The sequence below is a fragment of the Streptomyces sp. NPDC002573 genome (genome assembly GCF_042889625.1).
In the GTDB taxonomy this organism is placed as follows: Bacteria; Actinomycetota; Actinomycetes; order Streptomycetales; family Streptomycetaceae; genus Streptomyces; species Streptomyces gibsoniae.
In genome coordinates this window covers 170,069-278,962 of the sequence record NZ_JBIARC010000005.1, presented here as the reverse complement: position 1 = coordinate 278,962, position 108,894 = coordinate 170,069, and the positions used below count along the sequence as shown (strand labels likewise).

The following is a 108,894-nucleotide window of genomic DNA, read 5'->3' as shown; positions in this document are numbered from 1 at the left end:
CTCGACCCTGTCCGGATCATCGGGCTGTGGCTGGCCTTCCTGCTGCTGCAACTCCTCATGGGCTTGTACGCGTTCCGCCTGGACGGAGAACGCCCCGGCGCCCTGTGGAGCCTGCCACTGCAGCAGTTCGTCTACCGGCAGCTGATGTATCTGGTGGTGATCCAGTCCGTGTTCACCGCCGTGACCGGCTCACGCCTGCGCTGGCAGCGCATGGAGCGCTACGGCAGCCTGCAAACCCCAGCGGGCACTGAGCCGCCTCGCTTCGAGCCCACCCCGCAGGAACCCGGTTCCGCACAGCCGACACCGTACGACCGCCTCACCTGCTCGGCGCCGGATGACGGGCACCCTCAGCCCGCAGCCACGAACGGAATTCACCGAGCCGTCAGGACACGTTAGTAGCGACTGTTTTGATCGACTACTTAGCGTGCGTTGACCATTCCTCCAGTGGAAGGACACCGCACATGAACCGCGCCGCCAAGGTCTCCGCCGCAGCTGTCGGGCTGGCCGTCCTCGCGGTCACCGGCACCGCTGTCGCCGTCACGAACCACAGTGACAACGACTGGCCCTACGCCCACCACAGCGCGGCGTCGTACACCCTGGCGGCTGTCGGCGACATCGCCTGCGAGCCCGACGACGCCGAGAACGCCACCACCCCGACCGCGCTCAAGTGCGGCAGCCCGACTCTGGGCGGCATGAGCGCCGAGTTCGCCACCGCGAAGCAGGCCACGGACATGCACCCCGATGCTGTGGCACTGCTGGGCGACGAGCAGTACCAGGTCGGCAAGCTGACCGACTTCGAGCAGTCCTTCGAGCAGGCATGGGGCGGCCTGAAGATGCTCGAGCGTCCGGCACCGGGCAACCACGAGTACTACCCGTATACCAAGAAGGGCGACAAGGAGGCCGGGCAGAACGGCGCCGGCTACTTCGGCTACTTCAACGGCCATGACCAGGCCGGCACCCCGGTCACCCAGGGCCAGGCCGGCGACGACAGCGCCGACAAGCAGGGGTGGTACTCCTACAACCTCGGCAACTGGCACATCATCTCGCTCAACGCCGAGTGTGACTCCGACGCGTTCAACCACGACTGCTCCACGACGGGCAACGGCCTCCTCGGCCAGGAGACCCAGTGGCTCTCCCAGGACCTGGCCGCCAACAGGCGTCCCTGCACGATCGCGTACTGGCACCAGCCGGCCTTCAGCGCCACGACGGCCTCGACCGCCACGGTGCCCGCGTCCGCGCCGGGCGCCGGCGGCATCGAGGGTGCGGCGACCGACGCGTGGTGGAAGCTCCTCTACCAGCACCGTGCCACGCTCGTCCTCAACGGCCACGAGCACGCGTACGCCCGACTGCGCCCGATGAACCCGGCCGGCCAGTCCGACCCGGCCCACGGCATCCCGGAGTTCATCGTCGGCTCCGGCGGTGAGGCCATCGACACCCTCGCCGGCACGCCGGGCAACTACGCCAACCCCAACGTGGTCACCGCCCAGGCCAGCGCCTTCGGCGTCATGAGGCTCACCCTCAAGCCCCACGGCTACAGCTGGGACTACAAGCCCGTCCTGCCCGGCCCCGGCTTCGACTCCACGGCGCTGCAGTACAGCGACTCCGGCAGCGGCACCTGCAAGTAGGACCCCGGATAGTCGGGTGTGGGCTCGCGGGCCGGGCCGGGCCGGCCCGCGAGCACGTCAGATGGCCCTTGGCTTCAGCCGGTGGGCGCGGCCGCGACCACGTCCCTCTGCGATTCGGCGAAGCGGCCTTCCGTCAGCAGGGATTCCTGGGAGGGGTCCGACGACTTGCGGCTGCTCGCGGACGGTGGTTCGGCTCCGCCGGTCGACGGGGGCACGGAGTTGCCCGCGGGCGAGCTGGGCGCCGGGACAGCCGTGCACGCCGAGACCGAAGGCGAGATGGCGGACGGGGGCGCGGGTGATGTCGAACGCGTCAGGGCACGGATGCCGGGCACCGTCGCGGTTGGCGCCTCCGAAGGCGACGAAGACGGCCTCTCCGGCAGGGAGTTCGGTGCCGGCCAGGGTGACCGGCCGGGTCGTGACCCGGCGGAAGCCCTGCAACGGGCTGTCGTAGCGGGCGGCCTCCTCGACGGCCGCCGGAATGCGCTCAGGCTCCGCGCAGAGCAGCCGCCACTGGTCCCGGTGGCGCAGGAGATGCAGCACGGTGGTGCCGATCAGGGCGGTCGTCGTCAGATGCCCGGCGAGAAGCAGGTTCTGCAGATGGGCGACCTGCTCATGCCGCTGATTCAGCGTCAGATCCCCTTGCCCCGGGGCGAGATGGCTCAGCATGTCGCTGGTGAGGTCCTGGCCCGGGCGGGCGCGCCGGTCTCGTACCAGCGCGTCCAGGAGGTGCTGCATCGCGACGATGTCCTCGGCGGCGGCGATCTGCTCGTCCTCCGGCAGCGGGCGGAACAGCAGTTGTTCGGCGCTATGGCCGCCGTGCACCACGGCCGGCACGTCCGCGGGGTCCAGGCCGACGAGGCGGCCGATGACCTCGCCGGGCAGCCGCTCGGCGTAGGCGGACATCAGCTCGGCTCCCCCGTCCCGCGCGAAGCCGTCCACCAGGGCGGCCGCGCGTTCGGCGGCGTACGGCAGCACGGCGGCGACCCGCGCCGGGGAGAGTCCGCGGACGATCGGGGCGCGCAGCTCCTGGTGCCGTCTCCCGTCCGAGCTGACGACCACCGGCCGGCCGCCGAAGCCGCGGCCGAGCACGGCGAGCGCGGCGGGCGAGGGCAGGACGTCGGGCCGGAGCGCGCCCGCCGACGAGAAGTCCTCGGGCCGTCGCAGCACCTCGCGTACGTCGGCGTCCCGGGCCACCAGCCAGGCGTCCAGCTCGGCGACGCGGGTGAGCCCCTCGGTTTGCCGGGCGCGCGCGTAGCGCGGATGGGGATCGCGCTGCCACTCGTCCAGTTCGTCGTGCTGTTCGCGATCCACGGGCAGCCTCCGGCCGGGGGTGCGGGTCGCGCTCATCGTGACGCACGGGCGCGCGGGCGCGACAGGGGACCTCGGCGGAGCCCGGCCGGGGGTGCGCGTCGAGCCGCCCGTGCGCGGCGCCCGCTGCATACGATCCCCCGGTGGTCCTCTTCCGCCTCGAACGCCTCGTTCCGCTCCCCGTCGACCAGGCCTGGCGGCGGCTCACGGACTGGCCGCGCCATGCGGAGGTGGTGCCGCTGACCCGGGTGACCGTGCTCACCCCGCCGCCGACGGCCGTGGGGACGGTGTTCGTGGCCCGTTCCGGCGTCGGCCCGCTCGCCTTCGACGACACGATGGAGGTGACGGTCTGGCGGCCTCCGGCACTCTGCCGCCTGGAGAAGCGGGGCAAGTTGGTGACCGGTTGGGCCGAGATCGAGATCCGGCCGTACGACGAAGGGCGCTCGCGGGTGCTGTGGCGGGAGGAGCTGGCCGTGCGCGGACTGCCGGGGCTCGTCGACCCGCCGCTCGGGTGGCTGGCCCGGCGGATGTTCGGGCGAGCGGTGAACGGGCTGCTGCGGCTGGATCCGGGCCCTGATGTCAGCGGCGGCCCCTACAGTCCACCGCCATGACCGATGCCGCACGCCTGGAGACCACCAGGGCGTCCTACGACACCGTCGCCGGTCACTACGAACGGCTGCTCAGGAACACGATGGACACGAGCCCCTTCGACCGGGCCGTGCTGGGTGTGTTCGCCGAGCGGGTGCTGGCCGCCGGCGGCGGGCCCGTCGGGGATCTCGGCTGCGGTTCCGGACGGGTGACCACGTACGTCGACAAGCTCGGGCTCGACGCCTTCGACATCGATCTGTCGCCCGAGATGGTGGCGGTGGCCCGGCGGACCCATCCCGCGCTGCGGTTCGAGGTGGGGTCGATGACCCGACTCCCCCTGGCGGACGGCACGCCGGCGGGCGCCCTCGCCTGGTACTCCACGGTGCACACCCCGCCCCATGAACTTCCGCAGTACTTCCGGGAGTTCCATCGCGTTCTCGTCCCGGGCGGCCATCTCCTCACGGCGTTCAAGGTCGGTGACGAGTGTGTGCACCTGGACCATGCCTACGGGCACGACCCGTCCCTCGACGTCTACCGCGTCCGGCCCGAGCAGGTCTCCGCGTCGCTGACGGACGCCGGCTTCGAGGAGGTCGCCCGGCTGGTGCGCGCGGCGGACGAGCGGGTGAAGACCCCGCAGGGGTACCTCCTGGCCCGCAAGCCCGACCGAGTCCCCGGGCGCCCGCTGACGATCGGACGGGTCGGTTCGCCCCACGAACCTCACGCCGCGGCCCGTCGCGGATGACGGACCTGGGAGCGCAGGGCGTCGTGCTGTCGGGCGACCCGTCCGAAGGTCCGCTGCTGGGGAGTGTCAAGCCGAGACGGCGGCCGCCGGGGCGTGGCACCTTCGTGCGGCGCGGCGCGACCCGCGTGGTGCAGCTCGCCGCTGCCCTCGTCCCGCACCTGACGGTCAGGCCACCGAGCCGATCCCCCGCACCGTGCCCCGGGTCGGGTCGTGGTGGATCGGGGTGTGGGCGCCGGTGAGGGAGACGCCGCTGCCGCCGCGGCGGGCCGCCACGATCTCCGAGGCGATGGACAGGGCCGTCTCCTCGGGGGTTCGGGCACCCAGGTCGAGGCCGATGGGTGACCGCAGCCGGGCCAGTTCCAGCTCGGTGACACCGACCGCGCGCAGGCGTTCGGCGCGGTCCAGGTGGGTGCGGCGGGAGCCCATCGCGCCGACGTACGCCACCGGCAGGCGCAGTGCCAGCTTCAGCAGGGGTACGTCGAACTTGGCGTCGTGGGTCAGGACGCACAGGACGGTGCGCGTGTCGACCTGGGTGCGGTCCAGATACCGGTGCGGCCACTCCACGACGATCTCGTCGGCGTCCGGGAAGCGGGCGCGGGTGGCGAAGACCGGGCGCGCGTCGCAGACCGTGACGTGGTAGCCGAGGTACTTGCCGATGCGGACCAGCGCGGAGGCGAAGTCGATCGCCCCGAACACGATCATTCGGGGCGGCGGTACGGCCGACTCGACCAGGACCGTGAGCGGTGCTCCGCAGCGTGAGCCCTGCTCTCCGACGTCCAGGGTTCCGGTGCGGCCCGCGTCCAGGAAGGCGCTCGCCTCGGCCGCCACCGTCCGGTCCAGCTCCGGGTGGGCGCCGAAGCCGCCCTCGTACCCGCCGTCGGGGCGTACCAGCAGCGCCCTGCCCCGCAGCTCGGCCGGGCCCGTCACGATGCGCGCGAGCGCCGCGGCGGCTCCGGAGGCCGCGGCGGCCAGCGCGGCCGCAACCACCGGCCGGGCGGGATCGGCCGCCCGGACCGGGGTGACGAGGACGTCGAGGACGCCACCGCAGGTGAGTCCCACGGCGAAGGCGTCCTCGTCGCTGTACCCGAAGCGCTCCGTGACGGTCTCGCCGTCCTGGAGGGCATGCCGGCACAGTTCGTAGACGGCGGCTTCCACACAGCCGCCGGAGACCGAGCCGATCGCCGTGCCCTCGGCGTCCACCGCGAGGGCGGCGCCGGGCTGGCGGGGGGCGCTGCCGCCGACCGCCACCACGGTGGCGACGGCGAAGTCGCGTCCCTGCGCGGCCCACCGGTGCAGCTCGTCGGCGATGTCCAGCATCTCTCGGTCTCCTTGGCGGTATGGGGGGGAGGGACGACGGAGGAGGGCCGCTAGCGGACGCCCAGCCAGTTCTCGATCGGATGGAGGGCGAAGTAGACCAGGAAGACCACGGTCAGCCCCCACATGGAGGCACCGATCTCGCGGGCCTTGCCCTGGGCTGTCTTGATGGCGGTGTACGCGACGACACCCGCGGCGACGCCGGTCGTGATGGTGTACGTGAACGGCATGAGGACCACGGTCAGGAAGACCGGGATCGCGGTGGCGCGATCGCTCCAGTCCACATGCCGGGCGTTCATCAACATCATCGCACCGATGACGACCAGTGCGGCCGAGGCCACCTCCTGCGGGACGATCGCCGTCAGCGGGGTGAGGAACAGGCAGGCCGCGAAGAACAGCCCGGTGACGACCGAGGCGAGGCCCGTGCGGGCGCCCTCGCCGACACCGGTGGCGGACTCGATGAAGACGGTCTGCCCGGAGCCGCCCGCCACACCGCCGATCGCACCGCCCGCGCCGTCGATGAACAGGGCCCTGGACAGCCCCGGCATCCGGCCCCTGTCGTCGGCGAGACCCGCCTCGGTGCCCACGCCGATGACGGTGGCCATCGCGTCGAAGAAGCCGGCGAGGACGAGCGTGAAGACGATCAGGCCGACGGTCATCGTGCCGACCTTGTCCCAGCCGTCGAACGCCACATGCCCGAAGAGCGAGAAGTCCGGCATCGAGACCGCGCCGCCGTGCAGCTCGGGAGGCCCCCCCGCCCAGGCGCCGTCCTTGACGACCCCGGTGGCGTCGAGGAGCGCGGCGACGACCGTGCCGCCGCCGATGCCGATGAGGATGGCGCCGGGGACCTCGCGGGCCTGGAGCATGAAGATCAGCAGCAGGGTGCCGGCGAAGAGGAGGACGGGCCAGCCGGTGAGCTGTCCCGCCGGACCCAGGCTGAGCGGGGTGGCCTTGCCCTGGTGGACGAATCCGGACTTGTACAGGCCGATGAGGGCGATGAACAGTCCGATGCCCATGGTGATGCCGTGCTTGAGCGCCAGCGGGATCGCGTTCATGATCGCTTCGCGGAGGCCGGTGACGACCAGCAGCATGATGACCGCGCCGTACAGCACACACATGCCCATGGCCTGTGGCCAGGTCATCTGCGGGGCGACCTGGGAGGACAGGACGCCGGAGACGGACAGGCCGGCGGCGAGGGCGAGCGGCGCCTTGCCGAGGAGCCCCATCAGCAGCGTGGTCAGGGCCGCCGCGAACGCGGTCGCGGTGATCAGGGCCTGCCGGCCGAGGGTGTCCCCCGCCACGTCCCGGCCGGACAGGATCAGGGGGTTGAGCAGCAGGATGTACGCCATCGCCATGAAGGTGGTGACGCCGCCGCGCACCTCGCGCGCGACGGTGGATCCGCGCCGGGATATGTGGAAGTACCGGTCGAGCCAGGACCTGCCGGCCGGGACGCGGGTTTCCGCGCCCGCGTCCTCGGCGGTGGTCCTCGGCTCCAGGGACTGCTGGGTCATGGTGCCGTCTCCCAAGGTTCACAGGGGCACCCGCGGGCCGCCTTCGGCGGTCTGCGGGATTTGGGAAGGGTGCACGACCCGGGGGACGGCCCGAGACGAACGGTGGTGCTGTGTGCGCGCCGGCGCCGGGGCACGGATGCTCCCCCGGCGGCGGCGCGAGCGGGCCTACGCGGTGCCGGTGAGGTGTTCGGGGCGCACAGGGGTCCGGTTCAGCTCCAGCCCCGTCGCGTCGCGGATCGCCGCGAGGACGGCCGGGGTGGACGACAGGGTGGGTGCCTCGCCGACGCCGCGCAGCCCGTACGGGGCGTGGTCGTCGGCGAGTTCGAGCACGTCGACGGGGATGGTCGGGGTGTCGAGGATGGTGGGGATCAGATAGTCCGTGAAGGAGGGGTTGCGCACCTTCGCGGTCCTGGGGTCGACGACGATCTCCTCCATGACCGCGATGCCGAGGCCCTGGGTCGTACCGCCCTGGATCTGGCCGACGACGGACAGCGGGTTGAGCGCCTTGCCGACGTCCTGGGCGCAGGCCAGCTCGATGACCTTGACCAGGCCCAGCTCGGTGTCCACCTCCACCACGGCGCGGTGCGCGGCGAAGGAGTACTGGACGTGTCCGTTGCCCTGGCCGGTGCGCAGGTCGAAGGGCTCGGTCGGCCGGTGCCGCCACTCGCGTTCGATCTCGACGACCTCGTCGCCCAGGACGTCCACCAGGTCGGCGAGCACCTCACCGTCCTCGGTGACGACCTTGCCGCCCTCCAGCAGCAGTTCGGCCGTGGCCCAGGCCGGGTGGTACGGGCCGAACCGGCGGCGCCCGAGCTCCAGGACCCGTTCGCGTACCTGCTCGCAGGCGTGGCGTACGGCTCCGCCGGTGACGTAGGTCTGCCGGGAGGCGGAGGTCGAACCCGCCGATCCGACCCGGGTGTCCGCGGGCTGGATCGTCACCCGGCTGACGCCCAGCTCGGTGCGGGCGATCTGGGCGTGGACCGTGACGCCGCCCTGGCCGACCTCGGCCATGGCCGTGTGCACGGTGGCGACGGGCTCACCCGCGACGACCTCCATACGGACCTTGGCGGTGGAGTAGTCGTCGAAGCCCTCGGAGAAGCCGACGTTCTTGATGCCGACGGCGTAGCCGACGCCTCGGACGACGCCCTCGCCGTGCGTGGTGTTGGACAGTCCGCCCGGCAGCTGCCGTATGTCCGCGCCCTCGGAGCTCTCCCACTGGCGCTCCGGCGGCATGGGCATCGCCTTGACGCGGCGCAGCAACTCGGCGACCGGGGCCGGGGAGTCGACGATCTGCCCGGTCGGCATGACCGCGCCCTGGGACATCGCGTTCCGCCGGCGGAACTCCACCGGGTCCATGCCGAGCTTCCTCGCCACCTTGTCCATCTGGGCCTCGTAGGCGAAGCACGCCTGGACCGCGCCGAAGCCGCGCATGGCGCCGCAGGGCGGGTTGTTGGTGTAGAGGGCGAGGGCCTCGATGTCGACGTCGTCCACCACGTACGGGCCCACGCCGAGCGAGGCGGCGTTGCCGACGACGGCCGGGGAGGAGGAGGCGTACGCGCCGCCGTCGAGGACGATCCGGCATCGGACGTGCGTGAGCTTGCCGTCCTTGGTGGCCCCGTGCTCGTAGTACAGCTTCGCCGGGTGGCGGTGGACGTGTCCGAAGAAGGACTCGAACCGGTTGTAGACGATCTTCACCGGTTTCCCCGTGCGCAGCGCGAGCAGACAGGCGTGGATCTGCATCGACAGGTCCTCGCGGCCGCCGAAGGCGCCGCCGACGCCCGCCAGGGTCATCCGGATCTTGTCCTCGGGCAGGCCGAGCACGGGCGCGATCTGGCGGAGGTCGGCGTGCAGCCACTGGGTGGCGACGTAGAGGTCGACGCCGCCGTCCTCCGCGGGCACGGCGAGACCGGACTCGGGTCCGAGGAACGCCTGGTCCTGCATGCCGAAGTGGTACTCGCCCTCGACGATCACATCGGCCCGCCGGCGCGCCCGCTCCACATCGCCGCGGACGATCGGCTGACGGTGGACGATGTTGGGGTGCGGGACGTGGCCGGAGTGGTGATCCGTACGGTTCTCGTGGATCAGGATCGCGTCCGGGGCCGTCGCGGAGGCCTCGTCGGTGACGAGGGGCAGTTCGCGGTAATCGACCCTGATCCTGGCGGCGGCGCGGCGCGCGGTCTCCGGGTGGTCGGCCGCGACGACGGCGACCGGCTCGCCGTGGTGGCGCACCTTGCCGTGGGCGAGGACCGGGGTGTCCTGGATCTCCAGACCGTAGTGCCGCACCTCGGTCGGCAGGTCGTCGTACGTCATCACCGCGTACACACCGGGCGTGGCGAGGGCCTCACTCGTGTCGATGGAGACGATCTCGGCGTGCGCGACCGTGGAGCGCAGGATCTGGCCCCAGAGCATGTCCTCGTGCCACATGTCGGACGAGTAGGCGAACTCACCGGTGACCTTGAGGAGTCCGTCCGGCCGGAGGGTCGACTCGCCGATGCCGCCCTTGGTGTGCTGAGTGATCTTGGTGGGAGCGCCGTTGGGCATCGTCAGACCCCCTCGGACTGCCGTGCGGCCGCCAGGCGGACCGCGTCCATGATCTTCTCGTAGCCGGTGCAGCGGCACAGGTTGCCGGAGAGCGCCTCACGGATGTCCGCGTCGGTGGGGCTGGGGTTGTGCTCCAGCATCTCGTCGGCGGCGACCAGCAGACCGGGGGTGCAGAAGCCGCACTGGACGGCGCCCGCGTCGATGAAGGCCTGCTGGATCGGGGACAGCCGGGCGTCCTCGCCGGCCGCGGAGTCCGTGCCCCTGGCCTCCCGGCGCCTGGCCTCGTCGAGGGAGGTGCCGCGGGCGCAGCCGGAGCGGGCGCGCTCCTCGGCGTAGTCCGCCAGTCCCTCGACCGTCACGACCTCCCGGCCCTCGACCTGCCCCGCCGCCACCAGGCAGGAGCAGACCGGCACGCCGTCCAGACGGACCGTGCAGGAGCCGCACTCGCCCTGCTCGCAGGCGTTCTTGGAGCCCGGCAGGCCGAGCCGCTCACGCAGCACGTACAGCAGGCTCTCGCCCTCCCACACGTCGTCCGCCTCCTGCGGGCGTCCGTTGACCGTGAAGTTGACGCGCATCACGCAGCTCCCTTCGTGGTGCGGGCGGTGCCGCGGTACGACTCCCAGGTCCACATCAGGGTGCGGCGGGCCAGGACGCCGACCGCGTGGCGGCGGTAGTCCGCGGTGCCCCGGACGTCGTCGATCGGGTTGCAGGCGGCCGAGCACAGCTGCGCGAACTGCCGGACGACGGACGGCGGGATGATCTCGCCGTTGTCCCAGAGGCCGTCCTCCTCGAGCGCGGCGTTCAGGAACTCCTCCGCGACCGTGGCGCGGACGGGGGTCGGGGCGGCCGAGCCGATGCCGGTGCGCACGGTGCGGGTCCCGGGGTGCAGGGCGAGGCCGAACGCGCACACCGCGATCACCATCGCGTTGCGGGTGCCGACCTTCGCGTACTGCTGCGGTCCGTCGGCCTTCCTCACATGGACGGCCCTGATCAGCTCGTCCGGGGCGAGCGCGTTGCGTTTCACGCCGGTGTAGAAGTCGTCGATCGGGATCATCCGGGAGCCGCGCACCGACGCGACCTCCACCTCGGCGCCGGCCGCGAGCAGGGCCGGGTGGGCGTCGCCGGCCGGGGAGGCGGTGCCGAGGTTGCCGCCGACCCCGCCGCGGTTGCGGATCTGGGGCGAGGCGACGGTGTGGGAGGCGAGGGCCAGGCCCGGCAGCTCGGTCCGCAGCCGCTCCATGATCCTGGCGTACGGGACCGAGGCGCCGAGCCGCACGGTGTCGTCGCCGGTCTCCCACTCGTACAGTTCGCCGATGCGGTTCAGGTCCATCAGATGCGCGGGCCGGCGGTGATCGAAGTTGATCTCGACCATCACATCGGTGCCCCCTGCTATGGGTACGGCGCTGGGGTGCTCCGCCTTGGCGGCGAGCGCCTCATCCCAGGTCGCGGGGCGAAGGAAGTCCATGAACGGCTCTCTTCATCGTCTCTTGGGGCGTGGGTTCCGAGCCAGATCGGGAGCGGCGGGCCCGGCTCGTTCATGTCCTGTTCATGCGGTCTGAGCTCAGTACACCGCCGGTTCCGTGACCACGGTCAGTCACCGAAAGCATGAAGGAGTTGGCTGGCCAAGGCGGTCATCTTGTAGATTCATATGAACGGAGGCCATCAGCAACCTCTCCGCTTTCCTCTGGAAACACGACGTCTGCCGGAGGAGATCGCGAGCCCAGCTTCCGAAAGCCCCAGGCAATGCCCTGGGGCTGCCCTCGGAGGCCGAGAACACCCTCCGGAAGCCGTGGGCACGCACTCCGGACGGGAGGGGAACCTCCTCGCGGAGCCCGGGGACCCGCCCGCCGGGCCCTCACCTGACCGAACGTGGATTTCTGGACAAGAACGGCGGCGACGAGACATGCGCCTGCGCGCACTGCTGAACACCGACGCGCTGGGGCTGCGGCTGCTCGGCGGCGAGGACGAGCTGGACCGCACCGTGCGCGGTGTGATGACCACGGACCTCAAGGACCCGAGCCGCTATCTGTCCGGCGGTGAACTGGTCCTCACGGGCCTGGCGTGGCGGCACGAACCCGCGGACTGCGAGCCCTTCGTCCGGATTCTCGCGAGCGCGGGCGTCTCCGCGCTCGCCGTGGGCGAGGCGGAGCTCGGCGACATCCCGGACGATCTGCTGGTGGCCTGTGCCCGGCACCGGCTGCCGCTGTTCGCCGTGCACGAGTCCGTGGCGTTCGCCACGATCACCGAGCATGTGGTGCGCCAGGTCTCCGGCGAGCGGGCCGGGGATCTGGCGGCCGTGGTGGACCGGCATCGCAGGATGATGACCTCGGGTCCGGCGGGCGGCGGCCCCGATGTCGTCCTGGACCTGCTCGGCTCCGACCTGGATCTGCGCGCCTGGGTGCTCTCCCCCACCGGACGGCCGATCGCCGGACCGGCGCCCGAGCTCCCCGCGGAGGTGTGCGCCGCGCTGGCCGCCGAGCACCTCACGGCGGTGCGCGCCGGCCGCCGGGAACCGCACCGGGCGACGGCCGGTGCGACGACGTACTCGCTGTTCCCGATCCACGGCAGCTCGGGCCGCCCCGGGGGCGCCGCCCGGGACGTGCGGGAGACGGTGCTGTCGGACTGGGTGCTCGCCGTCGAGGCGGACGCCGGGGACTGGCCCGCGGAGCGGCTCGATCTGCTCCAGGGCGTCACCCAGCTGATCGCGGTGGAGCGGGACCGGCGGGACGCGGCCCGCACCGTGCGGCGGCGGCTCGCCCAGGAGGTCCTGGAGCTGCTGCAGACGGGGGCCGCGCCCGCCGAGATCGCGGCCCGGCTGCGGGTCGCCGCGCCCGTGCTGCTGCCCGGACTGGGCGCGGCCCCGCTGTGGCAGGTGGTCGTGGCCCAGGTCGAGTGGGACGGCGGCGAGATCGAGGGCGGTCCGGTCGCCCAGTCGCTGCTGGAGGAGATCCTGGTAGACCCCCGCTCGACCGGCCCCGAGCAGTCCGACCGGATCGCGGTCGCGCACACCGGTGACGAGGCGATCGCGCTCGTCCCGCTCCCGGCTCTCTCCGGGGAGCCCGAGGGGTCCGAGCCGGGTGTCCTCGCCGACGCCCTGCTGGCGGCCGTACGGGACCCGCTGTCCGCGGGCCTCGACGACGACGGGCGGCTCACGCTGGGCGTCAGTGCCGCGGTGCACTCGGCCGAGGGGCTGCGGGGCGCCCTGGAGGAGGCGCGGCACGCCCGCCGGGTCGCCGCCGCCCGCACGGGCCGGGTCTGCGCGGCCGGACACCACGAACTTGCCTCGCACGTCCTGCTGCTGCCGTTCGTCCCGGACGACGTCCGCCGCGCCTTCACGGCCCGTCTGCTGGACCCCCTGCGCGACTACGACCGCCGCCACCGCGCCGAGCTGATCCCGACCCTGGAGGCGTTCCTCGAGTGCGACGGCTCCTGGACCCGCTGCGCCACCCGGCTGCACCTGCACGTCAACACACTGCGATACCGGGTGGGGCGCATCGAGCAGTTGACGAGTCGTGACCTCTCGCGCCTGGAGGACAAGCTCGACTTCTTCCTGGCGTTGCGCATGAGCTGAGGTCACAGCACTGAGGCACCGGTGGCACCGACCGCCCCCGGTGTCCCACGACTTTGTGAAATCCTTCACCCACCCCCTTGGCCCGGTACCGCGATTGGTGCTGGAATGCGGCCACCACTCAAAGCTCAATGGCGTGCTCGGGGAGGGCAACGTGGCGCATACCGCCATGTCCGGTACCGGAACGACCGCAGGCGACGATCCGCTCCAGACCGCGGTGTGGCGGCTGCGCTCCCGCGCCTGCTGGGCCGACGCGGCGGCTCTTCTGCCACCGGAGACGGCCGAGGCCTCGCTGCAGCGGGCCTCGCTGTTCGTGGAGCGGTGTCTGTACACGGAGAAGGGCTGGGAGGAGGCCGAGGACGCGTTGCGTACGGCCGAGGCCCAGGCCCACAGCGACGAGGAGCGGGGCGCCGCCGCCTGTGAACGCGGACAACTGGCCTACGCGGCCACGCTGCACGGGGTACGGGACCGGGCGGACGAGGCGCGCGCGGCCCTCGGCCGGGCCGCGGCCCTGATCCCGCCCGGTTCGCCGGGCCGGGCGCTGCTGGACTTCCGGCGGGGGCTCCTCGCCGAGAACCTCGCGCGCTCCCCGCAGGCCGCGCGTGCCGCCTACCGGCGCGCCCACGCGGGCGCCTCCGCGCACGGCGACGCGCTGCTGCTCTCCTTCACCTGGCGGCATCTCGCCGGACTCGCCCTGCGCGACGGCGAGATGACGGAGGCGCGGCACGGCTTCGCGGAGTCGCTGCGGATCCGTGAGGAGCTCGGCTATCTCGTCGGTACGGCCCCGGCGCTGGCGTCGCTCGCGGACGCGGAGGCCGAGCCGGACGCCTCCCGGCTGCGGGCGGAGGCGGGCCGGCTGTTCCGCCTGCTGGGCGGTGTACCGACCTGGCTGGCCCGGCAGTTGGCGCCGGTGACACCGGCGGCGGGACCGGCCGCGTCGTAGCGGATCGAAGGCGGGACCGCCCGCTTCGTCGCAGATCGGGGGCAGGTTGCTTCGTCCCTGGTCCGGCGGAGGCGGGCTGGTCCGGTTTCTCCGGTTTTCCGCTCAGAAGAAGCTGAGAGGCTGCTGTGCGAGGCTGGCGCGCCGACCGGCGGACACGGACTCCGACCGTGCCGCCCCCCCCTCGGCCGTCTTCCGGAGGAACCCCGATGAGTCTCGTCAACGGCTTGCCCGCGCATGTGCTGTTCGTCCACTTCGTCGTCGTCCTGATCCCGTTGACCGCGCTGGCTCTCGTCGTCTCCTCCGTGTGGCCGAGAGTCGCGCGGCGGGTGGGAGTGCTGCTGCCCATGCTGGCGTTCGCGTCCCTGGTGACCGTGCCCCTGACCACGCAGGCGGGCGAGTGGCTGGAGCGGCACGTCGACAGCGACCCGCTGGTGCGCCGGCACACCGAGCTCGGGGACGGGCTGCTGCCGTGGGCCGCGGGCCTGTTCGTCCTGGCGGCGGTCGTCTGGTGGACCACCCGCCGGACGGCCGGGCAGCCGGACGGCGCCCCGGGCGCGGTCCGCGGCGGTGCGCTCGTACGGATCGCGGCGGCCGTGCTGTCCGTGGTCGTGTCCGTCGGGGCCGTCGTCGACGTGTACCGCATAGGTGACTCCGGCGCGAAGGCCGCCTGGCACGACAGCTTCTCCCAGAAGGCCACCGGGCACGACGGCTGACGGCCCGTCCGCTCACAGCCCCCGGACGAACGTCCATACGGCGGTACGGAATTCGGGATCCCGGGCGAGGAGCACAGCGGCGACGACGAGCACCGCGAACGCCAGCGGTCCGCCGGGACCGTCCACGGCGGACACCCACCGCTTCGGGCGTCGCCCGTCCCGCCCGGCTCCGGCGCCCCTGCCGCCGAGTCTTTTCCGCTGCTGCCGCTCCGTGTCGGACATCATCGTCGCTCCCCCGTGGGACGGCCGTCGTCCCTCACCGGGCAGCACGCGAGGGAGCGCCGGAGCAGTTCCCTCCCGGGCGGCTGTCTCAGGGGCCGGTTGCTCAGGCCGCCCCGGTGAAGTGCTCCCGCACCAGGGACTGCACCACCGCCAGGTCCTGGGCGGCCAGCGCGTCCAGCAAAGCCGTGTGCTCGGCCGCGTCGGCGATCAGGTCGGCGCGGCCGCGCGTGCCGGGGCCGCCGACGAGCGGCCACTGGGCGCGACGATGCAGATCCTCCGCGAGCCGCACCAGCTGCTCGTTGCCCGCCAGGGCGAGCATCGCGCAGTGGAACGCGCGGTCGGACTCGGCGTAGGTGGCCCGGCAGCCGGAGGACGCGGCCCGGACGGTCGCCTCGGCCAGCGGGCGCAGTTCCGCCCAGCGTTCGGCGGGCACCGTACAGGCGAGCCGGAGCATCACGGGGACCTCGATCAGCCCCCGGATCTCGGCCAGTTCGGCCAGCTCGCGGGCGCCGCGGACGGCGACCCGGAAGCCGCGGTTGGGCACGACCTCGACGGCCCCCTCCAGCGCGAGCTGCTGCATCGCCTCGCGCACGGGGGTCGCGGACACCCCGAACCGCTCGGCGAGCACGGGTGCCGAGTACACCTCGCCGGGCGTCAGCTCTCCCGTGACCAGCGCGGTGCGCAGGGCGTCCAGTATCTGGCGGCGGACGGAGGCCCGCTGCACCACGGGGCGTCCCGCCGCGGACGGCACCCCGCCGAAGGGCCCCTCCGGTCCGGTACCGGGCCGCTCCCCGCGGACCGGCAGCTGCTCGCCGTCGGGACGCCGGCCACTGTGGGGCGCTTCGTCGCCGTACGGCCGCTCGTTCAGGCGCGGACGCGGGATGGGGGGCTCGCTGTGGGTGTGCTCGCCGCGCGTGGCGCCCGCGGCGGCGCCCCGCTCACGGACCTCGTCCCCGGATCCGGGCCGCGGCGCCCACGCGGTCTCCGCCCGCGCGTCCACGGCCCGCGTCTCGGCGGCGCCCTCCGCACGGCGCGAACGGGCCTGCTCCACGGGCTCCTCCTCCGGTCCTGGCGGTGCTGGGCAGTATGGCGGAACCCTCCGGGGGTTGTTACCGCTCGGAAAGCACCTTAGGCACCTTACGCTCCGGTTCCCCCACTCACCATCTTCGGTAAGGTAAGCCTTACCTACGAAGACACGTGAAACGGCGGTCCCGTATGCCTCTGTCCGTCCTGCCCTCGTCCGCGCTCGCCGAGGCGTACACCCGGCTCGGCGAGGCGTTCCCGGCCCTGACAGTCGGGGAGCTGGGCCGGGGTGAGGTGGTTCCGGAAGGCGACGGCTGGCTCCCGGCCGCCCGTCTCGCCCGGGACGAGTCGGCCCTCGACGCGTTCCTGGCCTGGGACGAGGCCCAGGTGCTGCGCGACCACGGACAAGGGGCCCGGCCGGACGTCGTGGCGAGCTTCGGGCTGCACCGCTACGCATGGCCGGCCTGCCTGCTGATCACCGTGCCGTGGTTCCTGCTGCGCCGGGTCCCGCGCCTGCCCGTGGAGCACGTCGCCCTCCACCGCGGCCTCGGCCGCATGGCGGTGCGGACCGGCACGTTCGCGTGCCTGCCGGACGATCCGGCGGCAGCACTGCCCGGGGCCCGGGTCGTGGCGGACGAGGAGGCGCTGCGGTCCGAGGTGCGGGCGGCCGTGGCCGAGCACCTGGAACCGGTGCTCGCGAGCTTCGGACCGCGCATGCGGCGCCGGGGGCGGGCCCTGTGGGGCATGGCGACGGACGAGCTGACCGAGGGCCTCTGGTACGTCGGCGGGCTGCTCGGTGAGGAGCGGCGCGCGATGCGCGAGCTGGAACTGCTGCTGCCGGGCGCCACGAAGCCGTACGCCGGCTCGGCCGCGTTCCGTGAACTGGCCGGTCCGGACGGCCGGCCGCTGCCCACCCGGGACCGCGTGAGCTGCTGCCTCTTCTACACCCTGCGCCCCGAGGACACGTGCATCACCTGCCCGCGCACCGGTGACGCCGAGCGCGTGGCCAAGCTGACGGCGCTCGCCGCAAGTTGAGCGCGGTTCAGCGCCCCGATACGGCCGGGACCCCGGCAGGCGGCACGGTCCGCGTGCCGTAAGATCCACTCGAACGAGGCCCCACCCGGATCACAGGTGTTTCACAAATTCCCCACTCGTCCCGGGAACTTTCCGTGGCACCACCCGTCCGGGTAGTCTTATTCGAACTCAACTCCCGCCCCTCAAGCGGCAGTTCGAGCAGAACGTCGCCCTGGGCATCCCCTTGCACCTCCTTGGCGGCCTCTTGCCCCGAAACCCCCTGAGGGCCGGTGGAATTGGGCCACTATGGCGGGCGTTACGCCCTATCCCAATGCAAGGGACCCCAGATGAGACTGACCGACATATCGCTGAACTGGCTCCTTCCGGGCGCCGTCTTGCTCCTGGGCGCGGTGGCGGCGGTGGCGGTGCTCGCGCGCGGAAAGCGCTCCTCCGGGGAGAACGCGAGCGCGGACGACTCGTGGGAGCGCGCCGAGGAGCGCCGCAGGCGTAAGGAAGCCATCTACGCCACCGCCTCCTACGTACTGCTCTTCTGCTGCGCCGCCGTCGCCGCGGCGCTCTCCTTCCACGGCTTGGTCGGCTTCGGCCAGCAGAACCTCGGGCTGACGGGCGGCTGGGAGTACCTGGTCCCGTTCGGCCTGGACGGCGCCGCCATGTTCTGCTCCGTGCTCGCGGTGCGCGAGGCCAGCCACGGTGACGCGGCGCTCGGCTCCCGCATCCTGGTGTGGACGTTCGCCGCCGCCTCCGCCTGGTTCAACTGGGTGCACGCGCCGAGGGGCATCGACCACGCGGGCGCGCCGCAGTTCTTCGCCGGCATGTCGATGTCGGCCGCCGTGCTCTTCGACCGCGCGCTGAAGCAGACCCGCCGCGCCGCACTGCGCGAGCAGGGCCTCGTGCCGCGTCCGCTGCCGCAGATCCGCATCGTCCGCTGGCTGCGGGCCCCGCGTGAGACGTACAAGGCCTGGTCGCTGATGCTGCTGGAGGGCGTGCGCAGCCTGGACGAGGCCGTGGAGGAGGTCCGCGAGGACCGCCGCCAGAAGGAGCAGAACCGCTCGCGCCGGCGCGAGCAGCAGCGCCTGGAGCGCGCCCAGCTCAAGGCGCTCAGCCGCGGCCATCGCGCGCTGACCGGCGGCAACGGCGGACGCCAGGTGGACGTCGCCACCGTGGAGCGCGCCTCCGCACCGGTGCCTTCGGAGCCTGCCCTACCCGCGGCGGAACTGCCTTCGGCGACCCGCCCCTCGCTCCAGCCCGTCCGGAGCTCCTCCGCTGACCCGATCAGGGTCGATCTGACCGCGGAGGACGACACCATGGCCCTGCCGCGGCTGGACTCCCTGGAGCGCAAGCTCAAGGACCTTGAACAGCAGTTCGGCTGAGACCGGACGTCTTCAGCGGAAGGGGGGCGCGGCAGATGCCGCGCCCCCTTCCGCTGTCAGGCGGCTTCCGCGTCGAGGTCGAACCACACGGCCTTCCCGACCCCGTGCGCCCGCACGCCCCAGGCGTCCGCGAGGGACTGTACGAGGACCAGGCCCCTGCCGTGCGTACCGTCGTCGGTGGTCGGCATCCGCAGATGCGGTCTGCGCCGGACGAAGTCCCGTACCTCCACATGCAGTCCGCCGGGTGAGACGGTGGCTGTCAGGACCGCGTCGCGATCGGTGTGGACGAGTGCGTTGGTGACCAGTTCGCTGGTGAGCAGTTCGGCTATCTCGGATCGTCCCGGCTTCCCCCAGTGCGTCAGCAGTTCCCTCAGTGCCCTGCGCGCCTCGGGCACGGCCCGTAAGTCCGCCCGTCCCAGCCTGCGGCTGAGCTGGGTGCCCGGCGAGCAACCCCGCGCACCGCCGGCCGTCTCCTCCGTCTTCTTCGCCGAGAAGGCCCCGATGGTCGCGGGACCGCCTCCTCGTGCTCGCCTCGTCATGACCCCCGCCCGTACGTGGTTGTCGGTTCCCCTCCTGACCGAACGCCTCAGGGGGATCCATGCCCCGTGCGACAGTCGCCAGTCCTGTCGAATCGCCAACAATCGAACATGCGCTTCCGGATAGGCCCGGCCCCGGTCACCCACCGCCGGCGGGCCCGTGGCGCTCTACGGGACCGGACCACCGTCGCAGAACGTCCCCCGCTTCCCAGGAGTGGGCACCCGCGCCGCCGCCCGACGACGGGTGCCGTGACGCGGGGCGCACACCCCGGCGACGCTCCCGGCGGTCGCACAGGGCCGCGGACTACGCGCCGGACGGGACGCCGACCGCCCGCGCCGGTCCCATCGGCCGACTCCCGGCTGCCGCCACGACCGTAGGCGAACCGCCGCCGTAGCAGCGGCCCCGAACGGTAACTCCCCTAGGGGCGCGGCACGTTGCGGATGTTGGAGCGGGCCATCTGGACCATGCGTCCGACGCCGCCGTCCAGCACGATCTTCGAGGCGGAGAGCGCGAAGCCCGTCACCATCTCCCGGCTGATCCGGGGCGGGATCGACAGCGCGTTGGGGTCGGTGACGACGTCCACCAGCGCGGGCCCCCTGTGCCGGAACGCGTCTTTCAGGGCACCCGCGAGCTGCTTGGGCTTCTCGACCCGGACGCCGTACGCCCCGCACGCCTGGGCCACGGCCGCGAAGTCGGGGTTCTTGGCGCTGGTGCCGTACGCCGGCAGCCCGGCGACCATCATCTCCAACTCCACCATGCCGAGTGAGGAGTTGTTGAACAGCACCACCTTCACCGGCAGGTCGTACTGCACCAGGGTCAGGAAGTCGCCCATCAGCATGGAGAACCCGCCGTCACCGGACATCGACACGATCTGCCGCTTCCGGTCGGTGAACTGCGCCCCGATCGCCATCGGCAGCGCGTTCGCCATCGAACCGTGGGAGAACGAGCCGATGACACGACGGCGGCCGTTCGGGGAGATGTAGCGGGCGGCCCATACGTTGCACATCCCGGTGTCGACCGTGAAGACCGCGTCGTCCTCGGCGACCTCGTCGAGCACCGACGCCACATACTCGGGGTGGATCGGGACGTGCTTCTCCACCTTGCGGGTGTACGCCTTCACCACCCCTTCGAGCGCGTCCGCGTGCTTCTTCAGCATCCTGTCCAGAAAGCGCCGGTTCTGCTTGGCCTTCACCCTCGGGATGAGGCAGCGCAGGGTCTCCTTCACATCGCCCCACACCGCGAGGTCCAGCTTGGAGCGGCGGCCCAGGTTCTCCGGCCGCACATCGATCTGGGCGATCTTCACATCGTTGGGCAGGAAGGCGTTGTACGGGAAGTCGGTGCCCAGCAGGATCAGCAGCTCGCACTCGTGGGTGGCCTCGTAGGCGGCGCCGTAGCCGAGCAGCCCGCTCATCCCGACGTCGTACGGGTTGTCGTACTGGATCCACTCCTTGCCGCGCAGGGCGTGTCCCACCGGGGACTTGATCTTCTCGGCGAACTCCATCACGTCGGCGTGCGCGCCCTGGGTGCCGCTGCCGCAGAACAGGGTGACCTTCTCCGCCTCGTCGATCATCACCACCAGCCGGTCGATCTCGTCGTCGCCGGGACGCACGGTGGGCCGTGAGGTGACGAGGGCGGTCTCGGCCGCCCGCTCGGGCGCGGGCTCGTCGGCGATGTCACCGGGGAGCGAGACGACGCTGACGCCGCTGCGGCCGACCGCGTTCTGGATCGCCGTCTGCAGCAGCCGGGGCATCTGCTTCGGGCTGGAGATCAGCTCGCTGTAGTGACTGCACTCGCTGAACAGCCGGTCGGGGTGGGTCTCCTGGAAGTAGCCGAGCCCGATCTCGCTGGACGGGATGTGGGAGGCGAGGGCGAGCACCGGGGCCATGGAGCGGTGGGCGTCGTACAGACCGTTGATGAGATGCAGATTGCCGGGGCCGCAGGAGCCCGCGCACGCGGTCAGCTTCCCGGTGATCTGCGCCTCGGCGCCCGCGGCGAAGGCGGCGGTCTCCTCGTGCCGTACATGCACCCAGTCGAGGGCGGAGTTGCGGCGCACGGCGTCCACGATCGGGTTGAGGCTGTCGCCCACCACCCCGTACAGGCGTTTGACTCCCGCCCGGGCGAGGATGTCGACGAACTGGTCGGCGACGTTCTGCTTGGCCATGGATCCATGCACCCCTTCCGTCTCCTTGGGTCCATCAATCCACAGTGACCGCGATCACGCCTCCCAAACGGCCGCCGCCGTACGGTCATCGGCGTAGCCCTTCACCCTCACCCTGGTGTCCACGAGGAAGGCGTCCAGGCTCGGCGGTCCGCCTGTCGACCAGCGGAGGGTCAGGTGCCGGGCGAGCTGCGGCTCGTCGCGCAGCGGATCGGCGAGGCCGCTGCTGCACAGGAGGAGCGTGTCACCCGGGCGGGCGACGGAGGCGCGGAAGCGGAACGGGTCCCGGGGCGGCTCGGCAGGACCGTCCCCCGCGAGCGGGGCCGGAAGCCCGGGGGACGGCTCATCAGGGTTCACCGGCGTCGCGATGCCCAGATCCATGGTGAGGCGGTCGCCCTCGGGGGTCTCGGACGGCAGCGAGCCGAACCCGACCACCGGCTCCCCCGCCGACTCGGCGACCCGGGGCTCGATGTCCTGCCACTCACCGCCCCGCAGCCGGAACAGACCGCCCTCGCCGACGCCGAAGAACACCCGGGTGCGGCAGGCCGGGTCGGCGGGCAGCAGCAGACAGCGCAGGCCGGCAGTGTACTCCTCGGGGTCGATGCCCTGTTCGGCGGCGCTCGCGCGCAGTCGCCCGAGGCTGCGGTCGGTGAGCCGGTGCAGACCCGACTTGAGCTCGCCGCGCCGGGCGGCCCGGATGTCCTCGGCCAGCCGGACATGGCTGCGTCCGACGGCCCGTCCGATCCACCGGCACACCTGGGCGGCGGCCCGGTGCGCCCCGGGGGTGGCCCGTGCACCGGTCGCCATGGCGACGAGGACGAGGGCCTGGTCGCCGGTGCCGAAGCGGGCGGTGAGCAGGCAGTCCCGGCGCGGCTCGCCCCGGTAGCGCGCCGAGTCCCCGCGCACGGAGGCCGCGCGCAGCGTCAGGGCGCCGTAGCGCGCCCCGTCCAGCACGGTGTCGGGGACCAGGTCGTCCATGCCCTCCGGGTCGGCGAGCGGGAGGGCGGTGGGCTCGGCGTCGTAGGTGGGCGGTCCGGAGCCGACGTAGTCGACGGCGGGCGCGGTCCCGGGGACGACGGGCTCCGCGGGCGGCCGGGCGGCGGGGGACGGGGGTTCACCGGGCGGCGGTACGGCGGACGGCGGACGGGCGGGAGGCGGGGGTACGGCGACCGGGGCGCCGTCCGGGGGCGGAACCTGGTCGGGCGACGGCCTAGTCGGGGAGCCGTCGACGGGGGCCACCTCACGGAACCCCGGTGGCATCGGCCCGGGCGGGAAGGTCACCGGGCCCGGCGGACGGGTGGACGGAGGCTCCCACGGCACGGGCCCGGGCCGCGGGACGGCACCACTCCCCCGTGCACCGCTGCCGGCACCGGATTCGCCCTCCGGAGATCCCCCGGACAGAGCAGTCCCACCGTCGACCGTGCCCACCGCGGAGGCGAAACGGTCGTCCAGGCTGTCGGCCCCGGGGGCCGGTCCCGTGTCCTGGGTGGAGTCGTCGTACAACTGTCCCCACCAGTCGTCCTCGTGGCCGTCAGGCTTCTCCCCCTGCTGACTCATGCCCCCAATTGTCCACCGCGGGCGGCGTATGAAAACGGGGCATCGGGAAAAACGGGCCGCGCCACGGCGCCCTGACGGCACGACGGTCGAGCCTCGAACGGTGATGCGAAACGGGAGGGGTGAGGCGGGCCGGCCGGGCGGTCCACCCCCCACGGGGAACCGCCCGGCGGCACCGCGGTGACGGGTCCGGCACGCCTCCGGTCTCCGTCACGTCTTCGAGGACCCCAGGGTCCCCCGGTCGGCATCCGTGCAGGCCGCATGGCCTGCGGAAGGCGACATGGGAGATGATCAACGCCTCCGTGGCGCCACCCTGGCAGACGGAGGAGGGGTACGGCGATGATGCTCCGAGGCGGGTTTGCGCCGTGGCTGTTTTCCGCCAAACGGTGCACCGCAGGGTCTTGTCTCAGGGGAGGGGACGACGGCTGATGCTGGCAGCGATTGGGCTGGACGAGACACATGAGAGCGCGTACCGGGCACTGGTGTCGGTGGGCGCCGCCGATGTACCCGATCTCGCACGGCGGCTGATACGCGGCGAGCGGGACACCGAGCGGCTGCTGCGGCGGCTGGAGCACCACGGCCTCGCGGCCCAGTCGTCGGCCCGCCCGGGCCGCTGGGTGGCCGCGCCGCCCGGAGTGGCGCTGGGCGCACTGCTCACCCGGCAGCGGCACGAGCTGGAGAAGGCGGAGCTGGCGGCCGCGCTGCTGGCCGAGGAGTACCGGGCGGCGGCGGCCGAGCCCGCGGTGCACGATCTGGTCGAGGTGGTGATCGGCGCGGCCGCGGTCACCCAGCGCTTCCTTCAGCTCCAGCTCGGCGCGGCCGAGGAGGTGTGCGCCCTCGTCACCGGCACTCCGGTCGCCGTGACGGGGATGGAGAACGAGGCGGAGGAGCAGGCCACCGCCCGGGGCGTGCGCTACCGGGTGGTCGTCGAGCGGACGGTGCTCGACCGGCCCGACGGGATCACCGAGCTGACGGCCGCGCTGAGCCGCGACGAACAGGTGCGGGTCATCGACACGGTGCCGACCAAACTGGTCGTCGCCGACCGGACGTTGGCCATGGTCCCGCTCACCGCGCACACCGCCGAGCCGGCCGCGCTGGTCGTGCACGCGAGCGGACTGCTGGAGCTGCTGTCCGGCCTGTTCGAGTCGGTGTGGCGGGACGCGCTGCCGCTGCGGCTCGGTGCGTCCGGCGCCACCGAGCAGGCGCCGGACGGCCCCGACAGCACCGATCTGGAGGTCCTGTCGCTGCTGCTCGCCGGGCTGACCGACGCGAGCGTCGCCAAGCAGCTCGATCTGGGCCTGCGGACCGTACAGCGCCGGGTGAAGCGGCTGATGGAGCTGTCCGGGGTGACGACCCGGCTGCAACTCGGCTGGCAGGCCTACGAACGGGGCTGGGTGGCCCGCAACTGACCGGGGCCGGGGCCCGGTTCGGTCGTACGGCCGCCGCCCCGCCCCTGGACACACGTCACCGTACGGCTGGACACATCGGATCTCTCCCAGCTCATTGACGCACATCCATGCCTTCTCTACGTTGCTTCGCGGGAGAGCTCCGATGAATCACCGAGCCGCCTGGAGGCCACCGTGTCCAGCCCATCCAGACGTACCGTCCTCGCCACCGGCTCCGCCCTGGGCGGCGCACTGCTCGCCCAGGGCCTGCCCGCCGCCGCGGCGGCCGACCGCGACGACAGCACCGCACCCGACGCCCTCGGCACCCCCAACCCCTGGCGCGCCGTCCTCGACGACGCCGACCTGGTCTGGCAGCGGATGCCGACGACCTGGTACGAGGGCCCCTACCTGGGCAACGGCCTCCTCGGCTCGGGCATCTACGCCGAGCCCGGCGCACCGACACGGGCCGTCCGCTTCAACGTCCAGCACTCCGAGGTCCAGGACCACCGCCCCGAGTTCGGCTCCCTGTTCGGGCTCGCGCGGCTGCCCATCGGCCACTTCACCCTGGAACCGGTGGGCACCGTCACCGCCGTGGACTGGCGGCTCGGGCTGCACGACGCCGAGCTGACCGGCACGCTCACCACCGACCGGGGCACCCTCACCCTGCGCGCCCTGGTGCACACCTCCCGCTCGCTGCTGGCGGTGGAGGTCACCCCGAGCCCCGGCGAACGCGGATTCCGCTGGGTGTTCCACCCGGCGGACGCGATCAGCCCACGTGCCAGTTTCAAGCCCCTCCCGGACGGCTACGCGGGAAACCCGCCCGCCGAGACCGGCGACCACGACGGCGTCCGGGCCGCCGTACAGCCCCTGTTGTCGGGCGGACAGCATGTGACGGCGTGGCGGGAGACCGCCCGGGGCAACCGGCGGACGCTGTACGCGCACGTGGCGCACTCCTACCCGCGGACCACGGCACTGCCCACGGCACTCATGGCGGTCCGCGACGCCGCCCGGCTCCCCTACGGCGCGCTCGCCGCGACCCATCGCACCTGGTGGCACGCCTACTACCGCAAGAGCTTCCTCTCCCTGCCCGACGCACGCATCCAGCGCTTCTACTGGATCCAGCTCTACAAACTCGCCTCGGCGGCCCGGCGCGACGCCCCCGTGATGGCCACCAGCGGCCCCTGGCTGGAGCCGACGCCCTGGCCCAACACCTGGTGGAACCTCAACGTCCAGCTGGAGTACTGGCTGATCCACGGCTCCAACCATCTCGAACTGGACGCCGTGACCAGGGCGCTCGGGGAGTTCCGGGACAACCTGGCCAAGGAGGTGGCCGCGCCGTACCGGTCCGACTCGCTCGGCATCCCGCGCACCACCGATCCGCACCTGGTCAACGGCGCCGCGGGCACCCTCACCGGCTACGGCGTCGGCATCCCGGGCCAGGACCCGCCGACCCCCGAGGTGGGCAACCTGACCTGGGCCCTGCACAACGTCTGGCTCAGCTACCGCCACAGCATGGACGAGTCGATCCTGCGCGACGTCCTCTACCCCCTGCTCCGCAAGGCGATCAACTACTATCTGCACTTCCTGGAGCCCGGCCCGGACGGCCGACTGCATCTGCCGGCCACCTTCTCGCCGGAGTACGGCGGCGACACCCGCGACTGCAACTACGACCTCATGCTGCTCACCTGGGGCTGCCGCACGCTCCTGGACTCGGCGGACCTCCTCGGCATCGACGACTCCCTGGCGCCGCGCTGGCGCGAGGTGCTGGCCCGGCGGGTGCCGTATCCCACCGACGCGAACGGCTTCATGATCGGCGCGGACATCCCGTTCGCGAAGTCCCACCGCCACTACTCGCATCTGCTGGCGGTCTACCCGCTGTACGAGGTGACCGGCCGCACTCCCGACGAACGCGCCCTGATCGAGAGGTCGTTGGCTCACTGGGTCGGCTTCGAGGGCGCGCTGCAGGGCTACACCTTCACCGGCGCCGCCTCCATGTCAGCGCTGCTCGGCAAGGGCGAGGACGCCCTGAGGTACCTGGGCGAGCTGATGAGCCGGTTCATCGAGGCCAACACCATGTACAAGGAGTCCGGGCCGGTCATCGAGACCCCGCTGTCGGCGGCCCAGTCGCTGCACGACATGGTGTGCCAGTCCTGGGGCGGGATCGTCCGTGTCTTCCCCGCGCTGCCGGACGCCTGGGCGGACCTCACCGTGCACGACTTCCGTACCCAGGGGGCGTTTCTGCTGTCCGCCGTACGCAAGGGCGCGGTGACCCGGTGGGTACATCTGGTCAGCGAGGCGGGCGCGCCCTGCGTCGTACGGCACGGCATCCCGGGCGCGGTCGAGGTGCGGGACGGCCGGGGACGGCCGTTGCGGTGCCGGACGGTCGGCGACGGCACCCTCGAAGTGGCGCTGCGCAAGGACGAGTCGGCGCTGATCACGGCGCGGGGCGACCACCCGGACCGCACGATCGCGCCCGTCGCACCGAACGCGCCCGCTCCCCGCTGGGGCCTGCCCGCCTGAGGTCCCTCATCCGCCGAGCCCGGTCGGGTCCACGGCTCCGGCCAGCGCCGCCATGCCCGCGTCGTCGAGGTGGAGGTGGTCGCCCGAGTCGTAGTCCGGCCGAAGGCGGTCGGGACGGGCGGGGTCGCGGACGGCCGCGTCGAAGTCCGCGACGGCGTCGAACACCCCGCTGCGGATGAGGGCGTTGACCACGTGCCGCAGATCCTCACGCGCCGGCGTCCAGGCGCGGTGGCCGCCGAAGGGGATGAGGGTGGCGCCGATGACACGGATGCCATGGGCGTGGGCGCGGGCCACGATCCGGCGGTAGGCGCGGACGAAGGCGCCCGGATCGGTCTCGGGCGGGCTGTCCTTGAGGTCGTTGACGCCCTCCAGGACGATCAGCGTGCGCACCCCGGTGCGGGAGAACACGTCCGCGTCGAGCCGGCTCAGTGCACTCGGCCCCACCCCGTCGCGCAGCAGACGGTTGCCGGAGATCCCCGCGTTCAGCACACCGGGCCGCCGCTCGGCGGGCAGCAGCCGGCGCAGCCGCCCGGACAGCAGGTCGGGCCAGCGGCGGTCGGTGCCGTACGAGGATCCGTCGCCGTCGGTGAGGGAGTCGCCGAGCGCGACGACGCTGTCCGGGGTGACCGTGCGCAGTACGTCGACGCCTGTCACGTAGTACCAGTGGGACACCCTGCCCGTGTAGGCGGCGGCGGAGGTGTCGGCCGCCCGGTTGCCGCTCGTGGCCAGGAAGACCCGCTGAAGGGAGGTGCGGTGGTACGTCGCCGGGCCGCAGTCGCGGGAGGTGTGCACGGTGACGAGGAGGTTGGCGTCCGCCGGAACCGTCAGGTGGACGGGGTCGGTGACCCGGTCCTGGCCCGGCGCGACGGTCACTGAGGTGGCACCGGCGAAGGTGGCGATGCGCAGGGAGCCCGGCACCGCGGCGGCACTGCCGGCCTCGGGGGCCCGCTGCACCGCGACGGTGACGGTGTCGAGGTGCAGCGGAGCGGTGCCGAGACGGTTGGAGAGACGGACCCGGACGGCGCTGCCGCCGACGCTGACGTGCACGACGTTGCGGATCGAGGTACCGGGCAGGGCGGGGGCGGTGCCGGAGGCGGCGGCCTCCCAGGTGCCGGTCCAGTGGGGTGCCGTCTCGGCGCGGCCGACGGCACCCGGGAAGGTGGCCGCGGTCGACAGGGTGGTGAGCGCCGCGATGGCCAGACAGCGGCGCCGGGTTCCGGTCAGCTGGGGAAGGTGCACCATACGGACTCGCCCTTTCCGCACCGGCGGCCCCGGCCACGGGGCCGGGAAGCGCTCGATGTCTTCCCAGGACACGTCGACGGGCTAACACGCAGTCACACGTTCGGGTGAGCACCGGGGCGCCGACGCGGACACCCACGACGGTGTGCGGACGCCCGCGGCGGCGTACGGTCACCCGCGGCGGTGTGCCGACAACGGCGGCGTACGGACACCCACGGCCGGTGCGCGGCCCCATGCCGTACAGGGCGGGCAGCGTCCCGCATCGCCCCGTATCGCACACGGCGTCGCGCACACCGGCCGCGGTGCCCTCCCCCTCAGCCCCGCCGCCCCCGCTTGGCCTCCATCGCCGCCCTCCCCTCGGCCCCCTTGCGCTTCCACTCGCGCCGCAGCTCCGCCCGCACCCGGGCGTCCGTCTTCGCGACGATCCACTGGTTCTCGCGGAGCAGCTTCCGGTAGCTGTCCAGCCGTCGCTCGGACAGCTCCCCGACGTCGACGGCGGCGCGCACCGCGCATCCGGGTTCCGTGCCGTGCGCGCAGTCGTGGAAACGGCACTCCTGGGCCAGTTCCGCGATCTCGGAGAACACCTGGCCCACCCCGGTCCCGGCGTCCCAGAGCCCCACCCCGCGCAGCCCAGGGGTGTCGATGACGACTCCCCCGCACGGCAGGACGAGCAGATTGCGCGTGGTGGTGGTGTGCCGGCCCTTGCCGTCCATGTCCCTGGTGGCCTGGACGGTCATGACGTCCTCGCCGAGCAGCACGTTGGCGAGAGTGGACTTGCCGGCGCCGGACTGCCCGAGCAGCACGGACGTACCGCCGGAGACCACGGCGGCGAGGACGTCGACCCCCTCGCCCAGCCGAGCGCTGACCGGCAGCACCGGCACGCCGGGCGCGCTCGCCTCCACGTCCTTGACGAGATACGAGAGCGTCACCGCGTCCGGCACCAGATCGGCCTTGCTGAGCACGACGACCGGCTGTGCCCCGGACTCCCAGGCCAGCGCGAGGAAGCGTTCGACGCGGCCGAGGTCCAGCTCCACGGCGAGCGAGACGGCGATGATCGCGTGGTCGACGTTGGCCGCGAGGATCTGCCCCTCGGACCGCTTGGAGGAGGTGGAGCGTACGAAGGCGGTACGACGCGGCAGCAGCGTCCGCACATACCGCGGATCGCTGCCGTCAGGGTCGACGGCGACCCAGTCCCCCGTGCACACGACCTTCATCGGGTCACGGGGAACGACGAACTCGGTGTCGGCACGGACGACGCCGGCCGGGGTGACGACGTCGCACAGGCCACGGTCGACCCGTACGACACGGCCGGGCAGGAAGCCCTGCTCGGCATGGGGAGCGAACTCGGCTGCCCAGCCCTCGTCCCAGCCGTAGACGGCAAGAGGGTGCGACGAAACCGAGGACGAAGAGAGATACAAGGGGAACCCTTCACAAGGGCGGCCCCGGCCCCGCGCGCATGTGCGCCGAGAGAAAGGTCAGCCGGAAGCCACGGAGGTGGAGTGGACGATCTTCTGGTTGCGGGCAGCGCCCATCACAGAGACAGCCATCGGTCACACCTCCCGTTCCACACTCGGCCGACAGCGGGGACCAGTCGGCCACCGCGCGAAGCAGCCCTCACCCTAGAACGGCACGCACCCGGATGCCAGCCATTTACGCGCCTGCGCCCACGCGGCCTCGCGCCCCGGCGTACGCCGGTTGACCGCCTTTCGGGAGGGCCGGGTCGAGGCGGTCTTCCGCTGGGGTGTGATCGTCGACGCGGGGCTCTCACGCGTAGGCCTCATCGACGCGCTGTACATCGACGACGAGGATCACTACGAAGTCGGTCAGTCCGTCAGCTGTTACATGGACTGCTTCGACGAGCAGAAGGACAAGTTCATTCTGCGACCGCCTCATCAGGTCCCCCTGGCCGAGCGACTTCGCCGGGACCGGGAACGGTGACCGCAGCGGCCCCGCCGGAGCGCCTCCGCTGCGGCGGGGCCGTTCGCGGACCACAGCCACGACGTGTCCCACGCCCGAGGCATCGTGCCCGCGACCGCCCGACGCCTGGGCAGTTGCCGAAGCGGCGCATCGGGCTGACCGCACAGTCCACGAGCGCGCGTGTGCGCTGTGAGAAAGGTCAGCCTCAGACCACGGAGGCGGAGCGGATGATCTTCCGGTTGCGGGCAGCGCCCACTCCGTGTCCGGCCTCGCGCCCCGGCGCGCCTTGGTGACCCAACGCGGCCCGCCCAGCTGTGCTAGTCTTCCGCAGTTGCAGTTGTGGTACCCATGAACCTATGTGCGCCTGACGGGAATGTTTCTCCTTAAGGCGCATTATTTGTTTTCCGGCATCTCCGGATGGGGCCTCTGCCTACAGATACGGAGAAGGTCATGGCACAGGGAACCGTGAAGTGGTTCAACGCCGAAAAGGGTTTCGGCTTCATCCAGCAGGACGGCGGCGGCCCCGACGTCTTCGCCCACTACTCGAACATCGCGACCCAGGGCTTCCGTGAGCTCCAGGAGGGCCAGCGGGTCTCCTTCGACGTCACGCAGGGCCAGAAGGGCCCGCAGGCGGAGAACATCGTCCCCGCCTGATCGCCGGACGCGTATCCGCTCGCCGGGGTCCGCACCGCCATGGTGCGGACCTCGGTTTGTGCTGTTTTCAGGAAGGCAGACAACCGTATGTCCCGCAGGCCCCAGAAACCGAACCGGCGCGTTTCGTCACCTCCACCGTCCGCGTCGTCGCCACGGGATTTCCGGCTGCCGGAAAGCAGGACACCCGCACTTCCCGCCGTCGAGGACTTCGCCGGTCTGGACATGCCAGCGGGGCTGCTGAAGACCCTCGCCGCGCAGGGCGTCACCACCCCCTTTCCCATTCAGGCCGCCACGCTGCCCAACTCGCTCGCCGGCCGTGATCTGCTGGGCCGGGGACGCACCGGCTCCGGCAAGACCCTCGCGTTCGGGCTTGCGCTCCTGGCCCGTACGGCCGGGCTGCGCGCGGAGCCCAAGGCACCCCTGGCCCTCGTGCTGGTGCCCACCCGTGAGCTCGCCCAGCAGGTGACCGACGCGCTGATCCCGTACGCGACGGCGGTGAACCTCCGGCTCGCCACCGTGGTCGGCGGGCTGTCCATCACCAAGCAGGCCGCAACGCTCCGGCGCGGCGCCGAGGTGCTCGTGGCGACCCCGGGCCGGCTCAATGATCTCGTGGCGCAGGGTGACTGCGTGCTCGGCGACGTACGCATCACGGTGCTGGACGAAGCCGACCAGATGACCGACATGGGCTTCCTGCCGCAGATCACCAAGCTGATCCAGCAGGTACGGCCCGACGGTCAGCGCATGCTGTTCTCGGCCACCCTGGACGGCAACATCGACCGCCTGGTGCAGCGGTTCCTCACCGACCCCGTGGTGCACTCCGTGGACCCGTCCGCGGGAGCGGTGCCCACCATGGAGCACCACGTTCTCCACGTCCTGGACGAGACCGACAAGAAGGCCGTCACCACGCGCATCGCCGCGCGCGACGGCCGGGTCATCCTGTTCCTCGACACCAAGAGGTCCGCCGACCGGCTCACCAAGCGGCTCCTGGCCGTGGGTGTCCGCGCGGCGGCACTGCACGGGGGCCGCTCCCAGCCGCAGCGGAACCGCACCCTGGAACAGTTCAAGAACGGCCAGGTCACCGCGCTGGTCGCGACGAACGTCGCGGCCCGGGGCATACACATCGAGGACCTCGACCTCGTCGTGAACGTCGATCCCCCGACCGACCACAAGGACTACCTCCACCGGGGCGGACGCACGGCCCGTGCCGGCGGCTCCGGCAGCGTGGTCACGCTGGTCCTGCCCGACCAGAAGCGGGACGTCACCCGGCTCATGTCGGACGCGGGCATCCGCCCCCGGACGGCCCGCATCACGTCGAGCGACGCGGCGCTGGTCACCATCACCGGCGCCCGCGAGCCGTCCGGCGTGCCCGTCACCATCGAGGTCCCCCAGCCGGCGACACCGGCGGCGTCCCGACCGGACCGGAAGGCCGACAGCAAGCCCGGCAGCCGGGGCGGCCGCCGGCGCCGCGCCGGCGGCCGGCCCGGAGCGGCGACAGATGCTGCCACCAGGACGGGCGGCCGGGGCTCGGAACGCCGGACCACCGCCGGGGCGACAGCATCCGGTGACACCTCCGCAACCAGCGGGCGCGCCTCCACCCGCCGTACGGGAGCCGCCGGGGCCACGAGAGGTGCCGCGGGCGCGGGCACCCGCGGTTCCGACCGCCGAGCCGCGGCCGGTACGGCGACCGGCACCGCATCCGGCAAGGACGCCCGCGGAACCCGCCGACGAGGGGCAACCGGCGGAGCCACGGGCGGCACCGCCGGCACGGGCGGCCGCACCTCCGACCGCCGGGGGGGCCGCCGCACCTCGGGCGCCTAGCCAGTGCTGTGGCCGGAAAGTCTGCCGGACAGCTCGCGGGCGTCGCGAGCCGCTGAACTTTTCCGGTCGCCGTACCAGTGCGACATCAGGCTCCATGCGTCCCGTTGATCACGCCGTGGCATCGCGCACGACTCTGGCCTGGGCGTTCACCGTTGGGTCGGCGAGCGCCCCAGGGGGCCTCCACAGCGTCGGTGATCTCGGGCCAGAGCTCGCGTAGTTCGCCGCCGGACGCGTGCAGGCGATCGCGGATCGAGGGAATCGCGACGTTGACCACCGCGATGTCCACGTTGCCAAGGAACATCCCTCCCAGGAGTGAGGCGAGCATCAAGCCCTGCCGCGTTCCACAGTGGTGGCCGGCGACGTGATCTACAACGGCGTGCACCTGTATCTCGATGAGGCGGCCGACGGCGACCTCGGCGCCCGGCGGACGGCCATCGACGCCGTCGCCGCGCTGGAGCCGTACCGCCGGGTGCGCGGTGCCTCCTCCCCGGAGGAGAGCTGAGCCGCCTGCCGTGTGTTCACAGCCGGGCCGTCACGAGGTTCTGCCATGACGTCGAGGCACCGGCGGGTCTCGGCGATGAGCCGTTCGGCGTCGTCGTCGAGGTTCTTGTTCCGGTGGCTCGCCACGATTCGCCGGGGGTCGTGGAACACGTCGGGGCTCAGCCGGTCGTCGAGCAGGTGGCGCCGTTCACCGTGAAGGTGCGGGGTTCGCCGTTGGTGCCGTGCCAGGTCGCGTTGAACCCCACGGCGAAGGTGCCGTTCGCGGCGACCTGCTTGTTGTAGTCGGCGGCGTGCGCGGTGACCTCGGAGCCGCTCTGGGTGTAGGTGCCGTCCCACATCTGGGTGATGTGCTGGCCGTCCCCGAAGGTCCAGTCGATGTGCCAGTCGTCGAGGGCCTTGGTCGAGGTGACCGTGACCGTGCCCTGGAAGCCCTCCGGCCACTCGTCGACGATGTCGTACTTCACTCGGCAGGTCGAGGGCGCGGGCGGGGTGGGGGCCGCCGACGCCTTGGTCGGGTCGGCCACCGGGCTCGTCGACTTCCCCTGGGGTTCGGTGTCGGAGTCACCGCTCTTGGGGGTGCTGCCCGAGTGGGCCGGGCGCGTGGTGTGGGACGCGCCGGTCGGGGTGCGGCCCGGGGTCGTGCCGAGGGCCGGCAGGGACGGCGTGGCCGCGATCGCGCCCTCCGCCGGGTCGCCGCTCGCGCTCACCCGCCCGCCGGAGTCGCCGAGTTGCATCAGCGAGACCGTCATGGCCAGCGCGGACACGATCACGGCCGCGGCCAGGATCCCGGACCGGCCGATCCGGGGCCGCGCCACGGCGCCCACCGAGATGCCCCGGTCGGTGCCCGCGTCCGTACGTCCTCCGCTCAGTCCCGCCTCCGCGGCCCGGCGCCGCCGTTCCAGATAGGCGAGTCCGCCCCAGCCGATGACTCCGCTCGCCAGCGCGGCGGGCGTGCCACCGCCGTGCAGCCGCAGGCAGGCCGCGGCCTCCGCGCACTCCACGCAGGTGGCGAGGTGCCGTGAGAGGTCTTCGGGCGTGTCGGCGCCCGGGGAGCGGGTGACCGCGTCGAGGAGCCGGGCATAGCTGCGGCAGTCCGTGCCCATCGGCGTGTCGAGATGGTTGCGCTGACAGCGGTCCCGGAACAGCGCCCGCACCTGGATGAGTTCCTGCGCGGCGGTCGCCGGGTCCAGGCCGAGCCGGCGGGCCACGTCCGGCAGAGGCAGCGCCTCCACCTCCACCAGCCACAGCAGCGTCGCGTCCGGCTCCTGAAGGTCCTTCAGCCCGCGCAGGGCCAGCGGTCGCGTCAGGGGCGGACCGGTGTACCGGGCGGCCTTCGGGGAGTTCAGCCACAGCCGCAGATCCGGGTCGAGCAGATGCCCTTTGCCCTCGTCCTCCCAGGCGGCGGCGGTGGTGCGGACCGCGGTGAGCAGCATCGGGATCCGGGGCAGCCGCGGGGTGCGGCGCCCGCTGGTCCGCTCCTGGGTCTGGGCCTCACGTGCCTCGTGGATGCCGCGGCTGAACGCCTCGGTGGCCAGTTGCCGGCCGGCCGACGATCCGGAGGTGCACAGATCGGCGTACGACAGGACCGCGTCCCAGCACTCGGAGAACAGCGCCGCCTCGGCGGCGTCCTGAGGGGTCGGCAGGTCAGGCATGGGGGGCTCCTGCATCAACTGCTTCCACAAGCAAAGCCAACGCACCTGGAATACAGGGGAGTTGGGGGCCGTCTCACGGCAGGCCCAGAGCCTTTCACGCTTCCCGCACAACTGACAAGCGGCGTATTCAAATACCGCGGAAGGGCTTGCTTCCGCCGAGGGGTACGCATAAGGGCCCCGGCACGACTCAGCGCGCCGGGGCCCGTGATGCGTTTGTTATGCGTGTTACGCGCGAGCGGCTTCCTCGGTCGTCTCCTGGGCCGGGAGGCTGTCCATGAAGGAGCTCACGGAGAACACCGCGCGGCCCGGGCCGGGCGGGCCGTAGCCGGGCGGGGAGGAGAGCCCGAAGTCGTCCATCGTGGCGCGGTAGGCCTCCAGCAGACGGATGTGGTACTCCAGCGGCGCGCCCTGCGGGTTGGCCTTGCCGAGCGGGGTCGTCGGCTCCGGGCACCAGGTGGTGAAGCGGGGCGTGATGCCGTGCGACATGAAGAAGCGCAGGCCCTCCGTGGTGGAGGCGATCGCCTCGTCGACGGTGGTGAAGCCGAAGGGTTCGGCCATCTCCACGCCCGCCACGAAGTTGGGGATCACGTTGCGCGCGCCGAACACATCGGCCGAGTCCAGGATCCGCCGGTGCCACTCGTCCCGGCCGACGTACCGCTCCTTGCCGGGGCAGTACAGCTCGAACAGGCGCCGGTCCCACACCTCGAAGTTGGGGTGGTAGATCTGCACGCCGTAGTCCTTGAAGCGCTGTACGTCGTCCTTCGGCAGCGCCTGGGCGACGACCTTGCCGATCCAGCGGCCCGGGAAGCGCTCCTCGATGGCCTTGGCGTAGTGCCCGTAGAAGTCGGCCTCGTCCCGGCCCGCGACCTTGGACGTGATCGCGCCGCCGGTGAGGGTGTAGGCGGTGGACGCCTTCTGGGTGTCGTACCGGTCGATGATCTCCAGCGCCTCGAGGACCTCCTCGACGTCCTTCACGCCGGTGTACGGGCGACCGGCTGCCTTGTGCTGGCGCCAGTTGTGGTTGATGTCGCAGTACTGGCACTCCTCCTTGGCGCCGAAGTACTGGCAGACGCGGAAGACGGTGAGGTAGATGAGATAGCCCCACTGGATGGTGGGGGCCACCTCCATCACGGACTTCCCGCTGGCGAGGGTGTGCCGGTAGTACTCGGGCATGGGCGGCACCCCGACGTCCGCGATCCGGCGTCCCTCGAGGTAGAGGCCGAGCAGCCCTTCCTCGTCCGCTGCCACCCGGTAGGGCGAGGACGGGTTGACGCGCACGGAGACGACGGTCCGGCGCAGGTCGTAGGGGCCGCCGGTGAGGATGATCTCCTCGGGCGGCCGGCGCAGCGCCGCCTCGCCCAGCTCGGGCAGGGTGCCGTGGTCGAAGGAGAAGATGAAGTACGACTTCGGCTTGACCTCGCCCTTCTCGTTGTCCGAGAGGGCGGACGCATCGAAGGCCACACCTCCGCGGAGCAGGTCCTCTTTGAAGACGGCTTCCCGCGGTACGTGCGGGAAGCGCTCCATCAGATCCTCGACCAGTGCGGTGCGGCTGCCCATCCCGTGTCTCCTCCCGGCTCAGGCGTTCGACTCCTCACGGTATGCCCCCGCCTGCGCGTCAGCCGTGCCGGGTCCCCTCGCGCCGCGCGATGTGTCCTGGTACGGCGATGTCCGGCGGCAGCCGCGGGTCCGGCACGGGCGCGCCCCACACCGAGGTCAGCGGCAGCCCACCGGCCCACAGTCCCAGCTCCGCGTCGGGCCCGTCGCCGTCGTCGGGGGCGCCGGTGCGGATCTTGACCGAGGCCTCTTCGAGGGACAGGGCGAGCAGGGCGGTGGCGGCCAGCTCCTTGCGGTTCGGCTGCCGGGCGTACGACCACTGCCCCGGGGTCGCGTGCTCGGTGAGCCGGCGCAGTCCCGCCAGCTTCTCCTCGGGGTCGGTGACGCGGCGGGGGACGCCGTGGATCACGGCGCTGCGGTAGTTCACCCCGTGCTCGAAGACGGACCGCGCGAGGACCAGCCCGTCGACGTGCGTGACGGTCACGCAGACGGGGGTGCCGCCGGTGAGACTGCGGCTGGCGACCGAGCCGTGCAGGTAGAGCTGCTGCTCGTCGCGCCCGTACACGGTGGGCACGACCAGCGGCCGGCCGTCGACGACCACGCCGAGGTGGCAGACGAACCCCGCGTCGAGGATCGCGTCGAGATCGGCCCGCCGGAGGCTGCCCTGGTCGCGCAGGCGGCGGTGCGTCGTCAGCTCGGTCTGCGGGAGGGTGGCGGAAAGCGGCGGAGGCTGCGTCATGACCAGCGAGGCTACCGATATAGGTTCGCCGGTGGATGCGTGGATGTGACGGCAGAGGTGGCACGTGCCACGGGGAGGGACGACGCGATGACCGAGAGCGTGACCAACTGGGCGGGCAACATCACTTACGCCGCCAAGGAACTGCACCGGCCGGGCTCGCTCGACGCGCTCAGGGCGCTGGTCGCCGCGCACCCGAAGGTCCGGGTCCTGGGCAGCGGGCACTCCTTCAACGAGATCGCCGAACCGGGCGCCGACGGTGTGCTGGTCTCGCTGTCCGCGCTGCCGACCGAGGTGGACGTGGACACCGCGGCCCGTACGGTACGGGTGGGCGGCGGCGTCCGGTACGCCGAACTGGCCCGGGTGGTGCACGAGCACGGGCTCGCCCTGCACAACATGGCGTCCCTGCCGCACATCTCGGTGGCGGGCTCGGTGGCGACCGGCACGCACGGCTCGGGAGTCGCCAACGGCTCGCTCGCGTCGGCCGTGCGTGAGGTGGAGCTGATCACGGCGGACGGGGCGACGCTGCGCATCGGGCGTGGGGACCGCCGCTTCGACGGCGCGGTGACCGCGCTCGGGGCGCTCGGCGTGGTCAGCGCGCTCACCCTGGACCTGGAGCCGGACTTCCGTGTCGAGCAGCATGTGTTCACCGAACTGCCGCTGGAGGGGCTGGACTTCGAGACCGTGGCGGCGACGGCGTACAGTGTGAGCCTGTTCACCGACTGGCGCGAGCCCGGATTCCGGCAGGTGTGGCTGAAGCGGCGCACCGACCAGCCGCTGCCGGACTTCCCCTGGGCCCGTCCGGCCACGGTGGCGATGCACCCGGTGCCCGGCATGCCCGCGGTCAACTGCACCCGGCAGTTCGGCGTCCCGGGGCCCTGGCACGAGCGGCTTCCGCACTTCCGGGCGGACTTCGTGCCGAGCAGCGGCGCCGAGTTGCAGTCGGAGTATCTGCTGCCGCGCCCGTACGCGCTGGAGGCGCTGCACGCCCTGGACGCGATCCGTACGACGGTGGCGCCCGTGCTGCAGACCTGTGAGGTGCGCACGATCGCCGCCGACGCCCAGTGGCTGAGCCCCGCGTACGGGAGGGACTCGGTGGCGCTGCACTTCACCTGGGTCGAGGACACGGCGGCCGTGCTGCCGGTGGTGCGGCGGCTGGAGGAGGCGCTCGACGCGTTCGAGGCCCGCCCGCACTGGGGCAAGGTGTTCACCGTACCCGCGCACACGCTCCACGCGCGCTACCCGCGACTCACCGACTTCGCGGCGCTCGCGGCCGAGCTGGATCCGTCGGGGAAGTTCCGCAACGCGTTCGTGGGGGACGTCCTGGAGCCCGCGGAGACGACGTCCTGAACGCGGCCGCCGCTGCTCCTCGCTCCGGTCCAGGTTCTCCGCGTGACTGAGCCTTCCTACCGGGCTGTGGCCCCGGGAAGATGACGCGACTTCGTAAGACCCTTTTCTAACCCCATTTCCTGATCCCTTGTGGAAATCCGTCGGCGGTCATAGGCTCGCGCCGCGCCGAGGTCCGGGCGGAGGCGCAGGAAGCCAGGGGAAGTGATGAAGCGGGGGGACGTCGGATGAAGCCGGGCACGTCGCGCGACATTCGTACCGCGAACCGGTACGAGGTGCTGCGCCAGATCATCGCCCACTCGCCGACGTCCCGGCCGGAGCTGGCGGCCGCGACCGGGCTCAGTCTGCCCACGGTCGCCACGCTCGTCGGTGAACTGCTCGACCTCGGGATGCTGACCGAGGTCGGTTTCGAGGAGTCGGCGGGCGGGCGGCCGCGCGGTCTGGTCGCGGTCAACGCTTCGGGGGGCGCCCTGATCGGCGTCGACCTGGCGGAGACCTATGTCCGCGTCGAGCTGTTCGACCTGGCGCTGAACGTACTGGCCCGCGCCGACGAGGAAATGGCACCCGGCCGGACCCGCCCCGACCAGGTCGTCGCCCAAGTGGCGGCGGCCGTGGACTCCGTGGTCGCGCGGGCCGGCGTGGAGGGCTCCCGGGTGCTGGGGACCGGCATCAGCGTGCCCGGCCAGGTCGACCGCGACCGGGGCGTGGCCGAGTACGCCGCGAACTGGGGCTGGCACGATGTGCCGCTGCTCGACCTGCTCGCGGAGCACATCACCCATCCCCTGTACCTGGACAACCCGCTGCGTGCCAGCGTGGTCGCCGAGCTGTGGTTCGGCGCGGCCCGTGGGCGCGAGGACGCCGTGGTCGTCAACCTGGGCACGGGCGTCGGAGCCGGGCTGGCGCTGGGCGGCCGACTGCACCGGGGGGTCAGCAACAGCGCGGGCGAATGGGGCCATACGACGCTGGTGCTGGACGGGCGGCCGTGCCACTGCGGCGACCGGGGCTGCGTGGAGGCCTACGTCGGGGCGCCCGGCATCATGCGGAACCTGCGGGAACTGAGCCCGGACAGCCCCCTGTTGCACCCCGAAGACCAGACCGCCACGATCGACGCCCTCGCCCGCGCGGCCACCGACGGGGACCCCGTCGCGCTCGACGTCGTCCGCGCCACCGCCCGTCACCTGGGTCCCGCGATCGCCGATCTGGTCAATCTGCTCAACCCCGAGGTGGTGGTGCTCAGCAGCTGGGTCGCGGCGGCGCTCGGCGAACCACTGCTGACCGAGGTGCGCGCGGCCGTCGAACCGCACGCGCTCAGGCGGCCGTTCACCGCCACCGAGATCGTCCTGTCCCCGATCCCCACCGACCCGGTGTGCCTCGGCGCCGCGACCTTCGCCCTCGAAGGCGCGCTCCAGCCGGCCGGCCCCGGCCGGAGAACCGGCTCCGGACCCGGCCCGCGCACCGCTCCCGCGAGAAGCCGCACCTGATCCTGCCGTCGCCGTCTCGATCCCGCACCGCTGAGCTAGGAGAACGATGACCTTCCGCACCTCCCCCGAGCTCTCGTCCTCTCCCTCCTCGACCTCGTCTTCCTACGCAACCTCCTCAGCCTCCACCGCCGTCGACTACGTCGAGGACGTCTCCCCCGGCAGCGGCAGCCTGCCACCGCGCGCCTGGTACGCGTCCTCGGACGCGGCCTCCCTCTCCCTGAACGGCAGTTGGCGCTTCCGGCTGGCGCCCACGGCGGACGCCCACGACGACTCGTTCGCCGAGCCCGGATACGACGCCGGCGACTGGGCTCAGGTCGCCGTGCCCGGCCACTGGGTGCTCCAGGGCGACGGCGCCTTCGGGTCCCCCATCTACACCAACCACCTCTACCCCTTCCCGGTCGACCCGCCCCGCGTCCCGACCGAGAACCCCACCGGCGACCATCTGCGCCTGTTCGACCTGCCGGACGACTGGCCGTCGGACGGCGGGACGGTGCTGCGCTTCGACGGCGTGGAGTCCTGCGCCCGGGTGTGGCTGAACGGCACCGACATCGGCGAGTTCAAGGGCTCCCGGCTGCCCCACGAGTTCGCCGTCGGGCATCTGCTCCGGCCGCGCGGCAATGTGCTCGCGGTCCGGGTCCACCAGTGGTCCGCGGGTTCGTACTTGGAGGACCAGGACCAGTGGTGGCTGCCGGGCATCTTCCGGGACGTCACGCTGCTGCACCGCCCCGTGGGCGCCGTCCTCGACTTCTTCGTGCACTCCTCGTACGACCATCTGTCCGGCGAGGGCACGCTGAAGGTCAACTCGGACGTGGACGGCCGGGTCACCGTGCCCGCGCTCGGTGTCGATGTCGCCACCGGCGAGTCGGTGACCGTCCCCGTGGAGCCGTGGTCCGCGGAGGACCCCAAGCTCTACGACGGTGTGCTGACCACCGAGGGCGAGCGGGTGCCGCTGCGGATCGGCTTCCGCACGGTCGCGCTCCAGGACGGTCTGATCAAGGTCAACGGCAGGCCGGTGCTCTTCAAGGGCGTCAACCGGCACGAGTGGCACCCCGAGATGGGCCGCGCGCTCGATCCGGAGACCATGCGCCAGGACGTGCTGCTGATGAAGCGGCACAACATCAACGCCGTCCGCACCTCGCACTACCCGCCGCATCCCGCCTTCCTGGACCTGTGCGACGAGTTCGGCCTCTGGGTGATCGACGAGTGCGACCTGGAGACCCACGGCTTCACCGAGCAGGCCTGGCGCGACAACCCGGTCGACGACGACCGCTGGACCCCGGCGCTCCTCGACCGCGCCGCCCGTATGGTCGAACGCGACAAGAACCACCCGTCGGTCGTCATCTGGTCCCTGGGCAACGAGGCCGGCACCGGGCGCGGGCTGACGGCGATGGCCGAGTGGATCCACGGCCGGGACGGCTCCCGGCTCGTGCACTACGAGGGTGACCAGACCTGTCGTGACACGGACATGTACTCGCGGATGTACGCCTTCCACGGGGAGGTGGAGAGGATCGGCCGGGGACTGGACGGCGGCGGTCTCAAGCGGCGCGAACTCCCCTTCATCCTCTGCGAGTACGGGCACGCCATGGGCAACGGGCCCGGCGGGATCGCCGACTACCAGCGGCTCTTCGAGACGTACGACCGGCTCCAGGGCGGCTTCATCTGGGAGTGGATCGACCACGGCATCAAGGACGGCCGCTACGGCTTCGCCTACGGCGGCGACTTCGGTGAGGAACTGCACGACGGGAACTTCGTCTGTGACGGGCTGCTGTTCCCGGACCGCAGGCCCTCGCCGGGCCTGATCGAGTTCAAGAAGGTCGTCGAGCCGGTCCGGATCGAGGGTGAGGGCCGCAGCGGCACCGTGCGGATCCGCAACGGGCACGACGCCGTCGACCTCTCGGCCCTCGCCTTCGAATGGTCCTTCCAGACGGACGGCGAGACGGTCGCGTCGGGCGCGCTGTCGGTGCCGGTGCTCGCGCCGGGCGAGTCGGCGCATGTGAAGCTGCCGGAGCCGCCCGATGTGCGGGGAGCCGAGAGCCACTGGACGGTGCGGGCGGTGCTGGCCTCCGACACCGGGTGGGCGCCGCAGGGGCACGAGGTGGCGTGGGGTCAGTTCCCCGTGGCCCGGCGGCCGTCGGTGCGGGTCGTCCCGGACCGCGCCCCCGTCGTCGCCGACGGCCGGATCACGCTCGGCCCGGCCGTCTTCGACACCCGCACCGGTGCGCCGATGAGCATCGGCGAGGTGGACCTGACCGGTCTGCGCGTGGATGTGTGGCGGGCCCCCACCGACAACGACGACGGCGCCTCATGGCAGGGCGACCCCCGCTACGGTCTGCTGTGGCGGAAGCTCGGTCTGCACCGGATGCGGCACCGGCTGGACGCCGTGGAGCCGGGAGACGACGCGCTGACCGTGCGGACGCGGGTGGCGCCCGCCGCCCGGGAGGTCGGCCTCGTCACGGTGTACCGCTGGACGTCCGACGGGGAGCGGCTGAGGCTGACCGTGTCCGTCGCGCCCGAGGGCGACTGGACGGTGCCGCTGCCCCGGCTCGGCATCCGGTTCGGGCTGCCGGGCTCGGTGGACCGCGTGCGGTGGTACGGCGGCGGCCCCGGCGAGGCGTACCCGGACACGAGGTCGGCCTCCCGGATCGGCCGCTGGGAGTCCACGGTCGACGAACTCCAGACGCCGTACGTCAAACCGCAGGAGAACGGCGCCCGGGCCGATGTCCGCTGGGCCGAGATCGGCGGTCTCAGGATCGAGGGCGACCCGGAGTTCTGGTTCAGCGCGCGGCGCTGGACGAACGAGGAGCTGGACGCGGCCGGGCACCTCACCGACCTCACGCCCGGCGACAGGGTGTGGGTGAACCTCGACCACGGCCAGCACGGCATCGGCTCCCAGTCGTGCGGCCCGGGTCCGCTGCCGCAGTACTTCCTGCGAGTCGAGCCCACGGAGTTCTCCTTCGTGTTCTCACCGGCCGGCTGACGGTACGGGGACGCCGTCCGGCGGACCGCCCGGCCCCGTCAGGCGGCCTCCCCGGCGGCCTCCGGGCGGCGTACCCGTACCGGTGTGAACACGGCGAGGACGGCGATGCCCACACAGCAGGCGCCGGCCGCCGCTCCCACCGCCGCGGTGCCCTGGTGCTGCGCGGCCCAGGTGAGGACGGCCGCGCCGACGGGTGCGGCCGCGTAGTGGATCGTCCAGAACGTGGAGGTGACCCTGCCCAGCAGATGCTGGGGGGTCACCTCCTGGCGCAGGGACATGGAGCAGGTTCCGGAGGTGGCGCCGGCCCCGAAGAAGGCCGCGGTCAGCAGGGCTACGGCCGGTACGGCGCGCGCCCAGCCGACAGCGCCGAGCGCCAGACCGCAGACGGCGACCCCGCCGATCCAGGTCGGCCCGAAGCCGAGCCTGTGGCGCACCCGCGCCACCAGCAGGGACCCGGCGATCGTGCCGAGCGCGCCGATCGCGAGCACGGTGCCGACCGCGCCGTCGTTCTGGCCGAGGTCGTGCTTGAGGTGGTAGATGATCAGGTCGTTCAGGCCCAGTTGAAGAAAGCTGAACAGGGACAGCAGCACGGTCAGGGTGCGCAGCACGGGGTGGTGCCACAGAAAGGACGCCCCGGTGAGCAGGTCCCGTCGCAGCCGCTGCCGGGACGCCGCCGGATCGGGCGGGGCGGCCTGCCCGAAACGCACGAAGACCAGGCAGAGCGCCGACACGCCGAAGCTCGCCGCGTCCACCGCCACGGCGGCGACCGGGCCCGCCCAGGCCGCCACGACGCCCGCGCCCACCGGGCCGACCACGCCGGCCGCCGCCGCCGTCGCGTTCAGCCGCCCGTTGGCCGCGGTGATCCGCTCACCGCCGACCAGTTGGCGTACGACGGTGACGTACGCGACGGCGAACACCATGCCGACGGCCTCGGCCAGGGGCAGCACGGCGTACAGCAGCCAGACCCGGGGCCCGGTGAGCCATACGAGCGGGATCAGCGCGTACAGCGCCATGCGGACGAGGTCGCAGGCGACCAGCAGCTTTCTGCGGTCCAGCCGGTCGACCACCACTCCGGCGAAGACCCCGGTCAGCACCGCTGCGACCCCGCCGGCCGCGGTCAGCAGCCCCATCCGGGCGACGGACCCGGTGGCCTCCAGCACCAGCAGCGGCAGCGCGATCAGGGCGAAGGCGTCACCGAGGACCGAGAGCGTCTGCGCGGCCCAGAAGATCCCGAAGTCCCTGCTCCCCCGCTGCGGTCGCGTCCGTCCCACCGGCCAGGTCCCCCGCCCTCTGTGTCGCCGCGCCTGCCGCCCGACACCACCGGGCGGACGGACCGTCCATGGGTATCACCGGAGGGCGGTCCGGCCAACCGAATTACGGTCGGCGCGGCCGAACTTGAGCCCACATCAGCTTGTATGCGTACCTCGGCCGCCGCGGGGCACATGCCCTAGGTGCGCTAGGCTCTGACCTAGGACCCCTAGGTCAGGAGCGGACCATGGCCCGTGCCGGGCTCACCGTCGAGCGGATCGTCGCGGCGGCCGCCGAACTCGCGGACGAGGTCGGCTTCGACAAGCTCACCCTGTCGGCCGTGGCACGGCACTTCGGGGTGAAGGACGCGAGCCTGTACTCGCATGTCAGAAGCCTGGGTGAGCTGCGGACCCGACTCGCGCTGCGGGCGGGCGAGGAGATGATCGACGGCATCGCGGCGGCCGTCGCCGGGCGCGCGGGCAAGGACGCGCTGGCCGCCTTCGCGGGCGCCTACCGGGAGTACGTACTCGCCCACCCGGGGCGGTACGCGGCCACCCAGATCCGGATCGACGACTCACTGCGCTCACTCGTCGCCGAGTCCGGCGCCCTGCGCCGCACCGCCGAGATCACCTACGGCATGCTCCGCGCCTACGGCCTCGAGGAACCCGATCTCACCGACGCCGTCCGCCTGTTGCGCAGCACCTTCCACGGCTACTGCGCCCTGGAGGCCGCCGGCGGCTTCAACGACCCGAGGGACGTACAGGCGTCCTGGGACAAGGCCGTCGAGGCCCTGCACGCGGCGTTGACGCACTGGCCTCGCCAGAAGGAGAAGACCGATGACTGACCTCTGCTACGACATCCGGGGCGCCGGACCCGTGCTGCTGGTCGTCCCCGGCGGCGCGGGGCATCCCATGGGGCTCGACCCGCTGACGGCCGAGCTCGCCGAGCACTGCACCGTGGTGACGTACGACCCCCTCGGGCTGGCCCACGGCCGGCTCGGCCTGCCCGTCGCGGAGCAGCGGGTGGAGGCGTGGAGCGAGGGCGCGCGCCGTGTGCTCGACGAGGTGCTGCCGGACGGCGAGTCGGCGTACGTCCTCGGCTTCAGTTCGGGCGGTATCGCCGTGCTCGATCTGCTCGCCCGCCATCCGGAGCGGCTGCGGCACGTCATCGCGCACGAGCCGCCGGTGGTGCGGGTCCTGCCGGACGCCGAGCGGCAGTCGGCGATGTTCGCGGAGGTGTACGACACCTATCGCGCCGCCGGTCTCCCGGCGGCCGGAGCCCGCCTCGCCGCCGGTCTGGCGGGCACGCCCGCCGCGCCGTCGGGGGACGGGCGGCCGCCGTCCCCCGAAGAGGAGTTGAGCAGCCCCATGGCCCTCTTCCTGACACGCGTCCTGACCCGGTTCACCGCGTACGCGCCGGACCTGGACGCCTTGAGGCCGGCCCCGCTGACCCTGGCGGCGGGGGTGGACTCGCGTGGCGGGCTGCTGCACCGGACCGCCTCCGTGGCGGCCGAGCTGACCGGGGGGCGCCTCGCCGAGTTCCCGGGCGGGCATCTGGGGGCGGCCGAGCATCCCCGGGAGTTCGCGGCGAACGTGCTGGACGCGCTGCGTCGCTGACGGGGCGGGACCTGGGGCGCCCCGGTTCCGGTCGGGACGCCCCAGGGGCTCAGCGGGCGGGGCGCACGGCCGGCGCGCTCACCCCGCGCGTCAGGGTCTCACGGTCAAGGTGAACGACCCTCCGGTATCAAATCCTGCGCCACCAGCGCGTCCCGCACCAGACCCACGTACCCCGTCACCCGGTGCCTCTCCCGTGGGGAACAGGAATGCGGTGCGTTCGAGATCCCGTACCACATCTCTTGTTCCGAACATCGAAACGGTAGGTGTACGTCACCGGGAGGTCAACGGGTGGGCAGGAGCTGGACAGAAACCGCTTGCACAGACGTAGGGACGCCGGGCCGTCAGGGCGTGCGACCGGCCCTGTCGAGCGCCCCTCCCCTGCACCGGTATGCCCCCTTCAGGCCGCTCCGATGCGGTGAGCCGGATCTTTGCGAGAGACTTTGGTTGTCACACGACAACTGAGTTAACCTGCGACGGATTTTCTCATCTGGCAGATTCTGTGAACTACCGAAGCGCGGGGGCGGAAACGGGTCCGTTCGCGGGCCCGGGCGCGGTTCCGAGTCCCCGGCGCGGGGGCTCCTGGGGAGCGGAACGAGGGTGCGGCATGACGAGCAGGACGACCGGGACCGTGCAACGGACTCCGGGTGACCAGGAGCTGCGGCAGCTGCTGGCCGGGCTGACCGCCGTGCGCGACGGCGACTTCGGCACACGGCTGCCGACCGACGGAGAGGGCCTGCTCGGCGACATCGCCACCGTCTTCAACGGGATGGTGGACCAGTTGTCCGTGTTCACCTCCGAGGTGACGCGAGTGGCGCGCGAGGTGGGCACCGAGGGCACGCTCGGCGGTCAGGCGGAGGTGCCCGGCGTCTCCGGCACCTGGGCCGATCTGACCGACTCCGTCAACGCCATGGCCGGCAATCTGACCACCCAGGTGCGGGACATCGCGCAGGTGGCGACGGCAGTGGCCAAGGGAGATCTGTCGCAGAAGATCGACGTGCCCGCGCGCGGCGAGATCCTCCAGCTGAAGGAGACCGTCAACACGATGGTCGACCAGCTGTCCGCCTTCGCCGACGAGGTCACCCGCGTCGCCCGCGAGGTGGGCAGCGAGGGGCGGCTCGGCGGGCAGGCCCAGGTGCCCGGCGTCGGCGGTGTCTGGCGCGACCTGACCGACTCCGTCAACTTCATGGCGGGCAACCTCACCGCCCAGGTCCGCAACGTCGCCCAGGTGACGACCGCCGTCGCCGAGGGCGACCTCTCCCAGAAGATCACCGTCGACGCCCGCGGCGAGATCCTCGAACTCAAGAACACCATCAACACGATGGTCGACCAGCTCTCCGCCTTCGCCGACGAGGTCACCCGCGTCGCCCGCGAAGTGGGCACCGAGGGGCGGCTCGGCGGACAGGCCGACGTCAAGGGCGTCAAGGGCACCTGGCGCGACCTGACCGACTCCGTCAACTTCATGGCGGGCAACCTCACCGACCAGGTCCGCAACGTCGCCCAGGTGGCCACCGCGGTCGCCCAGGGCGACCTGTCCCAGACGATTACCGTCGACGCCCGCGGCGAGATCCTCGAACTCAAGAACACCATCAACACGATGGTCGACCAGCTCTCCGCCTTCGCCGACGAGGTCACCCGCGTCGCCCGCGAGGTCGGCACCGAGGGCAACCTCGGCGGGCAGGCCATCGTCCGGGGCGTGTCGGGGACCTGGAAGGACCTGACGGACAACGTCAACGTGATGGCGTCCAACCTGACCGGTCAGGTCCGCTCGATCGCCCAGGTCGCCACCGCCGTGGCACGCGGCGATCTGTCGCAGAAGATCACGGTCGAGGCGAAGGGCGAGGTCGCGGCCCTCGCGGACGTCATCAACACGATGGTCGACACGCTGTCCGCGTTCGCCGACGAGGTCACCCGCGTGGCCCGCGAGGTGGGTACCGAGGGCCGGCTCGGCGGACAGGCGCACGTGCCCAACGTCGCGGGCACCTGGAAGGACCTCACCGACAACGTCAACTCGATGGCCAACAACCTCACCGGCCAGGTGCGCAACATCGCGCTGGTGACGACCGCGGTGGCCAACGGCGATCTGTCGAAGAAGATCGACGTGGACGCCCGGGGCGAGATCCTTGAGCTCAAGACCACCATCAACACGATGGTGGACCAGCTGTCGTCGTTCGCCGCCGAGGTCACCCGGGTGGCGCGCGAGGTCGGCAGCGAGGGGCGGCTCGGCGGGCAGGCCGAGGTCGAGGGCGTCGAGGGCACCTGGAAGCGGCTGACCGAGAACGTCAACGAGCTGGCCGGGAACCTGACCCGGCAGGTCCGCGCGATCGCCGAGGTCGCGAGCGCCGTCGCGGAGGGCGATCTGACCCGCTCGATCACCGTGGAGGCCTCCGGCGAGGTCGCCGAGCTGAAGGACAACATCAACTCCATGGTGGAGTCCCTGCGCGAGACCACGCGGGCCAACCAGGAGCAGGACTGGCTCAAGACCAACCTCGCCCGCATCTCCGGGCTGATGCAGGGCCACCGGGAGCTGCCGGTCGTCGCCGAGCTGATCATGGACGAGCTCTCGCCCCTGGTGTCCGCCCAGTACGGCGCCTTCTACCTCGCGGAGGACACCGAACGCGGGCCCGAACTACGGCTGGTGGGCTCCTACGGCTACCCCGACGACAAGGACCGCCCCACCCGTATCCCCGTCGGCCGCTCCCTGGTCGGCCAGGCCGCCCGCAACCACCGCGGCATCAGCGTGGAGGAGCTTCCGCCGGGATACGTGACCATCTCCTCGGGGCTCGGCCAGGTCGTGCCGAGCGCCCTGGTGGTCCTGCCCATCGTGGTCGAGGACCAGGTGCTCGGTGTGATCGAGCTGGCCTCGGTCACCCGCTTCACCCAGATCCACCAGGACTTCCTGGGCCAGTTGATGCCGACCATCGGCGTCAACCTCAACACCATCGTCGCCAACGCCCGCACCGACGAACTGCTGGACGAGTCCCAGCGGCTGACCGCCGAACTCCAGGCCCGCTCCGAGGAGTTGCAGGTCCAGCAGGACGAACTGCAGCGCTCCAACGCCGAGCTGGAGGAGAAGGCGTCCCTGCTGGCCTCGCAGAACCGCGACATCGAGGCCAAGAACCTCCAGATCGAACAGGCCCGGCAGGAGCTGGAGACCCGCGCCCAGGAACTGGCGCTGGCCTCCAAGTACAAGTCGGAGTTCCTGGCGAACATGAGCCATGAGCTGCGCACCCCGCTGAACAGCCTGCTCATCCTGGCCCAGTTGCTCGCGCAGAACCCCTCGCGCAACCTCACCCCGAAGCAGGTGGAGTACGCGGGCATCATCCACTCCGCGGGCTCCGATCTGCTCCAGCTGATCAACGACATCCTCGATCTGTCGAAGGTCGAGGCGGGCAAGATGGACGTCAGCCCGGAGCGGGTCTCGCTACGGCAGCTGCTGGAGTACGTCGAGGCCACGTTCCGTCCGATGACGACGCAGAAGAGCCTGGACTTCACGGTCACCACGGCTCCGGGCGCCCCCGCCGACCTGCTCACCGACGACTCCCGGCTGCGTCAGATCCTGCGCAACCTGCTGTCGAACGCCGTCAAGTTCACCGAGCAGGGAAGCGTCGAGCTGCGGATCGAACCGGCCGCCGACAAGGAGGTCCCCGCGGGGGTCGTCCGCGGCGGGACCGTTGTGGCCTTCCGGGTGAAGGACACCGGCATCGGCATCCCCCAGCAGCAACTGGAGACGATCTTCGGGGCGTTCCAGCAGGCGGACGGCACGACGAGCCGCAAGTACGGCGGCACCGGCCTCGGTCTGTCGATCACCCGGGAGATCGCCCATCTGCTCGGCGGTGCCGTCACGGTCGACAGCACGCCGGGGCAGGGCAGCACCTTCACGCTGTATCTGCCGGTGGCACGCGCCGACTTCGAGGAGCTGATGGACGGCGCCGGCCGGGCGTCGGAGCAGACCGGTCTCTTGGTGCCCGCCGAGGTGCCGCCCGCGCCGGGGCCGGACTCCTCCGTCCCCCTGGCGGTGCCGGGGCAGCGCAGGCGCCGGCTGCTGGTCGTCGAGGAGCGTCCGCGCGGTCTGCTGACCCTGGTCGCGGAGAGCGCGGTGGCGGACATCGCGCACGATCACGACAGCGGCGACACACGCGGAGTGATCGACATCATCACCGCCATCGGCGCGCAGGAGGCGGCGAGTGCGCTGGCCGCCGAGCCGTGCCACTGCGTCGTCCTCGAACTCGGCATGCCGGGCGAGGAGGCGTCGCGCTTCCTGGAGGCCCTGCGGGGCGACTCCGCGCTGGCGAGCGTCCCCGTGCTCGTGCACAGCGGCCACCGGGTGGACCTGTCCCAGGAGCATGCCCTGCAGTCCCGCTCGGGCGGCCGGACGCTGGACTTCCTGTCCAGCCTGGACGAGCTGCGCGAGCACATCACCCTGCACCTGTCCGCCGAGGAACCGGGGGACGTGCTGTCCCTGGTCCGCGCCGAGGAGCCGCAGCACACCGCCGCGCAGCCCGTGGACGACGCGTTCCTCGGCCGTACGGTGCTCGTGGTCGACGACGACGCGCGCAACCTCTTCGCGCTGAGCGGGATCCTGGAGCTGCACGGCTTCCGGGTGCTGCACGCGGAGAACGGCCGCAAGGGCATCGAGACGCTGCTCGCCCATCCCGACATCACGTTGGTCCTGATGGACGTGATGATGCCGGAGATGGACGGGTACGCCGCCACGGCCGAGATCCGCACGATGCCGCGGTACGCGGAGCTGCCCATCATCGCCGTCACCGCGAAGGCGATGCCGGGCGACCAGGAGAAGAGCCTCGCGGCCGGGGCGAACGACTACGTCACCAAGCCCGTCGACACAGGCGACCTCATCGCCCGCGTCCGGCGCTGGCTGCCCGTCTGACCGGGGCGCCCGCCGTGCGCACCAGCCGACCGGGCGCCTGCCGGCGCCCTCCGTGTGGCGTCCCCGGACGTCCCAGCCGAGGAACAGGCCAACCGTGAGCAACCCCCAACAGCCCCCCGAGCGGCCCGCCCCGAGCCCGGCCGGGACCCCGCAGGCCGGCGACGGCCGGATCGAGGCCGGGATGTCCGGTGACCTCGCCCAGGCCTCCGTCTCGCGGGTCGGGCGGCTGGCGGCCACCGTCGAGCGGCTGCGGCGCGAGGTGCTGGCCGCGCATGCCCAGGCCGACGGGCGGGCCCTGATCGAACTCGCCAAGGGCATCCTCGTCGAGCGGCTGGGCTGCGGCCCCGCACAGGCGGCCCGGCAGCTCACCGAGCTGACCGAGCAAGCGGGCGCGACCCCGCTGGAGTTCGCGGTCGAGGTCATCAACCAGGCCTCCCGCGACCGGCTCTCGGAGGTCACCTCCGCCTTCCTCGCCGCGACGACGGGCCCGGACGGCCAGGAGCAGGGCGCCACCACTCCGGGCGCGTCATCGGCCGTACGGCTGCGGGCCGCCGAGAGCGGGGCGCTGGCCGCCGACGACACCCAGGCCGTGGCCGACTCCCTGCTGGAGCACGCCCTGACCCCGCTCGGCGCGACGGCCGTGGCCATCTGGGCCGTGGGCTCGGACGGCTCCCTCACGCTGGCGGGCAGCTCCGGGTTCTCGGCGGCGGAGGCGGGCCGCTGGCGGTATGTGCCCCCGGGCGTGGCAACGGTGGCGCGTCGCGGTCTCGCCGAGCGTGCGGGGCAGTGGATCGTGTCCCTGTCCGCGACCGGTCTGCCCTCCGTCGGCCAGAACCACCACCCGGACGGCGGGAGGGTGGCCCTGCCCGCCGGTACCGGCGGACGCATCCACGGAGTGCTGGAGATCGCCTGGCCCGTCCCGCTGGAACCGCAGCCGCCGCAGATCGTCCGTCAGATCGAGGCCCTGGCCGAGCTGTGCGCGCACACCCTGGAGAGCGGTGCGCGGCGGCACTCCGACGGGGACGCGGGACCCCGCGTGCTGCCGGACGCGGCGGAGCTGATGGACCTGGCGGACGGGCTGCACGACCCGGCTCTGGTGCTGGTGCCGCATCTCGGCCCCGACGGGGACCTCGTCGACTTCCGCATCCAGCACGTCAACAGCCGCTTCCTGGACCCCGCCGGCCGGCCGCGGGGCGTCGTGAGCGGTGCCCTGCTGCTGGAGGCGTACCCGATGGCCGCCGGGCGGAGCGAACTGTTCGACCGGATAGAGCGTGTCTACGCCACGGGCGAGCCCTTCCGCACCCACCGTATGCGGCTCACCGCGCTGGTGGGCGACGTCCCGCTGGCGGCGGTCGCCGACATCAGCATCAGCCGGCACGCCAACAGTGTGCTGCTGATCTGGCGCATCGAGGACGAGGCGGCCCGTCTGGCGAGCCTGCTCCAGCACGCCCAGCGCCTCGGCCGCATCGGCGGCTTCGAGGAGAACCTGCTCACCGGCGAGATCACCTGGAACGGACAGCTCTTCGCCCTCTACGGCAAGCCCGCGTCGAGCCTGCCGGTGCCGCTGGAGGACCTGCCCGCGCACGCCCACCCCGACGACGCCGTCGCCATCGGCAGGTTTCTGCGCACCCTGCTGCACGGCCGACGGCCGGCCTCCACGGCCTTCCGGCTGCAGCGCCCCGACGGGGTGACACGGCACATCCGGGTGGTGGCCGAACCGGTCCTCGACTCCGACGGGCGGTTGTTCGTCGTACGGGGCGCCTATCAGGACATCTCCGCTCAGCACTGGACGGAGATGGCGCTCGCCGTGACCCGCGACCAGCTCGCGCACACCGAGCAGCAGGCGAGTGAACGCAACCGGCTCACCCTGCAGCTGCAGCACGCCATCATGCCCCCGGCGCAGGCCCCGTTGGAGGCGGACGGCCTCCAGGTGGCGGTGCGCTACCGGCCCGCGGAGACCGAACAACTGGTGGGCGGCGACTGGTACGACGCATTCGTCCTGCCGTCCCGGCTGGTGCTGCTGTGCGTGGGCGACGTCGCCGGGCACGGCATCGAGGCGGCCACGAGCATGGTCGTCCTGCGCAACGCGCTGCGCGGGCTCGCCGTGACGGGCGCCGGGCCGGGCCAGTTGCTGGCCTGGCTCAACATGGTGGCCCACCATCTGACCGGCGCCGTCACCGCCACGGCTGTCTGCGCCCTGTACGACCCCGGCCGGCACACCCTGCGCTGGGCCCGGGCGGGCCATCTGCCGCCCGTGCTGGTGCGCGGCGGCGAGACGGCGGCACTGCCCCTGGTCAGGGGCATGCTGCTCGGGGCCGTACCGGAGGCGGTGTACGAGGAGCACGAGGTCCAACTGGCCGTCGACGACAGACTGTTGCTGTACACGGACGGTCTGATCGAGCGCCGGGACCGTTCCGTGGAGGAGTCCCTCGCCCAGTTGCTGACCGCCGCGCGGACCGTGCCCCCGACGCTGGACCAGCAGCTGGACCGGCTGCTGACCTACAGCCGGTCGGACACCGACGACGACACCTGCATCGTGGGCATCCGGGTCGTCTGAGGCAGGCCGCGCCTGTCCCGGGGCGGACGTATTCGACTAGCGTCGGGTCATGGCCAGCGACACCACCCCCACCCTCGCCGAGGCGCTCGCCGCCGGGACGGTCGTCCTGGACGGCGGCATGTCGAACCAGCTCGCGTCGGCCGGGCACGACCTGAGCGACGCGCTGTGGTCGGCGCGGCTGCTGGCGGAGCGGCCCGAGGCCGTCACCGAGGCGCACCTCGCGTACTTCGAGGCGGGCGCGGACGTGGCGATCACCGCGAGCTACCAGGCGACCTTCGAGGGCTTCGCCCGGCGCGGCCTCGGTCACGACCGCGCGGCCGGGCTGATCGCCCTGAGCGTCGGCCTCGCCCGCGAGGCGGCGCGACGGGCGCGCGCGAAGGGCGTCACCCGGCCGCTGTGGGTGGCGGCGTCCGTCGGTCCGTACGGGGCGATGCTCGCGGACGGCTCCGAGTACCGGGGCCGCTACGGCCTCACCGTCGCCGAGCTGGCGGACTTCCACCGTCCGCGCCTGGAGGTGCTGGCCGCGGCCCGGCCCGACGTGCTGGCCCTGGAGACGGTGCCCGACGCGGAGGAGGCCGAGGCGCTGCTGCGGGCGGTGCGCGGGCTGGGCGTTCCCGCCTGGCTGTCGTACACCGTCTCCGGCGACCGTACACGCGCCGGGCAGCCGCTCCAGGAGGCGTTCGCCCTGGCCGCCGACGCGGACGAGGTGATCGCGGTGGGCGTGAACTGCTGCGCGCCCGAGGACGTCGAGGCCGCGGTGGAGACGGCCGCACGGGTGACCGGCAAGCCGGTGGTGGTCTACCCGAACAGCGGTGAGACATGGGACGCCGAGGCCCGCGCCTGGGACGGCCGCAGCACGTTCAGCGCCAGGGAGGTCACGCGCTGGCGTACGGCCGGGGCCCGGCTGATCGGCGGTTGCTGCCGGGTGGGCCCGGAGGCGATCACGTCGATCGCGGACACGCTGGGGGCGGGTGCGGACCCGGCGTCGGACTGAGCCTCGCCGTGTCCGCGTGTCCGCTCGCTGTCGTCGGTGGCGCCCGCGTAGGTCCGGTCTACCCCCGCGGGGCGGCCCCCGGTCGGCGCAGACGCCGTACGGCCGACAGCGGGGTCACTCCCTTGAGGAGCGAGCCGCTCGCCACGCCCGGTGCGGCGGGCACCGGCTCCGGGCGCGTGGCCGCCGCCTCCCACAGCGCCATCTCCGGGTCCCGGAGGCCAGGGACCACGGGCTCCCCGTCCCCGCCGAAGACACGCACGGGATGGGTGGCGTCCCAGGCCGGCCAGCCCGGGGCGCCGTCCGTCGCGAAGCGCACCCACGCCGTGTGCATCTCGTGGGCGAGATCCCGGGGCGCGCCGGGGCCGGCCAGTTTCGCGGACTCCGGCACCTCCGCGCTGTCGAACACGAAGCCGAGCTCCAGGGCGTGACAGGCGCCGAGACCGGGCACCCGGGAGCGCCAGGCGAACTCGTAGACATGGCAGGGCGCGCGGTCGCCGCCCGTGCGGGAGCCGGCCAGCCGGTGCAGCGGACACCGGAGCAGATGGTCGGTGACCATCTGGCCCACCAGGTCGGAGGCCGGGGCGTCCGGGTGGGCCGTGCGGTAGCCGCGGGGCACCTCGGGGCCGCAGCGGCAGCGGGCCATCGCCCCGGCCAGCGCCACCGCGCCCAGCCGGTCGATGCGTTCGGCCAGGCCGGTGGGCACGAGCCACAGCCGGTACTCCTCACTGGTCCAGCCGAGGAGCAGGGGTACGTCCCCGGCGGCGCCGTCGAGCAGCGCCTCCAGGGGGTCACGCGGCACCAGGTCGCCGTCGACGACGATCCCGAAGGCGGGCCCGCCGAGGATCGGGCCGGCCCGGCGGCCCACCTCCGCCTGTGCCTCGGCCAGCAGCCCGCGGTCCACCTCGGCGAACGCGGCCGCGGTGGCCGGCACCTTCAGCCGGGCCGCCATGCGCCGCACCAGGCGCCGCACCTTGTCCCGTTCCGTCGACTCGGGCGGCCCGCTCTGCAGCGCGGCCCGCTGGAACAGTCCCCGGGCGTGCGGACTCGCCAGCAGCGCGCCGATGCTGATGGCGCCCGCGGACTCGCCGAAGACGGTCACCCGGCCCGGATCCCCGCCGAACGCGGCGATCGCGTCGTGCACCCACTCCAGCGCGGCGAGCTGGTCGCGCAGTCCCGGGTTGGGCGGGGCGTCCGGGAAGAGGCCGTACCCCTCCACTCCGAGGCGGTAGTTGAAGGAGACGAGGACGACCCCGTCGCGGGCGAAGGCGCTGCCGTCGTAGACGGGCACGGCGGAGGAGCCGCGGGTCAGGGCGCCGCCGTGGATCCACACCATGACCGGGAGCCGGGCTCCCGGGTCCGGTGCCGGTGTCCACACATTGAGGTTGAGGCAGTCGTCGCCCGCGACCACCGGGTCGGCCAGATAGCGGGCGAACGCCGGTGAGTACGGCGGCTTCGGGGGCGTCGGCCCGAACGCGCCCGCGTCCCGCACACCGTCCCAGGGCTCGGGCGCCACGGGTGGGCGGAAGCGGCGCGGGCCGAAGGGCGGGGCGGCGAAGGGGATGCCCCGGAAGACGGCGATCCCGTGCTCGTACCGTCCGCGTACGGCGCCGTAGGGGGTGCGGACCACGGGGTCCGCCGTGTGCACCGGGTTCGCTGTCGCCTCGTCCGCACGCTCCATCCGGTCCCTCCTCATCGCCTGGGGGCCGCCCGGCCACCCGACCTGCCGGGACGTGCCCGCCCGTCTGCGGGACCGCCCGATCGCCCGGGCGCGGCCCGCCTCGTCGCATCTCATCTCTTCCCCGTCCGGCCCCCTTGCACAGCACGCCGGGCTACCGCACCCGGGCCACCCAACGGATGCCGCCGAGCAGATGGGCCCGGAAGAGCGGGTCCGCGTACGCCTCGGGGGCGTGGCCGAGCGCCGTGTAGAAGACCCGTCCCGCGCCCTGTTCGCGGCACCACACCAGCGGATGGTCGTCGCCCATCCCGCCGCCTTCGTACGAGGACTCGTCCGCGGCGACGAGGACACGCGCCGAACCGCGGGGGCTGGAGCGGAAGTCGTACCACTCGTCCGTGAACTCCCAGACGGCGGGCAGATGCGCGGTCGCCGGATGAGCACGGTCCTCGATCAGCGCCTTGCCCGGCTGGTACTCCGGGTGCCGCGCGAACCGGGCGCCGAGCAGTTCGCCGTAGTACGGCCAGTCCTCCTCGGTGCAGGCGGCGGCGTGGACGCCGGCGAAGCCGGCGCCGCCCTCCACGTGGGCGGCCAGCCGGGCGCGCCCCTCGGCGGTGAGGACCTCGCCGCTGGTGGACAGGAAGACCACCGCCGCGTACCCGTCGAGGGACGCCTCCAAGAGGGCGGGGTCCTCGCCCGCGTCGACGTCGAAGCCGTGCGCGGCGCCGAGGGCGCGTACGGCGGCGACGGCGTCCGGGATGGAGTCGTGGCGGTAGCCGGTGGTGCGGGTGTACACGAGAACGCGGAAGGACACGGCCCGAGCCTAGGACGGACCTCGGTTCCTAATCCCCCGCGGTGTCGTCCTTCTTCCCGGGCTGGGGGGCCGCGCTGCGCGCATGCGTGCGCAGGCGTGCGGTCACGTCCTCGTGGGGCAGGAAGCGGGACCAGCGCTCCGGGAACTCGGAGGGCATGTCCGGGTCGTCGGGGTCGTCGGGGTCGGTGGCGCGCGCCGCGGTGGCGCGGGCCACGTACTCGGCGGCCTGCTCCGCCCGCAGCCGCTCGTTCGCCTCGCGGGCCGCGGCCGTGGCCGCGGCGGGCCACACCCGGTCGATGGCCGCGTTGACGGCGGCACCGACCAGCACGGCGAAGGCGGACACCCCGATCCACAGCAGCACGGCCACGGGCGCGGCGAGCGAGCCGTAGATCGTCGGCCCCTCGATCGTGTGGGTGAGGTAGATGCGCAGCAGGAAGCTTCCCAGCACCCACATCGCGAGGGCCACCAGGGCGCCGGGCACGTCCTCCACCCATGCGGAACGCACCGGCACGGACACGTGGTAGAGGGTCGTCAGGAAGACGATCGACAGGACGATGACCACCGGCCAGTACAGGATCTGCACCACCGTCGTGGACCACGGCACGACGTTCACCACGGCGTCCGGACCGGCGACCATCAGCGGCAGTGCCACCGAGCCGATCAGCAGCGCCACGATGAACAGGAAGAACGACAGCAGCCGGGTCTTCACGATCCCCCGGGCGCCGTCGAGCCCGTACATCACCGTGATCGTCTCGATGAAGACGTTCACCGCCCGGGACCCCGACCACAGGGCGAACAGGAAACCGATGGAGATGACGTCGGGCCGGCCGCCCTTCATCACGTCGTGCAGGATCGGCTGGGCGATCTCCGTGACGCCCTTGTCGGACAGGACCGTGCGGGACGCCTCCAGGATGTTGTGCTCCAGGCTCTGGATGGTGTCGGCGCCGGTCCAGGCGTCCACGTAGCCGAGCAGCCCGATCAGGCTGAGCAGCAGCGGCGGCACGGACAGCAGCGTGAAGAACGCCGCCTCGGCCGCGAGTCCGAGGATGCGGTACTCCATGCACGAGTTGACCGTGTCCTTCAGCAGCAGCCAGGCGGTCCTGCGCTTGGAGACGTTCCGGTACAGGGCGCGCGCCCGGTGGAGGCGGCCCGACGGCCGCTTGGGGGGTTCACTTGCTGCTGACTGCACGCCCTAACGGTATCCGTCGCCCGGGCCTGCCCTCATCCCCCGCCCGGGCCGCTTCCCGAGGGGGCGGCCGTATGCCCGCAGACACGGGTGACCGAGGGGCGTACTCAGGGGTAAGTTCGCCCCATGGCAGCCACCACGCACACCGTGACCAACCAGGCTCCACCGCTGGTCGAGTACGACGTCTTCACCGCCGATCGCGCCCTCGTGGAGGCCGTCGAGCGGCATCTTGACCCTGCGCTCCTCGACGAGGCGCGCGGCGAGTTGTCCGGAGTCGGGCGCAGTGCCGGTTCCACCCAGGTGCAGGAGTGGGGGGTCCAGGCCAACGAGAACCCGCCGAAGCTGCGCACCCACGACCGCTACGGCAACCGGATCGACGAGGTCGAGTTCCACCCGGCCTGGCACCGGCTGCTCGGCAAGGGGGTCTCCGCGGGGCTGACCGCGGCCTGGGTACGGCCGGGCGGTCATGTGCGGCGCGCGGCCGCGTTCACGGTCTGGTCGCAGGTCGAGGCGGGCAACGGCTGCCCGTTGTCGATGACGCACGCCGCGGTGCCGGCCCTGCGCACGGACCCGGCGCTCGCCGCCGAGTGGGAGCCCCGGCTGACCTCTCTGGTCTACGAGCGGGGTCTGCGGCCCGCCGCGCAGAAGGCCGGGGTGCTCTTCGGCATGGGGATGACGGAGAAGCAGGGCGGCAGCGACGTACGCGCGAACACGACCGAGGCCCGGCCGCTCGCGGAGGACGGGACGTACGAGCTGCGGGGCCACAAGTGGTTCTGCTCGGCGCCCATGTCCGACGGGTTCCTGGTACTGGCGCAGGCACCGGGAGGACTGACCTGCTTCCTCGTCCCGCGTGTGCTGGAGGACGGCACCCGGAACGTGTTCATGATCCAGCGGCTCAAGGACAAGCTGGGCAACCGGTCGAACGCTTCCAGCGAGGTGGAGTTCGACGGCACCTGGGCGCGCCGGGTCGGCGAGGAGGGGCGCGGGGTGCGGACCATCATCGAGATGGTCGCGGCCACGCGGCTCGACTGCGTCCTCGGCTCGACCGCGCTGATGCGGCAGGCGCTGGTGCAGGCGATCCACCACTGCGACTACCGGGAGGCGTTCGGCGGCAGGCTCGTCGACAAGCCGCTGATGCGCAACGTGCTGGCGGACCTGGCCCTGGAGTCGGAGGCGGCGACGACGCTGGCGCTGCGGCTGGCGGCGGCGTACGACGACGGGAGCGAGCAGGAGCGGGCGTTGCTGCGGCTCGCGGTGCCCGCCGCGAAGTACTGGGTGACCAAGCGCTGCACCCCGGTGGTGGTCGAGGCCTCCGAGTGCCTCGGCGGCAACGGCTACGTCGAGGAGTCGGGCATGCCCCGGCTGCTGCGGGAGTCGCCGCTGAACTCGATCTGGGAGGGCGCGGGCAATGTGCAGGCGCTCGACGTGCTGCGGGCCATGCAGCGCGAGCCGGGCTCCCTGAACGCCTTCCTCCAGGAGGTCGGCCGGGCCCGTGGCGCGGACCACCGGCTGGACGGCGCGATCAAGGACCTGCTCACCGAGCTCGCCGACCTGGAGGGCATCGAGGCGCGGGCGCGCCGGCTGGTGGAGCGGATGGCGCTGGTGCTCCAGGGATCGCTGCTCGTCCGGTACGCCCCGACGGAGGTCGCCGACGCCTTCTGCGCCTCCCGGCTGGGCGGCGACTGGGGCACGGCCTTCGGCACCCTGCCGCACACGCTGGATCTGGCCACGGTGGTGGAGCGGGCGCGAGCGGCCCTCTGACGTCTACGGCGCACAACGGGACGTAGGAGCGTACGCGGGGGTGGTGCTGCGCCGACACGGCACCACCCCCGCTGGTCTGGCCCCCCAGAAGGAGCGCGGACGCCGCCGGAGCGACGTTGCACAAGTTTCAACCAGCCCGGGGATGTCCGCCAGGGTTGCAGAGGGTTGCAAGTCACTGCCCACAAATGGCCGGAGTGCCCCCCTCCGCCGTGAGCAGAGGGCACTATGAGGACCACCGTCAACACAGGTCCGGTTGATCCGGCCGGAAACAGCCGACGGGCGCGGCGGGCGAGCCGCCGAGGCCGGGGGCCGGGGGCGCACGGACGCCGGCGCGGGAGGGACCGCGCACGGCACGTTCTCGCCACCGGCTCGGGCGACCCGCGGCGGACAGGCCGGACGGCAGCGACAGGTCCTTGGGGGAGGTTCCAGTGGCGCACTCGGCGAACGACGTCACGCGGCTCGCCGCCGTTAATCCCGCGCAGGCGGCGCATGTGCTGAGCGAGGTGCGCAGCGCGACGCTCTCTGGGCAGCGCGCCCCCGTCCCGCCGCGCCCGGTGATCGAGGCGTCGTGGGGGCGAGCGCTGCGCGGCGGCGTCGACCCGGAGCACGACGTCCGGGCCCGGCCGCTCACCCATGACGAGATCGAGCGGCGGCGCCGCGACTCGCCGCTCCGTCAGGTGCTGCCCGTGCTGCGGGAGGGCCTGCTGTCGGTCGCGGACGTCGCGCACCACATCATGGTGGTCGCCGACGCGGACGGCCGGGTGCTGTGGCGCGAGGGCAGCCCCTCGGTCCTGCGCAAGGCGGACGGGCTGGGCTTCGAACCGGGCGCGGACTGGGGCGAGGGGGTCGTCGGCACCAACGGCGTGGGCACCCCGGCGGTGACCCGGCGTCCGGTGCAGGTGTTCGCGTCCGAGCACCTCGTACGCTCCCACGCCTCCTGGACGTGCACCGGCGCCCCGATCACGGATCCGCGCGACGGCCGGCTGATCGGCGTCGTGGACATCAGCGGCCCGCTGCGGACCATGCATCCGGCGACGGTCGCCTGGGTCGACACGGTGGCCAAGCTCGCCGAGGCCCGGCTGCGCGAGTTGCATCTGACCTCGCTGGACCGGCTGCGCGCGGTGGCGGCGCCCCTGCTCGCCGGGCTCGGCGGCCGAGCGCTGGCGGTGGACAAGGACGGCTGGACGGCGGCGGTGACCGGGATGCCGTATGTGAGCCGGGTGGCCCTGCCCGTGTCGCTCGCCCCCGGCCGCTCCCTGCTGCCGGCGGTGGGGCTCTGCACGGTGGAGCCGCTGCCGGACGGCTGGCTGATCCGCGCGGCCGACGCGCCCGCGCCGGAGCGCGCGAGCCGCGTGGTCCTGGATGTGGCGCACCCGCGCCGCTGGTCGGTGACGGTGTCGGGCGACACGGGTTCCTGGACCCATGAACTGAGCCCGCGGCACGCCGAGTTGCTGTACCTCCTCGCGCTCCACCGCGCGGGCCGCTCGGCCGCCGACCTCTCCGCCGACCTGTTCGGCGACCCCGCTCGCACGGTGACGGTGCGCGCGGAGATGTCCCGGGTCAGGCGGTACCTCGGGGCCTTTCTGGAACACCGGCCGTATCGTTTCCGTGATGCGGCGGAGGTGGAGGTGCTGCTTCCCGCGGACCCCACGGACCTGCTGCCGCACTCGGTGGCACCGACGGTGGTGCGGGCCCGAAGCATCACCGCGTCACCGTGACACCGAGACGCCCTGAGGCAGGCGGGACTTTCGCCACACGTCCTAGGAGTTGTCGTCAAACTCCTGCCTGCCCCGCGACGCCATGCACGCACTCTCGCCGCAGAGCCCGCCCTCCGGGCGGACGACGGGAGTTCGACGACAGGAGCTAGCCCTCACGGTGGGGATATCCCTTTATTTCCCGGGTCTTCGACCGGTGCCGCATCCGTCTGCCGTAGCATCCCCTTCACAGGCCACCCCACCCGCTTCTCCCGTCAACGTGCGGATCGTGAGGAGCAGTTGGCCTACGCCGGGAGGTCGTATGAAGCACCGTGGCAGACACCGCCGCAGGCGCCGGGGCCGTGCGCTGCGGGCCACGCTCGCCGGAACCGCACTGGCGCTCACCGCCGCTGCCACGCTGATCAGCACCTCCCAGGCCGCGGGCGGGGACAACCCCGGGGGCCTGACCCGGGTCACCACCGCGGCGGAGACCGCCGGGCTCCGCCTCCACGAGAACCTCACCGACCGGCGCACACTCGACTCGCTCACCCGTGCGATGGGCGGCCGCGTGAGCGTCCACGACGTCCTTCAGGCCGCCGACCACCCGATGCGCGACCGGTCCGCGTGCGACGCCGCCGAGACGGCCGCGCTGCCGGTGAAGCCGGCGGCCACGCGCGCGTACTGCTGGGACAACGGCGACGCGACGACCCCCCAGTGGCGCCCCCGGTCCGTCACCACCTCCGGGGACGCCGACGACGACGGCCGCTGGGGTCCCGACCGGGTCGTCCTGTCCGGCTGGACGCACGACGACCGCCACGCCGGGCGCCGTTCCCCCGCCGCCGACCGGGGGCTCGCCCGGGTCGCATTCATCGACGCGAACGACCCGGCCCGCCTCGCCTACCGCTGGGTCCTGCTGGTCGCCCCCAGCGCCGACGGCAAGGGCTTCGAAGCCGTACGCACCCGTCTGTCCGGGATGGTGTGGCACCAGGACAAGCTGATCGTCACCGCCCGCGACTCCCTGCTCGTCTTCGACCTCCAGCGCATCCTGAAGGCGGACGTCGACAGTGACGCCATCGGCCGGGTCAAGGGCGGCTACTCGGCGCACGGCTACCAGTTCGTGCTGCCCGAGATCGGCTCCTACCGCCTGACCGGCGGCCCCTGTTCGACAGCGGACGACCGCACGGTCCCCTGTTTCTCCGCCCTCTCCCTGGACCGCACCTCGACCCCGGACAGCCTGGTGGCGAGCGAGTGGTTCCCTCCCGGCGGCACCAACCGGCCGGCCCGCCTGTGGCGCTACGCCTACAGCACCGTCCCCGGCCGCACCGGACTGCTGGCCACAGACGCGCACGGAGGCGTCCGGGCGACCGAGACCTACGAGACCGACGCGGCCGGGGTCCAGGGCGTGCTGTCGCACAAGCGCCCGGGGGAAGCCCGGCCGGACTGGTACGTCGACCGCGCGCCCACCGTCGGCGGCCGGCACGGAACGCTCTGGCGGCAGACCGCCTCCGGCGCGAAGGCGACCACCTGCGCGGCCGACGAGACCCATGCCTGCTGGGGCCGGCACACCACGTCCCTGTCGTACTGGCAGCAGACGGGCGAACTGTGGACGCTTACGGAGGGCGCGGTCGGCGAGGACGACGACTCGGGGACGGGCTCGGCCGACGGACGGGTGCTGTACGCGGTGCCGCTCAACTCCGTCGACGACGCGCTGGAGTAGCGGACGCACGACCGGCCGGACCGACGACACACCGCAGCAGCGAACGCGGACCGGCCGGAGTCCGGGGGGCGGACCCCCCCTCGTCAGGCCGCGTGTCCCCATGATTCCCTGACCGCATGAGCACCCTCACCGTGACCACGTGGTCCCTGGAACAGACCTCCCCGGCCGATCTGCGGCCCGCCACGGCCCCCGAGGGCGATGTCCGGATCGTCCGCGCGGAGGTGCCCTCGCCGGCGTTCAGCCGCTTCCTGTACGCGTCGGTCGGCGGGGACATCCATTGGACCGACCGGCTGGGCTGGACCTACGCACGGTGGCAGGAGTACCTGGAGCGGCCGGGCGTGGAGACCTGGGTCGCCTACGACCGGGGCACACCGGCCGGGTATGTCGAGCTGGACCCCGTGGAGGAAGGGGTCGTCGAGATCGCCTACTTCGGGCTGCTCCCGGCGTTCCGCGGGCGGCGGATCGGGGGACACCTGCTCTCGTACGGCACCGCGCGCGCCTGGGACCTCGCGGACCGCCGGTCGGGGTGCGTGCCGACCAAGCGGGTGTGGCTGCACACGTGCAGCAAGGACGGCGAACACGCGATGGACAACTACCAGCGCCGGGGCTTCCGGCTCTTCGACACCAAGGTCGAGGAGGAGCCCGACGTGCCCACGCCGGGGCCCTGGATGGGGGCTTACCCGGCCTGACCTGCATCCACACGGCGGGCCCCGCCATGTGACCAAGGACACCACTGTCCCGCATCTCGGGACAGGGGTGTCCACATCACGGACGGATCTGGACTGGGTCCAATACGCCGTGCCACGCTTCCGTCATGTCTGGAACTGGAATCGCCTTGGTGAGTCGACGACACGTCGATCTCGGCCGCATGTCCAGCGCCATCTGTCCGGCGAGCTGAGACTCCAGCCAGTTCCCTTTTTTCTTCTCTTCCTCACCCTCGCGCAGAGCCGCGCACTTGTGACATGCGCCTGTAAACGCAGGTAAGAGCCGCTGCCCCCGTCTGTCCGAAGGACGTACTCACCATGGCCGCCACCCCGCAGAATTCCGCCACGCCCCGCCGCAAGGTGAGCCGTCACCGTGGCGAGGGTCAGTGGGCGGTGGGTCACTTCACCCCGCTCAACGGCAACGAACAGTTCAAGAAGGACGACGACGGTCTCAATGTGCGGACACGTATTGAGACGATCTACTCCCGGCGCGGCTTCGACTCCATCGACCCCAGCGATCTGCGCGGCCGGATGCGCTGGTGGGGTCTGTACACCCAGCGCAAGCCCGGGATCGACGGCGGCAAGACCGCGATTCTGGAGCCGGAGGAGCTGGACGACAGGCACTTCATGCTCCGCGTCCGCATCGACGGCGGCCGGCTGACGACCCGGCAGCTGCGCGTCATCGGTGAGGTCTCGCAGGAGTTCGCCCGCGGCACCGCCGACATCACCGACCGGCAGAACGTCCAGTACCACTGGATCCGGATCGAGGACGTCCCCGAGATCTGGAACCGTCTGGAGGCCGTCGGGCTGTCCACCACCGAGGCCTGCGGCGACACGCCCCGCGTGATCCTCGGCTCGCCCGTCGCCGGTATCGCCGAGGACGAGATCGTCGACGGCACCCCGGCCATCGAGGAGATCCACCGCCGGGTCATCGGCAACAAGGCGTACTCGAACCTGCCGCGCAAGTTCAAGACCGCGATCTCGGGATCGCCGCTGCTCGACGTGGCCCACGAGATCAACGACGTCGCCTTCGTCGGCGTGGTCCACCCGGAGCACGGCCCCGGCTTCGACGTGTGGGTCGGCGGCGGTCTGTCCACCAACCCGAAGATCGGGCAGCGGCTCGGCGCCTGGGTACCGCTGGACGAGGTGCCGGACGTCCACGAGGGCGTCATCTCGATCTTCCGTGACTACGGCTACCGCCGGCTGCGCAACCGCGCCCGGCTGAAGTTCCTGGTCGCCGACTGGGGCGTGGAGAAGTTCCGTCAGGTGCTGGAGGGCGAGTACCTGAAGCGGAAACTGACGGACGGTCCGGCGCCCGCACAGCCCGTGGAGCGCTGGCGCGACCACGTCGGGGTGCACCGGCAGAAGGACGGCCGCTACTACGTCGGGTTCGCGCCGCGGGTGGGCCGTGTGGACGGGACGACGCTGACGAAGATCGCGGACCTCGCCGAGGCACACGGCTCCGGCCGGGTCCGGACGACCGCCGAGCAGAAGATGATCGTGCTCGACGTCGAGCAGGACCAGATCGACTCGCTGGTCGAGGGCCTGGAGGCGCTCGACCTCAGGGTGAAGCCGTCCTCGTTCCGGCGCGGCACCATGGCCTGCACCGGCATCGAGTTCTGCAAGCTCGCCATCGTCGAGACCAAGGCGCGCGGTTCCGCGCTGATCGACGAACTGGAGCGCCGCATCCCGGACTTCGACGAGCCGCTCACCATCAACATCAACGGCTGCCCGAACGCCTGCGCCCGTATCCAGGTGGCGGACATCGGTCTCAAGGGCCAGCTGGTCCTGAACGACAACGGCGAGCAGGTCGAGGGCTACCAGGTGCACCTGGGCGGCGCGCTCGGCCTGGAGGCCGGCTTCGGCCGCAAGGTCCGCGGTCTGAAGGTCACCTCCGACGAACTGCCGGACTACATCGAGCGGGTACTCAAGCGCTTCCAGGCGGAGCGTGAGGACGGCGAGCGGTTCGCGACCTGGGCGGCCCGGGCGTCCGAGGAGGCGCTGTCGTGAGCGAGCGAGCGGCCCCCTTCTACTGCCCCTACTGCGGCGACGAGGACCTTCGTCCCAGCGAACAGGGACATGGCGCATGGGAATGCGCGGCGTGCAATCGAGCCTTCCAGCTGAAGTTCCTGGGCCTGCTGGCCCAGGGGCTCCGGCGAGCCGACAGCGGAGGGGACGGGATATGACGACGACTCAGCAAGAGTGCGGCACCGACGAGTTGAGGGCGCTCGCCGAGCAGGCGGGCCGCGATCTGGAGGACGCCTCCGCGCTGGAGATCCTCGCGTGGGCGGCCGAGACGTTCGGCAAACGCTTCTGCGTGACCTCCTCGATGGAGGACGCGGTGGTGGCCCACCTCGCCTCCCGCGCGATGCCGGGTGTGGATGTCGTGTTCCTCGACACCGGCTACCACTTCCCGGAGACCATCGGCACCCGCGACGCGGTCGAGGCCGTGATGGACGTCAACGTCATCACGCTCACCCCGCGGCAGACGGTCGCCGAGCAGGACGCCGAGTACGGGCCCCGGCTGCACGACCGGGATCCCGACCTGTGCTGCAAGCTGCGCAAGGTCCAGCCCCTGGAGGAAGGCCTCACGGGCTATGACGCCTGGGCGACCGGACTGCGCCGCGACGAGTCCCCGACCCGGGCGAACACCCCGGTCGTCGGCTGGGACGAGAAGCGGCAGAAGGTCAAGGTCTCGCCGATCGCCCGCTGGACCCAGGAGGACGTGGAGGCGTACATCGCCGAACACGGCGTCCTCACCAACCCGTTGCTGATGGACGGCTATGCCTCCGTGGGCTGCGCTCCCTGCACCCGCCGGGTCCTGGCGGGCGAGGACGCGCGCGCCGGTCGCTGGGCGGGCCGCGCCAAGACCGAGTGCGGGCTGCACGGCTGACCATGACTCAGCTTTCCACGAACGTTCCGACAACCAGGGAGACCCCCGTGACAACCGGAGCCACCGTCTGGCTCACGGGTCTGCCGAGCGCCGGCAAGACCACGATCGCCTACGAGCTGGCCGGCCGGCTGCGCGCGGAGGGCCACCGGGTCGAGGTGCTCGACGGCGACGAGATCCGCGAGTTCATCTCCGCGGGCCTCGGCTTCAGCCGCGCGGACCGGCACACGAACGTGCAGCGCATCGGCTTTCTCGCGGATCTGCTCGCCCGGAACGGCGTCAAGGCGCTGGTCCCGGTGATCGCGCCGTACGCGGACAGCCGCGAGGCGGTGCGCAAGCGCCACCAGGAGAGCGGGGCGCCGTACATCGAGGTGCATGTGGCGACGCCTGTGGAGGTGTGCTCCGTACGCGATGTGAAGGGCCTGTACGCCAAGCAGGCCGCGGGCGAACTGACGGGCCTGACGGGGGTCGACGACCCGTACGAGGAGCCCGAGTCCCCCGATCTGCGGATCGAGTCCCAGAACCAGACCGTGCAGGAGTCGGCGGCCGCGGTGCACGCGCTGCTCAGCGAAAGGGGGCTGGCATGACGACCACCGCCACCTCGACCACCGGGGGCACGGACAGCCCGTACGCCCTGTCCCATCTGGACGCGCTGGAGTCCGAGGCCGTCCATGTCTTCCGTGAGGTGGCGGGCGAGTTCGAGCGGCCGGTGATCCTGTTCTCCGGCGGCAAGGACTCCATCGTCATGCTGCACCTGGCGCTGAAGGCGTTCACGCCCGCGCCGGTGCCGTTCTCGCTGCTGCACGTGGACACCGGGCACAACTTCCCCGAGGTGCTGGAGTACCGCGACCGCGCCGTCGCGCGGCACGGGCTGCGGCTGCATGTGGCGTCCGTGCAGGACTACATCGACCGCGGGGTGCTCAAGGAGCGCCCCGACGGCACCCGGAACCCCCTGCAGACCCTGCCCCTGACCGAGAAGATCCAGGCGGAGCGGTTCGATGCCGTCTTCGGCGGCGGCCGCCGGGACGAGGAGAAGGCCCGCGCCAAGGAGCGCGTCTTCTCGCTGCGCGACGAGTTCTCCCAGTGGGACCCGCGCCGCCAGCGCCCCGAGCTGTGGCAGCTCTACAACGGCCGCCACGCGGCCGGCGAACACGTCCGGGTGTTCCCCCTGTCCAACTGGACCGAACTGGACGTGTGGCAGTACATCGCCCGAGAGGGCATCGAACTGCCCGAGATCTACTTCGCCCATGAGCGCGACGTCTTCCGGCGCAGCGGCATGTGGCTGACCGGGGGCGACTGGGGCGGGCCCAAGGAGGGCGAGACGGTCGAGCGGCGCCTGGTGCGCTACCGGACCGTCGGTGACATGTCCTGCACCGGTGCCGTGGACTCGGAGGCGGTGACCCTGGAGCAGGTGATCGCCGAGATCGCCGCCTCCCGGCTCACCGAGCGCGGCGCCACCCGCGCGGACGACAAGCTGTCCGAGGCCGCCATGGAGGACCGCAAGCGCGAGGGGTACTTCTAGCCATGACCACGACCACGGAACTCTCCGCCACCACCCTCCTGCGGTTCGCCACCGCCGGCTCGGTCGACGACGGCAAGTCCACGCTCGTCGGGCGGCTGCTGCACGACTCCAAGTCGGTGCTCGCCGACCAGCTGGAGGCCGTGGAGCGCGCCTCGGCGAGCCGCGGCAAGGAAGGTCCGGACCTCGCGCTGCTCACCGACGGCCTGCGCGCCGAGCGCGAACAGGGCATCACCATCGACGTGGCGTACCGCTACTTCGCCACGCCCCGCCGGCGGTTCATCCTCGCCGACACCCCCGGCCATGTGCAGTACACGCGGAACATGGTCACCGGTGCCTCCACCGCCGAGCTGACGGTGGTCCTGGTCGACGCCCGCAACGGCGTCGTCGAGCAGACCCGCCGTCACGCCGCGATCGCCGCCCTGCTGCGCGTCCCGCACGTGGTCCTCGCCGTGAACAAGATGGACCTCGTGGACTACCAGGAGTCGGTGTTCGCGGCGATCGCCAAGGAGTTCACGGCGTACGCGACCGAGCTGGGCGTCCCCGAGGTCACCGCGATCCCGATCTCGGCGCTGGCCGGTGACAACGTGGTGGAGCCGTCCGCGAACATGGACTGGTACGGCGGCCCCACCGTCCTGGAGCACCTGGAGACGGTCCCGGTCAGCCACGATCTGGCGCACTGCCACGCGCGCCTGCCCGTGCAGTACGTGATCCGCCCGCAGAGCACCGAGCACCCCGACTACCGGGGTTACGCGGGCCAGATCGCGGCCGGCACCTTCCGCGTCGGCGAGCAGGTCACCGTGCTGCCCTCCGGCCGGACCACGAAGGTCTCCGGGATCGACCTGCTGGGCAGGCCGGTCGACGTGGCGTGGACCCCGCAGTCGGTGACCCTCCTGCTGGAGGACGACATCGACATCTCGCGCGGCGACCTGATCGTGCCGAGCAAGGACGCGCCCGCGACCACCCAGGACATCGAGGCGACGGTCTGCCATGTCGCGGACCAGGCGCTGACCGTCGGCCACCGGGTGCTGCTCAAGCACGGCACCCGCACGGTCAAGGCGGTCGTCAAGGACATCCCGTCCCGCCTCACCCTGGACGACCTGTCCCTGCACCCGCACCCGGGTCAGCTCGTCGCCAACGACATCGGCCGGGTGAAGATCCGTACCGCGGAGCCGCTGCCGGTGGACGCGTACGCGGACTCCCGCCGCACCGGATCGTTCATCCTGATCGACCCGGCCGACGGCACCACGCTCACCGCGGGCATGGTCGGCGAGTCGTTCGCCGCGCCCGAGCCGGTGAAGGACCACGCCGACGGCGACGGGTGGGACTTCTGACCATGACCACCACCTGCTTCTACTCGATGTTCGCGAAGGAGGGCGGCCGCGTCGGCAGCGGCGCCCTCGGGAGCGGGCAGGGCGGAGTGGCGCGATGTGCGCGATGACGTACGCGCACCGCCTGCGCGCCCAGTCCCCCCACCTGACGTCCCAGCAGCGACGAAGACCCTCAGCCGAACTCCCGGCCACGACCACCTGAGAGACCGTGACCGCCGGGCCAACGAGAGGACCGCCTCCCGTGCCTGCCAACCGCTCCCCGCTTCGCGGCGCCATAGCCGCACTCGCCGTTCTCCCCCTCCTCACCCTCGCCGCCTGCGGCTACGGGTCCGAGGCCAAGGACGACTCCTCCAGCCAGAAGATCGTCGCCGGAGCCAAGAAGATCGACGGTCTCGACTCCGTGAAGATCGGCTACTTCGGCAACCTCACCCACGCGACCGCACTCGTCGGCGTCCAGAAGGGCTTCTTCCAGAAGTCGCTCGGCGGCACGCAGGCCAAGTACCAGATCTTCAACGCCGGTCCCTCCGAGATCGAGGCCCTCAACTCCGGTGCCATCGACATCGGCTGGATCGGACCCTCCCCGGCGATCAACGGCTACACCAAGTCCGACGGGAAGAGCCTGCGCATCATCGGCGGTTCGGCGTCCGGCGGGGTGAAGCTCGTCGTCGACCCGAAGAAGATCAAGTCGCTGAAGGACGTCAAGGGCAAGAAGATCGCGACGCCTCAGCTCGGCAACACGCAGGACGTGGCCTTCCTCAACTGGGTCGCGGAACAGGGCTGGAAGGTCGACCCGGAGAGCGGCAAGGGCGATGTCTCGGTGGTCCGCACCGACAACAAGGTCACCCCCGACGCCTTCAAGACCGGCTCGATCGACGGCGCCTGGGTGCCGGAGCCGACCGCGTCCAAGCTGGTGGCGGAGGGCGGCAAGGTCCTGCTGGACGAGTCGTCGCTGTGGCCCGGCGAGAAGTTCGTGATCACGAACATCATCGTGTCGCAGAAGTTCCTCACGGAGCACCCGAAGGCCGTGGAGGCGGTCCTCAGGGCGTCGGTCGACACCAACAAGTGGATCAACGCCAACCCGGACGAGGCCAAGGCCGCGGCGAACAAGCAGCTGGAGGCCGACTCCGGCAAGGCACTGCCGGCGAACGTGCTGGACCCGGCGTGGAAGTCGATCCAGATCACCGACGACCCGCTGGCCTCGACCCTGAACACCGAGGCGCAGCACGCGGTCAAGTCCGGTCTGCTGAAGGACCCGAAGCTGGCCGGCATCTACGACCTGACCCTGCTGAACAAGGTCCTCAAGGACGAGGGCGAGAGCACCGTCGACGACGCCGGTCTCGGCGCGAAGTAAGCCCGGTCCCGAAGAGTTCCCAGGAGGTGACGACCATGGCCACCGCTCTCGCCAAGGCCGCCGAAGGCGCCGCGTCGGTGGAGCACGCCGCGCGGATCGAGCATGTCTCGAAGTCCTTCGCCGGGCCCGCCGGACAGCAGCTCGTCCTCGACGACATCACCCTGGATGTCGCTCCGGGTGAGTTCGTCACCCTCCTGGGGGCCTCGGGCTGCGGCAAGTCCACCCTGCTCAACCTGGTCGCGGGGCTCGACAGGCCCTCCGCGGGCGACATCACCACCCAGGGGCGCCCGGCGCTGATGTTCCAGGAACACGCCCTGTTCCCCTGGCTGACCGCGGGCAAGAACATCGAACTCGCCCTGAAGCTGCGGGGCGTTCCGAAGAGCGAGCGGCGCGGCAAGGCCGAGGAGCTGCTCGAACTGGTCCGTCTCCAGGGCTCGTACGGAAAGCGGGTGCACGAGCTCTCCGGCGGTATGCGCCAGCGTGTCGCCATGGCCCGGGCCCTGGCGCAGGACAGTCAGCTGCTGCTGATGGACGAGCCGTTCGCGGCGCTCGACGCGATCACCCGGGACGTGCTGCACGACGAGCTGACCCGGATCTGGGCGGAGACGGGCCTGTCCGTGCTGTTCGTCACGCACAACGTGCGTGAGGCGGTCCGGCTGGCGCAGCGCGTCGTGCTGCTGTCCTCGCGTCCGGGCCGGGTGGCGCGCGAGTGGACGGTCGACATCCCGCAGCCCCGCCGTATCGAGGACGCCCCGGTGGCGGAACTGTCCGTCGAGATCACCGAAGTACTGCGTGGGGAGATCCGCCGTCATGGCCAGCACTGAGACCACCGACCCGACGGCGGACTCCTCCGTCAGGGACAGCGCCGGGCTGGGCGGCCTGGAGGCGGGCCTCGACGCCCTGGAGGTCTCCGCCACCGGCCGGACGCCCTTCCGGCAGACCTTCGTCAACAAGATCCTGCCGCCGCTCCTCGCGATCGCGTTCGTGGTGCTGGTCTGGCAGGCACTGGTCTCCTTCAAGATCGTCGACGATCCGACCAAGCTGCCGTCCCCCGCCGACGTATGGGGCGAGGTGGAGGAGGCCTGGCTCCAGGGCAAGCTGCTCGGCTACATCTGGACCAGCGTCTCTCGCGGTCTGCTGGGCTTCCTGTTCGCCCTGGCGATCGGCACCCCGCTGGGCCTGCTGGTGGCCCGTGTGAAGTTCGTGCGCGCGGCCATCGGCCCGATCCTGTCCGGGCTCCAGTCGCTCCCGTCGGTGGCCTGGGTGCCGCCTGCGGTGATCTGGCTGGGCCTGAACAACTCGATGATGTACGCGGTGATCCTGCTCGGTGCCGTGCCGTCGATCGCCAACGGCCTGGTGTCCGGTGCCGACCAGGTGCCGCCGCTGTTCCTGCGGGCGGGCAGGACGATGGGGGCGACCGGGCTCAGGGGCACCTGGCACATCGTCATGCCCGCCGCGCTGCCGGGCTATCTGGCGGGTCTGAAGCAGGGCTGGGCCTTCTCCTGGCGCTCGCTGATGGCGGCGGAGATCATCGCCTCCTCGCCCGACCTCGGCATCGGACTGGGCGCGCTGCTGGAGAACGGCCGCAACGCCAGTTCCATGTCCATGGTCTTCGAGGCCGTCATCCTGATCCTGATCGTCGGTATCGCGATCGACCTGCTGATCTTCAGTCCGCTGGAGCGGTGGGTGCTGCGCAGTCGCGGTCTTCTCGTCAAGGGCTGACATCCCATGCATCCGAAGCCGGTCCGCCCCGTCCTGGTGGTCATCGCCCACGGCAGCCGCGATCCGCGGCATGCCGCGACGGTGCACGCCCTCGTCCGGCGGGTACGGTCGCTGCGGCCAGGGCTGCGTGTGGAGACCGGCTTCCTGGACTTCAACGTCCCCTCCGTGCAGGGGGTCCTGGAGTCGCTGGCGGACGAGGGAGTGCGCGACGCCGTGGCGCTCCCCCTGCTGCTGACGCGGGCGTTCCATGCGAAGGCGGACATCCCGGCGGTTCTGCGGGAGGCTCCGCCCCGGCTGCGGATCCGGCAGGCGGAGGTGCTGGGACCCTCGCCGCTGCTGCTCGACGCGCTGGAGCGGCGGCTGTACGAGGCGGGGCTGTCCCCCGCCGACAAGTCCTCGACCGGGGTCGTGCTGGCCTCGGCGGGGTCGACGGACCCGGAGGCGATCGCAGTGATCGCTGACATCGCGCGGGAGTGGCGGCACACCGGTTGGTGCGCCGTGCGGCCTGCGTTCGCCTCCGCTTCCCTGCCCCGCACCGAGGACGCGGTGCGGGAACTGCGGGCGGCGGGCTGCGCACGGGTGGCCGTGGCGCCGTACGTCCTGGCCCCGGGTTTTCTGCCGGACCGCATCGCCCGGGGCGCCGCCGAGGCGGACGTGCTGGCCGATGTCCTGGGGCCCGCGCCGGAGGTGGCCGACGTGGTGCTGGAACGCTACGACGAGGCCCGGCTGCCGCTGCTGACGGCCCTCGGGGCCTGAGAGCGCCGCGCGTCACGGGCGCCCACCGCCGGTGGGCGCCCGTGGGCGGTCAGCCGATGCCCGCGGGAGAGGTGCGGGTGGTCACGGCGCGGTCCTCGCCGTCACCGTCGCCGCCGGGCCGGTGCCGGCGGCCGTCACCGCGGCGACCGTGACCGTGTACGAGGTGCCCGGCCGCAGACCGCCGATCACCCGGAACATGCCTTTGGCGGACGGCTGGGTGACCAGGACGTCCCGGCCCGTCACCTCGATCGGGTCGCGGCCGTCGGAGACCGTCACCCGGTAGCCGGTCACCTTGGCGTCGCCGGTCGCGGCCGGCGGGGTCCAGGCGAGGGTGGCCGCCGTGGACTGCGTCCGCAGCTTCGGGCCCGTCGGCGCCGCGGGCAGCACGGTGGCGGCGGTGGGGGTCAGCGGGAGCGAGGCCAGGGACGGGGCGCTCGTGCCGTGGGCGTTGGCCGCGATGACCGTCACCGTGAACGGGCCGCCGGTGGAGGGCAGTCCGCCGATCCTGACGAGCGCGGTGCGCCGGAGGTCCCCGGCGGTGACCGACTGTTCGCCGACCTGCCGGCCGGTGGTGTCGTAGGCACGGGCGGTGTAGCCCGTCACCGGCGAACTCCCCTCGACGAAGCTCGGGTTGAAGGTGACGTACAGGGCGTCCGCGCCCGCCGTGCCCGTGCCGACGCGGGAGGGCGCCTCGGGGGCGGAGGGTCCGCCGGTCTCCCGGTGGAGCAGTCCGCGGTAGGCCGGTTCGAGACCCGCGTCGGCGACGATCCTGGACGGGACGTCCGACAGCGCCGTCATGATCTTGTTGCCGGTCGTCACCAGGCCCTTGTTGTCACTGTCGGCCGTGCCCTCCTCCCACCAGTTGTCCTTGACCAGGGTCGGGTCGTTGTTGCCCAGGTCATCGCGGTAGTCGGTGTGGCGGGAGGCGACGTTGGCGTACGAGGCGTGGAACAGGACGTTGCCCTGGACCGTCTCGTAGGTGCAGCCGTTGTCGGTGTAGACGCTCTTGCCGAGGCCCCACTGGTCGTGGATGACATTGCCGGTGACCTGCTCGCCGTCGGCCATCGACGTGCCGGTCAGGCCCTGGGTGTAGACGCCGCCGCCGTCGTCGAGCATCTGCATGTAGTCGTAGATCAGGTTGTCGCGGACCGCGTTGTCGTGGCTGGGGTTCGGGGTCGCCGGGTCGCCGATCTTGTCGGGCCAGCCGCCCCAGCCCATCGAGACGGCGCTGTAGCCGACATGGTCGATCTGGTTGTGGGCGATGGTGTCGTGCGCGGTGTAGCCGTTGAGGATCGCCACGCCACCGTGGTACTCGCGGGGCAGGCCGTAGAGGTGATTGTTCGTCACCTGAACGCCCGAGGCGGGTGTTTGACCGTCCACGCCGCCGATCTCCAGGCCGTTGCCGGAGATGTCGGTGAAGACGCTGCCGCTGACGGTGGAGTCCTCGCTGCCCGTCCCGAGGTCCAGCCCGGAGGCGCCGAGATGGGCGAAGACGTCGTCGGCGAAGGCGATGCGCTGCCCGTAGGTGAAGGACACGTTGCCGGGCATCTTCGTCCAGGAGGCGAACGGGCAGGTGCCGCCGTCGACGTAGTGGCACAGGCCCTGGGTGGCCCAGCCCCGGTCGCCGGTGACGGTGTAGCCGGCCTGGATCTCGGAGAAGCCCTCGGGTCCGGACGGGGTCAGCCAGGTCGCGTAGCTGAACCGCAGCCCGCGCAGGACGATGTCGTGCACGGGCGCGTCGGCGGTGCCCCGGCCGTCGACCAGTTTCTCGGCGGCGGGCGCCTCGACGTCGGACCGGCCGAGGTTCTCGCCCTTGCGCGGCAGGTAGTAGACGCGGTGGGCACCGCGGTCGAGGTACCACTCGCCGGGCTGGTCGAGGAGTTCGTAGGCGTTCTCGACATAGGTCGCCCTGCCGCTGTTGGTGAGCCGGCCCGGCCCGACCATGCTGACCGTGCGACCGGGGATGGCCGGGAACTCGACCCGCTTGTTGGAGTTGTCCCAGCACGGCTGGGCCATGGTGATGGTGGTGCCCTCGGCGGAGGCGATACGGCAGCGGGGCTCGGTCCACTGGCCGAGGCCGTTGCGCTCGATGTTCCACAGCGCCTCGCCGCTGGTGTAGACGAACTCGGCGTCGGAGGGGCGCTTCCAGTGGGCGATGGCGTCGGAGGACGCCGTGTAGCCGGTCGCCGTCTGGGTCAGGGTCACCGGGACGGCGCCCCGGGCCCGCTGGGCGCGCACCCCGTCGACGTACAACTGCCGTGTGTCGGTGAGCTCTTGGGGTGCGGGCGCGGTCCAGAGGCCCGGCCGGCCCCGGACCGGCCGCCAGCCGGTGACCCGGCGGCCGCCGCTGACGACGGTGTCGCCCGTGCCCTGCCAGATGACGCGATGGCCATGGGTGCCGGAGTCGCGGGCGTCGAGGACGAGGGGGTCCGTCAGCCGGTAGGTGCCCGACGCGAGATGGATCGTCAGATCGGCCTGCAGATCCCCGACGCGGGTCCGGGCCAGATCGCGGGCGCGTTCCAGGGTGCGGACCGGGTGGCGGGCGGTGCCGTCGGCGTGGTCGTTCCCGGACGGGGACACATAGACGTCCGGGGACGCGGGCGGGGCCTGGGCGACGGCGCCCGGGACACCGGCGGCCAGGATCGCGGAGACGAGGGTGACGAGGGCGGCTCTTCGGTGCGTGGGCATGGAACCCTCCCGTGGGCTTAGCCTGTACCCAACGCCGGGAAAGGTAGGAGCACTTGAGTAACTCAGTCAATTGAAGTGACGTATTTTGCCGAAAGAAGCCCCTCGGAGGGATGCGCGTAGTCAGATTCATCCGAGCAATGGTCACATCTCTGACTGAGCACCTTCGACTACGACCTCGGCTGATCCTCGGCGGTCCGGTCCGCGCCGGGGGCCCGGACCGCCTGCTCCGCCTCCTCGGCGCGCCGCACCAGCTCCGCCACCGGCAGCGACCCGGCCGGCCGCCGCTCCCGCGCGAACGTGGTCGCGAGCTGTTGCAGCAATTCGTTCAGGGGCGTGGGTACGCCGTGCAGCCGGCCGAGGAGCACGATCTCGCCGTTGAGGTAGTCGGCCTCGATCGTGCCGGTGCCGCGGGTGAGCGACTGCCAGGAGGAGCCACCGCCCCGCACGGCCCCGTCGAGCGGCACCAGACGTATCTTGTCCTCGCGTGCCTCCTTCTGTTCCGTCGTGCTCGCGTTCGGGATCCCGGCGGCCCTGAGCACCGACTCGCCCTCGGCGCGCACCCGTTCCAGCAGCAGCTGCGCCTCCTCGCCGGACAGGGGCCCGCTCACCGCCTCGACGGCGTTGGCGAGGTTGGCCAGCAGCTTGGCGTACTGCCAGCGCGCCACATCCGGCACGACCGGTGCCTCGAACCGGGCGCTCTCCAGATCGGCGGCGATGCGGCGGACGGTGTCGTCGGTGCCGTGGGGATGGCGGCCGAGGTGCAGGATGCCGGTGAGCGGGGTGCCCGCCGCGGAGACCACGCCCGGTTCCACATAGGTGCACGGCAGCCAGACGCAGACCCCGTACACCCGGCGAAAACGGCGCAGGGCGATCCGGGGGCTCTCCACCCCGTTCTGCAGGCAGACCACGGGCAGGTCCTCGGCGGCCGTGCCACCGCCCGCCACGGGCGCCGGGCCCCAGATGTCCAGGGCGCCCTCGCTGTCCTGGGTCTTGACCGTCAGCATGAGCACGTCGTCCGGCCGCAACTCGCCCAGCGCGTCGGGCCCGTCGACGACCGGCAGCCGGTGGATCCGCTCGCCCTCCGGGCCGTGGAAGCGCAGTCCGTGCTCCCTCAGCGCGCTGAGCTGCGCGCCGCGCGCGACCAGGACCACGTCGTGCCCCGCCTCGGCGAGCCGGGCGCCGACGGTCCCGCCGACCGCCCCTGCTCCGATGATGATGTAGCGCATGCCAACGAGCCTCGCACATGGCCCGGTTGCTCTCTTCCCGGGGCCGGACGTCCGTGCGGGGCCTGCCGGAGGTCATTCTCCGGTCGCGGTCATCTCGGCCAGCTTGACGACGGTGTTCCAGTTCCGGGTGGTGGCGATCAGGCCCTTTGCCAGCCGGCGCTTGGCGAGGTGCTCGGCGAGCTTGGAGCGGCCGAGTCCGTCGGGGGCGTAGAGATAGAGGGCGCGGTCGCCCAGCCGGAACTCCTCCGGCAGATACACGGCCGGATCGATCTCGGCGAAGCGTTCGGCGTCGACCGGCTCCGAGTAGTACGTGAGGTGCAGTTGCCTGCCCTCCAGCCGGTCCGCGGGGAACGGACAGGCGTCGCGCACTGACGCGAGATAGGCGTGGTCGCGCACGATCACATCGACGGGGAAACCGAAACGCCTCTCGATCGCCACGCCGAGCTCCGCGGCGAGGGACTCCTCGTCACCGTGGTCGCAGGAGAAGACGGCCTGACCGCTCTGGAGATAGGTACGGGCCCCGACGAAGCCGAGCCCCTCCATCAGGGTACGCAGTTCGGCCATCGGAACCTTCTTGCTGCCGCCCACGTTGATCCCGCGCAGCAACGCCGCGTACGTCGTCATCCGCACACCCTACGGCCACGGACCCTGATGCCGGTCCCCCGAGAACCCCGAGTAGGCGTAAGGGCCGCCCTCCTCCCCGATGGTGAGACGACGGGGTCCGAGGGGAGGAGCCGGGCGGTGCGCGGTTCACCGACCAGCATGAGGTGAGGCTCCCCCGCCCGCCCCTACCGTCGAAGCGAACGGTGACGGCAGGGAGCCGTCACATGCACACGAGGGGGGCACGTCCGTCAGGGGGAACGGAGACACACGGGTGCGGGGCATCGCCGCGCGGGCCGGCGGCTGGAGCGCCCGGCACCGCTGGGCTGCCGTCGGCATCTGGGTACTGTTCGTCGTCCTGGCGATGGCCGTCGGCTCGGCGGCGGGCCGCGTCGACGTCAAGGACAGCGACCAGATGGGGGCGAGACACACACCGCCGCACAGATCATCCAGGACGCGGGCATCGAGCAGCCGGCCGGTGAGACCGTCCTGATCCAGGCGAAGGACGGCCGGACCACCGCCACGGACCCGGCGTTCCGCTCCGCCGTCACCGCGGTCGTACGGGCCGTCGAGGGCACCGGGCGGGTGACGGACGTGATGTCCCCGTACGACACCAAGACCGTCTCCCGGGACGGCCGCAGCGCGCTGGTGCAGTTCGACATGCGCGGGGACGCGGACACCGCGGGCGACCGGGTCGAGCCGGTGCTGAAGGCCGTCGCCGGGGTCCAGAAGGAGCACGGCGGACTGCGGATCGAGGAGATCGGCGGCGCCAGCATGCAGAAGACGTTCTCCGACGCGTTCGGCGACGACTTCAAGCAGGCCGAGTACTCCGCGGTGCCGGTGGCGCTCGGCATCCTGCTCATCGCGTTCGGCGCGCTGGTCGCCGCGCTGCTCCCGGTGGGGCTGGCCATCACCGCGATCACGGCGACGATGGGTCTGATGGGCATCGTCAGCCATCTGCAGCCGATGAGCGACACCGCCAACTCCGTGATGCTGCTCGTGGGCATGGCCGTCGGCGTCGACTACTGCCTGTTCTATCTGCGGCGCGAGCGTGAGGAGCGCGCGGCCGGCCGGGACCCGGGCACCGCGCTGCGGATCGCCGCCGCGACCAGCGGGCGCGCCGTCATCGTCTCCGGTGTCACCGTGTGTGTCGCCATGGCGGGCATGCTCTTCACGGGGATCGCCACCTTCGAGGCGATGGGCCTGGCCTCTCTGATGGTCGTGGCGGTGGCCATGGTCGGTTCGGTGACCGTGCTGCCCGCGCTGCTGTCCCTGCTCGGCACACGGGTGGAGAAGGGGCGTCTGCCGTTCCTGCACCCGGACCGTCGGCGCGGTGCCGGCGCCCGTTCCTCCGCCGAGGGCAGCCGGCTGTGGGCCGCCGTGCTCAAGGTCGTCCTCGCCAGGCCCGCCGTCTCGCTGGTGATCGCGGCGGGTGCCCTGCTGGCGGTCGCGGCGCCCGCGCTCGGCATGAAGACCCAGAACCTGACCATGGACCAGGAGTTCGGCGACAAGCTGCCGATCGTGGCCACGTACAACCGGGTCAACGACGCCTTCCCCGGCGGCTCCGAGCCCGCTCAGGTCGTCGTCCGGGCCAAGGACATCAACGCCCCCGACGTGAAGGCCGCGCTCGCCGACTTCCGTGCGCAGGCGATCAGTTCGGGCGCCTCGCGGGGCCCGGTGGACATCAGGCTGCACGACGCGCAGAACGTGGCCGTGATCTCCGTCCCGCTGGTCGGCGGCTCGGACCTGGACCGGGCGGGCAAGAGCCTGGAACTGCTGCGCGACAAGGTGCGGCCGGACACCCTCGGCAAGGTCGACGGCGTACAGGCGCCGATCACCGGGCAGGTCGCGGGCTCGCACGACTTCAACGACCAGCTCGTCGCCTCGGTGGTCCCGGTCTTCGCGTTCGTCGTGGTCTTCGCCTTCCTGCTGATGCTCGTGTCCTTCCGCTCGCTGACGGTCGCGATCACCTCGATCGTGCTCAATCTGCTGTCGGTCGGGGCGGCCTACGGCATCCTGGTCGCCGTCTTCCAGCACGGCTGGGGCGCGTCGCTGGTGGGCGCCCATGGTGTGGGCGCGATCGTGACCTGGCTGCCGCTGTTCCTCTTCGTCATCCTGTTCGGGCTCTCGATGGACTACCACGTGTTCGTGGTCTCCCGGATCCGCGAGGCGCGGCTGCGCGGCCGTTCGACGAAGGAGGCCATCACGCACGGCGTGGTGACCACGGCGGGAGTCGTCACCAGCGCCGCGGTGATCATGGTGGCCGTCTTCGCGATCTTCGGCACGCTGTCGATGCAGTCCATGAAGCAGATGGGCGTGGGCCTCGCCGCTGCGGTGCTCATCGACGCGACCGTCATCCGGGGTGTGCTGCTCCCTGCGGTGATGGCCCTGCTCGGCGAGCGCAACTGGTATCTGCCGAAGTGGCTGCACCGGCTGCCCGACCTGACGCACGACGAGTCGGCCCTGGCGTCCCCGCCGCCCCGGCCTCCGGCGCTGGAGGGTGAGAAGGCAGGCGTCTGATCCCTGCCGGTGAGCACACCGAGGGCATGCGTGGCCGGGATGCACATCCCGGCCACGCATGCCGTTGTACCGGCCCCGGTGGCGGCTCGTGCCCCGTGCCCCGCGCACACGGTGCGACCTGGGGGAATGCGACACTGACGGGCGGACGGCCGGGGAGGCGGCCGGGGCAAGCGCTCCTGAGCGTGCGCTCGGGCACGGGCTCAGCGGCTGTTCACGAGCACATCGAGGACCGCGTCGACGCACGGAGGCGAACATGGACGAGGCGAAGGCGCGCGACCTGCTGGCGGCGGCGGGCGTACTGCCCGGGCAGGCCGGGGAGGCACGGCTCCTCGCCCTGGGCGAGAACGCGGTGTTCGCCGCCGGTGACCTGGTGGTCAAGGTTGGCCGCGACGCCGAACTCCTGGACCGCGCCCGGCGGGAGCTGGACACCGCCGTCTGGCTCGCCGAGGAGGGCGTCCCCGCCGTGCGGGCCGCCGAGCCCCGGCCGTTCCTCGTGGACGGCCACCCGGTGACGGTGTGGCACCGGCTGCCCGATCCCGTACGCCCCGCCGAGCCGCGGGACCTGGCCGAACTGCTGCGGATCGTGCACGCACTCCCCTCTCCCTCCTTTTCTCTGCCGCCCCGCGAGCTGCTCGGCGGTGTGGAGCGCTGGCTGCGGCTGGCGGCCGACGCGATCGACCCCGCGGACGCCGCGTATCTGCGCGTGCGCCGGGACGGGTTCGCCGCCGCGGCGGCGGCCCTGACACCGCATCTGCCGCCGGGCCCGATCCACGGCGACGCGCTGCCCCGCAATGTGCACATCGGCCCGGACGGACCGGTCCTGGTGGACCTGGAGACCTTCGCCGCGGATCTGCGCGAGCACGACCTGGTGGTCATGGCCCTGTCCCGCGACCGCTACGGGCTGCCCGCCGAGGCCTACGGCTCCTTCACCCGGACCTACGGCTGGGACGTGCGCGCCTGGGAGGGCTGCTCCGTGCTGCGCGGCGCGCGCGAGACCGCCAGCTGCGCCTGGGTCGCACAGCACGCGCCGAGCAACCCCAAGGCACTCGCCGAGTTCGAGCGGCGGGTGGCGTCCCTGCGGGACGGGGACGAGACCGTCCGCTGGTATCCCTTCTGAGCCCGGCGCCCTGAGCCCGCGAGGCGCGGTCAGACCGTGTGCTGCGCCGCCTCCCGCAGCGGCCACGCCCCGTCCACCACGGCCTCCGTGTCGCCCTTGCGGCGCAGAAACTCCTGGAAGTCCGCCGCCCAGTCCGCGTGCCACTCGATCTGACGGCGGTGCAGCTCCGCCGGGCCGAGCGCCGCGATCTTCGGGTGGCGGCCGGCTATCGCGCGGGCGAGCCGGGCCGCGGCCAGGGCGTCCGCGGCGGCGTTGTGCGCCGAGTCGAGCGGGACGCCGTACTCCTCGCAGACCGCCTGAAGGGTGCGCTTGCCCCGGCGGTAGCGGTCGGCCCGGCGGTCGATGGTGTACGGGTCGATGACGGGCGCGGGCTCGGGGCCGCCGAGCCGCTCGCTCAGTGAGGGCAGTCCGTACCGGTGCAGCTCGGCCGTGAGCAGGGTCAGGTCGAAGGACGCGTTGTACGCGACGACCGGGACGCCCGTCTTCCAGTACCCCGTGAGGACGTCGGCGATCGCGTCCGCGACCCGGTCGGCCGGGCTGCCCTCGGAGGCCGCCCGCTCATTGCTGACCCCGTGCACCGCGACCGCGTCCGCCGGGATCTCCACGCCGGGATCGGCCAGCCATTCGCGGCGGCCCAGCGGCTCCCCGTCCTTGACCTCGATCACCGCCCCCGTGACGATGCGCGCCTCATAGGGATCCGTCCCGGTCGTCTCCAGGTCGAATCCGATGAGCAGCTCTCGGTGCCAGGCCATGGCGGCCCCCCTTCTCAGTGGTGCTTTCCCCCAGTGGTCTCCACCTTCGCATGCGCCACTGACAATCCGGGGAGCGTGCTCCGCGCGGTCCCCGGCCGGCAGCCACTTCGGGACAGTTCAGGACACGGGTCGCGAATCGGCCCAAGCTTGTTCGAACTCCTCGCGATAGGTCGGGAAGAGACCGCCCTCGACGGCCTCGTCCGACTTGACGACCCGGCTGCCGTTGCGCAGCACCAGCACCGGTGCCTCCATGCCGCGGCTGCGCCGCAGATAGGACTGCACCACCGCGACCCCGTCGGAGCCGTCCCCGTCCACCAGGTACGCGGTGAAGCGGGGGGTCTCGTCGAAGACCTGGATCTCGAAGGCGCCCGGGTCGCGGAGTCTGGCGCGCACCCGGCGCATGTGCAGGATGTTCATCTCGACGGCCCGGCTCAGCTCGCCCTTCTTGATGCCGAGTTCCCGCTCGCGCCGTTTGACGGCGCTGGAGGCCGGGTTGAGGAACAGCAGACGCACCCGGGCCCCCGACTCCGCGAGGCGCACCAGCCGGCGCCCGGAGAAGTTCTGCACGAGCAGGTTGAGGCCGATGCCGATGGCGTCGAGGCGGCGGGCGCCGCCGAAGATGTCCTCGGCGGGGAACTGCCGCAGCAGCCGTACCCGGTCGGGGTGGACGGCGACCACGTCCGCGTACCGGTCGCCCACCAGGTCCTCGACCGCGTCCACGGGCAGCCGGCGCGCGGAGGGCACATCGCCGCCCGCGCCGAGGATCTCCAGCAGCCGGGCGGAGGCGCGCTCGGCCTGGGCGAGCACCGTCTCCGACAGGGCCCGGTTGCGCGAGACCACGTTCCGGGTCACCTCGAGCTCGTCCAGGGCGAGTTCGACGTCGCGGCGCTCGTCTATGTACGGCTCGAAGCACGGCCAGTGCTGCACCATCAGCTCCCGCAGCTGGGGCAGCGTCAGAAAGCTGAGCACGTTGTCGTCGGCGGGGTCGAGGAGATATCCCTTGCGGCGGCTGACCTCGCGGACGGCGACCGCGCGCTGCACCCACTCCTGGCCGGCCGGCCCGGCCGCGGCGACCACCCAGTCGTCGCCGTGGACGGGTTCGTAGATGGGACGGAGGACAGCGGCCACGACCGCGCGCAGCCGCTGTTCGACCAGATTCAGCCAGATGTAGGCGCGGCCGGCCCGCTGGGCGCGGGTCCGCACCTCGCGCCATGCCTCGGCGTTCCAGTCCAGTTCCGGTCCGATGGATCCCATCTCCATCGGCCGTGCCAGGGACACCGCCCCGGGCGGGACATCCGTGGAGTTTCCCTCGTGACCCTCGTCACCAGGGGGCAGCTCCAGCCCTCCCGAGCCCACCCGCGCACCGCCTTCCGCTCCCCCGAGCCTCCTCAGGGGCCAGGCCCCAGCCAACGATCAAGGAAGAGTACTCCGGGAGAGCGGCGGGATGCAGCCGGATGCACAGGGTCGTTTCTCAACTACCGGGTTGCGCATGCCCGTTCTGGCCCGCCAGGGCCGGCGGAGTGAGGGGATTCATAGCCGTGACGTCGCGCGGAGCGATCGAGAAGCCCTGCCAGTGGACCGGCATGGGTTGCTGGTCCTCGTCACGCGCGATGTGGTGGAAGCCCACATTCACCCACACCACCGGGTGAGTGAGCGTCTGCCCGTTGACCCACGTGTCCACCGACTTGCCCGCCTGCGCACCGCAGTTGCCGAGGTTGTCACTGGCGAACTGCTCGCAGCTGTTGTACTCGGTGAAGTAGACGTCGTGGCGGGTGAAGTCGTGCCCGAGGTACTTGGTGCTGGCGCCGGGGACGAGTTCGTACGACCGTGCGTGGCCGTCCTTGTTCTTGCCGGTGTCGCTGACGACCCGCCACCAGCGCATGTTCTTGGCGTCGCCCGCGAGTTCCTTGGTGATCTTCGTGAGCGTGGTCTTGTCGGTCGGCGCCTGACCACCCGGAGCCGGCGGGCTGACCTGGGAGTCGTACTGCTCGACACGGTTCTTCGACGAGCCGTCGAGGCCGAAGTCGAGCCGCCAGAAGACGTTGTGGCTGTGGCTGGTGGCGTACGCCTTGGCGCCCTTGCCGATCGGCCAGCCGCGGCCGTCACCGGCGTCGTAGTCGAACGGCGAGAGGCTGCCGGTCGCGCCGACGTTCATGTTGACCGTGCCGTCGTCCTGGAAGCGCCACTCGGTGATGTACTCGTACCAGCCGACCTTGTTGACGGTGTAGACCAGCAGGTCCTTGCCCTGGGTCTGGTAGACCTTGTTCCCGGTGTCGCTCTGCATGCGATAGGCGTGACCGCGTGAACGGGTCGTCGTGCACAGGGCGTTGACGTTGGGGTGCCGCGGGTCCATGGCGCCCGGCACCTTGACCGACTTGATGGTGCCGCCGGGGCACTCGGCGGGTGTCATGGCGGACAGGCCCTGTGCGAAGCCGGCCCCCGTCAGGTCGCTGTACTCGACCGAGCCGTCGTCGTAGGGCACGTCGATCTGGGCGAGCCGGGCGCTGTTGAGGACCTTGATCGGGCGGGCCTCGCCGGGCGGCTGGTAGGAGACGTGCTCCAGGACGAGACCGGCGTAGGTGTCGTAGCGCCAGCACATCCGCCAGGTGGTGCCGGTGGAGAGCTTCTGCTCGATCCGGTACGCCGCACCGCACTCGGCGGCCGGCTGGGCCGCGGCCCGAGGCTGCTGGGCGACGGCCGGTGCGGCAGCCGTGCCCCCGAAGGCCAGCCCGGCCGCCACGAGGCCGGTCAGGGCCCGCCTGCGGGCGCGGCTGGTTCTGTTCACGCGCATGACGAAGAGACTCCTCTTGCACACATCGCACAAAGCGAGAAGGACGGAGATGAGAGATGGGGACGGCGAGACGGCGCGCCCGCGGGCCCGGAGTACGTGTCCGGCGTGCGGGGGACGCGTGGCTCAGGCGAGCCTGCCGACCTTCCGGACGCTCAGGTCGACCACGAAGGAACGGCTGTCGATCCAGGCACCGTTCGGGATCTTCGGGAAGAGCCGCACACAGCGGTGCCGGCCGCACTGGTCGAGGACGGACGGCTGGGCCCCCGGGACCGCCCGGTAGCCGATGCTGGTGAGCGTCAGCTGATCCGGGGAGGTGAGGTCCTTGCCGGTGGCGTCCTTGTAGTCCGCCCTCAGGCCCGCGCCGAGCGGGTCGGCGATCAGCAGCCTGGCCGCCTCGGCGTTCTCCTCGGGGCCGAGCGGCGGCTGCACTCCGTGCTGGGTGCCGGTCCGCTCGACCTTCCCGGTGTCCAGGTTGACGGTCTTGGAGATGACGCTGTCGTCCTTGTAGTCGTAGAACGTCACGTCCGCGCGGCGTGGCGCGTGGGGGTCGTCCAGCTGGTCCGGGTCCGGCTCGGCGACGTCGACGCTCAGCCGCTGGAGACCCTTCCTGCCCTCGACGTCCTCGCCGGCCGTGAACTGCTGACGGGTCAGCGCGATGGTCTCGACGCGCTTGATCTCGTCGTCGGTCAGCGGGTCGCCGCCCGTGCCCTTCGCCCCCTCGGCGGGTGCCTGCTCGACGACGCCGGGCGCCACTGCCTGCTGTCCCTGCCCCCCGTCCTGACGGGCGGCCACCACGCCGCCCCGGCCTCCGGATTCCTCGGCCGACACCGAGCCCGGAAGCGTGATCCCGACCATCACTGCGGTCCCCGTCACCGCGATGGCCGTCCCCGCCACCACCTTGCCCAGATGGCGGCGCACTATTCTGCGCACATTTCCCCCTACCCCCCTGTGTCACGAGAGTGGTTTGAGCCCCACTGGTTCGGCATACGCGGTCGCACGAGTGGTTGCGCCCTGACACGTATGCACTGGTCGGCTGATAAGAGGGGCGTAAGTCGTAGGGGGTTCCCTGACTTTCGGGGAAGACTCGGCCACAAGGCGCCCCTCGGGGCCGGGACAACTGGGAGAGTCGTATCCATGCAGGTCTGGCCTGGAGAGGCATATCCGCTCGGCGCCACCTATGACGGCGCAGGGACCAACTTCGCGGTCTTCTCGGAGACCGCCGACCGGATCGAGCTGTGTCTGCTGCACGACGACGGTTCGGAGACGGCGGTGGAACTGCGGGAGACCGACGCGTTCGTACGGCACGCGTATCTGCCCGGGGTGATGCCGGGGCAGCGGTACGGGTTCCGGGTGCACGGCCCGTACGCCCCCGAGCGCGGGCTGCGCTGCAACTCGGCGAAGCTGCTGCTCGACCCGTACGCGCGCGCCGTCAGCGGCACGGTGACCTGGGGCGAGGAGGTGTACGGCTACCCCTTCGGCTCCCCCGACAAACGCAACGACCTCGACTCGGCGCCCCACACCATGGCGTCCGTGGTGATCAACCCCTACTTCGACTGGGGCGACGACCGCCGCCCGCACACCGAGTACCACCGCACGGTGATCTACGAGGCTCATGTGAAGGGCCTGACGATGCGCCATCCGGCGCTGCCCGATGAACTGCGCGGCACCTATGCGGCGCTCGCCCATCCGGCCATCATCGAACATCTGACCGAGCTGGGCGTCACCGCACTGGAGTTGATGCCCGTACACCAGTTCGTCAACGATCACCGCTTGGTGGACATGGGCCTCGCCAACTACTGGGGCTACAACACCATCGGCTTCTTCGCCCCGCACAACGCCTACGCCTCCTGGGGCGACCGCGGCCAGCAGGTCCTGGAGTTCAAGTCGGCGGTCCGCGCGCTGCACGAGGCCGGCATCGAGGTCATCCTCGACGTCGTCTACAACCACACCGCCGAGGGCAACCACCTCGGTCCGACGCTCTCCTTCCGGGGCATCGACAACCCCTCGTACTACCGGCTGACGGACGATCCCCGCTATTACATGGACACGACGGGGACCGGCAACTCCCTGCTCATGCGCTCCCCGCACGTGCTCCAACTGATCATGGACTCACTGCGCTACTGGGTCACCGAGATGCATGTGGACGGCTTCCGCTTCGATCTGGCGGCGACGCTCGCCCGGCAGTTCCACGAGGTCGACCGGCTGTCGTCGTTCTTCGACCTGGTCCAGCAGGATCCGGTGGTCTCCCAGGTGAAGCTGATCGCCGAGCCCTGGGACGTGGGCGAGGGCGGCTACCAGGTGGGCAACTTCCCGGCCCTGTGGACCGAGTGGAACGGCAAGTACCGCGACACCGTGCGGGACCTGTGGCGCGGCGAGCCCCGCACGCTCGCGGAGTTCGCCTCCCGGCTGACCGGCTCCTCGGACCTCTACCAGGACGACGGCCGCCGGCCGCTCGCCTCGATCAACTTCGTGACCTGCCACGACGGCTTCACGCTGCACGACCTCGTCGCGTACAACGACAAGCACAACGAGGCCAACGGCGAGGACAACCGCGACGGGGAGAGCTACAACCGGTCCTGGAACTGCGGGGCCGAGGGCGAGAGCGACGACCCGGCGGTGCTTCAGCTTCGGGACCGGCAGATGCGGAACTTCATGGCGACGCTGATGCTCTCCCAGGGCGTGCCGATGCTCAGCCACGGCGACGAGTACGCACGGACCCAGCAGGGCAACAACAACGCCTACTGCCAGGACAACGAGCTGTCCTGGGTGGAGTGGCCCGAGGAGGGCGGCGGGGAACTGCTGGAGTTCACGCGCGCGATGGTGTGGCTGCGCCGGGACCACCCCGTCTTCCGCCGGCGCCGTTTCTTCCACGGCCGCCCGGTGCAGGGCACCCACGACGAGCTGTCCGACATCGCCTGGTTCACCCCGGGCGGCCAGGAGATGACCCAGCGGGACTGGACGTCGGCGCAGGCGAGCGCGCTGACCGTGTTCCTGAACGGCAACGCGATCTCCGAGCCCGACACGCGCGGTGAGCGGATCACCGACGACTCCTTCCTGCTGCTGTTCAACGCCTCGCCGAGGCCACTGGAGTTCGTGGTGCCCGTCGACCACGGGCGTCAGTGGCAGGTGGTCGTCGACACCTCCGTCCCGGAGGGGGTGACGCCGGGCACCGGTGACAAGGTCGCGGCGGGAGGCCGGCTGACTTTGGTGGACCGGAGCCTGGTGGTGCTGCAGCGGCCCGCCTGAGCGAGCCGGCGCGGCACCCGGCGGCGCGTTTCCGGCACGAAAGCCGGCGGGGCGGGTACGTAGGTCTGCATGACACCTGAGCGTCCCGTCCCGCCGGTGCCCACCGCCACCTACCGGCTCCAGCTGCAGCCGGAGTTCCCGTTCGGCGCGGCCGAGGCGGCCGTGCCGTATCTGGCCGCACTCGGCGTCTCGCATCTGCATCTGTCTCCCGTCCTGGAGGCCGTCCCCGGGTCGACGCACGGCTACGACGTCGTCGACCACGCGCGCGTACGGGAGGAACTCGGCGGGGAGGCGGGGCTGCGCGCCCTGGCCCGCACCACCCGGGAGCACGGGCTCGGCCTGGTCGTGGACATCGTGCCCAACCACATGGCCGCCGCCCCGCGCCACAACCGTGCCCTGTGGGAGGTGCTGCGCGAGGGGCCCGGGTCGCCGTACGCGCGCTGGTTCGACATCGACTGGGAGGCGGGGGGCGGACAGCTGCTGCTGCCCGTGCTCGGACGCCGGCTCGGCGAGGAGGTCGGGCAGCTGAAGGTCGACGGGGACGTGCTCCGCTACCAGGACCACGTGTTCCCGCTGCGCGAGGGCACCCAGGCGCTGCCGCTGCCGCAGCTGCTCGACGCGCAGTGGTACCGCCCGGCGTGGTGGCGGCTGGCCCGGACGGAGCTGAACTACCGGCGGTTCTTCACCATCTCCGAGCTGATCGGGGTGCGGGTGGAGGACCCGGAGGTCTTCACGGCGACCCATGCGACGCTGCTGCGGCTGCTCGGCGAGGGGGTGATCGACGGTCTGCGCGTGGACCACCCGGACGGGCTGGCCGACCCGGAGGGGTATCTGCGCCGTCTGCACGAGGCGACCGGCGGGCGCTGGACCGTGGTGGAGAAGATCCTCGCCGCCCACGAGCGCCTGCCCGCCGCCTGGCCGGTCGCGGGCACCACGGGATACGACGCCCTGCACCGGGTGGACGGGCTGTTCACGGACCCCGCGGGCGCCGCGGATCTGCTCGGCCACTACCGGCGGTTCGCGGCCCCGCTGGGCGACCGCGGCGGGCACTGGGCCTCCACCGTGCGCCACGCCGCGAACCGGGTGGTCACCCATGAGCTGGCGGCCGAGGTGGACCGTCTCACCCGCCTGGCGAGCCGTCTGTGCGAGGCCTCCCCGGACCCGGCGCTGCACGACCACGCCCCCTGGGCGCTGCGCACCGCGCTGTGCGAACTCCTCGTCCGCCTGGAGGTGTACCGGCCGTACACCCCCGAGGACGCCGCCGCGGTTCTCACCGAGGAGGCCGCCGAGGAGGCCCGCGCGGCCTTCACCGTGCCCGAGGAGGCGCACGCGGTGCGCGTCGTGCGGGACCTCGCGCTGGGACGCGCCGGGAACGGGTCCCTCCACGCCGAGTTCCGGGACCGGTTCGCCCAGACGGCGTCGGCACTGCGCGCCAAGTCCGTGGAGGACACGGCGTTCTACCGCTATGTGCCGCTGCTGTCCGCGAACGAGGTGGGCGGCGCCCCCGGCGCCCCGGCCGTCGCCCCGGAGGACTTCCACGCGTACTGCGCGCGCGTGCAGCGCGAGTGGCCCGCCACCGGGACGGCGCTGTCGACGCACGACACCAAGCGCAGCGCGGACGTTCGGGCCGCCGTGTCCGTGCTCACCCAGTGCCCGGAGCGCTGGGCAGACGTGCTGGCCGAGGTGACACGCGCGGGCGACCCCGGGCCCGACCCGCATCTGGTGTGGGTCGCCTGGCAGACGCTCTTCGGGCTCGGGCAGGCCGACCCTGAGCGCCTGGGCGGGGCGCTGCTGAAGCACGTACGGGAGGCCGGGCTGCGCACCACCTGGACCGAGCAGGACCCGGCCTACGAGGAGGCCGTGGCGGCCTTCGTCGCCGAGGGGGTGTGCGGGGCCCCGGGGCGGCTCGTGACACAGGCACGGGACGCGCTGGCGCCGCACATCCGGGCGAACGTCCTCGGGGCCGCGCTGGTCCAGCTGACGATGCCGGGCGTGCCGGATCTCTACCAGGGCACGGAGGGCGAGTACCGGGCGCTGGTCGACCCGGACAACCGGCGGCCGTTCGCCCCGCAGGAGGCGCCCTCGGAGAAGGCGGACCTGACCGGGGCGGCGCTGCGGCTGCGCGGGCGGCGCCCGGAGGTCTTCGGTGCGTCGGGCACGTACACACCGCTCGGGGCCGAGGGTCCGGCCGCCGCGCACTGTGTGGCCTTCGTACGGTCCGGGGAGGTGCTCACGGCGGTCACCCGGCTGTCGCTGCGGCTCGCGGAGACCGGCGGCTGGCACGACACGTCCCTCGCGCTGCCGCCCGGCCGATGGGTGGATGCACTCGACCCCGAGCGCCGGTTCGACGGGCACACGCGCGTGGCGGAGCTCTTCGCGCGGCGGCCGGTGGCGTTGCTGGAGCGGGTCACCGGGGAGTGAGGTCCGGCGGTCCGAAGCCCCGCGCGCGTGCCGTGCCGGACGCCGGGCACGCGCGCGGGGTGCGGCTCAGTGCCGTAGGTCCGCACCTGTCCGGTGCGGGACGCCCGGGGCCGACCGGTGGGGTACGCCGCCCGGCTCCGCCCGGTCCGCGATCGCGAACACCGCTCCCGTCCTCGCCTGCAGCTCGCACGCGTTGGCGAAGGTGTGGCTGTACTCCACCTGGCGCTCGTCCCACTCACCGCGCGCGGTCACCGTGACGGGGGAGTAGAGCATCGGGCAGAACGAGTGGCCGGGCGGGATACGGCCGATGTCCCCCTGCGCCGCCCGGAGTTCCGCGCAGGCCTCGGCGGCGCGGGAGTACCCCCGGGGCGGGTCGCACAGCAGCAGCGTGCCGTTGATCTCCCGGGACCGCTCGTCGCCGTGGGTGACGGTGAGATAGAGCCAGTTGCCGTTGGCGACCGGGAGGGGCGCGGCCTGGGCCGGCGTCATGGGGAGCAGGGCCGCCGCGGCGATGAGGACGCCGCGCAGGGCCAGGGTGGTCTTCGTCGTCATTCCGTATGCATCGGCACCGCGGCCTGCGGGCCCCAGCCGGACTCACCCGAACGGGAGCGCACGGGCGCCTCCCGCCCGGCCAGCTCGACGGCGGCGAGCACCACGCGCGTCTGGTACTCGGCCTGCCGGGCGACCGGGATCCAGCGCGCCCCGTAGCCGTCGCAGTAGTCGGCGCACCAGTCGTCGATGAGCCCGTCGAGTTCCAGCAGCACCCCGGCCGCCTCGCGCCCGGCGGCCCGGGCGAGTTGGTGAAGCAGTCCGGCGGTGCGCAGCGCGACGCGGCGCCCGGAGATGCCGAGGGCGGTCAGCCGGGCGGTGTCGAGCGCGGGCAGCGGCCGTCGGCCGGCGGCGTGGACGTCCGGGTCCCAGGAGTCCGCGAGTCCGGGGCCGACCAGTAAATAGTCGTCCACCGGGGCGAGCAGCCGGTCGGCGTCCGGGACGGCGGCCAGCCGGGGACGGATCCGGTCCAGGAGTCCCGCCAGCAGCCCGGTGTCGTGGCGCAGGGTGGCGCTGACGGCGCGGAGCACCGCCTCGGGGTCCGGGGGCGGCGAGGCGTCCTCCACGGCCCGCACGCCCCACATGGGAGCCTCCACGACCGCGGTGACGGTTCCGTAGCGGTGCGGGTGGAACCAGGTCGACTCGACCGCGGCCTCCGTGATCGCCGCGGCCAGGTCGCCGCGCCGGGGCGGCGGGATGCGGTACACGGCGGGCCCGAGGGCCGGCCAGTACAGGGTGTCGTAGGGGCCGAGTTCGCGCGGGATGCCGAGGCGGGCCGCGCACTGGGCGACGCGCTGGGCCATGCCCGGCAGATCGTGGGTCAGCTCGACGAATCCGCCACCTACGTCGACGCCGTGCAGGGAGCACTGGAAGAAGGGCCGCAACTCGTCCTGGAGGTCGAGCAGCGCGCGGGTCTCGGGCAGGGCGGCGCGCTCCGCGCCGTCGGGCAGCCACTCGGGCTGCTCCAGGAAACCGGGCCGGAAGAAGTTCCGGAAGTAGCGGCCGAGGGTGTACGGGCCCGACAGCCAGCCCTCGTTGCGGCGCGCGCCGTCGGGGTCGAGGCAGAGCAGCAGGTTCCAGGTGGTGTCGGCGCCCAGGCGGGGGTCGGCGAGCACCCGCTCGGCCAGGCGCAGGGCGGTGGCTCCCCCGACGGGTTCGTTGGCGTGGGGTCCGGCGACGACGAGGGTGTGGCGGTCGCCGTGGCCGACGGAGAGCAGCCACAGGGGTGTGCCGCCCCGGGAGGTCCCCACGGGGCGCAGCCGGGCGTCGCGGGGGCGGCGGGCGGCGAGCGCGGCCGCGTGGGCGCCGAGTTCGTCCACGCTGGGGTAGCGGAGGAGTGACGACAGGGCACACCTCCACTGTGTGGTGCCGTCGGTTCACCTGATGTGCACGGCGTACGCACAGTCAGTCACGGCCCGGGAGCTACGTCAACACCGCGGCGGGTACGCGCGCGGGGCGGGACGCGGGACGGCACTCCGACGGCGGAACGGGGCGCGGCGGGCGCACTCCGGGGCGCCGGGGCGGCCGGCTACTGCGCGGACAGCCGGAAGATCATCGACCCGAAGCTCACCTGGTCGCCGTCCCGGACGACCGCGGCGCCGATCACCCGGCGGCCGTTGACGGAGGTGCCGTTGGTCGAGCCGAGGTCGCGCAGCACCCAGAGGCCGCCCTGGTGCCGGAGTTCGGCGTGCACCCGGGAGACCGTCTCATGGCTGAGCCGGAGGCCGCTCGCGGGGTCACGGCCGATCCGCAGCGGATAGGGGTTGCCCGGCTGGGGCAGCAGCAGCTTCGGCAGCCGCTCGGCCTGCCAGGCCCGGCGCAGCCGCACGGTGAAGCCGGAGACCGCCTCGACGGCCCCGAAGACATGACGCGACCAGTGCTTCTCGGAGGTCAGGTCGGCCGTGAGCGCGGCCAGTTCCCGCGGCTCCCGGGCGGCCAGGGCCAGCTCCATCCGCCGCATGAACGTGTCGTGCGACAGACGCCCCAGGGCGACGCCGTCACTGAGCACCTTCAGCGCCCTGTCACGTTCGGCGTCCGACAGCCGCGCGGGGTAGGTATGGAACTCGAAGGACGACGTCACGGAGGTGATTGTCGGTCAGTCGGCCCGCACTGTCCAGGAGACGACAAAACGACCGCCGACGCCGAGGGAGTCCTTCGGGCGTGTCAAAAGGGTGGATCCGGCGGCCGATTGATCTCGTATGAAGCACCATGGACGCGCTACATCACGATGAGCAGACGAGGGGGAACCGTCCGTGCAGTTCGAGGTGTGGGCACCACAGGCAGCCAGGGTGACGCTCCGGTGCGGGGACGCCACGCACGCGTTGGCGCGCGATCCGGAGCGGTCGGGGTGGTGGACCGGTGAGGCGGAGGCCGGGGACGGCACCCGGTACGGGTTCGCGGTGGACGACGGCCCGGCGCTGCCCGATCCGCGGTCGCGGCGCCAGCCGGACGGCCCGGACGGGCTGAGCGCGGTGGTCGACCAGGGGAGGTACGAATGGCGTTCCGGGTGGGCGGGGCGCGGGCTGCCCGGTGCGGTGCTGTACGAGCTGCATGTGGGGACGTACACCCGCGAGGGCACGCTGGACGCGGCGGCGCAGCGGCTGGAACATCTGGTGGAACTGGGCGTCACCCACGTCGAGTTGATGCCGCTGTGCCCGTTCCCGGGCCGGCACGGGTGGGGGTACGAGGGCGTCAGTCTCTGGGCGGTGCACGAGCCGTACGGCGGGCCCGAGGCGCTGAAACGGTTCGTCGACCGGGCCCATGAACTCGGGCTCGGGGTGGTGCTGGACGTGGTCCACAACCACCTCGGCCCCTCCGGCAACCACCTGCCCGCGTTCGGCCCGTACTTCACGGAGACGCATCACACGCCCTGGGGCGCCGCGGTGAACCTGGACGCGCCGGGCTCGGACGAGGTGCGCGCGTATCTGATCGGCAGCGCGCTGGCCTGGCTGCGCGACTACCGGCTCGACGGGCTGCGCCTGGACGCGGTGCACGCGCTCCACGACACCCGCGCGCTGCACTTCCTGGAGGAGCTGTCCTCGGAGGTGGACGCGCTGGCCGCCGAGACCGGCCGGCCGCTGTTCCTGATCGCCGAGTCGGACCTCGGCGACCCGCGGGTCATCACCCCGCGCACGGAGCACGGGCTCGGGCTGCACGCCCAGTGGAACGACGACTTCCATCACGCGCTGCACACCGCGCTGACCGGTGAGTCCCAGGGCTACTACGAGGACTTCGCCCGGGCACCCCTCGCGGCCTTCGCCAAGACCCTGACGGGCGGCTTCTTCCACGACGGCACCTACTCGACGTTCCGCGGCCGGCGGCACGGGCGCCCGCTGGACCGTTCACGGCTGTCCGCCCACCGTCTGCTCGGCTATTCCCAGACCCACGACCAGATCGGCAACCGCGCCCTCGGGGACCGGCTCTCCGCGTCCCTCTCCCCCGGGCTGCTGGCGTGCGCGGCGGCACTGGTGCTCACCGCCCCGTTCACCCCGATGCTGTTCATGGGCGAGGAGTGGGCCGCGGGGACGCCCTGGCAGTTCTTCACCGACCACACCGATCCCGAGCTGGCCAAGGCCGTACGGCACGGCAGACGCCGGGAGTTCGCGGCCCACGGCTGGGCGGAGGAGGACGTGCCGGACCCCCAGGACCCGGCGACCCGCGACCGCTCCTGCCTCGACTGGTCCGAGCCGGCGAGCGAGCCGCACGCGCGCGTGCTGGCCTGGTACCGCGAGCTGATCGCGCTGCGCCACGCCCAGCCCGATCTGCTGGACCCCGACCTGGAGGACGTGAAGGTCGCCTACGACGAGGACGCCCGCTGGTTCGCCTTCCGCCGCGGCGACGTACGGGTCGCCGTGAACCTCGCCAAGGAACCCGCGCGGATCCACCTCGGTCTGCCGCACGCGCGCGTACTGGCCGCCTGGGAACCGGTGCAGCCGCCGGACGAGGAGGGCGTGCTGCATCTGCCCGGCGAGTCCTGCGTCGTGCTGACGCAGGCGTGACGGGACGTCGGGACCCCGGTGCGGCCGGGCCCCCCGGGGTCCCTACGGAGCGTCGTCGTCCGGGAGTTCGGTGATCCGCTCCAGCAGGATCGCCTCCCAGGCGCGCCGCAGTCGTGCGCGCAGGACGGGTGGCGGGGTGCGGTCGCGGCCGTCGAGTGCGTCGGCGAGACGGGTGAGCGTGTCGCAGCGGGCGAGCCAGAGGCCGCGCAGACAGGGGCGGGGGCCGTAGCCCGCCAGGGTCGCGGCGCGCACCGCCGTGGGCGCGCCGACGGCGACCGCCAGGGAGGCGATGTCCTCGGCCGGGTCGCCGACGACCGCCTCGGTCCAGCCGAGGACCCCGCGCACCCGCCCCTCGCCGCTCACCACGAGATGGTCGCCGCCGAGGTTGTGGTGGACCAGGACGGCGGCGCCGGGCTGGGGGACGAGTTGGCGGCCGGCGGGCGCGGTGAGCTGGGCGAGGCGCGCGGGGTCGAACTCCTCGTCCTTGGCGAGGCGGTCGGCAGCGCTCGCGGCGGCGGCCCGGAGCGCCTCCAGGGAGCGGGGCGGGACCCGGGGCACGCCGAGGGACTCGGCCTGACGTACCGGTACCTCGCGCAAACCGGTGAGCAGCGTCGCGAGGTCCGCCTCGCCGAGCGCGGAGACGTCCGGTGCCTCGCCGGTGGTGCCGGGCAGCCGGGTGTCGAGGGTGTAGCCGAGGCCGGCGGCCCACTCGCCGTGCGCGACACTCGCTGGCACGGCGACCCCGGTGTGCGGCCGCACCAGCGTGCGCAGGCGCAGTTCGCGCCGCTGGCGCGCGGAGGCGTCGCGGTCGGTGGCCAGCCGCAGCACATGGCGGGTGCCGACCCACCAGGTGGAGTGTCCCGGGCCCTCGGCGGCGGGTGTCACCTCCGGTCCGCCCTGGTCGGGGAGCAGGGTGCGGACCAGTCGGCGGACGGTCTCCGCCGTCGGTCTCGGTGCCTGGGTCATGATCGCGCCGTTGTCGTCTCGGGGGCGTGCTGGGGACTCCTGGTGCCGGGCGGCCGCTAGTCGACCAACGCCATCTCCCTGGGGGTGTCGTTGAAACGGCGTCCGCCGTTCTCGGTCACCGTCACGATGTCCTCGATCCGGACGCCGAAGCGGCCGGGCAGATAGACACCGGGCTCCACGGAGAAGCACATGCCGGGGACGAGGGGCAGTTCCTCGCCCTCGATCATGTACGGCGGCTCGTGGGTGGTGACGCCGATGCCGTGCCCGGTGCGGTGGATGAAGTACTCGCCGTACCCCGCGTCGGCGATGACCGCGCGGGCCGCCCGGTCCACGTCCTGGCAGGCGGCACCCGGCCGGACCGCGCGGAAACCCGCTTCCTGGGCCGCGCGCACCAGGTCGTGCACCGTGCGCTCCTCGTCGGTCGGTTCGCCCACGTGGACGGTGCGGGAGGTGTCCGAGCCGTAGCCGTGCTTGAGGCCGCCGAAGTCGAGGACGACTATGTCGCCGCGCTCGATGACGCGCTCACCGGCCTCGTGGTGCGGGTTGGCGCCGTTGGGGCCGGAGGCGACGATGGTGAAGTCGACCTGTGTGTGCCCGAACTGCCGCAGCAGATCGGCGAGATCCGCGGCGACCTCCCGCTCCCGGCGTCCCGCGAAGGCGACCTTCCTGATCTCCTCGTAGGCCGCGTCCGCGGCGGCTCCGGCGGCCGCCAGCCGGTCGAGTTCGGCGGCGTCCTTCACGGCCCGCAGCATCGGCAGAGCGCGGGTGAGGGCGATGTGTCCGGCGTCCGGGAGGCGCTCGCGCAGGCCGAGCAGATGCAGGGCCCAGGCGTTGTCGCTGATGCCGTAGCGGCCGTCGGGGCGCAGCACGCCGGCGGCGGCCTCGTACGGGTCGTGGCCGTCGGTCCAGTCGCGCAGCGTCAGCGCGGGCGCGCCGGCCGCCTCCGCCGCGTCGGGCGCCTCCAGGGTGGGCACGACGAGAACGGGGTCGTGTCCGGCCCGCAGCACCAGCAGCGTGAGGCGTTCGGTCTCCACCGGCCGGTACCCGGTCAGCCACACCAGGTCGGGCCCCGGCGCGATCAGCAGCCCGGCGAGCCCGGCCGCGTCGGCGGCCTCCGCGGCGCGCCGCATTCGGGCCGCGTAGTCGCCGGCGGTGAAGGGCGCGGGTCCGCCTGTGTCGGGCTGCGCTGACGTGCCGGTCATCCTTGTTCCTCCGCGGGTCCGGATCCTCCCAGGGGCTACGGGCAGCATCCTGCCCCTCCACCGGGACGGATGCGAGCCCATTGCGACCATGGCGGCCGTGCGGCGGCGTTACGGATCAGGTGAGGACGCCGGGCGTCGCGGTCAGGTGGGCACGGGTGCCGTCGGAACGGCGGACGGTGAGGGTGACGGTGGTGCCCGGGCGGACGGCGGCGATCGCTCTCGCGAGGTCTCCGGCCGAGCCCAGGCGCGTCCGGTCGAGCGCGAGCACGACATCGCCGCGCACCAGCCCCGCCGAGTAACCGGCGCCCGGGGCATGCACGCCGACCAGCAGGGCACCGCCACCCTCGGCGTCGACGGCCTCGACGCCGAGGGTGGCCCGCGGGGGCGCCGGTGCGGGGCCCTCACCTCCGCCGCGGGCCGCGGCGGGGGCGGTGCGCGCCGGGGCGTGCCCGGTGCCCCGCGACCGGCCGCCGGCGACCGAGGGGGTGAACCGCCCGGCCGCCACCGCATGCCGCTTCAGCTGTGCGAACCGGCCTATGCCGGTCACCGTGGCGCCCACCGTGCCGAGCCCCACCCCGGACAGCACCATGAACGTCCCGGCGACCAGGACGCACAGCACGATCGTCAGGCCTCCGCCCCGGCGCGCAGGGGGCGGACGCCGTGCGGGGCCGGACGGCCGCCCCTCTCCGGCCCTCCGGCCCGGCCCCGGGTCGGGGCGCGACGCGGCCCGGTCCATGGATCACCTCCTGTTCGTACCGCCTCGGCTCCGTCCGGCACGCCCGCGGTCAGCGGGGCACCGGCTCGGGCCGCAGGCTGACGGCCGAGGCCAGGTCCGGGACGAACCCGTGGGTGCGCCGGGCCAGGTCGGCGGCGCCGTAACGGTGGCAGCCGCGGTGCCAGTTCAGGATGCCGGACATGTAGTTCTGCAGATCCACGACATAGCCGTCCATGACGGCCCTGGCCTCCTTCGAGAGGCCGAAGTCGTCGTAGAGCACCGGGATCTCGCGCTCGGCGACATGCTGGAACTGCCGCATGCGCTGGGTCATCAGGTCGCCCACGATCCGCACGGCTGTCGGGTAGTCGCAGCCGAAGAAGTTCTGCACGACGAGCACGGCGTTGTGGATCTCGCCCTCGTACTGGATCTCCTTCTGGTACGAGAAGACATCGTTGATCAGCATCGCGTAGTCGATGGCCGCGTTCTCCAGGGCACGGACCGTGCCGCTGCGGTACACCTCGGGCGGCACCTCGGGGCCGTGGCCCATGCGGCACAGGTTCTTGGTGAGGTCGGCGCCGAAGGTCGCGCGGCGCATCTCCAGATAGTCCACGGGGTCCGGGATGCGGTTCTGGAGCTGGTTGGACAGCTCCCACAGCCAGCTCTCGGTCATCGTGTCCACGGCGGCGCGCAGGGTGCTTCGCTGGTCGGGGGTCATGCCGGCGGTGGTGCGCGCCCACAGGTCGATCAGACCGCGCTCCAGGCCGTTGGCCGGCACCGGGAGTTCCGCGCCGGCGAGCGGCATGCACGACGACAGCCGCGCGGTGCACGCGCGCGCCGCGGCGAGGTCGCGCCGGAGACCGAAGACGAGCGGGTAGTAGTCGTCGCCGTAGGTGCCCCAGGCTAGCCACTCGGAGCTGAGGTCCAGCGCCTCGGGGGTGGCGTCCGGGTCCAGACCGGCCGCGCACAGCGGAAGGTCGTAGGCGAGGAGCTTGTCCTCGTCCCAGACGCCCTCCTGGAGGATGCCCGCCCGGTGCGCCCAGGAGGTGAGTCTGTCGCGGGCCCCGTCCAGATGCGGGCTGAGCGCCAGCTCGTAGGGCATGTGGAAGTCGGGGAGCCGGGAGGGGCCGACCCGCTGGAAGGGAACGTGGGTGTAGGCCCGCAACCTCCCCCACTGCCCGAAAGGCGTGGGAGGTGCCCCCACCGCGCCGGCGTCGGCGAGCAGTGCGCGTACGTCGGCGGCGGATGTGCCGAGGCCGGTCGGTCCGGGGCGCTGCCCGGTGCGGACCTCCTTGTTCATGTAGCGGCTGGACCGCATGTGCCATTCGTGGCCGCCGGACTGCCAGTCCTGAAGTCCCTTGGCGTACGCCCCGATCGCGGCGACCTCGTCCGGGGTGAGGCCCCTGTCCAGGGCGAGGGCGGGCACCTCGGTGAGCGCGGTGTGCTCGAACTGGTGCAGCCGTGAGGTGAGGATGTCGTTGACGGTCTCCGCCGCCTCCTGCGTGGTGCAGCCGAAGAAGGTCTCCAGGACGAGCACGCCGTTGCTGAGTTCGCCCTCCTCCTCGACCTCGCGCTGGTACGAGAACAGGTCGTTGCGCAGGTGAACGCCGTCGGAGAACGTCTCCATCAGTACGCGCAGCGGGCGTGACTCGGCCACGGCGGCGGGCACTTCGGCGGTCGCGAACTCGACCAGGCCCGCGGACCAGGGGGCACCGCCCACCTTGCGGCGCATCTCGATGTACTCGACGGGATTGGAGATCCGTCCTTCGTTGATGTTGGACAGCTCCCACAGCGACTCGTTGAGCAGATGCTCGGTCGCGACCGCGAACCGGCGCCGCCAGTCCGGGGACATCGACGGCACGGTGCGCGCCCACAGGTCGGCGAGTCCCGCCTCGACTGGGTTCTCCGGCTCGGGTACGGGGGTCGCCGGGTCCGTGGGCATGAACAGCGGCAGCCGGTCCAGATGGGCCTTGCCGGCGACACGGTCCTGGGTGCGTTTGAAGGCCTCCAGAAAGTGGTCGTCGAAGAAGAACACCCAGACGTACCAGTCGGTGATGAGGGAGAGGGCCGGGCCGTCGCAGTCGGGATGGGTGTACGCGCACAGCAGCCCGTAGTCGTGCGCTTCGAGGTCGGTCTGCTCCCAGATGCCGGAGCCCTCCAGCATGCCCATGGCACGGGCCCATTCCGTGGAGTGGGAGCGCGCCTCGTCGAGATGCGGATTCAGCCGCGCGGGATACGGCATGTAGAAGTGCGGGAGTTGGAACGGCTGCGTCATGGCCCGGCACTACCCGGGGGCTCAGCGGGCCATCCGTGTGACGGGAGGTGATCACACCATCGCGTGAATCGGGGGCACGGGCGCCTTCCACGGCCAAGGGCTCGCGGACTTTCCGGCGCACAGGGACCTCACGCCCCCTTGCCGCCTCTTCTCCCCGGGGCCACGGTATGCGCATGACCTCCTTCGTGCTGCCTCATGAAGTGCATGGCGACGGCGCCCACAAGGTGTTCGCGGTGCACGGCTGGTTCGCCGACCGCTCCGCGTACGCGACCGTGCTGCCGGATCTCGACCGTGCCGCCTTCACCTACGCCCTGGTGGATCTGCGCGGGTACGGGGCGGCACGGGACGCCTCCGGCGCGTTCGGCACCGCCGAGGCCGCCGCCGACCTCCTGGCGCTGGCGGACCGGCTGGGCTGGGACCGGTTCTCGGTGGTCGGGCACTCGATGGGCGGCGCGGTCGCACAGCGGCTGCTCGCGCTCGCCCCCGACCGTCTGCGCAGGATCGTCGGCGTCTCGCCCGTCCCGGCCTCGGGGATGGCCCTGCCCGCCGACCAGTGGGAGCTGTTCGCGGGGGCCGCCCACCAGCCGGCGAACCGGCGCGTCATCCTCGATGTCACCACCGGCGGCCGGGCCCCGGCCGCCTGGCTGGACCGTATGGTCGCGCGGTCCCTGGCGCACAGCGACGCGACGGCGTTCCGGGCGTGGCTGGACTCATGGGCCCGGGAGGACTTCCACGCCGAGGTCAAGGGGGCGACCGTGCCCGCACTGGCCGTCACGGGCGCGCTCGACCCCGCGCTGACGACGGCGCTGCTGCGCGAGACCTGGCTGCGCTGGTACCCCGGCGGCGCACTGGTCGAACTGCCGTCGGCCGGCCACTACGCGATGGACGAGGCGCCCCTCGACCTGATCCGCACGGTGGAGGACTTCCTGCGGGCCGAGGGCACCGCCGCGTGAACGTACGGCAGGCGCCGCCCGTCCCCGATGTCTTCGACCCGCGGCGGTACGCCGACGGGGTGCCCCACGCGGCGTACCGGATCCTGCGCGACCACCATCCCGTCGCCTGGCAGGAGGAGCCCGAGGTGCTCGGCTGGCCGGCGGGGCCCGGCTTCTGGGCGGTGACCCGGCACGCGGACGTGGTGCGCGTGCTGAAGGACTCGGCGACGTACTCCTCGTATCTCGGTGCCACCCAGATCCGTGACCCCGATCCGGCGGACCTGCCGTTCATCCGGCGGATGATGCTCAATCAGGATCCGCCCGCGCAGGGGCGGCTGAGGCGGCTGGTGAGCCGTGCGTTCACTCCGCGGCGCATCGACCGCTTCGCGACGGTCGCGCGGTCCCGGGCACGGTCCCTGTTCGCCGAGGCGGTGGAGGCGGCGCGGGCCGGTGACGGCACCTGTGACGTCGTCGCCGCCGTCACCGACGACTACGCCGTCCGCAATCTGGGCGATCTGCTCGGGGTGCCGGAGTCCGACCGGGAACTGCTGCTGCGCTGGACCCAGCGGGTGATCGGCTACCAGGACCCGGACGAGGCGGGCGAGACACGGCTCGACGCCGGCGGCCGGCCCGTGGATCCGCGCTCGCCGGCCGCCCTGCGGGACATGTTCGGGTATGCGCAGGAGCTGGCCGCCCACAAGCGGGAGCACCCGGCCGACGACATCATGACCACGCTCGCCACGGACCCCGAACTCACCGGCCCCGAGCTGGAGATGTTCTTCTTCCTGCTGACGATCGCCGGCAACGACACGGTCCGCTCCGCCGCCCCCGGCGGACTGCTGGCCCTGGCCGAGCACCCGGAGGCGTACGACGCGGTGCGGGAGCACCCCGGCCGGCTGCCGCTCGCCGTCGAGGAACTGCTGCGCTGGCATCCTCCCGTGCTCAGCTTCCGGCGGACCGCCGCCCACGACACCGAGCTGGGCGGGCGGCACATCCGCGCGGGCGACAAGGTGGTCGTCTTCCACGCCTCCGCCAACCGGGACGAGCGTGTCTTCGCCGCGCCGGACCGGCTCGACCCGTTCCGGACGCCGAACCCGCACGTCTCCTTCGGGGACGGTCCGCATGTCTGCCTCGGCGCGCACTTCGCCCGGTTGCAGTTGCGGGTGCTCTACGAGGAGGCGCTACGCGCCCTGCCCGCGCCCTGCCTGGCCGCGCCGCCGGAACGACTCGTCTCCAACTTCATCAACGGCGTCAAGTCGCTTCTGTTGCGGGTGACTTGACGACGGTCATGGCCGGACCTGGACCAGGGCGTGCGTGCCGTTCGTGCGCCACCGCCGACCCTCGGCGGCGACCAGGGCCGCCTCCGTGGCCGCGTCCAGGCCGACGATCACGTCGGACTTCAGGGTGCGCAGTGCCGCCACGGGGCCCGGGAAGTAGGCGGTGGTCTCCGCGAACGAGGTCGTCGGCGGGTAGAGCCGGTCGCCCACCAGGCGGCGGTAGTTGAGGTCGCCCTTGAAGACGGTCAGGTCCGCCGCGGCGAACTGGGCGCGCAAGTCCTCCGGCATGTCCGCGTAGGGCAGCGGGGCGCAGGAGAAGGGGTGCGCCCTGACGTCGATACGTCCGTCGGCCAGCGCCGCCCACAGCCGCTCCCCGGCGTCGGCGGCCGCGCCCTTGGCGGCGGTCAGCCGGCGTACCGCGTCCACGACATCGGCCGTCGTGGCGTCGGAGATGTAGTAGGGGTACGGCTTCACCTGCAGCAGCGCCCGCCGGGCCCGCCCGTGGCACAGCAGATGGTCGAGGAACAGCAGGTCCGGGATCAGCTCCCGGCCCGCGTTGTCGGCGACCAGGCAGACGGTGTCGACGGGCAGCAGGGCCCAGAGGGCCTCGCTGTCGTCGGCGACGAGCTCGGAGACCGCCGTGGTGGTGCCGGGTACGGAGAGCCGGAAGCCGAGGTCCGCGCGGTTGCCCCAGAGCGAGCCGTGCAGCAGGGCCCGTGCCTGCTCCTGCTCGGGCTGTCCCGTCAGCCGGTCGAGTGCCGCCAGTTCCTCGTCCGTCTCCGGTGCGTCGAGTTCGGCGAGCTTGAAGGGGCGGAAGGGGTCGATGCCCTGCCAGGGGCCGGGGCCGAAGTAGCCGACGGCCTGGAGGAGGTGGCGGTAGAAGTAGCTCTCGGACCAGAGGAAGGGGACCTCGAACCAGGAGCGGCCGAGGTACCGGCGGGCACCCCAGGCCGCCCAGTGCTCGTCGGCGTCCGTGCCGAGCGGTTCGATGACGCCCTCGGTGGCGCTGGTCAGCAGCGCGTCGAGCGCCCGCCGCTGACCGGGGTCGTAGGGGAAGGCGTCCCGTACCGCGCGGATGAGGGCGGGGTGGCGCGCGGCGAGCACACCGTGCGCGAAGGAACCCGGCTCGTCGGCGAGGATCACGGGGGCGTCAGGCATGGTCGGGGCTTCCTCCAGGGCCGGCCGGGACGCCGGGCGGCAGCTCCACGTCCGCGAACCGTTCCTCGAGCTGCTGTCCGTAGCCGGCCTCGGTCCACACCAGCTTCTTGAACTGCTCCGGCGTCAGCCGACCCTGCCATGGAGTGCCGCCGGAACAGAACACCGACGCGCATCCGGCGCAGTAGTACGCCGATCGCCACAGTGCGTCGGCGTGCGGCGCGCCCGCCGCCACGTGGGCCCGCTCGCGGGCCTCGTTCCGGACCACGAAGACCGTGCCGATGAACACCAGCACGGCGAGCAGGGTGCCGCCCGCGGTGTAGAGCGGCTTGTGGCCGACGAAGCCCTCGTAGGCGAGGACGACGCCGACACCGGCCATGAGCATGCCCTCCGCGAAGTGCAGTCGGCTGTCGGACCGCGAGGACACCTCCGGCGAGCGCGCCAGCCGGTCGGCCAGCCCCTCGCTCCGGGCCGTCTGCTCGGCGCAGACCTCCGGTACCGCTCGCGCCCCGGCCGAGTCGCAGGCCGGACATATCACCTCGACCGCCCCCGGGGCGCTCTCCGTTGCCATGGCCCTACGCTAACCGCCTCCGCGGTCCGGGTCCGACCGACCGGGGGTTCGAGGGCCGCTCCGGCCCCCTCGTCGCAGGCGGGGCGGGGACCCCGGCAGCGGGGGTGAACACGCGTCACCGTTTCCCCGTACCTCTTCATACGCCTTCGCCTTTTCATATGCCTTGCCGGACCCGATGCGCGCTGGAGAGACCGGATGACCGCACCTCGCACCGCCGCCGCGGCCGCCGTCGCCGTGGCCGTCACGCTGCTGCCGGCGACCCCGGCCTTCGCCCACGGCGCACCCACCGACCCGGTGAGCCGGGTGTTCGCGTGCTCGCCCGAGGGCGGCGGACGGCAGAGCACCGCCGCGTGCCGGGCGGCGATCAAGGCGAACGGCGCGCCGTTCACGGCCTGGGACAACCTGCGGGTGCCGGATGTGAACGGCAGGGACCGGCAGGTGATCCCGAACGGCCGGCTGTGCAGTGGCGGACTGCCCGCCTACCGGGGCCTGGACCTGGCACGCGCCGACTGGCCCTCGACCCGGCTCACGCCCGGGGCAGCGCTGACGATGACGTACAGCTCGACGATCCCGCACACGGGCACGTTCGAGCTGTATCTGACGAGGCAGGGATACGACCCCACCAAGCCGTTGACCTGGTCCGATCTCCCCACCAAGCCGTTCGCCGAGGTCAAGGACCCGCCGCTGCGCAACGGCGGGTACCGGATCAGGGCGACGCTCCCGGCGGACCGTTCGGGGCACCAGGTCCTGTACACGATCTGGCGGAACACGAGCACGACCGACACGTACTACTCGTGCTCGGACGTGGTCTTCCCGGCGTCGGGCGGCTCGGGTGCCTCGGGTGCTTCGAAGGCCGACAAGAACAAGGGCACGTCGGAGACGTCCGGCGCGCCGGGCACGCCCAGCCCGTCCCGGGCCCCCGCGCCGGCGGCCACCGTTTCCGGTGCTCCGGCGGCGGCCACCGTGCCCCGTGGTGGGAGCGGTGGCCCGTCGATGCCGCTGCTCGCGGGCGGTGGCGCCGTGGTGCTCGCGGCGCTCGCCGGGGGCGCCACGCTGATGCTGCGCCGTCGGCGCGGGTGAGCCGACCGAAAGGACCGCCTCCGGTCCGACACGGACCGGGGGCGGTCTTGGAGTAGAGCGTCTAGTTGACGGTGACCGCCGGGCTGCCCGACTGGCTGGTGTCGGTGACCGGGGCGTACTTCGCCGTGAAGTAGCCGTTCGCGAAGCACAGGGACGAGCCCGAGGACTTCGTGAACTGCTGGTTGGTGAAGGTGAGGCTGTCGTCGGCGTTGTCCGTCTTACCGGTCAGGCCGGCGGCCTGGTAGACGCAGGTGATCGAGCCGAGCAGGGTGCGCAGCTTGACCGTGGTCTGGACGGTGGAGCCGGCGGCCGGGGTGACCTTGACCGAACCGTCGGAGGAGACCGCCGTGGTGTAGGGCAGGTTGTCCACCGTGATGCTGGTGACGCCCAGGACACCGGTGACATTGCTGGTGCAGCTGCTGCTGGTGAAGGTGTGGCCGGTCAGCGACTCCGTGGCGGTACCGGGCGCCGCGGGGTTGTCGGTGACGGTCGCGGTGAACGCGGACTGGGTACAGGAGACGCCGCTGGTGCCGGTGGCGCTGGAGTAGAGCGTGGCGGTGGTGCCACTGGCCAGCGAGGCGTTGAGCACGTCGCCGACGGCGACGGCGTTGCCCCCGGCGGTGAGCACCGCGCTGTCCGCGGAGGCGGGGGAGGCCGCGACCACGGCGAGCGCCGCGGCGGCGCCGGTGAGGGCGAGGAGGGATCGAGTCGTACGCATGGGGGGTGCCTCTTCTCCGAAACGGGGAGCTGTGCGGGTGATGGGTGCCGTTGCCGGCCCGGTACGCCTTCTCCGTACGTGCCGGGCCGGCAGCGACCGTCGGCCACCGGCACGGACCGCGGCAGGGGTGAGCGGCCGTGCCGGTGTCGCGGGGAGAAAGAACGGATCGCAGCCGAAAGGCGAAGGGATCCGCGCGTCGCACCGCACGGAAGGGGGGTGTCGCGGACGCTCCGGGCGGACGGGGCCGGGAGAGCGACATGCGCGGTGCCACGGATCCGGCGCCACGGACCCGTTGGAAACAGTCGAAGTTGTAGACCTGATGAGGCGTCAACGTCAATAGAATGTACGGGAGTTGGCGCGCCGCGCGGCTGCGGGCCAGGTGGGGACGGGTGGGCCGGGGCATGGTCTCGACACCCCCTCCCGCACAGGTGTCACACAACCGGCACTCTTCTGCCACAACTCCCTTGACCCTTCATGTAACCCCGGGTAACTTTCTCGCCGGTAACTGCCGCGCCACGAGAAAGCCCTTGCACGCGACGGGACGTGTGAGGAGGCGTCGCGCGGCAGCCGCTGTCCGCGCCAGGACATCGCGCCGGTGAAGCCTTCCCCGCATTGCCTATGCCCAGGAGCAGACATGGCCTCGTCCCCGGATGCCACGGCGTCCCCCGATTCCACCCCCGAGCACCCGGAAAGCGGTTCCGCCACCGGGTCGCCCGCAAGGCACGGGCGGGTCCGCCTGCGCCGCGCCGCGGTGCTGGCGGTGCCTGCGATCGTGCTCGCCGCGGGTCTCGCGATCATGACCGCCCAGGGGGCGCTGGGCGTGCAGCTCTCGATCTCCGGCATGCCCTTCACGGTCACCGCCGACAGCCTGGACGGCACCGGCTTCGAGCAGTTCGGCAAGCTCGACTACATGGCGGACGACAGCCCCAACGCGGGCGACACCGGGGGCCAGGTGCTGGTCGCCACCTCAGTGGTGAAGAGCGCGACGCTCACCAAGCTTTGCCAGAGCGTCGACCTGGGCGGGACCAACCTGTACATCACCGCGGGCGACGGCAAGGAGAAGGTGACCGCCACCGATCTGACCACCGACTCCACCGCGATGTCCGGCAACGCCGAGTTCCACGGCATCGAGATCGGCAACGACGCGAGCACCCTGGACAAGGGCGGCGTGCAGGGCGCCAAGGGCGTCTTCAGCCAGCAGGCCGACACCGTGCACATAGACAAACTGCGGCAGACCAACTACGCCACCACGGCCGGTGTGTTCAAGCTGCCCAACCTCCACCTCAGCTTCCACGACACGGGGTGCTGATGTCCGGCCTGGCGAGGTCCGCCTTCCGGCGCTGGCGGGGGAACCGCCCCTTCTGGGGCGGGTCTCTGCTCGCGCTGGGCGGCGCGGAGATACTCCTCACCGAGAAGGCGCCGCTGAAGGTGATCATGCACATCGGCATCCAGGGCCTGGCGGGCTATCTGCTGCCGACGGTGATGCTGCTGTGCGGACTGCTGGTCCTCTTCAACCCTGCCCAGCGGCTCTTCTACTCGCTCGTCGGCATCCTGGTGTCCCTCGGCACCTGGCTCACGTCCAACCTCGGCGGGTTTCTGATCGGGCTGCTGCTGGGCGCAGCGGGCAGCTGTCTGGCGTTCGGCTGGCTGCCGGACCAGGAGCCACGCCGACGCGTGCTGCGCCGCCGCCGATCGGCTTCCCCCACCGCCGACTCGGCCGCGTCCTGAGCCCCCTCCCCCACGGGGCCCCGCCGGTTCACACCCGCCGGGGTCCCGGGGAGCCAGGCCCGGGGTTCCGCGCATGCGCTCGGGGACGAGCCCTTCAGTGTTCGACCTTGGAGGTCACGGTGAAGCGGGCGCCGTCCGGGTCCGCGAGCACCGCCTCCTCCGCGCCCGCCTCCCACTGAAGTACCTCGCCGCCGTGCGTGCGGGCGGTCCGTACACACGCGGCGACGTCGGCGACCGTGAAGTTCACCTGCCAGTGCGGGCGGATGGTGGGGTCCGGCGCCGACTCCACGGCCCCCGAGTGGATCCGCGCCACCACCACTACCCCGCTGCGCAGCACCACCTCGTCACCGTCGTACTGCACCTCGCAGCAGCCCTGGCGCGAGGTGGCCCAGTCGAGGACCTCCCCGTAGAAGATGGCGGCGTCGAAGGCGTTGCGGGTGTGCAGCCGTATGAAGGTGGGGGCGGCCTCGTGCCACTGCGCCCAGTCCGTCACGAGCCGGCCCTCCCAGATGCCGAAGACGGCCCCGTCGCGGTCCGCGAGGAGGGCCGCCCGGCCGGGCGGCAGGGAGAGCGGGCCGACGGCCGTCGTGCCGCCGCGTTCTCGGCAGCGGGCAGCCACCTCGTCGGCGCTCGGAACGGCGAAGTACACGGTCCAGGCCACGGCCGTCTGCCACATCGAGGCCACGGCCGCGATCCCGGCGACGGGCACGCCGTCCACCTGCGCGACCCGGAACCGGTCGCCGAGGCTGTTCGGCCGCCACTCCCAGCCGAACACGGCCCGGTAGAACTCCTCCGTGGTCTCGACGTCGCGCGTGGTCAGACTGACCCAGCACGGCGCGCCGAAGACCGTGTTGCCGTTGCCGGAGACTCCCCCCTTGCCGTTCGTCTCGTTCTTGGCCATGCCCACACACCGCCCGGTTTCGAGGGGAGGCGCCGGCCACCTCTCCCGTCGCTCGCTCAGGGCATCCGGGTACCCCGATCGCACCCCTGCAAGGATGCGCCACCGGAGGCCTGACGTCATCCGGAGGGGGACCGGGCGGAGCGCCTGAGGCCCGGAACCGCCTCAGGCGCCGACCCCCGAGAACCAGTGCGGGACGCAACCGGTCAGGCGGCAGGCAAGGAAGTACAAGGGGATGGGCGGTGTGTACGGAGAGTCATCACCCGGGCGGTGGATCAGCAGCGGCCGCCCGGCCCGGGGGCCGCTCCAGGAGGGGTCGGTGTGCGGCGCGTCCGTCGCCGGGCCGGCGGCGGGTCCGAGGCGCGCTCCGACCGCGTAGGACATCGACGGCGGCCAGGTGACTCCGATGTCCGAGCCCGCCGGGACGATCCACCACCAGCGGAGGTCGTCGGCGAAGACACAGCCGACCCGCGGCAGCGAGCTCATGATCTTCTCGCCGTGCTCCCTGGCGATGCCCAC

At 72.3% G+C, this 108,894-nt stretch carries 86 protein-coding genes and 2 pseudogenes (1 of these 88 running past the window's edge); 48 read left to right on the top strand and 40 right to left on the bottom strand.

From position 1 onward, the window contains the following. Together ACFYX0_RS07710 and ACFYX0_RS07705 are read left to right on the top strand one after the other, a co-directional pair. A pseudogene (locus ACFYX0_RS07710) lies at positions 1–396 on the top strand (bi-functional transferase/deacetylase); the annotation flags it as partial. A 65-nt stretch (positions 397–461) separates the two neighbouring features. Next, the gene (locus ACFYX0_RS07705; RefSeq protein ID WP_388967566.1) at positions 462–1,625 is read left to right on the top strand and encodes a metallophosphoesterase family protein; all 1,164 of its coding nucleotides are present in this window, start codon (positions 462–464) and stop codon (positions 1,623–1,625) included. 57 nt (positions 1,626–1,682) lie between these two features. Here the strand turns inward: ACFYX0_RS07705 and ACFYX0_RS07700 are convergent, their stop codons facing one another. Next, entirely contained in the window at positions 1,683–2,936 is a 1,254-nt protein-coding gene (locus ACFYX0_RS07700) for a cytochrome P450 (RefSeq protein WP_388967563.1), read from the bottom strand. A 140-nt stretch (positions 2,937–3,076) separates the two neighbouring features. Here ACFYX0_RS07700 and ACFYX0_RS07695 point away from each other — a divergent pair, with 140 nt between their 5' ends. Both ACFYX0_RS07695 and ACFYX0_RS07690 read left to right on the top strand, forming a co-directional pair. Beyond that, the gene (locus tag ACFYX0_RS07695) at positions 3,077–3,544 is read left to right on the top strand and encodes an SRPBCC family protein (RefSeq protein WP_355920348.1); all 468 of its coding nucleotides are present in this window, start codon (positions 3,077–3,079) and stop codon (positions 3,542–3,544) included. Beyond that, on the top strand, positions 3,541–4,263 hold the full coding sequence (locus ACFYX0_RS07690) for a class I SAM-dependent DNA methyltransferase (protein WP_388967560.1): 723 nt from the start codon (positions 3,541–3,543) through the stop codon (positions 4,261–4,263). Before ACFYX0_RS07695 ends, ACFYX0_RS07690 begins: the two co-directional genes overlap by 4 nt. A gap of 165 nt (positions 4,264–4,428) precedes the next feature. On the opposite strand, the gene ACFYX0_RS07685 is transcribed toward ACFYX0_RS07690, so the two are convergent. The 5 genes from ACFYX0_RS07685 to ACFYX0_RS07665 form a co-directional block, all read right to left on the bottom strand. Next, positions 4,429–5,580 carry an XdhC family protein gene (locus tag ACFYX0_RS07685; RefSeq protein WP_388967557.1) on the bottom strand — a complete coding sequence of 384 codons (1,152 nt, stop codon included), beginning with the start codon at positions 5,578–5,580 and terminating at the stop codon, positions 4,429–4,431. A 50-nt stretch (positions 5,581–5,630) separates the two neighbouring features. Continuing rightward, positions 5,631–7,088, bottom strand: coding sequence for an NCS2 family permease (locus tag ACFYX0_RS07680; protein WP_388967555.1), 1,458 nt, complete (start codon positions 7,086–7,088; stop codon positions 5,631–5,633). 165 nt (positions 7,089–7,253) lie between these two features. Further along, positions 7,254–9,629, bottom strand: a complete 2,376-nt coding sequence (locus tag ACFYX0_RS07675) for a xanthine dehydrogenase family protein molybdopterin-binding subunit (protein ID WP_388967552.1) — start codon at positions 9,627–9,629, stop codon at positions 7,254–7,256. 2 nt (positions 9,630–9,631) lie between these two features. Next, positions 9,632–10,204, bottom strand: coding sequence for a (2Fe-2S)-binding protein (locus ACFYX0_RS07670; RefSeq protein WP_388967549.1), 573 nt, complete (start codon positions 10,202–10,204; stop codon positions 9,632–9,634). Continuing rightward, on the bottom strand, positions 10,204–11,094 hold the full coding sequence (locus tag ACFYX0_RS07665) for an FAD binding domain-containing protein (protein WP_388967546.1): 891 nt from the start codon (positions 11,092–11,094) through the stop codon (positions 10,204–10,206). The genes ACFYX0_RS07670 and ACFYX0_RS07665 overlap by 1 nt, the downstream gene beginning before the upstream one ends. Before the next feature lie 438 nt (positions 11,095–11,532). On the opposite strand from ACFYX0_RS07665, the gene ACFYX0_RS07660 reads away from it, so the two are divergent. The 3 genes from ACFYX0_RS07660 to ACFYX0_RS07650 all read left to right on the top strand — a co-directional run bounded on the left by ACFYX0_RS07660 (position 11,533) and on the right by ACFYX0_RS07650 (position 14,853). Then, positions 11,533–13,200, top strand: coding sequence for a PucR family transcriptional regulator (locus ACFYX0_RS07660; protein ID WP_388967544.1), 1,668 nt, complete (start codon positions 11,533–11,535; stop codon positions 13,198–13,200). Between the two features lie 151 nt (positions 13,201–13,351). Next, complete coding sequence (locus ACFYX0_RS07655; protein ID WP_355920368.1) at positions 13,352–14,140, top strand: hypothetical protein; 789 nt, start codon at positions 13,352–13,354, stop codon at positions 14,138–14,140. 206 nt (positions 14,141–14,346) lie between these two features. Beyond that, positions 14,347–14,853 (top strand): DUF2231 domain-containing protein, encoded by a 507-nt coding sequence (locus ACFYX0_RS07650; protein ID WP_388967541.1) that lies wholly within the window; start codon positions 14,347–14,349, stop codon positions 14,851–14,853. 12 nt (positions 14,854–14,865) lie between these two features. Here ACFYX0_RS07650 and ACFYX0_RS07645 read toward each other — a convergent pair whose 3' ends face one another. Together ACFYX0_RS07645 and ACFYX0_RS07640 are read right to left on the bottom strand one after the other, a co-directional pair. Continuing rightward, on the bottom strand, positions 14,866–15,078 hold the full coding sequence (locus tag ACFYX0_RS07645) for a hypothetical protein (RefSeq protein WP_355920373.1): 213 nt from the start codon (positions 15,076–15,078) through the stop codon (positions 14,866–14,868). 100 nt (positions 15,079–15,178) lie between these two features. Continuing rightward, on the bottom strand, positions 15,179–16,126 hold the full coding sequence (locus tag ACFYX0_RS07640) for a GntR family transcriptional regulator (protein WP_388967539.1): 948 nt from the start codon (positions 16,124–16,126) through the stop codon (positions 15,179–15,181). A gap of 164 nt (positions 16,127–16,290) precedes the next feature. Between ACFYX0_RS07640 and ACFYX0_RS07635 the strand changes: the two genes are divergently transcribed. Both ACFYX0_RS07635 and ACFYX0_RS07630 read left to right on the top strand, forming a co-directional pair. Further along, positions 16,291–17,133 carry a (2Fe-2S)-binding protein gene (locus ACFYX0_RS07635; protein WP_388967536.1) on the top strand — a complete coding sequence of 281 codons (843 nt, stop codon included), beginning with the start codon at positions 16,291–16,293 and terminating at the stop codon, positions 17,131–17,133. A gap of 326 nt (positions 17,134–17,459) precedes the next feature. Beyond that, positions 17,460–18,503, top strand: coding sequence for a DUF2637 domain-containing protein (locus ACFYX0_RS07630; protein ID WP_355920379.1), 1,044 nt, complete (start codon positions 17,460–17,462; stop codon positions 18,501–18,503). Between the two features lie 56 nt (positions 18,504–18,559). Here the strand turns inward: ACFYX0_RS07630 and ACFYX0_RS07625 are convergent, their stop codons facing one another. The 3 genes from ACFYX0_RS07625 to ACFYX0_RS07615 all read right to left on the bottom strand — a co-directional run bounded on the left by ACFYX0_RS07625 (position 18,560) and on the right by ACFYX0_RS07615 (position 22,755). Further along, positions 18,560–19,042 carry an ATP-binding protein gene (locus ACFYX0_RS07625; RefSeq protein WP_311697983.1) on the bottom strand — a complete coding sequence of 161 codons (483 nt, stop codon included), beginning with the start codon at positions 19,040–19,042 and terminating at the stop codon, positions 18,560–18,562. Positions 19,043–19,458: 416 nt separating this feature from the next. Then, on the bottom strand, positions 19,459–21,201 hold the full coding sequence (locus ACFYX0_RS07620; protein ID WP_388967533.1) for a pyruvate dehydrogenase: 1,743 nt from the start codon (positions 21,199–21,201) through the stop codon (positions 19,459–19,461). A gap of 54 nt (positions 21,202–21,255) precedes the next feature. Then, positions 21,256–22,755, bottom strand: a complete 1,500-nt coding sequence (locus ACFYX0_RS07615; protein ID WP_388967531.1) for a protein phosphatase 2C domain-containing protein — start codon at positions 22,753–22,755, stop codon at positions 21,256–21,258. 425 nt (positions 22,756–23,180) lie between these two features. Between ACFYX0_RS07615 and ACFYX0_RS07610 the strand changes: the two genes are divergently transcribed. Then, positions 23,181–24,161, top strand: coding sequence for a helix-turn-helix transcriptional regulator (locus ACFYX0_RS07610; RefSeq protein ID WP_388967528.1), 981 nt, complete (start codon positions 23,181–23,183; stop codon positions 24,159–24,161). Between the two features lie 171 nt (positions 24,162–24,332). Further along, positions 24,333–26,657 carry a Tat pathway signal sequence domain protein gene (locus ACFYX0_RS07605; protein ID WP_388967525.1) on the top strand — a complete coding sequence of 775 codons (2,325 nt, stop codon included), beginning with the start codon at positions 24,333–24,335 and terminating at the stop codon, positions 26,655–26,657. Between the two features lie 6 nt (positions 26,658–26,663). Here ACFYX0_RS07605 and ACFYX0_RS07600 read toward each other — a convergent pair whose 3' ends face one another. Both ACFYX0_RS07600 and rsgA read right to left on the bottom strand, forming a co-directional pair. After that, the gene (locus ACFYX0_RS07600) at positions 26,664–27,899 is read right to left on the bottom strand and encodes an SGNH/GDSL hydrolase family protein (protein ID WP_388967522.1); all 1,236 of its coding nucleotides are present in this window, start codon (positions 27,897–27,899) and stop codon (positions 26,664–26,666) included. A 311-nt stretch (positions 27,900–28,210) separates the two neighbouring features. Then, a complete protein-coding gene (gene rsgA / locus ACFYX0_RS07595; protein WP_388967519.1) occupies positions 28,211–29,314 on the bottom strand; it encodes a ribosome small subunit-dependent GTPase A in 1,104 nt (367 codons plus the stop codon). Positions 29,315–29,591: 277 nt separating this feature from the next. Here rsgA and ACFYX0_RS07590 point away from each other — a divergent pair, with 277 nt between their 5' ends. The 3 genes from ACFYX0_RS07590 (at position 29,592) to ACFYX0_RS07580 (ending at position 32,285) form a co-directional block, all read left to right on the top strand. Then, positions 29,592–29,834, top strand: coding sequence for a hypothetical protein (locus tag ACFYX0_RS07590; RefSeq protein ID WP_388967516.1), 243 nt, complete (start codon positions 29,592–29,594; stop codon positions 29,832–29,834). Between the two features lie 429 nt (positions 29,835–30,263). After that, the gene (locus tag ACFYX0_RS07585) at positions 30,264–30,467 is read left to right on the top strand and encodes a cold-shock protein (protein WP_023544341.1); all 204 of its coding nucleotides are present in this window, start codon (positions 30,264–30,266) and stop codon (positions 30,465–30,467) included. Between the two features lie 87 nt (positions 30,468–30,554). Beyond that, complete coding sequence (locus ACFYX0_RS07580; protein ID WP_388967513.1) at positions 30,555–32,285, top strand: DEAD/DEAH box helicase; 1,731 nt, start codon at positions 30,555–30,557, stop codon at positions 32,283–32,285. A gap of 85 nt (positions 32,286–32,370) precedes the next feature. Here ACFYX0_RS07580 and ACFYX0_RS07575 read toward each other — a convergent pair whose 3' ends face one another. Beyond that, positions 32,371–32,586, bottom strand: a complete 216-nt coding sequence (locus ACFYX0_RS07575) for a hypothetical protein (protein WP_388967511.1) — start codon at positions 32,584–32,586, stop codon at positions 32,371–32,373. A gap of 60 nt (positions 32,587–32,646) precedes the next feature. Between ACFYX0_RS07575 and ACFYX0_RS07570 the strand changes: the two genes are divergently transcribed. Continuing rightward, positions 32,647–32,787, top strand: coding sequence for a hypothetical protein (locus ACFYX0_RS07570; RefSeq protein ID WP_388967508.1), 141 nt, complete (start codon positions 32,647–32,649; stop codon positions 32,785–32,787). Between the two features lie 157 nt (positions 32,788–32,944). On the opposite strand, the gene ACFYX0_RS07565 is transcribed toward ACFYX0_RS07570, so the two are convergent. From ACFYX0_RS07565 to ACFYX0_RS07555, 3 genes are all read right to left on the bottom strand, one after another. Further along, positions 32,945–34,438, bottom strand: coding sequence for a cellulose binding domain-containing protein (locus ACFYX0_RS07565; RefSeq protein ID WP_388967506.1), 1,494 nt, complete (start codon positions 34,436–34,438; stop codon positions 32,945–32,947). A 225-nt stretch (positions 34,439–34,663) separates the two neighbouring features. Next, positions 34,664–35,995 (bottom strand): radical SAM protein, encoded by a 1,332-nt coding sequence (locus tag ACFYX0_RS07560; protein ID WP_388967503.1) that lies wholly within the window; start codon positions 35,993–35,995, stop codon positions 34,664–34,666. A gap of 58 nt (positions 35,996–36,053) precedes the next feature. After that, positions 36,054–36,731 carry a pyridoxamine 5'-phosphate oxidase family protein gene (locus ACFYX0_RS07555; protein WP_388967500.1) on the bottom strand — a complete coding sequence of 226 codons (678 nt, stop codon included), beginning with the start codon at positions 36,729–36,731 and terminating at the stop codon, positions 36,054–36,056. An 87-nt stretch (positions 36,732–36,818) separates the two neighbouring features. Here ACFYX0_RS07555 and ACFYX0_RS07550 point away from each other — a divergent pair, with 87 nt between their 5' ends. The 3 genes from ACFYX0_RS07550 (at position 36,819) to ACFYX0_RS07540 (ending at position 42,533) form a co-directional block, all read left to right on the top strand. Further along, entirely contained in the window at positions 36,819–38,078 is a 1,260-nt protein-coding gene (locus tag ACFYX0_RS07550; RefSeq protein WP_388967497.1) for a D-arabinono-1,4-lactone oxidase, read from the top strand. A gap of 224 nt (positions 38,079–38,302) precedes the next feature. Beyond that, positions 38,303–39,556, top strand: coding sequence for an ROK family transcriptional regulator (locus ACFYX0_RS07545; RefSeq protein ID WP_388967494.1), 1,254 nt, complete (start codon positions 38,303–38,305; stop codon positions 39,554–39,556). Positions 39,557–39,602: 46 nt separating this feature from the next. Then, positions 39,603–42,533: a glycoside hydrolase family 2 TIM barrel-domain containing protein gene (locus ACFYX0_RS07540; RefSeq protein WP_388967491.1), complete on the top strand. Its 2,931-nt coding sequence runs from the start codon at positions 39,603–39,605 to the stop codon at positions 42,531–42,533. 38 nt (positions 42,534–42,571) lie between these two features. Here ACFYX0_RS07540 and ACFYX0_RS07535 read toward each other — a convergent pair whose 3' ends face one another. Then, positions 42,572–43,804 (bottom strand): MFS transporter, encoded by a 1,233-nt coding sequence (locus ACFYX0_RS07535; RefSeq protein WP_388967488.1) that lies wholly within the window; start codon positions 43,802–43,804, stop codon positions 42,572–42,574. A 224-nt stretch (positions 43,805–44,028) separates the two neighbouring features. Here ACFYX0_RS07535 and ACFYX0_RS07530 point away from each other — a divergent pair, with 224 nt between their 5' ends. From ACFYX0_RS07530 to mmuM, 5 genes are all read left to right on the top strand, one after another. After that, positions 44,029–44,625 (top strand): TetR/AcrR family transcriptional regulator, encoded by a 597-nt coding sequence (locus tag ACFYX0_RS07530; RefSeq protein WP_388967485.1) that lies wholly within the window; start codon positions 44,029–44,031, stop codon positions 44,623–44,625. After that, positions 44,618–45,397, top strand: coding sequence for an alpha/beta fold hydrolase (locus ACFYX0_RS07525; RefSeq protein WP_388967482.1), 780 nt, complete (start codon positions 44,618–44,620; stop codon positions 45,395–45,397). The genes ACFYX0_RS07530 and ACFYX0_RS07525 overlap by 8 nt, the downstream gene beginning before the upstream one ends. 604 nt (positions 45,398–46,001) lie before the next feature. Further along, on the top strand, positions 46,002–50,285 hold the full coding sequence (locus tag ACFYX0_RS07520) for a HAMP domain-containing protein (protein WP_388967479.1): 4,284 nt from the start codon (positions 46,002–46,004) through the stop codon (positions 50,283–50,285). Positions 50,286–50,466: 181 nt separating this feature from the next. Next, positions 50,467–52,842, top strand: coding sequence for a SpoIIE family protein phosphatase (locus ACFYX0_RS07515; protein WP_388967578.1), 2,376 nt, complete (start codon positions 50,467–50,469; stop codon positions 52,840–52,842). A gap of 49 nt (positions 52,843–52,891) precedes the next feature. Then, a complete protein-coding gene (gene mmuM, locus ACFYX0_RS07510) occupies positions 52,892–53,836 on the top strand; it encodes a homocysteine S-methyltransferase (RefSeq protein WP_388967476.1) in 945 nt (314 codons plus the stop codon). A gap of 58 nt (positions 53,837–53,894) precedes the next feature. Here mmuM and ACFYX0_RS07505 read toward each other — a convergent pair whose 3' ends face one another. The 3 genes from ACFYX0_RS07505 to ACFYX0_RS07495 all read right to left on the bottom strand — a co-directional run bounded on the left by ACFYX0_RS07505 (position 53,895) and on the right by ACFYX0_RS07495 (position 57,511). Continuing rightward, positions 53,895–55,514, bottom strand: coding sequence for a carboxylesterase/lipase family protein (locus ACFYX0_RS07505; RefSeq protein ID WP_388967468.1), 1,620 nt, complete (start codon positions 55,512–55,514; stop codon positions 53,895–53,897). Between the two features lie 151 nt (positions 55,515–55,665). After that, on the bottom strand, positions 55,666–56,322 hold the full coding sequence (locus ACFYX0_RS07500) for a ThuA domain-containing protein (RefSeq protein WP_388967464.1): 657 nt from the start codon (positions 56,320–56,322) through the stop codon (positions 55,666–55,668). Positions 56,323–56,350: 28 nt separating this feature from the next. Then, positions 56,351–57,511: a YihY/virulence factor BrkB family protein gene (locus ACFYX0_RS07495; RefSeq protein WP_388967461.1), complete on the bottom strand. Its 1,161-nt coding sequence runs from the start codon at positions 57,509–57,511 to the stop codon at positions 56,351–56,353. 123 nt (positions 57,512–57,634) lie between these two features. Here ACFYX0_RS07495 and ACFYX0_RS07490 point away from each other — a divergent pair, with 123 nt between their 5' ends. The 15 genes from ACFYX0_RS07490 (at position 57,635) to ACFYX0_RS07420 (ending at position 72,953) form a co-directional block, all read left to right on the top strand. After that, positions 57,635–59,269 carry an acyl-CoA dehydrogenase family protein gene (locus tag ACFYX0_RS07490; protein WP_388967458.1) on the top strand — a complete coding sequence of 545 codons (1,635 nt, stop codon included), beginning with the start codon at positions 57,635–57,637 and terminating at the stop codon, positions 59,267–59,269. Positions 59,270–59,697: 428 nt separating this feature from the next. Then, positions 59,698–60,987 (top strand): GAF domain-containing protein, encoded by a 1,290-nt coding sequence (locus ACFYX0_RS07485; protein WP_388967455.1) that lies wholly within the window; start codon positions 59,698–59,700, stop codon positions 60,985–60,987. 298 nt (positions 60,988–61,285) lie between these two features. After that, complete coding sequence (locus tag ACFYX0_RS07480) at positions 61,286–62,680, top strand: hypothetical protein (protein ID WP_388967452.1); 1,395 nt, start codon at positions 61,286–61,288, stop codon at positions 62,678–62,680. Between the two features lie 116 nt (positions 62,681–62,796). Continuing rightward, positions 62,797–63,369 (top strand): GNAT family N-acetyltransferase, encoded by a 573-nt coding sequence (locus tag ACFYX0_RS07475; RefSeq protein WP_388967449.1) that lies wholly within the window; start codon positions 62,797–62,799, stop codon positions 63,367–63,369. Positions 63,370–63,494: 125 nt separating this feature from the next. Next, the gene (locus ACFYX0_RS07470; RefSeq protein ID WP_309486338.1) at positions 63,495–63,578 is read left to right on the top strand and encodes a putative leader peptide; all 84 of its coding nucleotides are present in this window, start codon (positions 63,495–63,497) and stop codon (positions 63,576–63,578) included. A gap of 124 nt (positions 63,579–63,702) precedes the next feature. Then, on the top strand, positions 63,703–65,394 hold the full coding sequence (locus ACFYX0_RS07465; protein ID WP_388967446.1) for a nitrite/sulfite reductase: 1,692 nt from the start codon (positions 63,703–63,705) through the stop codon (positions 65,392–65,394). Beyond that, the gene (locus tag ACFYX0_RS07460) at positions 65,391–65,570 is read left to right on the top strand and encodes a hypothetical protein (RefSeq protein WP_311700139.1); all 180 of its coding nucleotides are present in this window, start codon (positions 65,391–65,393) and stop codon (positions 65,568–65,570) included. The genes ACFYX0_RS07465 and ACFYX0_RS07460 overlap by 4 nt, the downstream gene beginning before the upstream one ends. Then, complete coding sequence (locus tag ACFYX0_RS07455; RefSeq protein ID WP_388967443.1) at positions 65,567–66,277, top strand: phosphoadenylyl-sulfate reductase; 711 nt, start codon at positions 65,567–65,569, stop codon at positions 66,275–66,277. Before ACFYX0_RS07460 ends, ACFYX0_RS07455 begins: the two co-directional genes overlap by 4 nt. Positions 66,278–66,279: 2 nt before the next feature. Then, the gene (gene cysC / locus ACFYX0_RS07450) at positions 66,280–66,861 is read left to right on the top strand and encodes an adenylyl-sulfate kinase (RefSeq protein WP_355905929.1); all 582 of its coding nucleotides are present in this window, start codon (positions 66,280–66,282) and stop codon (positions 66,859–66,861) included. Next, positions 66,858–67,796, top strand: coding sequence for a sulfate adenylyltransferase subunit CysD (cysD, locus tag ACFYX0_RS07445; protein ID WP_388967440.1), 939 nt, complete (start codon positions 66,858–66,860; stop codon positions 67,794–67,796). The genes cysC and cysD overlap by 4 nt, the downstream gene beginning before the upstream one ends. A gap of 2 nt (positions 67,797–67,798) precedes the next feature. Continuing rightward, on the top strand, positions 67,799–69,127 hold the full coding sequence (locus ACFYX0_RS07440; protein WP_388967437.1) for a sulfate adenylyltransferase subunit 1: 1,329 nt from the start codon (positions 67,799–67,801) through the stop codon (positions 69,125–69,127). Between the two features lie 238 nt (positions 69,128–69,365). Continuing rightward, positions 69,366–70,475, top strand: coding sequence for an aliphatic sulfonate ABC transporter substrate-binding protein (locus ACFYX0_RS07435; RefSeq protein ID WP_388967434.1), 1,110 nt, complete (start codon positions 69,366–69,368; stop codon positions 70,473–70,475). A gap of 35 nt (positions 70,476–70,510) precedes the next feature. Then, positions 70,511–71,299, top strand: a complete 789-nt coding sequence (locus ACFYX0_RS07430) for an ABC transporter ATP-binding protein (protein ID WP_388967432.1) — start codon at positions 70,511–70,513, stop codon at positions 71,297–71,299. Then, positions 71,286–72,197 (top strand): ABC transporter permease, encoded by a 912-nt coding sequence (locus ACFYX0_RS07425; RefSeq protein WP_388967429.1) that lies wholly within the window; start codon positions 71,286–71,288, stop codon positions 72,195–72,197. Before ACFYX0_RS07430 ends, ACFYX0_RS07425 begins: the two co-directional genes overlap by 14 nt. A 6-nt stretch (positions 72,198–72,203) precedes the next feature. Then, positions 72,204–72,953 (top strand): sirohydrochlorin chelatase, encoded by a 750-nt coding sequence (locus tag ACFYX0_RS07420; protein WP_388967426.1) that lies wholly within the window; start codon positions 72,204–72,206, stop codon positions 72,951–72,953. 81 nt (positions 72,954–73,034) lie between these two features. On the opposite strand, the gene ACFYX0_RS07415 is transcribed toward ACFYX0_RS07420, so the two are convergent. The 3 genes from ACFYX0_RS07415 to ACFYX0_RS07405 form a co-directional block, all read right to left on the bottom strand. Continuing rightward, complete coding sequence (locus ACFYX0_RS07415; RefSeq protein WP_388967423.1) at positions 73,035–75,641, bottom strand: fibronectin type III domain-containing protein; 2,607 nt, start codon at positions 75,639–75,641, stop codon at positions 73,035–73,037. Between the two features lie 167 nt (positions 75,642–75,808). Then, the gene (locus tag ACFYX0_RS07410; protein WP_388967420.1) at positions 75,809–76,867 is read right to left on the bottom strand and encodes a ketopantoate reductase family protein; all 1,059 of its coding nucleotides are present in this window, start codon (positions 76,865–76,867) and stop codon (positions 75,809–75,811) included. Positions 76,868–76,939: 72 nt separating this feature from the next. Next, positions 76,940–77,491: a DUF1697 domain-containing protein gene (locus ACFYX0_RS07405; RefSeq protein WP_388967417.1), complete on the bottom strand. Its 552-nt coding sequence runs from the start codon at positions 77,489–77,491 to the stop codon at positions 76,940–76,942. A 250-nt stretch (positions 77,492–77,741) separates the two neighbouring features. On the opposite strand from ACFYX0_RS07405, the pseudogene ACFYX0_RS07400 reads away from it, so the two are divergent. Both ACFYX0_RS07400 and ACFYX0_RS07395 read left to right on the top strand, forming a co-directional pair. Next, a pseudogene (locus ACFYX0_RS07400) lies at positions 77,742–79,987 on the top strand (MMPL family transporter). Positions 79,988–80,240: 253 nt separating this feature from the next. Beyond that, positions 80,241–81,104: an aminoglycoside phosphotransferase family protein gene (locus ACFYX0_RS07395; protein ID WP_388967414.1), complete on the top strand. Its 864-nt coding sequence runs from the start codon at positions 80,241–80,243 to the stop codon at positions 81,102–81,104. 29 nt (positions 81,105–81,133) lie between these two features. Here the strand turns inward: ACFYX0_RS07395 and ACFYX0_RS07390 are convergent, their stop codons facing one another. From ACFYX0_RS07390 to ACFYX0_RS07375, 4 genes are all read right to left on the bottom strand, one after another. Further along, positions 81,134–81,856: a 3'-5' exonuclease gene (locus ACFYX0_RS07390; RefSeq protein ID WP_355905968.1), complete on the bottom strand. Its 723-nt coding sequence runs from the start codon at positions 81,854–81,856 to the stop codon at positions 81,134–81,136. A 117-nt stretch (positions 81,857–81,973) separates the two neighbouring features. Next, positions 81,974–83,212, bottom strand: coding sequence for an SAV2148 family HEPN domain-containing protein (locus ACFYX0_RS07385; RefSeq protein WP_355905970.1), 1,239 nt, complete (start codon positions 83,210–83,212; stop codon positions 81,974–81,976). A gap of 115 nt (positions 83,213–83,327) precedes the next feature. Next, entirely contained in the window at positions 83,328–84,647 is a 1,320-nt protein-coding gene (locus tag ACFYX0_RS07380; RefSeq protein WP_388967411.1) for a copper amine oxidase, read from the bottom strand. Positions 84,648–84,770: 123 nt separating this feature from the next. After that, positions 84,771–85,577 carry a Tat pathway signal sequence domain protein gene (locus ACFYX0_RS07375; protein ID WP_388967409.1) on the bottom strand — a complete coding sequence of 269 codons (807 nt, stop codon included), beginning with the start codon at positions 85,575–85,577 and terminating at the stop codon, positions 84,771–84,773. Positions 85,578–85,781: 204 nt separating this feature from the next. On the opposite strand from ACFYX0_RS07375, the gene glgX reads away from it, so the two are divergent. Together glgX and treY are read left to right on the top strand one after the other, a co-directional pair. After that, on the top strand, positions 85,782–87,893 hold the full coding sequence (gene glgX, locus ACFYX0_RS07370) for a glycogen debranching protein GlgX (protein WP_388967406.1): 2,112 nt from the start codon (positions 85,782–85,784) through the stop codon (positions 87,891–87,893). A gap of 69 nt (positions 87,894–87,962) precedes the next feature. Beyond that, entirely contained in the window at positions 87,963–90,314 is a 2,352-nt protein-coding gene (gene treY, locus ACFYX0_RS07365) for a malto-oligosyltrehalose synthase (RefSeq protein WP_388967403.1), read from the top strand. A gap of 66 nt (positions 90,315–90,380) precedes the next feature. Here treY and ACFYX0_RS07360 read toward each other — a convergent pair whose 3' ends face one another. The 3 genes from ACFYX0_RS07360 to ACFYX0_RS07350 form a co-directional block, all read right to left on the bottom strand. After that, entirely contained in the window at positions 90,381–90,866 is a 486-nt protein-coding gene (locus tag ACFYX0_RS07360; RefSeq protein WP_388967400.1) for an SSI family serine proteinase inhibitor, read from the bottom strand. Further along, positions 90,863–92,182: a M14 family zinc carboxypeptidase gene (locus ACFYX0_RS07355; RefSeq protein WP_388967397.1), complete on the bottom strand. Its 1,320-nt coding sequence runs from the start codon at positions 92,180–92,182 to the stop codon at positions 90,863–90,865. The genes ACFYX0_RS07360 and ACFYX0_RS07355 overlap by 4 nt, the downstream gene beginning before the upstream one ends. Before the next feature lie 209 nt (positions 92,183–92,391). Continuing rightward, the gene (locus ACFYX0_RS07350; protein WP_311700163.1) at positions 92,392–92,943 is read right to left on the bottom strand and encodes a DUF1707 and FHA domain-containing protein; all 552 of its coding nucleotides are present in this window, start codon (positions 92,941–92,943) and stop codon (positions 92,392–92,394) included. Positions 92,944–93,115: 172 nt separating this feature from the next. On the opposite strand from ACFYX0_RS07350, the gene treZ reads away from it, so the two are divergent. Then, positions 93,116–94,861: a malto-oligosyltrehalose trehalohydrolase gene (gene treZ, locus ACFYX0_RS07345; protein ID WP_388967395.1), complete on the top strand. Its 1,746-nt coding sequence runs from the start codon at positions 93,116–93,118 to the stop codon at positions 94,859–94,861. 42 nt (positions 94,862–94,903) lie between these two features. Here the strand turns inward: treZ and ACFYX0_RS07340 are convergent, their stop codons facing one another. The 4 genes from ACFYX0_RS07340 to cyc2 form a co-directional block, all read right to left on the bottom strand. After that, positions 94,904–95,827, bottom strand: coding sequence for an aminoglycoside phosphotransferase family protein (locus ACFYX0_RS07340; RefSeq protein WP_388967392.1), 924 nt, complete (start codon positions 95,825–95,827; stop codon positions 94,904–94,906). Between the two features lie 56 nt (positions 95,828–95,883). After that, a complete protein-coding gene (locus ACFYX0_RS07335; protein ID WP_388967389.1) occupies positions 95,884–97,029 on the bottom strand; it encodes a M24 family metallopeptidase in 1,146 nt (381 codons plus the stop codon). 115 nt (positions 97,030–97,144) lie between these two features. Continuing rightward, entirely contained in the window at positions 97,145–97,765 is a 621-nt protein-coding gene (locus ACFYX0_RS07330; RefSeq protein ID WP_388967386.1) for a PDZ domain-containing protein, read from the bottom strand. 49 nt (positions 97,766–97,814) lie between these two features. Then, positions 97,815–100,016 (bottom strand): germacradienol/geosmin synthase Cyc2, encoded by a 2,202-nt coding sequence (cyc2, locus tag ACFYX0_RS07325; protein WP_388967383.1) that lies wholly within the window; start codon positions 100,014–100,016, stop codon positions 97,815–97,817. 173 nt (positions 100,017–100,189) lie between these two features. On the opposite strand from cyc2, the gene ACFYX0_RS07320 reads away from it, so the two are divergent. Both ACFYX0_RS07320 and ACFYX0_RS07315 read left to right on the top strand, forming a co-directional pair. Continuing rightward, complete coding sequence (locus tag ACFYX0_RS07320; RefSeq protein ID WP_355906003.1) at positions 100,190–100,969, top strand: alpha/beta hydrolase; 780 nt, start codon at positions 100,190–100,192, stop codon at positions 100,967–100,969. Beyond that, positions 100,966–102,228, top strand: coding sequence for a cytochrome P450 (locus ACFYX0_RS07315; RefSeq protein WP_388967379.1), 1,263 nt, complete (start codon positions 100,966–100,968; stop codon positions 102,226–102,228). The genes ACFYX0_RS07320 and ACFYX0_RS07315 overlap by 4 nt, the downstream gene beginning before the upstream one ends. A 6-nt stretch (positions 102,229–102,234) precedes the next feature. Here ACFYX0_RS07315 and ACFYX0_RS07310 read toward each other — a convergent pair whose 3' ends face one another. Continuing rightward, the gene (locus tag ACFYX0_RS07310; RefSeq protein ID WP_388967376.1) at positions 102,235–103,383 is read right to left on the bottom strand and encodes a damage-control phosphatase ARMT1 family protein; all 1,149 of its coding nucleotides are present in this window, start codon (positions 103,381–103,383) and stop codon (positions 102,235–102,237) included. Then, on the bottom strand, positions 103,376–103,951 hold the full coding sequence (locus tag ACFYX0_RS07305) for a hypothetical protein (RefSeq protein WP_388967373.1): 576 nt from the start codon (positions 103,949–103,951) through the stop codon (positions 103,376–103,378). Before ACFYX0_RS07305 ends, ACFYX0_RS07310 begins: the two co-directional genes overlap by 8 nt. Positions 103,952–104,146: 195 nt before the next feature. On the opposite strand from ACFYX0_RS07305, the gene ACFYX0_RS07300 reads away from it, so the two are divergent. After that, the gene (locus ACFYX0_RS07300; RefSeq protein ID WP_388967370.1) at positions 104,147–105,031 is read left to right on the top strand and encodes a lytic polysaccharide monooxygenase; all 885 of its coding nucleotides are present in this window, start codon (positions 104,147–104,149) and stop codon (positions 105,029–105,031) included. A gap of 61 nt (positions 105,032–105,092) precedes the next feature. Here the strand turns inward: ACFYX0_RS07300 and ACFYX0_RS07295 are convergent, their stop codons facing one another. Further along, the gene (locus ACFYX0_RS07295) at positions 105,093–105,749 is read right to left on the bottom strand and encodes a Tat pathway signal sequence domain protein (protein ID WP_388967367.1); all 657 of its coding nucleotides are present in this window, start codon (positions 105,747–105,749) and stop codon (positions 105,093–105,095) included. Positions 105,750–106,383: 634 nt separating this feature from the next. On the opposite strand from ACFYX0_RS07295, the gene ACFYX0_RS07290 reads away from it, so the two are divergent. Further along, entirely contained in the window at positions 106,384–107,058 is a 675-nt protein-coding gene (locus ACFYX0_RS07290) for a DUF6230 family protein (protein ID WP_388967364.1), read from the top strand. Then, positions 107,058–107,477, top strand: a complete 420-nt coding sequence (locus ACFYX0_RS07285; protein ID WP_388967361.1) for a DUF6114 domain-containing protein — start codon at positions 107,058–107,060, stop codon at positions 107,475–107,477. The genes ACFYX0_RS07290 and ACFYX0_RS07285 overlap by 1 nt, the downstream gene beginning before the upstream one ends. 94 nt (positions 107,478–107,571) lie before the next feature. Here ACFYX0_RS07285 and ACFYX0_RS07280 read toward each other — a convergent pair whose 3' ends face one another. Together ACFYX0_RS07280 and ACFYX0_RS07275 are read right to left on the bottom strand one after the other, a co-directional pair. Continuing rightward, positions 107,572–108,378, bottom strand: a complete 807-nt coding sequence (locus ACFYX0_RS07280) for a VOC family protein (protein ID WP_388967358.1) — start codon at positions 108,376–108,378, stop codon at positions 107,572–107,574. 162 nt (positions 108,379–108,540) lie between these two features. After that, on the bottom strand, positions 108,541–108,894 hold the 3' portion of the coding sequence (locus tag ACFYX0_RS07275) for a hypothetical protein (protein WP_388967355.1). It continues 117 nt past the right edge of the window; the window shows 354 of its 471 coding nt (coding positions 118–471); its start codon lies off the right edge, out of view; its stop codon occupies positions 108,541–108,543.

Bases quoted from the DNA above. Each gene is read 5' to 3' on its own strand.
- ACFYX0_RS07705 (WP_388967566.1), top strand. From the start codon at position 462: ATGAACCGCGCCGCCAAGGTCTCCGCCGCAGCTGTCGGGCTGGCCGTC.
- ACFYX0_RS07690 (WP_388967560.1), top strand. From the start codon at position 3,541: ATGACCGATGCCGCACGCCTGGAGACCACCAGGGCGTCCTACGACACC.
- ACFYX0_RS07685 (WP_388967557.1), bottom strand. From the start codon at position 5,580: ATGCTGGACATCGCCGACGAGCTGCACCGGTGGGCCGCGCAGGGACGC.
- ACFYX0_RS07680 (WP_388967555.1), bottom strand. From the start codon at position 7,088: ATGACCCAGCAGTCCCTGGAGCCGAGGACCACCGCCGAGGACGCGGGC.
- ACFYX0_RS07675 (WP_388967552.1), bottom strand. From the start codon at position 9,629: ATGCCCAACGGCGCTCCCACCAAGATCACTCAGCACACCAAGGGCGGC.
- ACFYX0_RS07670 (WP_388967549.1), bottom strand. From the start codon at position 10,204: ATGCGCGTCAACTTCACGGTCAACGGACGCCCGCAGGAGGCGGACGAC.
- ACFYX0_RS07665 (WP_388967546.1), bottom strand. From the start codon at position 11,094: ATGGACTTCCTTCGCCCCGCGACCTGGGATGAGGCGCTCGCCGCCAAG.
- ACFYX0_RS07660 (WP_388967544.1), top strand. From the start codon at position 11,533: ATGCGCCTGCGCGCACTGCTGAACACCGACGCGCTGGGGCTGCGGCTG.
- ACFYX0_RS07650 (WP_388967541.1), top strand. From the start codon at position 14,347: ATGAGTCTCGTCAACGGCTTGCCCGCGCATGTGCTGTTCGTCCACTTC.
- ACFYX0_RS07645 (WP_355920373.1), bottom strand. From the start codon at position 15,078: ATGATGTCCGACACGGAGCGGCAGCAGCGGAAAAGACTCGGCGGCAGG.
- ACFYX0_RS07635 (WP_388967536.1), top strand. From the start codon at position 16,291: ATGCCTCTGTCCGTCCTGCCCTCGTCCGCGCTCGCCGAGGCGTACACC.
- ACFYX0_RS07630 (WP_355920379.1), top strand. From the start codon at position 17,460: ATGAGACTGACCGACATATCGCTGAACTGGCTCCTTCCGGGCGCCGTC.
- ACFYX0_RS07625 (WP_311697983.1), bottom strand. From the start codon at position 19,042: ATGACGAGGCGAGCACGAGGAGGCGGTCCCGCGACCATCGGGGCCTTC.
- ACFYX0_RS07620 (WP_388967533.1), bottom strand. From the start codon at position 21,201: ATGGCCAAGCAGAACGTCGCCGACCAGTTCGTCGACATCCTCGCCCGG.
- ACFYX0_RS07615 (WP_388967531.1), bottom strand. From the start codon at position 22,755: ATGAGTCAGCAGGGGGAGAAGCCTGACGGCCACGAGGACGACTGGTGG.
- ACFYX0_RS07610 (WP_388967528.1), top strand. From the start codon at position 23,181: ATGCTGGCAGCGATTGGGCTGGACGAGACACATGAGAGCGCGTACCGG.
- ACFYX0_RS07600 (WP_388967522.1), bottom strand. From the start codon at position 27,899: ATGGTGCACCTTCCCCAGCTGACCGGAACCCGGCGCCGCTGTCTGGCC.
- ACFYX0_RS07585 (WP_023544341.1), top strand. From the start codon at position 30,264: ATGGCACAGGGAACCGTGAAGTGGTTCAACGCCGAAAAGGGTTTCGGC.
- ACFYX0_RS07580 (WP_388967513.1), top strand. From the start codon at position 30,555: ATGTCCCGCAGGCCCCAGAAACCGAACCGGCGCGTTTCGTCACCTCCA.
- ACFYX0_RS07575 (WP_388967511.1), bottom strand. From the start codon at position 32,586: ATGTTCCTTGGCAACGTGGACATCGCGGTGGTCAACGTCGCGATTCCC.
- ACFYX0_RS07565 (WP_388967506.1), bottom strand. From the start codon at position 34,438: ATGCCTGACCTGCCGACCCCTCAGGACGCCGCCGAGGCGGCGCTGTTC.
- ACFYX0_RS07560 (WP_388967503.1), bottom strand. From the start codon at position 35,995: ATGGGCAGCCGCACCGCACTGGTCGAGGATCTGATGGAGCGCTTCCCG.
- ACFYX0_RS07555 (WP_388967500.1), bottom strand. From the start codon at position 36,731: ATGACGCAGCCTCCGCCGCTTTCCGCCACCCTCCCGCAGACCGAGCTG.
- ACFYX0_RS07550 (WP_388967497.1), top strand. From the start codon at position 36,819: ATGACCGAGAGCGTGACCAACTGGGCGGGCAACATCACTTACGCCGCC.
- ACFYX0_RS07545 (WP_388967494.1), top strand. From the start codon at position 38,303: ATGAAGCCGGGCACGTCGCGCGACATTCGTACCGCGAACCGGTACGAG.
- ACFYX0_RS07540 (WP_388967491.1), top strand. From the start codon at position 39,603: ATGACCTTCCGCACCTCCCCCGAGCTCTCGTCCTCTCCCTCCTCGACC.
- ACFYX0_RS07530 (WP_388967485.1), top strand. From the start codon at position 44,029: ATGGCCCGTGCCGGGCTCACCGTCGAGCGGATCGTCGCGGCGGCCGCC.
- ACFYX0_RS07525 (WP_388967482.1), top strand. From the start codon at position 44,618: ATGACTGACCTCTGCTACGACATCCGGGGCGCCGGACCCGTGCTGCTG.
- ACFYX0_RS07520 (WP_388967479.1), top strand. From the start codon at position 46,002: ATGACGAGCAGGACGACCGGGACCGTGCAACGGACTCCGGGTGACCAG.
- ACFYX0_RS07515 (WP_388967578.1), top strand. From the start codon at position 50,467: ATGTCCGGTGACCTCGCCCAGGCCTCCGTCTCGCGGGTCGGGCGGCTG.
- mmuM (WP_388967476.1), top strand. From the start codon at position 52,892: ATGGCCAGCGACACCACCCCCACCCTCGCCGAGGCGCTCGCCGCCGGG.
- ACFYX0_RS07505 (WP_388967468.1), bottom strand. From the start codon at position 55,514: ATGGAGCGTGCGGACGAGGCGACAGCGAACCCGGTGCACACGGCGGAC.
- ACFYX0_RS07490 (WP_388967458.1), top strand. From the start codon at position 57,635: ATGGCAGCCACCACGCACACCGTGACCAACCAGGCTCCACCGCTGGTC.
- ACFYX0_RS07480 (WP_388967452.1), top strand. From the start codon at position 61,286: ATGAAGCACCGTGGCAGACACCGCCGCAGGCGCCGGGGCCGTGCGCTG.
- ACFYX0_RS07475 (WP_388967449.1), top strand. From the start codon at position 62,797: ATGAGCACCCTCACCGTGACCACGTGGTCCCTGGAACAGACCTCCCCG.
- ACFYX0_RS07470 (WP_309486338.1), top strand. From the start codon at position 63,495: ATGTCTGGAACTGGAATCGCCTTGGTGAGTCGACGACACGTCGATCTC.
- ACFYX0_RS07465 (WP_388967446.1), top strand. From the start codon at position 63,703: ATGGCCGCCACCCCGCAGAATTCCGCCACGCCCCGCCGCAAGGTGAGC.
- ACFYX0_RS07455 (WP_388967443.1), top strand. From the start codon at position 65,567: ATGACGACGACTCAGCAAGAGTGCGGCACCGACGAGTTGAGGGCGCTC.
- cysC (WP_355905929.1), top strand. From the start codon at position 66,280: ATGACTCAGCTTTCCACGAACGTTCCGACAACCAGGGAGACCCCCGTG.
- cysD (WP_388967440.1), top strand. From the start codon at position 66,858: ATGACGACCACCGCCACCTCGACCACCGGGGGCACGGACAGCCCGTAC.
- ACFYX0_RS07440 (WP_388967437.1), top strand. From the start codon at position 67,799: ATGACCACGACCACGGAACTCTCCGCCACCACCCTCCTGCGGTTCGCC.
- ACFYX0_RS07430 (WP_388967432.1), top strand. From the start codon at position 70,511: ATGGCCACCGCTCTCGCCAAGGCCGCCGAAGGCGCCGCGTCGGTGGAG.
- ACFYX0_RS07425 (WP_388967429.1), top strand. From the start codon at position 71,286: ATGGCCAGCACTGAGACCACCGACCCGACGGCGGACTCCTCCGTCAGG.
- ACFYX0_RS07420 (WP_388967426.1), top strand. From the start codon at position 72,204: ATGCATCCGAAGCCGGTCCGCCCCGTCCTGGTGGTCATCGCCCACGGC.
- ACFYX0_RS07415 (WP_388967423.1), bottom strand. From the start codon at position 75,641: ATGCCCACGCACCGAAGAGCCGCCCTCGTCACCCTCGTCTCCGCGATC.
- ACFYX0_RS07410 (WP_388967420.1), bottom strand. From the start codon at position 76,867: ATGCGCTACATCATCATCGGAGCAGGGGCGGTCGGCGGGACCGTCGGC.
- ACFYX0_RS07405 (WP_388967417.1), bottom strand. From the start codon at position 77,491: ATGACGACGTACGCGGCGTTGCTGCGCGGGATCAACGTGGGCGGCAGC.
- ACFYX0_RS07395 (WP_388967414.1), top strand. From the start codon at position 80,241: ATGGACGAGGCGAAGGCGCGCGACCTGCTGGCGGCGGCGGGCGTACTG.
- ACFYX0_RS07390 (WP_355905968.1), bottom strand. From the start codon at position 81,856: ATGGCCTGGCACCGAGAGCTGCTCATCGGATTCGACCTGGAGACGACC.
- ACFYX0_RS07380 (WP_388967411.1), bottom strand. From the start codon at position 84,647: ATGCGCGTGAACAGAACCAGCCGCGCCCGCAGGCGGGCCCTGACCGGC.
- glgX (WP_388967406.1), top strand. From the start codon at position 85,782: ATGCAGGTCTGGCCTGGAGAGGCATATCCGCTCGGCGCCACCTATGAC.
- treY (WP_388967403.1), top strand. From the start codon at position 87,963: ATGACACCTGAGCGTCCCGTCCCGCCGGTGCCCACCGCCACCTACCGG.
- ACFYX0_RS07360 (WP_388967400.1), bottom strand. From the start codon at position 90,866: ATGACGACGAAGACCACCCTGGCCCTGCGCGGCGTCCTCATCGCCGCG.
- ACFYX0_RS07340 (WP_388967392.1), bottom strand. From the start codon at position 95,827: ATGACCCAGGCACCGAGACCGACGGCGGAGACCGTCCGCCGACTGGTC.
- ACFYX0_RS07335 (WP_388967389.1), bottom strand. From the start codon at position 97,029: ATGACCGGCACGTCAGCGCAGCCCGACACAGGCGGACCCGCGCCCTTC.
- ACFYX0_RS07330 (WP_388967386.1), bottom strand. From the start codon at position 97,765: ATGGACCGGGCCGCGTCGCGCCCCGACCCGGGGCCGGGCCGGAGGGCC.
- cyc2 (WP_388967383.1), bottom strand. From the start codon at position 100,016: ATGACGCAGCCGTTCCAACTCCCGCACTTCTACATGCCGTATCCCGCG.
- ACFYX0_RS07320 (WP_355906003.1), top strand. From the start codon at position 100,190: ATGACCTCCTTCGTGCTGCCTCATGAAGTGCATGGCGACGGCGCCCAC.
- ACFYX0_RS07310 (WP_388967376.1), bottom strand. From the start codon at position 103,383: ATGCCTGACGCCCCCGTGATCCTCGCCGACGAGCCGGGTTCCTTCGCG.
- ACFYX0_RS07305 (WP_388967373.1), bottom strand. From the start codon at position 103,951: ATGGCAACGGAGAGCGCCCCGGGGGCGGTCGAGGTGATATGTCCGGCC.
- ACFYX0_RS07300 (WP_388967370.1), top strand. From the start codon at position 104,147: ATGACCGCACCTCGCACCGCCGCCGCGGCCGCCGTCGCCGTGGCCGTC.
- ACFYX0_RS07295 (WP_388967367.1), bottom strand. From the start codon at position 105,749: ATGCGTACGACTCGATCCCTCCTCGCCCTCACCGGCGCCGCCGCGGCG.
- ACFYX0_RS07290 (WP_388967364.1), top strand. From the start codon at position 106,384: ATGGCCTCGTCCCCGGATGCCACGGCGTCCCCCGATTCCACCCCCGAG.
- ACFYX0_RS07285 (WP_388967361.1), top strand. From the start codon at position 107,058: ATGTCCGGCCTGGCGAGGTCCGCCTTCCGGCGCTGGCGGGGGAACCGC.
- ACFYX0_RS07280 (WP_388967358.1), bottom strand. From the start codon at position 108,378: ATGGCCAAGAACGAGACGAACGGCAAGGGGGGAGTCTCCGGCAACGGC.